This is a genomic window from Acetobacter garciniae, assembly GCF_017377735.1.
GTDB lineage: Bacteria > Pseudomonadota > Alphaproteobacteria > Acetobacterales > Acetobacteraceae > Acetobacter > Acetobacter garciniae.
The window spans coordinates 54,900-170,242 of record NZ_JAFVMH010000003.1; the positions used below are offsets into that span (position 1 = coordinate 54,900).

Annotated in this window: 91 protein-coding genes (2 of these 91 cut by a window edge); 66 read left to right on the forward strand and 25 right to left on the reverse strand. The window is 62.9% G+C overall.

Annotated elements, in window-relative coordinates:
• The 3 genes in view from J2D77_RS07945 to J2D77_RS07955 are tightly spaced (at most 23 nt apart) and all read right to left on the reverse strand, a layout consistent with a single transcriptional unit that may run on beyond the window.
• Window positions 1-302, reverse strand: partial view of an acyl-CoA thioesterase gene (locus J2D77_RS07945; RefSeq protein WP_207845754.1) — the 5' portion only. Its footprint begins 118 nt before the window's first position; the window shows 302 of its 420 coding nt (coding positions 1-302); its start codon is at window positions 300-302; its stop codon lies off the left edge, out of view.
• Between the two features lie 23 nt (window positions 303-325).
• Window positions 326-1,132, reverse strand: a complete 807-nt coding sequence (locus J2D77_RS07950) for an SDR family NAD(P)-dependent oxidoreductase (RefSeq protein ID WP_230975649.1) — start codon at window positions 1,130-1,132, stop codon at window positions 326-328.
• Complete coding sequence (locus J2D77_RS07955; protein WP_207845755.1) at window positions 1,125-3,497, reverse strand: bifunctional salicylyl-CoA 5-hydroxylase/oxidoreductase; 2,373 nt, start codon at window positions 3,495-3,497, stop codon at window positions 1,125-1,127. The genes J2D77_RS07950 and J2D77_RS07955 overlap by 8 nt, the downstream gene beginning before the upstream one ends.
• Window positions 3,498-3,837: 340 nt before the next feature.
• Here J2D77_RS07955 and J2D77_RS07960 point away from each other — a divergent pair, with 340 nt between their 5' ends.
• From J2D77_RS07960 to J2D77_RS07970, 3 genes are all read left to right on the forward strand, one after another.
• Complete coding sequence (locus tag J2D77_RS07960) at window positions 3,838-5,481, forward strand: benzoate-CoA ligase family protein (protein WP_207845756.1); 1,644 nt, start codon at window positions 3,838-3,840, stop codon at window positions 5,479-5,481.
• Window positions 5,482-5,714: 233 nt separating this feature from the next.
• The gene (locus tag J2D77_RS07965) at window positions 5,715-8,126 is read left to right on the forward strand and encodes a TonB-dependent receptor (protein WP_207845757.1); all 2,412 of its coding nucleotides are present in this window, start codon (window positions 5,715-5,717) and stop codon (window positions 8,124-8,126) included.
• A 100-nt stretch (window positions 8,127-8,226) separates the two neighbouring features.
• Entirely contained in the window at window positions 8,227-9,036 is an 810-nt protein-coding gene (locus J2D77_RS07970; RefSeq protein WP_207845758.1) for an alpha/beta hydrolase, read from the forward strand.
• Between the two features lie 16 nt (window positions 9,037-9,052).
• On the opposite strand, the gene J2D77_RS07975 is transcribed toward J2D77_RS07970, so the two are convergent.
• On the reverse strand, window positions 9,053-9,541 hold the full coding sequence (locus J2D77_RS07975) for a MarR family winged helix-turn-helix transcriptional regulator (RefSeq protein ID WP_207845759.1): 489 nt from the start codon (window positions 9,539-9,541) through the stop codon (window positions 9,053-9,055).
• Window positions 9,542-9,804: 263 nt separating this feature from the next.
• Here J2D77_RS07975 and J2D77_RS07980 point away from each other — a divergent pair, with 263 nt between their 5' ends.
• Window positions 9,805-10,551, forward strand: coding sequence for a response regulator transcription factor (locus J2D77_RS07980; RefSeq protein WP_207845760.1), 747 nt, complete (start codon window positions 9,805-9,807; stop codon window positions 10,549-10,551).
• A gap of 67 nt (window positions 10,552-10,618) precedes the next feature.
• On the forward strand, window positions 10,619-10,915 hold the full coding sequence (locus tag J2D77_RS07985; RefSeq protein WP_207845761.1) for an Lrp/AsnC ligand binding domain-containing protein: 297 nt from the start codon (window positions 10,619-10,621) through the stop codon (window positions 10,913-10,915).
• Window positions 10,916-10,962: 47 nt separating this feature from the next.
• On the opposite strand, the gene J2D77_RS07990 is transcribed toward J2D77_RS07985, so the two are convergent.
• Window positions 10,963-11,901 (reverse strand): LysR family transcriptional regulator, encoded by a 939-nt coding sequence (locus J2D77_RS07990; RefSeq protein ID WP_207845762.1) that lies wholly within the window; start codon window positions 11,899-11,901, stop codon window positions 10,963-10,965.
• Between the two features lie 393 nt (window positions 11,902-12,294).
• On the opposite strand from J2D77_RS07990, the gene J2D77_RS07995 reads away from it, so the two are divergent.
• The 8 genes from J2D77_RS07995 to J2D77_RS08030 all read left to right on the forward strand — a co-directional run bounded on the left by J2D77_RS07995 (window position 12,295) and on the right by J2D77_RS08030 (window position 23,267).
• Window positions 12,295-14,646: a TonB-dependent receptor gene (locus J2D77_RS07995; protein ID WP_207845763.1), complete on the forward strand. Its 2,352-nt coding sequence runs from the start codon at window positions 12,295-12,297 to the stop codon at window positions 14,644-14,646.
• Between the two features lie 55 nt (window positions 14,647-14,701).
• Entirely contained in the window at window positions 14,702-15,760 is a 1,059-nt protein-coding gene (locus J2D77_RS08000; protein WP_207845764.1) for an ABC transporter substrate-binding protein, read from the forward strand.
• Between the two features lie 54 nt (window positions 15,761-15,814).
• Window positions 15,815-17,212: a type 1 glutamine amidotransferase family protein gene (locus tag J2D77_RS08005; RefSeq protein ID WP_207845765.1), complete on the forward strand. Its 1,398-nt coding sequence runs from the start codon at window positions 15,815-15,817 to the stop codon at window positions 17,210-17,212.
• The gene (locus tag J2D77_RS08010) at window positions 17,209-18,303 is read left to right on the forward strand and encodes an ABC transporter ATP-binding protein (RefSeq protein ID WP_207845766.1); all 1,095 of its coding nucleotides are present in this window, start codon (window positions 17,209-17,211) and stop codon (window positions 18,301-18,303) included. Before J2D77_RS08005 ends, J2D77_RS08010 begins: the two co-directional genes overlap by 4 nt.
• Complete coding sequence (locus J2D77_RS08015) at window positions 18,300-19,148, forward strand: ABC transporter permease (RefSeq protein ID WP_207845767.1); 849 nt, start codon at window positions 18,300-18,302, stop codon at window positions 19,146-19,148. The genes J2D77_RS08010 and J2D77_RS08015 overlap by 4 nt, the downstream gene beginning before the upstream one ends.
• A 5-nt stretch (window positions 19,149-19,153) precedes the next feature.
• Window positions 19,154-19,912: an ABC transporter permease gene (locus J2D77_RS08020; RefSeq protein WP_207845768.1), complete on the forward strand. Its 759-nt coding sequence runs from the start codon at window positions 19,154-19,156 to the stop codon at window positions 19,910-19,912.
• A gap of 154 nt (window positions 19,913-20,066) precedes the next feature.
• The gene (locus tag J2D77_RS08025) at window positions 20,067-21,857 is read left to right on the forward strand and encodes a gamma-glutamyltransferase family protein (protein WP_207845769.1); all 1,791 of its coding nucleotides are present in this window, start codon (window positions 20,067-20,069) and stop codon (window positions 21,855-21,857) included.
• Window positions 21,858-21,971: 114 nt separating this feature from the next.
• Window positions 21,972-23,267: an amino acid permease gene (locus J2D77_RS08030; protein ID WP_207845770.1), complete on the forward strand. Its 1,296-nt coding sequence runs from the start codon at window positions 21,972-21,974 to the stop codon at window positions 23,265-23,267.
• A 17-nt stretch (window positions 23,268-23,284) separates the two neighbouring features.
• Here the strand turns inward: J2D77_RS08030 and J2D77_RS08035 are convergent, their stop codons facing one another.
• Window positions 23,285-24,457 (reverse strand): helix-turn-helix transcriptional regulator, encoded by a 1,173-nt coding sequence (locus J2D77_RS08035; RefSeq protein WP_207845771.1) that lies wholly within the window; start codon window positions 24,455-24,457, stop codon window positions 23,285-23,287.
• Window positions 24,458-25,026: 569 nt separating this feature from the next.
• On the opposite strand from J2D77_RS08035, the gene J2D77_RS08040 reads away from it, so the two are divergent.
• From J2D77_RS08040 to J2D77_RS08125, 18 genes are all read left to right on the forward strand, one after another.
• The gene (locus tag J2D77_RS08040; protein ID WP_207845772.1) at window positions 25,027-25,623 is read left to right on the forward strand and encodes an invasion associated locus B family protein; all 597 of its coding nucleotides are present in this window, start codon (window positions 25,027-25,029) and stop codon (window positions 25,621-25,623) included.
• A gap of 244 nt (window positions 25,624-25,867) precedes the next feature.
• On the forward strand, window positions 25,868-27,148 hold the full coding sequence (locus J2D77_RS08045) for an MFS transporter (protein ID WP_207845773.1): 1,281 nt from the start codon (window positions 25,868-25,870) through the stop codon (window positions 27,146-27,148).
• 165 nt (window positions 27,149-27,313) lie between these two features.
• Window positions 27,314-27,781 carry a MarR family winged helix-turn-helix transcriptional regulator gene (locus tag J2D77_RS08050; RefSeq protein ID WP_230975650.1) on the forward strand — a complete coding sequence of 156 codons (468 nt, stop codon included), beginning with the start codon at window positions 27,314-27,316 and terminating at the stop codon, window positions 27,779-27,781.
• 106 nt (window positions 27,782-27,887) lie between these two features.
• A complete protein-coding gene (locus J2D77_RS08055) occupies window positions 27,888-29,093 on the forward strand; it encodes an alpha-hydroxy acid oxidase (RefSeq protein ID WP_207845774.1) in 1,206 nt (401 codons plus the stop codon).
• Window positions 29,090-30,589 (forward strand): aldehyde dehydrogenase family protein, encoded by a 1,500-nt coding sequence (locus J2D77_RS08060; protein WP_207845775.1) that lies wholly within the window; start codon window positions 29,090-29,092, stop codon window positions 30,587-30,589. The genes J2D77_RS08055 and J2D77_RS08060 overlap by 4 nt, the downstream gene beginning before the upstream one ends.
• A 299-nt stretch (window positions 30,590-30,888) precedes the next feature.
• Complete coding sequence (locus J2D77_RS08065) at window positions 30,889-32,919, forward strand: PQQ-dependent dehydrogenase, methanol/ethanol family (protein ID WP_207845961.1); 2,031 nt, start codon at window positions 30,889-30,891, stop codon at window positions 32,917-32,919.
• Window positions 32,920-33,148: 229 nt separating this feature from the next.
• Entirely contained in the window at window positions 33,149-35,560 is a 2,412-nt protein-coding gene (locus tag J2D77_RS08070; protein WP_230975651.1) for a TonB-dependent receptor, read from the forward strand.
• Window positions 35,561-35,726: 166 nt separating this feature from the next.
• Window positions 35,727-36,878 (forward strand): acyl-CoA dehydrogenase family protein, encoded by a 1,152-nt coding sequence (locus J2D77_RS08075; RefSeq protein ID WP_207845776.1) that lies wholly within the window; start codon window positions 35,727-35,729, stop codon window positions 36,876-36,878.
• A 112-nt stretch (window positions 36,879-36,990) separates the two neighbouring features.
• Window positions 36,991-38,286: an aromatic ring-hydroxylating oxygenase subunit alpha gene (locus tag J2D77_RS08080; RefSeq protein ID WP_207845777.1), complete on the forward strand. Its 1,296-nt coding sequence runs from the start codon at window positions 36,991-36,993 to the stop codon at window positions 38,284-38,286.
• Entirely contained in the window at window positions 38,283-38,756 is a 474-nt protein-coding gene (locus J2D77_RS08085) for an aromatic-ring-hydroxylating dioxygenase subunit beta (RefSeq protein ID WP_207845778.1), read from the forward strand. The genes J2D77_RS08080 and J2D77_RS08085 overlap by 4 nt, the downstream gene beginning before the upstream one ends.
• Window positions 38,753-39,526: an SDR family NAD(P)-dependent oxidoreductase gene (locus tag J2D77_RS08090; RefSeq protein WP_331000087.1), complete on the forward strand. Its 774-nt coding sequence runs from the start codon at window positions 38,753-38,755 to the stop codon at window positions 39,524-39,526. The genes J2D77_RS08085 and J2D77_RS08090 overlap by 4 nt, the downstream gene beginning before the upstream one ends.
• Entirely contained in the window at window positions 39,523-40,533 is a 1,011-nt protein-coding gene (locus J2D77_RS08095) for a PDR/VanB family oxidoreductase (RefSeq protein WP_230975652.1), read from the forward strand. Before J2D77_RS08090 ends, J2D77_RS08095 begins: the two co-directional genes overlap by 4 nt.
• On the forward strand, window positions 40,533-41,594 hold the full coding sequence (locus J2D77_RS08100; RefSeq protein ID WP_207845779.1) for a ketopantoate reductase family protein: 1,062 nt from the start codon (window positions 40,533-40,535) through the stop codon (window positions 41,592-41,594). Before J2D77_RS08095 ends, J2D77_RS08100 begins: the two co-directional genes overlap by 1 nt.
• 3 nt (window positions 41,595-41,597) lie before the next feature.
• Entirely contained in the window at window positions 41,598-42,353 is a 756-nt protein-coding gene (locus J2D77_RS08105; RefSeq protein ID WP_207845780.1) for a class II aldolase/adducin family protein, read from the forward strand.
• A gap of 250 nt (window positions 42,354-42,603) precedes the next feature.
• Window positions 42,604-43,845 carry an amidase gene (locus tag J2D77_RS08110; protein ID WP_207845781.1) on the forward strand — a complete coding sequence of 414 codons (1,242 nt, stop codon included), beginning with the start codon at window positions 42,604-42,606 and terminating at the stop codon, window positions 43,843-43,845.
• 47 nt (window positions 43,846-43,892) lie between these two features.
• Window positions 43,893-44,486, forward strand: a complete 594-nt coding sequence (locus J2D77_RS08115) for a nuclear transport factor 2 family protein (protein WP_207845782.1) — start codon at window positions 43,893-43,895, stop codon at window positions 44,484-44,486.
• Between the two features lie 54 nt (window positions 44,487-44,540).
• Window positions 44,541-44,933, forward strand: coding sequence for a hypothetical protein (locus J2D77_RS08120; protein ID WP_207845783.1), 393 nt, complete (start codon window positions 44,541-44,543; stop codon window positions 44,931-44,933).
• 129 nt (window positions 44,934-45,062) lie between these two features.
• Window positions 45,063-46,343: a spinster family MFS transporter gene (locus J2D77_RS08125; RefSeq protein ID WP_207845784.1), complete on the forward strand. Its 1,281-nt coding sequence runs from the start codon at window positions 45,063-45,065 to the stop codon at window positions 46,341-46,343.
• 131 nt (window positions 46,344-46,474) lie between these two features.
• Here the strand turns inward: J2D77_RS08125 and J2D77_RS08130 are convergent, their stop codons facing one another.
• Entirely contained in the window at window positions 46,475-46,948 is a 474-nt protein-coding gene (locus J2D77_RS08130; protein WP_230975676.1) for a GlcG/HbpS family heme-binding protein, read from the reverse strand.
• Window positions 46,949-47,137: 189 nt separating this feature from the next.
• On the reverse strand, window positions 47,138-47,983 hold the full coding sequence (locus J2D77_RS08135; RefSeq protein ID WP_207845785.1) for an aldo/keto reductase: 846 nt from the start codon (window positions 47,981-47,983) through the stop codon (window positions 47,138-47,140).
• A gap of 554 nt (window positions 47,984-48,537) precedes the next feature.
• Here J2D77_RS08135 and J2D77_RS08140 point away from each other — a divergent pair.
• The 3 genes from J2D77_RS08140 to J2D77_RS08150 all read left to right on the forward strand — a co-directional run bounded on the left by J2D77_RS08140 (window position 48,538) and on the right by J2D77_RS08150 (window position 52,873).
• Complete coding sequence (locus tag J2D77_RS08140; RefSeq protein ID WP_207845786.1) at window positions 48,538-48,747, forward strand: hypervirulence associated TUDOR domain-containing protein; 210 nt, start codon at window positions 48,538-48,540, stop codon at window positions 48,745-48,747.
• A 633-nt stretch (window positions 48,748-49,380) separates the two neighbouring features.
• Window positions 49,381-51,117 carry a glycoside hydrolase family 68 protein gene (locus tag J2D77_RS08145; RefSeq protein ID WP_207845787.1) on the forward strand — a complete coding sequence of 579 codons (1,737 nt, stop codon included), beginning with the start codon at window positions 49,381-49,383 and terminating at the stop codon, window positions 51,115-51,117.
• Between the two features lie 139 nt (window positions 51,118-51,256).
• Window positions 51,257-52,873 (forward strand): glycoside hydrolase family 32 protein, encoded by a 1,617-nt coding sequence (locus J2D77_RS08150; RefSeq protein ID WP_207845788.1) that lies wholly within the window; start codon window positions 51,257-51,259, stop codon window positions 52,871-52,873.
• On the opposite strand, the gene J2D77_RS08155 is transcribed toward J2D77_RS08150, so the two are convergent.
• Window positions 52,854-53,366, reverse strand: coding sequence for a lytic transglycosylase domain-containing protein (locus tag J2D77_RS08155; RefSeq protein ID WP_207845789.1), 513 nt, complete (start codon window positions 53,364-53,366; stop codon window positions 52,854-52,856). The two genes, J2D77_RS08150 and J2D77_RS08155, sit on opposite strands and share 20 nt — an antisense overlap.
• A 252-nt stretch (window positions 53,367-53,618) precedes the next feature.
• On the opposite strand from J2D77_RS08155, the gene gspG reads away from it, so the two are divergent.
• The 12 genes from gspG to J2D77_RS08215 all read left to right on the forward strand — a co-directional run bounded on the left by gspG (window position 53,619) and on the right by J2D77_RS08215 (window position 66,089).
• A complete protein-coding gene (gspG, locus tag J2D77_RS08160) occupies window positions 53,619-54,074 on the forward strand; it encodes a type II secretion system major pseudopilin GspG (RefSeq protein ID WP_207845790.1) in 456 nt (151 codons plus the stop codon).
• Between the two features lie 11 nt (window positions 54,075-54,085).
• Entirely contained in the window at window positions 54,086-54,871 is a 786-nt protein-coding gene (locus tag J2D77_RS08165) for a prepilin peptidase (protein WP_207845791.1), read from the forward strand.
• An 18-nt stretch (window positions 54,872-54,889) separates the two neighbouring features.
• Window positions 54,890-56,866 (forward strand): GspE/PulE family protein, encoded by a 1,977-nt coding sequence (locus tag J2D77_RS08170; RefSeq protein WP_230975653.1) that lies wholly within the window; start codon window positions 54,890-54,892, stop codon window positions 56,864-56,866.
• A 15-nt stretch (window positions 56,867-56,881) separates the two neighbouring features.
• Window positions 56,882-58,108, forward strand: a complete 1,227-nt coding sequence (locus J2D77_RS08175) for a type II secretion system F family protein (protein WP_207845792.1) — start codon at window positions 56,882-56,884, stop codon at window positions 58,106-58,108.
• Entirely contained in the window at window positions 58,098-58,541 is a 444-nt protein-coding gene (locus tag J2D77_RS08180) for a prepilin-type N-terminal cleavage/methylation domain-containing protein (RefSeq protein WP_230975654.1), read from the forward strand. The genes J2D77_RS08175 and J2D77_RS08180 overlap by 11 nt, the downstream gene beginning before the upstream one ends.
• Entirely contained in the window at window positions 58,538-59,050 is a 513-nt protein-coding gene (locus tag J2D77_RS08185; protein ID WP_207845793.1) for a type IV pilus modification PilV family protein, read from the forward strand. The genes J2D77_RS08180 and J2D77_RS08185 overlap by 4 nt, the downstream gene beginning before the upstream one ends.
• Window positions 59,047-59,766 (forward strand): prepilin-type N-terminal cleavage/methylation domain-containing protein, encoded by a 720-nt coding sequence (locus J2D77_RS08190; protein ID WP_207845794.1) that lies wholly within the window; start codon window positions 59,047-59,049, stop codon window positions 59,764-59,766. The genes J2D77_RS08185 and J2D77_RS08190 overlap by 4 nt, the downstream gene beginning before the upstream one ends.
• Window positions 59,767-60,058: 292 nt before the next feature.
• Window positions 60,059-61,117: a PilN domain-containing protein gene (locus J2D77_RS08195; RefSeq protein WP_207845795.1), complete on the forward strand. Its 1,059-nt coding sequence runs from the start codon at window positions 60,059-60,061 to the stop codon at window positions 61,115-61,117.
• A 44-nt stretch (window positions 61,118-61,161) separates the two neighbouring features.
• Window positions 61,162-61,953: a type II secretion system protein GspM gene (gspM, locus tag J2D77_RS08200; protein ID WP_207845796.1), complete on the forward strand. Its 792-nt coding sequence runs from the start codon at window positions 61,162-61,164 to the stop codon at window positions 61,951-61,953.
• Complete coding sequence (locus tag J2D77_RS08205) at window positions 61,950-62,840, forward strand: hypothetical protein (RefSeq protein WP_207845797.1); 891 nt, start codon at window positions 61,950-61,952, stop codon at window positions 62,838-62,840. Before gspM ends, J2D77_RS08205 begins: the two co-directional genes overlap by 4 nt.
• The gene (gene gspD, locus J2D77_RS08210) at window positions 62,837-65,233 is read left to right on the forward strand and encodes a type II secretion system secretin GspD (RefSeq protein ID WP_207845798.1); all 2,397 of its coding nucleotides are present in this window, start codon (window positions 62,837-62,839) and stop codon (window positions 65,231-65,233) included. Before J2D77_RS08205 ends, gspD begins: the two co-directional genes overlap by 4 nt.
• A gap of 13 nt (window positions 65,234-65,246) precedes the next feature.
• Window positions 65,247-66,089 (forward strand): type II secretion system minor pseudopilin, encoded by an 843-nt coding sequence (locus J2D77_RS08215; RefSeq protein ID WP_207845799.1) that lies wholly within the window; start codon window positions 65,247-65,249, stop codon window positions 66,087-66,089.
• Between the two features lie 176 nt (window positions 66,090-66,265).
• Here J2D77_RS08215 and J2D77_RS08220 read toward each other — a convergent pair whose 3' ends face one another.
• The 4 genes from J2D77_RS08220 to J2D77_RS08235 all read right to left on the reverse strand — a co-directional run bounded on the left by J2D77_RS08220 (window position 66,266) and on the right by J2D77_RS08235 (window position 71,106).
• Window positions 66,266-67,018, reverse strand: coding sequence for a hypothetical protein (locus tag J2D77_RS08220; protein WP_207845800.1), 753 nt, complete (start codon window positions 67,016-67,018; stop codon window positions 66,266-66,268).
• Window positions 67,019-67,304: 286 nt separating this feature from the next.
• Window positions 67,305-68,327, reverse strand: coding sequence for a GNAT family N-acetyltransferase (locus J2D77_RS08225; protein WP_207845801.1), 1,023 nt, complete (start codon window positions 68,325-68,327; stop codon window positions 67,305-67,307).
• 46 nt (window positions 68,328-68,373) lie between these two features.
• Window positions 68,374-69,774: a hypothetical protein gene (locus J2D77_RS08230; RefSeq protein ID WP_230975677.1), complete on the reverse strand. Its 1,401-nt coding sequence runs from the start codon at window positions 69,772-69,774 to the stop codon at window positions 68,374-68,376.
• 132 nt (window positions 69,775-69,906) lie between these two features.
• On the reverse strand, window positions 69,907-71,106 hold the full coding sequence (locus J2D77_RS08235; RefSeq protein WP_230975655.1) for a glycosyltransferase: 1,200 nt from the start codon (window positions 71,104-71,106) through the stop codon (window positions 69,907-69,909).
• A gap of 139 nt (window positions 71,107-71,245) precedes the next feature.
• On the opposite strand from J2D77_RS08235, the gene J2D77_RS08240 reads away from it, so the two are divergent.
• Complete coding sequence (locus tag J2D77_RS08240) at window positions 71,246-71,410, forward strand: hypothetical protein (protein ID WP_207845803.1); 165 nt, start codon at window positions 71,246-71,248, stop codon at window positions 71,408-71,410.
• Between the two features lie 13 nt (window positions 71,411-71,423).
• Here J2D77_RS08240 and J2D77_RS08245 read toward each other — a convergent pair whose 3' ends face one another.
• Both J2D77_RS08245 and J2D77_RS08250 read right to left on the reverse strand, forming a co-directional pair.
• Entirely contained in the window at window positions 71,424-72,017 is a 594-nt protein-coding gene (locus tag J2D77_RS08245) for a polysaccharide biosynthesis/export family protein (protein WP_207845804.1), read from the reverse strand.
• Between the two features lie 66 nt (window positions 72,018-72,083).
• The gene (locus tag J2D77_RS08250; protein WP_331000168.1) at window positions 72,084-73,400 is read right to left on the reverse strand and encodes an outer membrane beta-barrel protein; all 1,317 of its coding nucleotides are present in this window, start codon (window positions 73,398-73,400) and stop codon (window positions 72,084-72,086) included.
• A 388-nt stretch (window positions 73,401-73,788) separates the two neighbouring features.
• Here J2D77_RS08250 and J2D77_RS08255 point away from each other — a divergent pair, with 388 nt between their 5' ends.
• Genes J2D77_RS08255 through ku (J2D77_RS08280) form a run of 6 tightly spaced genes read left to right on the forward strand, consistent with a single transcriptional unit; the run spans window position 73,789 to window position 82,819 of the window.
• Window positions 73,789-75,246 (forward strand): exopolysaccharide biosynthesis polyprenyl glycosylphosphotransferase, encoded by a 1,458-nt coding sequence (locus J2D77_RS08255; protein WP_207845805.1) that lies wholly within the window; start codon window positions 73,789-73,791, stop codon window positions 75,244-75,246.
• A 43-nt stretch (window positions 75,247-75,289) separates the two neighbouring features.
• Window positions 75,290-77,521, forward strand: a complete 2,232-nt coding sequence (locus J2D77_RS08260; RefSeq protein ID WP_207845806.1) for a GumC family protein — start codon at window positions 75,290-75,292, stop codon at window positions 77,519-77,521.
• A gap of 5 nt (window positions 77,522-77,526) precedes the next feature.
• Entirely contained in the window at window positions 77,527-78,630 is a 1,104-nt protein-coding gene (locus J2D77_RS08265; RefSeq protein ID WP_207845807.1) for a glycosyltransferase family 4 protein, read from the forward strand.
• Window positions 78,627-79,760, forward strand: a complete 1,134-nt coding sequence (locus tag J2D77_RS08270) for a hypothetical protein (RefSeq protein ID WP_207845808.1) — start codon at window positions 78,627-78,629, stop codon at window positions 79,758-79,760. Before J2D77_RS08265 ends, J2D77_RS08270 begins: the two co-directional genes overlap by 4 nt.
• 20 nt (window positions 79,761-79,780) lie before the next feature.
• The gene (locus tag J2D77_RS08275) at window positions 79,781-81,817 is read left to right on the forward strand and encodes a glycosyltransferase (protein WP_207845809.1); all 2,037 of its coding nucleotides are present in this window, start codon (window positions 79,781-79,783) and stop codon (window positions 81,815-81,817) included.
• Window positions 81,818-81,820: 3 nt separating this feature from the next.
• Window positions 81,821-82,819, forward strand: coding sequence for a non-homologous end joining protein Ku (gene ku, locus J2D77_RS08280; protein WP_207845810.1), 999 nt, complete (start codon window positions 81,821-81,823; stop codon window positions 82,817-82,819).
• Window positions 82,820-82,962: 143 nt separating this feature from the next.
• On the opposite strand, the gene ligD is transcribed toward ku (J2D77_RS08280), so the two are convergent.
• The 4 genes from ligD to J2D77_RS08300 form a co-directional block, all read right to left on the reverse strand.
• On the reverse strand, window positions 82,963-85,584 hold the full coding sequence (ligD, locus tag J2D77_RS08285) for a DNA ligase D (RefSeq protein WP_207845811.1): 2,622 nt from the start codon (window positions 85,582-85,584) through the stop codon (window positions 82,963-82,965).
• A 3-nt stretch (window positions 85,585-85,587) separates the two neighbouring features.
• Window positions 85,588-86,484: a non-homologous end joining protein Ku gene (gene ku, locus J2D77_RS08290; protein ID WP_207845812.1), complete on the reverse strand. Its 897-nt coding sequence runs from the start codon at window positions 86,482-86,484 to the stop codon at window positions 85,588-85,590.
• Between the two features lie 141 nt (window positions 86,485-86,625).
• On the reverse strand, window positions 86,626-89,301 hold the full coding sequence (locus J2D77_RS08295) for a cation-translocating P-type ATPase (RefSeq protein ID WP_207845813.1): 2,676 nt from the start codon (window positions 89,299-89,301) through the stop codon (window positions 86,626-86,628).
• Window positions 89,302-89,353: 52 nt separating this feature from the next.
• Entirely contained in the window at window positions 89,354-89,719 is a 366-nt protein-coding gene (locus J2D77_RS08300; RefSeq protein ID WP_230975656.1) for a hypothetical protein, read from the reverse strand.
• A gap of 336 nt (window positions 89,720-90,055) precedes the next feature.
• On the opposite strand from J2D77_RS08300, the gene J2D77_RS08305 reads away from it, so the two are divergent.
• The 7 genes from J2D77_RS08305 (at window position 90,056) to J2D77_RS08335 (ending at window position 100,388) form a co-directional block, all read left to right on the forward strand.
• Window positions 90,056-90,949 (forward strand): hypothetical protein, encoded by an 894-nt coding sequence (locus J2D77_RS08305; RefSeq protein WP_207845814.1) that lies wholly within the window; start codon window positions 90,056-90,058, stop codon window positions 90,947-90,949.
• Window positions 90,950-91,074: 125 nt separating this feature from the next.
• Window positions 91,075-92,109, forward strand: a complete 1,035-nt coding sequence (locus tag J2D77_RS08310) for an MYG1 family protein (protein ID WP_207845815.1) — start codon at window positions 91,075-91,077, stop codon at window positions 92,107-92,109.
• A 198-nt stretch (window positions 92,110-92,307) separates the two neighbouring features.
• Window positions 92,308-92,772, forward strand: a complete 465-nt coding sequence (locus tag J2D77_RS08315; protein WP_207845816.1) for an RNA polymerase sigma factor — start codon at window positions 92,308-92,310, stop codon at window positions 92,770-92,772.
• On the forward strand, window positions 92,769-93,725 hold the full coding sequence (locus J2D77_RS08320) for a FecR family protein (protein WP_207845817.1): 957 nt from the start codon (window positions 92,769-92,771) through the stop codon (window positions 93,723-93,725). The genes J2D77_RS08315 and J2D77_RS08320 overlap by 4 nt, the downstream gene beginning before the upstream one ends.
• Window positions 93,726-93,824: 99 nt before the next feature.
• Entirely contained in the window at window positions 93,825-96,524 is a 2,700-nt protein-coding gene (locus J2D77_RS08325) for a TonB-dependent receptor domain-containing protein (RefSeq protein WP_230975657.1), read from the forward strand.
• A 57-nt stretch (window positions 96,525-96,581) separates the two neighbouring features.
• Window positions 96,582-99,083, forward strand: a complete 2,502-nt coding sequence (locus tag J2D77_RS08330) for a phosphocholine-specific phospholipase C (RefSeq protein ID WP_207845818.1) — start codon at window positions 96,582-96,584, stop codon at window positions 99,081-99,083.
• A gap of 357 nt (window positions 99,084-99,440) precedes the next feature.
• Entirely contained in the window at window positions 99,441-100,388 is a 948-nt protein-coding gene (locus J2D77_RS08335) for a hypothetical protein (RefSeq protein ID WP_207845819.1), read from the forward strand.
• A 140-nt stretch (window positions 100,389-100,528) separates the two neighbouring features.
• Here the strand turns inward: J2D77_RS08335 and J2D77_RS08340 are convergent, their stop codons facing one another.
• A complete protein-coding gene (locus J2D77_RS08340) occupies window positions 100,529-102,058 on the reverse strand; it encodes a flippase (RefSeq protein WP_207845820.1) in 1,530 nt (509 codons plus the stop codon).
• Between the two features lie 128 nt (window positions 102,059-102,186).
• On the reverse strand, window positions 102,187-102,435 hold the full coding sequence (locus tag J2D77_RS08345) for a hypothetical protein (RefSeq protein WP_207845821.1): 249 nt from the start codon (window positions 102,433-102,435) through the stop codon (window positions 102,187-102,189).
• Window positions 102,436-102,671: 236 nt separating this feature from the next.
• Here J2D77_RS08345 and J2D77_RS08350 point away from each other — a divergent pair, with 236 nt between their 5' ends.
• Together J2D77_RS08350 and J2D77_RS08355 are read left to right on the forward strand one after the other, a co-directional pair.
• Complete coding sequence (locus tag J2D77_RS08350; protein WP_207845822.1) at window positions 102,672-103,667, forward strand: glycosyltransferase family 2 protein; 996 nt, start codon at window positions 102,672-102,674, stop codon at window positions 103,665-103,667.
• Between the two features lie 385 nt (window positions 103,668-104,052).
• Entirely contained in the window at window positions 104,053-105,438 is a 1,386-nt protein-coding gene (locus tag J2D77_RS08355) for a purine-cytosine permease family protein (RefSeq protein ID WP_207845823.1), read from the forward strand.
• A 34-nt stretch (window positions 105,439-105,472) separates the two neighbouring features.
• On the opposite strand, the gene J2D77_RS08360 is transcribed toward J2D77_RS08355, so the two are convergent.
• The 3 genes from J2D77_RS08360 to J2D77_RS08370 form a co-directional block, all read right to left on the reverse strand.
• Window positions 105,473-105,835: an acyl-CoA thioesterase gene (locus tag J2D77_RS08360; RefSeq protein ID WP_207845972.1), complete on the reverse strand. Its 363-nt coding sequence runs from the start codon at window positions 105,833-105,835 to the stop codon at window positions 105,473-105,475.
• Between the two features lie 264 nt (window positions 105,836-106,099).
• On the reverse strand, window positions 106,100-106,945 hold the full coding sequence (locus J2D77_RS08365; protein WP_207845824.1) for an alpha/beta hydrolase: 846 nt from the start codon (window positions 106,943-106,945) through the stop codon (window positions 106,100-106,102).
• Window positions 106,942-108,207, reverse strand: a complete 1,266-nt coding sequence (locus J2D77_RS08370; RefSeq protein WP_207845825.1) for an amidohydrolase/deacetylase family metallohydrolase — start codon at window positions 108,205-108,207, stop codon at window positions 106,942-106,944. Before J2D77_RS08370 ends, J2D77_RS08365 begins: the two co-directional genes overlap by 4 nt.
• A gap of 189 nt (window positions 108,208-108,396) precedes the next feature.
• On the opposite strand from J2D77_RS08370, the gene J2D77_RS08375 reads away from it, so the two are divergent.
• The 3 genes from J2D77_RS08375 to J2D77_RS08385 all read left to right on the forward strand — a co-directional run bounded on the left by J2D77_RS08375 (window position 108,397) and on the right by J2D77_RS08385 (window position 113,857).
• Entirely contained in the window at window positions 108,397-108,990 is a 594-nt protein-coding gene (locus J2D77_RS08375) for a MarR family winged helix-turn-helix transcriptional regulator (protein ID WP_207845826.1), read from the forward strand.
• 254 nt (window positions 108,991-109,244) lie between these two features.
• On the forward strand, window positions 109,245-111,500 hold the full coding sequence (locus J2D77_RS08380; protein ID WP_207845827.1) for a putative bifunctional diguanylate cyclase/phosphodiesterase: 2,256 nt from the start codon (window positions 109,245-109,247) through the stop codon (window positions 111,498-111,500).
• Entirely contained in the window at window positions 111,497-113,857 is a 2,361-nt protein-coding gene (locus tag J2D77_RS08385; protein ID WP_207845828.1) for a putative bifunctional diguanylate cyclase/phosphodiesterase, read from the forward strand. The genes J2D77_RS08380 and J2D77_RS08385 overlap by 4 nt, the downstream gene beginning before the upstream one ends.
• Before the next feature lie 176 nt (window positions 113,858-114,033).
• Here the strand turns inward: J2D77_RS08385 and J2D77_RS08390 are convergent, their stop codons facing one another.
• Complete coding sequence (locus J2D77_RS08390) at window positions 114,034-114,435, reverse strand: DUF3597 domain-containing protein (protein ID WP_207845829.1); 402 nt, start codon at window positions 114,433-114,435, stop codon at window positions 114,034-114,036.
• 471 nt (window positions 114,436-114,906) lie between these two features.
• Between J2D77_RS08390 and J2D77_RS08395 the strand changes: the two genes are divergently transcribed.
• A protein-coding gene (locus J2D77_RS08395) for a catalase family peroxidase (RefSeq protein ID WP_230975658.1) crosses the window boundary here: on the forward strand, window positions 114,907-115,343 show its 5' portion. 673 nt of this gene lie beyond the right edge of the window; 437 of the gene's 1,110 nt are visible here — the first part of the coding sequence; the start codon lies at window positions 114,907-114,909; the stop codon falls past the right edge of the window.

A 115,343-nucleotide genomic window follows, 5' to 3' on the forward strand; every position in this document is an offset into this window, starting at 1 on the left:
AGGGGCGTGCCCCCGGTGCTGATGTCATGCTCAAGGTCAAGCGAACTGCGGCCCAGTTTGCGTACCCGCAGGTTGAAATCGAGCATCGCGCCATAATAGCCCGGATGCATGAAGGTCAGGTCCAGCCGCACTGTGGGTGTGACGATATCGTATTCATCGAGCAGCATTTTCCACGATACGCCCGCATCGATGAAAAAATCCTCCGTCACACCGATCAGGATGTCGAGATAGGAGGGAAAATAGGCAAACCCCGTCGGGTCGCAATCGCCAAAACGCAGCCGCCGTGATGTCTGGTATGCCAAGGTCGTTTCTCCTTTATGCCTGGCTAACCGGCCATGATTTCGCCACCGGCCACCACGATGCACTGCCCCGTCACGGCGGCGGAGGCAGGCTGGGCCAGCCAGAGCACGGTGCTGGCGATTTCGTGCGGTGTCACCAGGCGTTTCTGCGGGCTTGTGGCTTCGAACTGCTGGCGGACGGATGTGATCGTACGTCCGCCGCGCTGGGCGATATCGCGCATGGCCTGTTCCAGCATAGGGGTTTCGGCATAGCCGGGGCAGACGGCGTTCACCGTAAGGCCCGTCGTTGCGTATTCGAGTGCCAGGGCGCGTGTCATGCCCACAACGCCATGCTTGGCGGCGCAATAAGCCGCCACGTAGCGGTAGCCCGCGACACCCGCGGTAGAGGCGATGTTGATAAGCCGCGCGCCGTCTCCGTGTGCCAGAAGATCGGGCAGTATCGCCTGCGTGACCGTGAAGGTACCGCCCAGATTCAAGGCTATGGTCTCGCCCCATGTTGTGGCGTCCAGGCTGAGAAAAGGCTGGCTGGTTGCATGCCCCGCATTGTTGACCAGGATATCGACCGCACCCAGCACCGCACGGGCGCGCGCAACACCGTCTGCCACGGCGGGCGCACAGGTGATGTCGAACCCGCCTATCACCGCGTGGGGACCGCGCATGCGGCTGGCGGTGGCCTCCAGCCCTGGCAGGGAGCGGCCCGCCAGGCTGACATGCGCTCCGGCCTCGCTCAGGGCAATGGCGATGGCCGCACCAATGCCGCTGCCCGCGCCGGTTACGAACGCATGTCGTCCCCCCAGGGGCATGGTTGGTTTTGCGCAGGAAGGATCAGACATTACGCGTTGGTCTTTCGGGTTTGGGCAGCACGGCCTGCGCGCGCCGGATCAGGGATTCGTACTGGTGCCTGCCTGCGTCGTACTGGCGCGGCCAGCCGGGACGCCGGTAGCCGATCTTTGCCGCTTCGTGCAGAACCCAGAATGGATCGGCCAGAAAAGGGCGGCCCAGCGCGCACAAATCTGCCCGGCCGGCCGCCAGGATGGAATTGGCGTGGTCGGCTTCGGTAATGGCCCCCACGGCAATGGTGGGGATACCGACTTCGTTGCGGATCTTGTCTGCAAAAGGGGTCTGGTACATGCGGCCGTAAACGGGTTTCTGCCACGGTACGACCTGCCCGGATGAACAATCTATCATATCCGCGCCAGCATCGCGGAACAGGGCGGCGAACACGGTTGCATCCTCCTCCGTATTCCCGCCGGGGGCCCAGTCGTGGCAGGAAAGGCGCACAGACATGGGCAGGCCCGAAGGCCAGACAGCCCGCATGGCGCGGAACACCGCCAGGGGAAAACGCGCGCGATTGACATGGCTGCCGCCATACGCATCGTCACGCTGGTTTGTCAGGGGCGACAGGAAGCTTGAGAGCAGATAGCCATGCGCGCAGTGCAGTTCCAGCCAGTCGGCGCCGGTTCGTGCGGCCAGTTCGGTCGCGTGGACAAAATCGGCCGTGACACGGGCCATATCCTGCTCGGTCATGGCGCGTGGCACCTGGCTGTTTCCAAGATAGGGCAGGGCCGAAGCGGAAATCAGTTCCCATGCGCCTTCTTCAAGCGGCTGGTCTATTCCATCCCAGCCCAGTTGGGTGGCACCTTTGCGTCCGGCATGGCCAATCTGGATGCCAAAGCGCGCATGACCTGCGTTCCGGACAGCGCCCACCAGGTCTTTCCACGCGGCAAGCTGGCTTTCGTTCCATAGCCCCAGGCAGCCCGGCGTAATGCGTGCATCGGGTGAAACCGCAGTCATTTCAGCGAAAACCAGCCCGGCGGCCCCAAGGGAGCGAGCCGCGAAATGCGTGTGGTGGAACGCGTTGGGCAGGCCGTCCTGGGCGGAATAAACCGCCATGGGGGACATGACAATGCGGTTGGGCACACAAATGGAGCGTATATGCCATGGTGTAAACATGGGGGGCGTAGCGGGGGCGGTATCCGCCTTTTCCGGGCTGATGGGCATGGTACGTGCCCCGTCACCGGCCTGCTGCGCGAACCAGCGTTCGTAGGCTTCCAGCCAGGTTGCATCGCGCAGGCGCAGGTCCTCGTGACTGATACGTTGCGAACGGGTCAGCAGGGAATACATGAACTGTTCGGGCGGCAGGCGGTCGGCGTAACGGCTGCCCACGTTTTCGAACCATTCCATCGCATTGCGCGCGGCATTCTGGATACGCAGGACATCCACCCGGCGGATCGTCTCGTAATCCGCCAGAATGGCATCTAGCCGGGTGCTGTCATGATCATGGAGGTCGTACTGCCGGGCCAGTTCGATGGCGTCGTCAATAGCAAGCTTGGTGCCCGAACCGATGGCGAAATGCGCCGTATGGGCGGCATCGCCCATCAGGACCATATGCCCGCCACGGGCAAGTGGGATGCTCCAGTGCGCGCAGGTCAGGTGGTTGAAGTTCAGCCACGCCGAACCGCGCTGATGCCGCGCATTGGTCAGCAGGGGGGAGCCATCGAGAATATCGGCGAAAAGCCCTTCGCAGAAGGCGATCGCTTCTTCCTGCGACATGCGGTCCAGGCCGTGGGCGAGATAGGTCTGCTCTGTCGTCTCAACGATAAAAGTCGACGTTTCCGAGTCGAAACGATAGATATGCGCCTGGAACCAGCCATGGGGCGTTTTCCTGAAATCGAATGTAAAGACATCGAACGGTTTTTTCGTGCCCAGCCAGATATAGCGATTGGGGCGGGTCACGACATGCGGTTCGAAGCGGTCCGCATGCCGCTGGCGCAGGATGGAGTTGACCCCGTCTGAGGCCACGATCAGGTCCGCGCCCGCGAACTCGTCCTCACTGCGGACATCGCGTTCGAAAATCAGGTTCACACCCAGCGCGCGGCAGCGGTCTTGCAGGATGTTGAGCAGGTGCCGCCGCCCGATGCCGACAAAACCGTGCCCCGTCGTGACCTGCGATCTGCCGTTGATGCGGACTTCGATATCGTCCCAGTGGTTGAAAGCCCCCTGGATTTCTGCAGCACTTTCAGGGTCGCATTCCAGCATGGACACCATGGTTGCGTCCGAAAATACCACCCCCCAGCCGAACGTGTCATACGGGCGGTTGCGTTCGATAACCGAAACCCGATGGACCGGATGCCGCTTCTTGACCAAAAGGGCGAAATACAGGCCGGCGGGGCCGCCTCCAACGCAGACAATATGCATTCTGTTCCCCCCCCTGGTTGCGTCGCGTGGGTGGCACGCGTTGCGAATCCAATATATTTTATCTATGAAATATCCTCTATAACACCGTATGTGGCTGTGCAACCCTTCTTTTTTCCGGGCAAATTATTTCATAACGCCATTATATATAAACAATATTATTGAAATATATTCAATCGAGAAGGTGGGCGGCGGGCTATGTGGTATCCGGTAGGGAAAATAAATTTCGTACTTGATTCAAAATTTATTTTGGAACTAAAATTATACGAAATCGATATGATATAGGCGTGCGGCCGGTTGGTCACTGGCTAAGTCCGGGCAGGCATCGGCAAGGAGCAGAGGCATGAGAAGCGAAAGAACGGCGGTGCTCGGGCCTTCGACGCATCAGGACAGTTTCACGCGTGATGGCCTGCCGCCGCTGGCGGAATGGCCCGAGCTTTTACTGGATGACTATCAGTATCCGGACTATCTCAACGCCGCTGTCGAACTGACCGATCGCCAGGTCGAGCGGGGTTTCGGTGACAAGATCGCCCTTGTGGGGCAGGGGCGGTCGCGCACCTACAAGGAACTTTCGGACTGGTCGAATCGCATCGCCCATGCGCTGGTGCGGGATTGTGGCCTGCGTACGGGCGAGCGGGTGCTGATACGCTCGGCCAATACGCCGGCCATGGTGGCGTGCTGGCTGGCGGTCACCAAAGCGGGCGGGGTGGCGGTCAATACAATGCCCATGCTGCGGGCGGGGGAGCTGGGGCAGATCGTCGACAAGGCGCAAATTCATCTGGCCTTGTGCGATGAACGCCTGATGGACGAACTGACCCGATGCCAGGCTACCCACCCGGTGCTGAAGCAGGTGGTGGCGTTCGATGGAACCATGAGCCATAACGCGGCCCTGGACCGCATGGCGCTGAACAAGCCGGTCATTTTCGACGCCGCCATGACCGGCCGGGACGACGTGGCCCTGCTGGCTTTTACGTCCGGCACTACGGGTGAGCCCAAGGCCACCATGCATTTTCACCGTGATCTGTTGATTATAGCCGATTCCTACGCGCGTGACGTGCTGGACGTGCGCTCTGACGATGTGTTTGTGGGCTCTCCGCCGTTGGCGTTTACCTTCGGCCTGGGTGGGCTGGCCATTTTCCCGCTCCGTTACGGCGCGACGGCCGTTCTGCTCGAACATGCCTCACCGCGCAACATGACGGAAATTATTGCCCGGCACCGCGCCACGATCTGTTTTACCGCCCCCACAGCCTATCGCGCCATGCTGGGTGAAAACGCGGGAAGCAAGTCCCTGGACTCGCTACGGCTGGCCGTGTCGGCGGGGGAAACCCTGCCAGCCCCGATCATGGAGGAATGGCTGCGCCAGACGGGCACGCCCATTCTTGACGGCATTGGGGCGACCGAAATGCTGCATGTTTTCATTTCCAATCGTCCTGACGATTTCGTGCCGGGAACGACTGGCCGACCCGTTCGGGGATATCGCGCCATGATTGTGGATGACGACATGCAGCCTCTGCCCCGTGGCGAGGTCGGGCGGCTGGCGGTGCAGGGCCCCACGGGCTGCCGTTATCTGCGTGACGCGCGCCAGCATGTGTATGTGCGCGACGGCTGGAACCTGACGGGGGACGCGTTCTTGCAGGACACGGATGGGCGTTTCCGGTTTGTGGCCCGGGCCGACGACATGATTGTGTCTTCGGGCTACAATATTTCCGGCCCGGAAGTCGAGGCCGCGCTGCTGACCCATGAAGCGGTGCTGGAATGTGCCGTGGTAGGCGTGCCCGATGAGGCGCGCGGGAATATCGTGGCCGCGCATGTTGTCCTGCGTGACAGTTTCGAAGGGGGGGAGGCCATGCGCAAGGCCCTGCAGGACCACGCCAAGCAGGTTATCGCCCCCTACAAATATCCCCGCGCGATCCATTTTGTTCCCTCTCTTCCCAAAACGGAAAGTGGTAAGATCCAGAGGTTCGTTTTACGAAAAACGTCGGGGTAATAACGCGCACGCTTATTCTGCGCGGTTTCGCCTTACGATATTCCAGAGTTCAACGCACAGGCTGTTTCTTGTTCATGGTTGCCGTCCCAGTCCGCGTCCCACGTGGTCGCCGGGTTCACGCAACGCTTTGGTGAACATTTCGTTTTGTTATCGAAATATTGTCCAGCAACACGGTGACAGGCATTGCCCGCATGCCCGAACCCAGCTTGGGGGCCTTCCCCGGAGAAACGAAAATGGTCTATTGGCACACCTCCTTGCGCTACCGCATTGTCGGCCTGTCGGCGGCCCTGCTGTCGGGGTCCATTATCGGCGGCCTGTCCCCCGCCAGCCCGGCGCGGGCCGCCACGACCCAGCCCGCCGCGCAGGTGCCCACGGTCACAAAAAAGAAAATCCCTGCCACCAAGGGCAAGGAAAATGCTGCACCCCCCAAGGAGAAAGTGGTGCAGCAAGCCACGGCAAAGCCGCGTCCGGGGGCGGCCGACCCCATGCTTGCACAGGGGGAAACCATCATGGTGTCGGCACGCAAGCGTGTCGAACGCCTTGAAAGAACGCCTATTTCCATTACGGCATTTACCGGTCGCCAGTTGGACGAGCGCGGGATTACCTCTCTCGCGCGGTTGCAGGATTTTACCCCGAACATGACGTTCCGCAATATTCCGTCTAATTCCGGCATTGCCAATAACGCGTCCGTCTATATTCGCGGCATCGGGCAGAATGACTTTTCGTTCGGGGTCGATCCGGGTGTGGGAATTTATATCGACGGTGTTTATATCGGCAGCCCTGTCGGCTCAGTTTTCGATCTGATCGATCTGCAGCAGGTTGAAGTGCTCAAGGGGCCGCAGGGCACCCTGTTCGGCCGTAACTCCATCGGTGGTGCGATCAACATCCACACGGTTCAGCCCAGCGAGAAATATTCCGCCAAGGCGGATGTGAAATACGGCACCGCCAATCGTGTCAACGGGCGGGCCATGGTCAATATTCCGTTGAGTAAAACTCTTTTTCTCAAGCTGGCGGCGGGCACGTTCGAGCAGGACGGCTACGTCAACGCGCCCTATCAGAAAAACCAGCGCAAGCTTGGCAACCAGGATACCCGCATGTTTCGCGCCGCCCTGCGCTGGCACCCGGTCGATGCCTTCAATGTGACCATTGCCGGCGATTACATGCGCGACCGCAGCAACGGCGCCCCCATGGTCACGACAGGTATCGACCTTAATGCTCCGGGCAGCATGGTTGCATTGAACAACGCCCTGGCCGGTGGCAGCCTGGCCAACTGCCAGGCGGCGGGGTGCGTGAATTCACGCTATTTCAGCAAGAACACCTATTATGGAACAAGTCCTACTTTTTCCAATAACCAGGCATGGTCGATCAGCGCCACCATGACCTATGATCTGACATCCGCCCTGCAGTTGAAGTCCATTACCGCCTACCGCGCCGTTTCGGGCAAGTTCGGGATCGATACGGACGGAACGCCGCTGAACATCAACCAGGTGTACGACAATTACAAACAGCGCCAGTTTTCGGAGGAGTTTCAGGTTTCAGGTCATGCATTCAATCACCGCCTGGAATATGCAGCCGGCCTTTACTACTATCGCAACCACGGGCAGGACGTAAATCCCATCGACTTTCTGGTCCTGTCGGGGCTGAGTGGGGGGTATTTCAACGAAAACAGCTACGCCGCCTATACGCAGGGCACGTACCATGTCACCAGTAAATTCAGTATCACCGCCGGTGCGCGCTTTACCGAGGATGACAAGTCCTTCGTGCCCAACCAGTATATTACCTCGACCATTGGCGAACCGTTCTATTATGAGCCGCCGGGCACGCCGTTTGTTCCCAAGCAGACCTACCGCAACAACAGCAACAAATGGACGCCCATGGTCAATCTGGCCTATCAGTTCAACCGACAGCTTATGGCGTATGCAACGTTCTCGCAGGGGTTCAAGGGCGGCGGGTTCACGCAGCGTATTGCCGACCCCGCACCCTATCCACCAAGCTTCAAGCCCGAGACCGTGACATCCTACGAAGGGGGGCTGAAATATCTTGGCCTGCATAACCGGTTGAGACTGACTGCCGCCGGTTTCTATACGTTTTACAACAACATGCAGCTTGAGGTGGCGGATTCCCAGCATATTGGGCCGTACTATACCAATGCAGGCCGGGCGCGCATCCCCGGCATGGAACTGGAAGGCGATTATTACATAGGCGATGGCTGGCGTGTGAATGCCGCAGTCGGTCTGACGGATGCCCATTACTCCAAGCTCGATGGCAGCGTGCAGGGGTTGACCCTGGCGTCCAAGCTGGTGCTTGTATCCAAATGGACCGTAACGGGGGGCGTGGAAAAACGTTTCGATCTGCGTGAGAACGGCAATATTTCACCCCGTGTCGACGTGTCGTACCGTTCCGGGTATTTCACGAACTTCAACGGTATCAACTACCCTGAGCTCTATCAGCCCGGCTATGTCACGGTCGATTTCGCCCTGCGTTGGCATAGCGCCAATGGCCATTATTCCGCCATCGCAGGGGCGAGTAACCTGTCAAACTACAAGTTCCGCACATCGGGCGAACTCAATCCCAGCTTCGGCTATATTCGCCAGGCTTTCGATCGTGGTCGGCAGTGGTATGTCCAGGGGGGTGTGACGTTCTGATGGCGCGCACCGACCCGCAGCGGGCATGCAGGTTGCAGCAGCACGGAAAGGGAGCAAAGGCGGCCACAATGGGCATTCCCGCGCATGAAGGCAAGGGGGCATGATGATCGATCCGGTTCTGGAAAGCGAATATGACAACCGGCGTAAAGTGCCCCAAAGTGGCGAAATCATTGCCCGCTGGGCCAGCGATGCCGCGGCATTCCGCCAGCATTGGGCGTGGCAGGAGCCAGATCAGGCCTACGGCGCCACCGCGCGCGAAATGATGGATATCTTCCTGCCGGGTCCCGATCGGGATGTGCCGATGGTCCTGTTTTTCCATGGAGGTTATTGGCGGGCCCTTGATCGCAGGATCAATAGCCATTTCGCAAGGGGCTTGCTGGCGCACGGGGTTGGAGTGGCCATGGCCTCATACGATCTGTGCCCTTCGGTGTCGCTTGCCACCCTTGTCGCCCAGGCACAAGGTGCTGCAGGCTGGCTCGCCCGGCGTCAGGGGCGGCGCATTCTCGCCAGTGGCCATTCGGCCGGGGGGCATCTGGCCGCCATGACCGCCCTCCATGATGGCAGCAGGGTGCATCCTGTCGCGGCGTGCGTGGCGTTCAGCGGACTGTTTGACCTGGTGCCCCTTGTATCGACCAGCATCAACGCAGATCTGGGGCTGGATAGGGCGACGGCCATGCAGCTTTCCCCCATGCGGCTGCCCGCGCCGGACCTACCTTTTCTGGGGGTGTTTGGTGCGGAGGAAGGGCGCGAATATGCAAGGCAGAGCAACGACATGGCGCGGGTCTGGGGCGGGCGCAGCCTGGCTGTCGCGCAGGCCAATCATTTCACGGTTCTCGACGGGCTGACCGATCCAACGTCCGGGCCGACCCAGGCCATGGCCGCCATGGCTTGTGAACTTTCCCGGGCTTGAGCGGCAAAAAACGCCGTCAGTCCGTATGTTCCAGCGCCAAGGCCGATGCCTTGAGCCGCCCCAGCAGCCCGAGCAACAGGGTTTGTTCATCCGTATCGAGCGTGCCGACGATTTTTGTAATCCAGTGCTGGTGCCTGGCGGCCATGCGCGCGAAAAGTTTTTCGCCCTTGCGGGTCAGGCAGACCAGAATGCTCCGCCCATCCTCCGGATGGGGTGAACGCGAGACCAGACCGTCCTTGAGCATGGTGTCGACAAGCCCCGTAACATTTCCCCCCGTTACCATCAGGCGCTTGGAAAGCACCTGCATGGTCAGCGGCGACTGCGCGGAATGAAGCTGCGCCATCACATCGAACCGGGCCAGGGTGGTCTTGAATTCCTCCCGGAACTGCACGCGAATGTCGCGTTGGATGATTTGCGTACAGGACAGCAACCGCAACCAGACGCGCAGGCTCAGTTTATCGGAACTGTTCTCGGTAATGTCCTCGTCGATCTTGTCCAAAGCCATGGTAGAATAATCACTGTTCCCTGTCGCGAATGGCGGGAACCAGGGCCCGCACCGGATATGGGTACAGGAAGTGCTTGACCTTTACAAGAACGCCCGCATCCACTTTTTCGCCAGTTTCGGGGGGAATAATGGGGCCCGCTGGCAGATGCGGGCCCAGTACACGACAATTTCGTTAACGCAATAGTTTTGTCATGATATAGTTTGGTCTCCTGTCATGACCCTCCCGTGTCGGGCGGCCTGTTTCTCAAGTTGAGGAGACTGTCATGCCCATTCAAGCAGCCCCCGACGATATGCGCCTGGCCAATCAGATGCTGTGTATCGGCGAAAGTTCGTGCGTGGCGGATCTGGCGAAAAGCCTGCGCGTATCGCTGGCGGAAACCACATGGTCCTCCGCCCTGGGGTTATACATGTTCAACGGCTCCGACCTGCAGAACCTGTTATGCCTTGGCGTGCCAGAAGGGTTTGTTGCCGAATACCGTGACCTTATCGGCTCAAGCGATCCTTTGCTGCAAAATGTGCTTGCACATCGTAGCCCCGTGGACGGGCGGGCCCTCCTTGGGGCAAAGTCATGGAGTGGCAGTTCCATAGGGGCCCTTTTGCTGCGGTGGAATTTGCACCATCACATGTGCGGCCCCATTTTTTTCGATGGGCAGGTAAAAGGTATTATCTATACCGCAAGCATACATCCGACACGCCCCTATACAGCCAGTTCTGTCGCGTTCATGGACTGTCTGTGCCGTGCCGCATCTCTGGCAATGGCGCGTCTTAACGGGTGTTCAGCGGGGCCTGCCCCGCATCAGAAACGGCCGGTTCTTGCCGGGCGGGCGAGGGATGTTTCGCTCTTGTTATGCAAGGGAGCCACGAACAAGGAAATTGCCCGCTGCCTGGATATTTCCGCCGTCACGGTCAAGGAACACGTCCAGGTGCTTTTTCGCAAATTCGGCTGTCGCAACAGGACGGAACTGGTAAGTGTTCTGTCACGATCATATGCCAGCGAACTGGATTTTTAAGGGTTCGAATATGATTTTCTTTCTGAAAACAGCCTGCTATAAAAGATAATAAAGGAAGCACCGTATCATGTCGTCGCACGTCACGCCGTTACCGTCGTTCAAGCCCCGATGCCTGTTTGTCATGATCAAGTGTCAGTTGGGGAAAGCGTATTCCGTGGCGGAATTCATTGTGGATAATATCCCGCAATGCCGCGAAATTTATTCAATCTCGGGCGATTACGATGTCATGGTCCAGTGTTTTCTCGACCCGTCGCAAGATCCCGGCCTTTTTGTTACACAGACGCTCCAGAGCGTAAAGGGGATTGCAGATACCAAGACAATATTGGCGTTCAACGCCTTTACGCCGCGTGAGCATCCAGCATGACCGTTCCCGCCATGCCCATCCGGGAGCAATGGACCATAGCCTTCCTGCTACCTGAATAAAAAACCGCCCGTCAGAACGCCCTGCGTGAATTCTGTGATTTTCTGTTTGGCGTTGAGGGAAACAAGCTCTTTCAGCCTGACCGTTGCATCTGATTCGGTTTTCCATTTCGGGACCACAAATCCGTAGGGAAGCGTAATTGTCGGCATGAATTTTTTCATGACTAGATCGCGGCCGCCACTGGTCAGCGCCACAAAAGGGTCGGCCAGCGTCAAGCCCAGCCCCATTGCGCAAAGCTGGCAGGCTGTCGTGCCGTTTGTTGCTTCAAAAGAAAATTCGAAGTTGCGGTCCATGTTTTCGAACAATCTCTGAAGATGCATCCGTAGTATGGAACGTGAATGTGTAACAATCAGCGGTTCATCGACAAGGTCGCTGAATGTGATTTGAGCTTTGTCAGCCAGCTGGTGGTCGTTCTTCATGATGACCATGGCTTCCACCCGGCAGAACTCAGTCACGGAAACCGCTGGATGTGACAGGGGAAGGGTGGTTATCCCCAGATCGAAGTTTTCATTACCGACCCAGTTCTCGATATCGATCCTGTCTCTGACTTCAACCGATACGCTGAAAGCTTTTCTTTCCGAGCGCATGATGGAGAGCGCATCGCCAAGAATGGCGCGCAGTATCAGGGGTGAGATCATTATTTTCAGATGATTGCGGCGTGGATCGGCGCGGAGTTCCGCAGTAAGGCTTTCCAATCCTTCCATGCTGGCCAGAACGCGTTCGACCTGCCGATAGTAGCGCCAGCCATTATCGGTGGGGGACAGGCGTTTGTTGGAGCGGTTGAACAGCGTAATGCCCGCCTCCTGTTCCAATGATACCAGAAGCCGGCCCGTTTGCGGCTGTGTTCGCCCGATACGTTTGGCGGCAGCGGACACCGATCCTGTTTCCATAAAGCCCTTGAAGGCACGCAGCGCACCGATATTAGGCATAGGGCATCCCCTTTATATGCGAATCACGTATGTTTCGCTCACTATTACGCATTTGATTTTATTGTCCAGCAGTTTACGTTATCGAAACAATATGCAGGGTTCGATCAAAAATGGTGTGATGAAGACGTGGTAATTGCCTTTGTGTGGCAATGACTGCAAACGGGAAAAAATAATATGAGAAGGATTTCTCTCTATAAAAATAATATTTGAGAAATTTTATAACAAATTATAACACTATAAGACGTTTGATCTGCGTTTGTTGTAAATTTTATATTATATGAAGTGCTTTTAAGGCATCACCAAGAATAACAATGACTTAAATGAACACGCGCATGAGTACGCACGCAGGGAGGGCTGCATTGTTATGTCATTTCTCAAGTCGGGAGCGTCGCTATGACTTATAACGGGACTTCTTATGTTCTTGGTTTTACGGCAGTAAGCGTCGCGCTTTTCGCGGGGTTGCCATCTGCTCGCGCGGCTCAGTCGCAGCAACTTTCCAACGAAGCCAGCTATAGTTCACAGAAAAATGCGCATTTGCGAGATGCGCGTCATCCGACCGATCGGGCCCGTCCGCCAGCAAAAGCGCCGCGCAGCGCAGCGCAGGCGAAAGATCCGGAATATATTCAGGTCAACGGTCAGCAGCGATCGCCGTTCGGAAACAGCGCACGTCAATTGGTCGGGGTTTCTGAAACCCATATCGACGAACAAACCATTGCGCTCCACCATGTCGTGAGCGTGCGCGATCTGCAATCGCTCGCACCAAATCTGAGCATCCAGCCGCAGGGTTCAACGACAAACGTGAATTTCTATTTGCGGGGCGTCGGCTTTAAGGATTTCACATCCAATAATACGCCTTCGGTCATGCCCTATATTGACGGCGTTGCCGTTCCTTTGGGGTATATGGCAGGTGCATCGATTTTTGACGTGCAGGGCGTGGATGTGGTGCCAGGGCCTGCGGGGTACACCCACGGGCAGACTGTCACGGGTGGTGAGGTCAATATCGTTACAAACGCCCCGACAAGCACGTTTCATGCCGGCGCCAGCCAGGATATCGCCAGTTATAACAGGCTTATTTCAACGGCGTATCTGTCAGGGCCGATTTCGTCTACGTTGAGTTATCGCATTGCGGGAACCACGCAGCATGGTGGCGGGTTCCAGATCAATCGGTATGGCGGCGCAGATTTCGGTAACGCGGATAAAGGCGCGTTAAGAGGTAAACTGTTGTGGCGGCCAGATGAGAGGACGGACATTACCTTTACTGGATCGTGGTCGCAGGACAATTCAGAGGGGCTGGGGACTTACAACATCGAGGATCTGGTCAGCCCGATCCTGCCGCCCGATCGTAATAATCTTATGACAGGCTGGGGATTCCGCAAGGAATTCACGCAGTTGATCGGGGTGCGGAACGGGTCGAAGCCCTTTAATAATGACACGGTATGGAGCGCGAATATCACCGCGAACCGGGATTTCGGCTGGGCCAAGCTGACATCCATCACCGCGTTCCAGCAGATGTATATTCATAACCTGAATGACGATGACTCATCCAATTCAGCGTCGTACGATTTTTATTACACAAATAACTCGAATGTTTTTTCGCATGAAATGCGCTTGAGTTCGACAAATAAAAATTCGCCCCTGGATTGGGTGGTCGGCATGTATTACGATAAAACGACCACAAAAGCGTCTTTGTACAACGATTTTTCGGCCAGTCCGACACGTCCTTACATATCGGACACACGCTATAGCCAGAACCAGGAGGCCTTTAGCCAGTTCGCGCATGCAGGTTATTTTGTGCTCAAGAATCTGAAACTGACCGCGGGCGTGAGTCATGAGTCCGATGACCGCGAACTGCTGAATATGACAACGCAACATTATGGTTACAGCGATAATAATTACGGAAATCATGGTGCGCTGACGAACGAATTCGCTGGTATGGGAGGCATTGAATACCGCCCGCTACGCCATCTGTTGCTGTTCGGCAATATTCGTAAAGGGTTCAAGCCAGGTGGCTTTACGGCCAATAATACGGTTATCGCGGCGCAGCTTACGCCTATAAAACCCGAATCCCTGCTGGCTTATGAAGCCGGTCTTAAGACCGATTTTTTCAGGAACCGGTTACGCTTCAACTGGACGGGTTTCTGGTACGATTATCACGGACAGCAGATCAAGGGGCAGGAAGTCGTCGCCGGCTATGGTATTGTCGGACAATATATTAACGTGCCCAAATCGACGATCTGGGGAACCGAGGTCGAAATCGACGCCAATCCTATCCCCGGCCTGATACTCAGCCAGCATGTGGGATATGAAAGGGGTAACTATCACGGGCTGCGCTTTATCGATTCTGCTGCGACATACGCGACTTTTGCCAAGACGGGCGTTTATACTGCAAGTTATGATTCCCTCAATCGCGTCGATGCGGGCATACCGAAGCTGACACTGAACGGAAGTGCGTCGTACAAGATTAACATTTTCCGGGGCTGGAACCTCACGCCGGAAGTGGATTACAGCTACAGGGGTTCCGAACTGGATTATCCGGGGAACAATATCTATCGGCTTCCCGCCTATTTCCTGATGAATGCGTCTTTGACCATGGCCAGCAATTCCGGAAGGTGGTTGGTTTCGGCTTATGCGTCCAATATTCTTGACAGACATTACGATCTGTCGCGCGAAACGGGCGCGGATTCTTTCTATGGGGTTCCGGGGGCGCCCCGCTTCATTGGGGGGAGAATGGCGTTTAACTACTAATAAAAATATGCGCCTGAGCGCACAATAATCCGAACTTTGGCGTAAGGTGAATGGCTTGAAAAGGCGAGAGATACTCAATATCGGCGTGGCCTGTCTTGCAGGGGCACCGTTTGTAAGGCGACAGGCATGTGCGGCAGTGCCCGCAGGCGGGCTGGAGCTTGCAACCTGGGGCGGTTTGTGGGGGGCTGCCATGGCGCGCTACGTGGACCAGCCTTTCAGCCAGCAGACGGGTGCGAGCGTAACGGATGATTTCAGTTCAACGCCGGTGGAACGTATCCAGAAAATAAAGATGAGCCAAGGCGACCAGGTTTATGATGTCGTGCAATTGCATGATGGCATAGTGCCGCTGGCCGAAGCGGAGGGTGTGCTCGAACCGTTGGATGAGACGTGGCCGGAGTTGTCCAATATGAAGGACATTCCCCAACGCTACAAGCGTCTTGGATGGGTCGGGATGGCCTATTCTGCCCTAGGAATTGCCTATAATCCGAAACTTGTCGGCAAGCCACCCCGGAGTTTCGCAGACCTGTGGAGCAATACCTATCGCGGTATGATCGTGTTGCCGGAAGTCAGCCATTCCCTCGGGCTTTATATCGTTCCGATCGGCGCGCTGGCCGCAGGAAGGCCTGTTGAGGATACCGAGGCAGGTTTCAAAATGCTGGAGCGGATGGTTGCGCTGGATCCGATCTGGGCGCGCGATACGGATTCGATCATGAACGCCCTGGCATCTGAAGAGGCCGTAATCGGGCTGCTGTATAAATCCCAGGTTGAAACGCTGAAACAGAAGGGAAAAAACATAGAATGGATCATGCCACAAGAAGGTGGGATTTCTTATGTTACGGGCACGGGCATCGCAAAAAACAGTAAAAATATTCGGTTGGCAGCCAGATATCTCAACATGACGATCACCGCCGAATATCAGCGTTTTGTTTCCGAAATATTCAGTTACGAGGGTACAAATCCCGGCGTTGCCTCTCTTCTGACGCCCGAAGTCCGGCAGCGATGCGGATTTTCCGCTGATGAGCGTTCCAAAATAATAGACCTGGACCAGGAATGGATGGCCCACAATCGCGTCGCATGGGCGGATCGTTGGAATCGTGTTGTTTCAGGAGGGTAACGCCCCTGCAAACCCTTATGTCGCTGCTGCGTAGTGTTTCAAAGGAGAGCGGTCATGCCTGTTATTGAAATAGGCACCTATAATGCCTGGAATTTACACGATCTGGTGCTGCTGAATCGGTGCAGGAAAAAGGGTGTTGCCTATGTTAATCATGGTAACGACATGCGACGGGAAGAGCCCCCGGCGCAGGAGGCCGGATTTTCTCAAAGCGGGAACCCAAATAACTCCGATGGGCGCGATGACACGCATCCTCGCATAGCTTTGTATTGCGGTCAGGCGGTGGGGTATCCGTACTGGGCCTATTATTCACATGCGCTGCTTAGTATCGGGCTCGTGCACAAGCCCGTTCATCCTCAGGAAATCATCGCGAACGCGCTGGATGATTTTGATGTCTTGATCATGCCCGGCGGGTTTGCGACATGGGGCCTTGATCGGGCGGAAGGCATGGTGGGGGTGGATGCGACTATCAGTCGCTTCATAGCGCAAGGAGGGCGGTTTCTCGGGTCCTGTGGCGGTGCGTTTTATATGGCGACCGGCCGTCCCGGCTGGCTTGGCATTCTTGACGCCATGCCAATGTACACTCAGGAATACCTGCTGACAGGGGCAGGGATGGTGAGTATCCGGATTGAGGACGCCCGTCTTGGGTATCGGCTGCCCGAGGGTCTGGAAATGCCGTACTATCATGGGCCGGTTTTCGATAACAGTCCACGATCGGCGAGAACATTGGGAACGTTCCGTTCATTTATCGTACCCAGTCGGCTTTTTATAGACAACCCTTTGAAACCGGCATTATTCCAAACGGAAATGCAGGGAACTCCCGCGATTGTGCATGGAACCCATGGCGCGGGTCAGGTCGTGGCTTTTTCATCCCACCCGGAGATGGGCGAACTGGTCCGTCGTGCGATCGCGATGAAAGGCTATGTATCGCAGTTCCTGCCAATCCGTGGGCTGGAGATCATGAAGCAGACTCTTGCCTTCTATATGTCTGACGATTGCGCGGGCTTTCTGCTTATCCATAACGCCCTGGACTATCTAAATGCTTTTTCCGCCACGTCGGATTGCCGGGACGCCGGGAACGATGAATGTGAAAACGGCGGTTTTGCCGAGAGTATCGCATCGCTTGATAATAGTATCACACAGGGGCTGTCGCGTCTTTTGAGCGATATATCGTGCGGACATCCCGATATGGAAACGTTAAGGGATATCGAAATCAAACGCCTTGAAGCGGAATGGGGCCGCGTGATGGACAGGGTTGACGAAAAAGGGACATGGGGCGTGATAAGCGGCGAACTGAATGCTATTTTCTCGCAGTTGAAGTCGGATGTGACCGTGGCGCTTCGGCCTGACATGCCTTGGGAAGAGCGTCTCGTGCTTGTGGAATTACCCATTCGTATTGCGACCGCCACGCTCCGTATCATGGCGTGTGACGAGCAGTTGCGGAACCTGGCATGAAACAGCAGCATTCTCCAATCGACGGGTCGCAGGCCGATGTCGTTCTTGCCGGCGTTGAAAAGCGCTATGGAAACACAATTGCTTTGCGTTCCATGGACCTGAGTATAGAGCGCGGGGAATTGTTCGCCCTGCTTGGCCCAAGCGGGTGCGGGAAGTCGACCACGCTGCGCCTGATTGCAGGCTTTGAGCAACCCAGTGCCGGGCGTGTCTTCGTGCGTGGGAACGACGTTACGCGTATTCCGTCCTCGAAAAGAAATTTCGGGATAGTTTTCCAGGGTTTCGCGCTGTTTCCGCATATGACTGTCGCGCAGAATGTCGGCTTCGGCCTAAGAATGCGTAAATTGCAGAAATCCGAGATGAAGCAACGTGTCATGTCTGCGCTGGAACTGGTCGGGCTCGACCATCTGGCGGATCGGTATCCACGGCAATTGTCAGGCGGGCAGCAACAGCGTGCGGCGCTGGCCCGGGCCATTGTGATCGAGCCGGATGTTCTTGTGCTGGACGAACCCATGAGTGCGCTGGACAAGATCCTGCGGGACCGCATGCAGGTCGAGATCAGGCGGATCCAGCAGCGGTTGAAAATGACGACAATCCTGGTGACACACGATCAGGAAGAAGCATTGGGCATGGCCGATCGTGTGGGTGTGCTGAATGGTGGGCGGATTGAGCAGGTCGGCACACCCCGTTCGATTTATGAGACTCCGAGAACCACCTTTGTCGCTACGTTTCTGGGCGCCAGTAACCTGCTGACCGGCAAAGTGGAAGGATATGACGGCGCGCAGGCCGCCATCAGCGTGGCAGGCCGTGTGATATCCATACCCCGCGGGGGATTGGAGCGGGGTGCTACGGTCCCCTTGTCGCTTCGTCCCGAGAAAATCCGCCTCTGCGCTCACAGTCCGTTTATGGGGAAGGTGAAGGAGATGACCTATAAAGGGTCCACGACCTATGTCGAGGTGGACGTGAACGGGGTCTCCTTTGCGATTTCAGGCGACAGCGCGCAGATACGTGGCCAGCATTGCGAGGTCGGGAATCTGGTCGGCCTTGAATGGGACGCGCGCGATGTGGTTGTGCTGGAGGATGTGGCGTCATGATCCCCGCATATTACAAGGCGCCACGAACGCTTCTGGCCATATTGCCCCTTTGTTTTCTGGCACTTTTTTTTCTGGTGCCTGTCGGTTATTTATTTATCCTGAGCTTTGTTGAAGGCAACGCCTTTGGTGGTGCCCATTGGACATTCACCACCGCAAATTATACCGGCATGTTAGGAGACAGGTTCTATATCGTTATCGCTGTCAGGACGATATCCATATCCCTTATAGCGTGCGTTCTTAATGTAATACTGGCGTTTCCTGTTGCACTGTTCGCGGCCCGTCTTCAGTCGGTATGGAAATCTGTTTTCCTGACGATTGCCACAGTGCCCCTGATGGTCAGCAATATCGTGCGCGCATTCGGGTGGGTGGTGATATTGGGGCGAAGGGGTATCCTGAATTCGGTCCTACAGTTTTTTGCACCGCAAATGGTTTTAAGGCAGCATCTGTTTTCTATCCAGGCAATCTGCTTCGGCCTGCTGACCATTACGCTGCCGTTCACCATCATGTTTCTGACGAACGCCGTATCCGGCATCGATCGAAAAAATATCGAAGCGGCGGAATCGCTCGGGGCAACCCGCTGGGGTGTCTTTTATCATATCATACTTCCGCTTACCAAATCGGCACTTGCTTCGGGTTTGATGGTCGTTTTCTTTCTGACGTTGAGCGCCTATGTCACCGTCACGCTGCTGGGCGGCCCGCGCTACAAGACGCTTGTCGGATTTATCTATGATTATTCAGCCACTCTTCGGTGGCCACAGGCGGCGGCACTGTCATTTGTGCTGTTGGGTATAGGGCTGGCGTTTGCCGGAATCGTTCAGCTCCTGGTTTCGGAGCGCAAGAAATGAGGCGCATGGTTCTGTATTCCGCTGTTGGAATATCCGCGTTTTTGACATTGGTTCCGATATTTCTGGTGCTTGTCCAGGCATTTAGCGCGGGCGAAATGCTGACATTTCCGCTACCCGGGCTTTCCGTGAAGTGGTTTGTCCGCGCATATACGGTGCCGGAAATCAGGGAATCCTTTTTGTTCAGCGTTATCCTGGCTGTTGTTTCATCCGTTTTTTCAGTCATGCTTGCATTGTGCGGTGCCTTGTATGTGTCTCGCAATGGCGGGGTGCTTTCCAGGCTTGTCACTATTCTTGCGTTGGTGCCACTGGTCTTTCCCGCGTTCATACTGGGGCTGGCCTTGCTGTTTTTCTTCAAGGCTGGCGGGGTCAATGCAAAACTGGGCTTGCTGATCGCGCATATCGTCATCTCAATCCCCTATGCGTTTCGTCCGCTGGTGGAGGCGCTGAAGGAAACACCGCTCTCCCTGGAGGAAGCGGCGCAGAGTTTGGGTGCAGGACCGTTGTCATCCTTTGTGTTGGTAACATTTCCTCAAATTGCGGCAGGCGTTGGTACAGCGTGGGTTTTTTGTTTTGTTGTGTCGTTTAGCGAATTGAGCGCAACCCTGTTCCTGGCCGGTCCCGGTGCGATGACGCTTCCCGTGGAGCTGTTCAGTTATCTGGAATTCCAAGGGGATCAGCTTGTCGTCGCGGCGGCATCCACCGCTCAGGTCCTGTTGACGTTGGGAATGGTTTTTCTGGGCAACAGGGTTTTCCGTCGCAGGTAAACGGGACGACCGTGAAGAGGCCCCGATATTTGGCATGTTGCCCGTAATAACCGGCGCAACAGGACGGTTACTGTGTTGTCGAACATTTTTTGCAATTCGTGCTCTTCATGCTCCCCGGTGGGGCAGGCGTATCTTCTGTTCAAAAGGCAAATCGATGAAAAATTTTACGACCAGGCCGGAGTTAAGCGGTACTTTCGGTGCGATCAGCGCCACGCACTGGTTGGGGGCCGCGGTTGGAAGTTCGGTTCTGGAAAGGGGAGGCAATGCGTTTGATGCCGCTGTCGCATGCGGCTTTGTGCTGCAGATTGTCGAACCGCACCTGAACGGACCGGGCGGCGATGTGGTCATGATTGTCAAGGCAGCCGGGGAAGACGCCCCTGTTGTTATCTGTGGGCAGGGTGTTGCGCCGCAGGCCGCGACAATGCAGGCGTTCGACGCCTTGAATCTCAAGATGATTCCGGGCACAGGCCTGCTGCCTGCCGTGGTGCCCGGGGCGTTCGATGCGTGGATGCTGCTTTTGCGCGATTACGGGACTTGGACGGTGGAGGATGTTCTCGCCTATGCCATCAGTTATGCGGAAAAAGGCTTTCCGCTTTTGTCGCGGGCCGTGGCCTCCATCGTGCCGGTTGCGGATCTGTTTCGTGAGGAATGGCCGTCATCCGCCGAAATCTGGTTGCCGGGAAATGCGCTGCCACGCCCGCGTGAGATCATGTTTACGCCCGCGATCGCGAACACGTACAAGCGGATCATTCACGAAGCCAAGTCCAGAAGTGCTGACCGGATCGAACAAATCGAGGCAGCACGGGCGGCCTTTTATAGCGGCTTTGTGGCCGAAGCCATTGATTCGTTTTATCGTAAGGCGGAACTGTTCGATACGACCGGACGCCGAAATGGCGGGCTGTTGCGTGGAAGCGACATGGCAAACTGGCGCGCAACCAAGGAAAAATCTGTTTCACTGGAATTTCGCGGGCTACGTGTCCATAAAGCTGGGCCGTGGAGCCAGGGACCGGTTTTTTTGCAGCAACTCAGCCTGTTGCAGCAATTTGACCTAGAGCGTCTTGTTGCCGTGGGGGGCGATCAGTTCATCCATATGGTGGTGGAATGCGCAAAGCTCGCCTTCGCCGATCGCGAAGCGTTCTATGGTGACCCCGCCGCGACCGATATTCCAATAGAGACATTGCTTTCCGATGAATATGCGCGGGAAAGAGCAAAGCTTGTCGGTCCCAACGCCTCGCTTGAATGGAACGCAAGTTATTTGCAGAATGCCGCTGAACGTCTGGGCGTTATTGCCGGACTTGCGGGAAGCGAGGTTCCTGCCGGGCCGGGCGGGGGCGAGGTCACATTCGCAGCCGTGCCGGAAATTGAAGGCGATACGGTACATCTCGATATCGCGGACAGATTTGGTAATGTGATTTCCGCAACACCAAGTGGCGGCTGGCTCCAAAGCTCCCCCGCCGTGCCGGGGCTTGGTTTCTCCTTGTCCACACGCGGGCAGATGTTCTGGCTGGATGAGAGATTGCCGTCCTGTCTCAGGCCCGGCACGCGGCCGAGAACGACATTGACCCCCACGCTTGTAACCCGCGAAGCAGAGGGCATGTTGGCTTTTGGCACACCCGGTGGCGATCAGCAGGATCAATGGCCGCTGACGGTCTTTTTGCGCCATGTGCTGGGCGGGCAGGGATTGCAGGAAGCCATTGATGGCCCGATGTTCCACAGCAAGCATTGGCCAAGTTCCTTTTATCCGCGTGATTACGAGTTGGGGCGTATTTTGATCGAGGATCGATTCGGCACGGACGTGGCAGCGCGCCTGAGCGAGCGAGGCCATAAGGTTTCCGTTGATGGAAGCTGGTCTTTAGGTCGTATTTGCGCGGTTGAACGGCGGGCAGGATTGCTGTTTGCGGGGGCCACGCCACGACATATGCAAAGTTATGCGATCGTCAGGTGATTGACCGCCCAAAATGGTGTAACTGTCCCACGATACAGGGTGCCTGCCGCCCGGCGTGGGATGCACGACCCGCCCCGCCGACAGCGCAAGCCCGTTCGGCGTTAACGGAGTGCCATGACGAACAAACTTGCCCCCCGGCATCTGACCATGATCGCGTTTGGCGGCCTGATCGGGATGGGGCTTCTGGTCGGGTGCGGCAACGCCATCCACCGCGCCGGGCCCGCCATTGTGCTGAGCATCCTGTATGCAGGCCTGTTGACCTATTGCGCCATGCGCACCCTGTCGGATTACATGGAGCTTGACCCTGACCGGGGCTCGTTTCTCGCCTATCTGGGAACGTCGCGCCGGTCGGCGGAGGAATTTGTCTGCGGCTGGCTTTACTGTGGCTACTGGACCTGCGTGATCGCGGCGGAAGGGCTGGGGGGCGGCATGTTGCTGCATCAGTATCTGCCATTACCAGTCCTGCCGACATCGCTGGCGCTTATCGCCGCAGCCTGTGTGCTGAACCTGCAATCGGTCAGGCTTTTCGGGCAGGTCGAGTTCTGGCTGACCATGATCAAGCTTGTCGCCATCATAGCCTTCTGCGCGATCTGCCTGGGTGCCGTCCTGGTGACGCTGTACCACGATGGCGGGCAGATCCTGCATGGAACAAGCCTGGCCACGCTGGCGCCCTACGGTATTGGTGCTGCTTTTTACAGTGTGCCGACCATCATGTTCACCATGGCGGGGGCGGAGATCATCACCATAGCCCACCGCGAAACCGAGGCATCCAGCCGCACGCTGTCCGGTCTGGCCCGGCTGGTGACATTGCGCATGGTCGCGTTCTATCTTGTGCCCGTCATCCTTATCCTGCTTATTCTGCCGCTGTCTTCCGTCCGGCCCGGGTTTTCGCCCTTTGCCGATACGCTGGCTTTCCTGCATGTGCCCCACGGCAAGCTGGTGTTTGACGGCGTCATTCTGGTGACATTGCTGTCATGCATCAATTCCAGCACTTATATCGCATCGCGCGTGCTGAACGAACTCCTGACCGAGGACTGGCCACAGGGCGGCGGTCACGGTTCATCCGCACCGTTTGCATCGCGGATCCTGGCTGTGTCGGTCGCGGGCGCACTGCTTTGCCTGGGGGCCACGCTGTTCAGTGCTGCGGCCTTTTCCCTGCTGCTGGATGTCAGCGGTTATATCACCATTGTCGTTTATGGCGTGATCAGCCTGTCCTTTATCCGTTTTACGGCGGGCAAGACCTTGTCACCCATGACCCGGATACGGGCGTTCGCGGCCCTGTTGCTCAGTGCCGGCGTCATGTCCGCCATTATCGGCGGGGACGCACGGCGCGATGGCATAGAGTGCTTTCTGGTTCTGCTCGTTCTTCTTTCGGCCTGCCGGATAGGGCTGGCCCGGTCTCTGCGCTGAAAGGGCGGGGGGCCTGATCACGGGCTGGCGGCTATGGTACGGTTTGCGGGGAGCGGTCTGTTCGACCGCGTTCCCATGGGAGAGAGAGTCCCCATAAAGGTTGCAAGCTGGCTCTGGCTGTTGACATTGAGCTTGCGGAATATCTCCTTCAGCAGGGTTCTTGCGTATTGCTCGGATATGCCAATAAATTCCGCCGCTATTTTCGGGGGAGTGCCAGCGCCGATATATCTTGCAAGACGCACTTCCGATTGTGTCAGCCCCCAGATGCGGAGTGCGTTGGATACGTCAGCAGGCGTATCGCCCGGGCGATTGGTCAAAAGGAGAACGGCGGATTGTCGGTTGATCGAAGAGCCGCGTGATCCAATATGGGGTAATTTCAGTATTTTTAGAAGAGTTTTTGTATTTGTCGTGCAGTTGACACAGATGATGCCGTCATCTGGCATTTCGCTGTCCGCAAGCAGAACGCTGGTGATGAGAGAGTGCAGGGAGGACGTATTGTGCCGGTTTGCAAAAGACAGTCGGCCATCTGTGTAAGTAAAGGCGTCACCGATAAGGGATTTGAATTTGTCATTCATCATCAGGACTTTTGTATCGTTCCTGAGCAATGCGGCACCGCATGTCAAATTCTGGCACAGGCCGGCAAAACCATCTTCTATCAGGGACGCCTGGCGGTTGCCGACGGAAAGGGTGAGCGAACGGCAGATATGGCGGGAAAGAATATTGCGGATCTGGCGTTCTTCTTCGGTTTCGTTTCTTTTGCCGAAATGTCTTTGGGTGGATATTTTAACGGCGACTGAAAAAGGGTCTTGATGGATAAAGACATTCGTGCGGCCCCACTCGTATTTTTTAAGAAATTCCTGGTAAAAGGTCGATCGGGCGACCTCGGCATCGCTTACGAAATCAGCATCGCAGAAATCACCGACCACATTGATTTTATTCTCAAAGAATTCGTTATAAGGGTCCAGCCTGCAATAGGGGTCTGCGGTGTGGAAATAGTCATGAAACATTGCCACATGCCAGTTCGTGTCGAGTGAACTGATCGACAGTTCCTGTTCCTTCGGGTTGGTCGGGACAATAACGGTTGCCGAAATTCCAAGAAGCTTAGAGCATTCCTTCAAGGTTGCGGACCATGTGCTTTCGTCAACAGCGCAGTTATATATTCCTTCAATAAGCGCATTAAGTTTCAGCATGACGTTAAAATCTTTTCCAGTTGCGCAGTCCGTCAGGTGTCGGGGGACGAGCTTCCTGCTTACGACAATAACACTCCTTAACTGTAACACGGGATTGTGATATTGACACCCCTCCCATATGGAAGGGGTCTTTTCTCATGAGAGCTTGCATGAATACTCAATAATTTATCTGAATTATAACCTGCTGGAACGGGTCTCGCGGGCAAATGCTTGCGTGGCATTGCGTGCCAGGTCTTGCGATCGCAAATTTTCTTCCTCTGCCCTCTCATATGGGAGCTTAGCCAACAGAGTGATGTGTGCGATGCAAAGCCACTCGAATTTTAAGGTCGACACGAAGGTGGCTGGTGAAAAGTAATTTTACGCCGATATTCGAGAGGAGAAACGCACCCTTTGAAAGCTGGTACCTGCGATGCAGGTTGGAAGGCTGGTGCTGCACGGTATGGTGGCGTACCGCCATGCGTTCGGGCTGATCACGCCATTTCCGTTTTAAATTCTGATCCCGATATAAAAGGAGCCAGAGGGGCCGTTCGGCTATGGCGGGCGGGCCCTGTGTCTGGTACATTTCGAACATGAACACAAAAGCAGTGATGATTGCAGCGTTGGCAGGCCTTGTCGCCGTCGTGGGATATGGCTCGCATGCCGGGCTTTCCATGCTGCGGGCCTTTGCGTCCGCAGCACAGGCGGCTGCCGTTGCACCCAGGCAGGACAGCGTTGCCGGCACATTGCCCGACGGCGCATCGACCCTGACCGAAACCTACCAGGCGTGGCAGGTCGTGTGCCAGCCCGGCCCGAAGGGTGAGACATGCGTGGTTTCCCAGCGGGTGGCCGACAGCAAGACGCATAAGCGCATCATGGCAATCCAGTTTCATCCCGATGGCAAGGCGGTTGCGGGCATTGTCGCCCTGCCTCTTGGTGTCAGATTGACGGATGGTGTCGCCATCCGCGTGGATGGCAAGGCCGTGGGAAAATCCTTTGCCTTCACCACCTGTATTCCCGAAGGCTGCATAGCCTCCCTGACATTGGACGAATCCCAACTGGCCTTGCTGGAATCCGCCAAGAAGGCGGAGTTCAGTTTTTTCACCGCGGCAGGACATCATGTCGATCTTCCCATAACGGTTACGGGGCTGGATCACGCAATCACGCGGGTGCGGGCCCTTTCCCGCTAAATCGGGCGCTGGGGCAAACCCTGCGTCCAATGGGTTCGACATCAATGGGCGGCGTGCCGGCATTTTCTGGTATCGGCAACTCCCGCGCCATCGGTGTGTGGCTGATTTTCGGACTGCTCCGTGGCAACAGGCTTGCCGCAGCGCAGCGCGCAGCACCGGATTGGCGCGGTCGGGCCCGCGTGGAAAATTGTTGCAAAATCATGTGAAAACTATCTAATTGCTCGGCAGCAGAGTGCGGAGCACCATGGATACCCAGCGCAAAAGCCTTTTCAGCGCCATGATCGGCAATATGGTCGAATGGTACGATTTCGCGCTCTATACCGCCGCGACACCGCTGGTTTTCGCCCCGCTGTTTTTCCCACCCGGTCAGTCCTCCTTCGCAAACCAGTTTGCAGCCATTGTCGTTTTTGCCTCGGGCCATGTCATGCGGCCCGCCGGTGGGGTCCTGTTCGGGCATATGGGCGATTGCCGGGGGCACCTGAACGCCCTGCGCTGGACCCTGCTGCTGATCGGGACTGTCACGGTGCTGATCGGGCTGTTGCCCACCTATGCGCAGGCGGGCGTGCTGGCCCCTGTCTGCCTGCTGGTCATGCGGCTGGTGCAGGGGCTGGCCGCAGGCGGTGAATGGGCAGGCAGTGTGCTGGTGATCGGGGGTGCCGCACCAGACGGGCGGGCGCGCCATGTCATGATGGCGCTAAGCCAGAGCGGGGTGGCGCTGGGCATGGTGCTGGGCACGGCCGCCCTGTGGCTGGCGCAGTCTCTGCCTGCCACCGCCTTTACAAGCTGGGGCTGGCGCGTGCCGTTCCTGATCACGCTGCCTGCCGTCATCATGGGGGTGTGGCTGCGCGCCGGGCTTGCGGTCCCCAACGCGACCACCATGGCTGCCCCTGGGGCCGCCCCTGGGGCCGGGCCGGGGCGGGCGGCAGGCTTTCCCTTCTGGCGGCTTGTGCGCACCAGCCCCGGCCCCGTTCTGTGCGGAATCGGCCTGCGGCTGGCCGAGAATGGCGGCGTTTACCTGATCACCGTGTTCGGCCTGGTTTACGGGCGCGAACAGGGCGTGCCCGACAGGCTGCTGCTCGCGGGGCTGACGGCGGGGCTTATTGCCGATGGCTGCGCCATGCCGCTTTTTGCCCGTCTGGTCGCGCGGTGGGGGGCTGCGCGCATCTATCTGGGCGGGCTGGTGGCCCTGGCTGTCCTGTCCGTGCCGTTTTTCGCGCTCATCCGTTCCGGCACGGGCTGGGGTGTGGTGGCGGCCTTTGTCCTGGCCCTCGGGCTGGGCCACGCCCCCACCATCGCGGTGGAGCCGCTGCTGCTCGAACGCCTGTTTCCCCCCACCGTGCGTTATACCGGGGTTGCGGTGGCGCATGAAGGCGGGGCTGTGCTGGCGGGCGGCGTCTCGCCCGTGGTGGCGGCGGCCCTTTATCACCTGGCGGGAAATGTGAACGCCGTTGCCTTCTATCTTGTCGGGCTTGTGGCCTGTTCGGGGCTGGCCCTGCTGGCATGCCGCGCCCCCCTGCAAGAATGACCCTTTCCGCCGCCGGGCAGATCGGCTAGTCCTGCCTTTTTGGAACCGGTGGTCCATCAGGCCATCCGGTCACGCAGGGCGAGTCGCCGCCCGGGGGTGCCGAGGTCGGGCAATCTGGCCGCGCCGCCTGCCTGGCAGTACGCTCCCGAGCCGAGGACTGGTTTTTTGAGACGAGGCAAGATCTGGCGTCAGGCCAACCCGACCAATGCGGCTTTTTCGCCTGATGCATCGCCCTTCTTCCATCTGTCGCGGCTGACGGGGCTGTACCATCTGCGCATGGATGCCCATCTCAAGCCCATCGGCATGGACGTGCCGCGCTGGCGGGTGCTCAATATCCTGTCCGAACGCGATTACGCGACCATCAGCACCATTGCCGACCTTGCGGTGATCAGGGTGCCGACCATGACCAAGCTGATCTACCGGATGGAAGCCGAAGACCTGGTCAGCACCCAGGTTTCCGCCCGGGACGGGCGCGTGACAGAAGTCAGCCTGACCGAGAAGGGCCGCGCCGCAGTCGAGCAGGTGCGCGCCAAGGCGGGGCTGATTTTCGAGCGCGCCTTCCATGACGTGGAAGATGCCGAGATCGACGCATTCATGAAAACCCTGCGAAAAATCTACGACAATATCTACTGATCACTCCACCGCGAAAACTTAATAAATAAGTGGAAATGTCTACCATTCCGCTGTAGTATCGTTCTCGTTCGCCAGGCATGGCGGGGGATGACGGAGTGCGGCGGCCATGATTATTTCCGCGAACGAACGCAGGCGGGTGGCCCGAAACAGGCTGCCCCGCTGGCTGTTCGACTATATTGACGGCGGTGCCGGGGCCGAGACCACGCTACGCCGCAACACGGCTGCGCTGGATCGGATCGGTTTTGTCCCGTTCGCCCTGCGCGGCGCGGCTGAACCTTCGCTCAAGGCCCGTGTGCTGGGTCTCGATATGGATTTTCCGGTCGCCCTCGCCCCTGTGGGCATGGCGGGGCTGGTCTCCCCGGTGGGGGAGATCGCCGCCGCCAGGGCCGCGGTCGGGGCGGGCAGTGCGATGTGCGTGTCCAGCTTCTCGCTTGCGGGGATCGAGCAGATCGCAGCCAGCGTCGACCCCGCGCGGCTGATGTTCCAGCTCTATGTCTTCCGCGACCGTGCGGTCACGCAGGATATGCTGTGCCGGGTCTGGGCTGCGGGCATACGCACGCTGGTCGTCACGGTCGATACCCCCATAACCCCCATGCGCGAGCGTGATGCCCGCAACGGTTTTCGCAGTGCGACCGGTGTTTCGCCCCGTCTGGCGGGGCAGATGCTGGTCCGTCCGCGCTGGCTGTATGGCGCCCTGCGCCGGTCCGACCGGCTGATCGGCAATCTGGTGCCCTACGGCATGGGCACGAACCTGTTTGCCCAGGCCGCCGCCATCAGCCGCGCCATGGACCCCGGCCTGGATTGGGATGACATGGCCCGCCTGCGCGCGCAGTGGAAAGGCCGGCTGGTGATCAAGGGCGTGCTGCACCCGCAGGATACGGCGCGTGCCGCAGCCCTGGGGGTGGACGGGGTTGTGCTGTCCAACCATGGCGGCCGCCAGCTTGACGGCGCCATTTCCGCGATCGAAGCGCTGCCCGCCAGCCTGGATGCGGCACAGGGCCGGGTGGAGGTCTGCGTGGATGGCGGCTTTCGCTCGGGCGGCGACATCATCAAGGCACTGGCCCTGGGGGCGTCGGCCGTGTGGATCGGGCGGCCCTGGGTCTACGGACTTGCCACGGCGGGCGGGCAGGGCGTGGCCGATGTGCTGGCCAGCCTGCGCGATGGCATGCGCAGCACCATGACCCTGCTGGGTGCGGCCGATCTTGCAACCCTGCGCGCGTCGCGGGCCCAATGTCTTCAAACAGAGTCCATTCAAACGGGCGAAGGTGGCGCGGTTGTGCCCTTTCCCCGCATGGCAGAGGCAACAGCATGACTGAAACACCCATCCTGCCCGCAGTTCGGGATTTTCTGGACCGGCGGCACCAGCTTTATATCGGCGGCCGGTGGGTGGAGGCCGAAGGCAACGCCCGGCTGAATGTCTACAACCCGGCCACGGGTGCCATAATCAGTTCCGTGCCCGATGCCACGGCGCGTGATGCCGCGCGTGCGGTCGATGCGGCGCGGGAGAGTTTTCGCGTCGGTGTCTGGGCGTCCCTCGCCCCCGGCATGCGCGAGCGCGTGCTGCTGCGCCTTGCGGACCTGGTCGAGCGTGATGCGGAAATCCTGGCCCAGCTCGAAACGCTGGAACAGGGAAAATCCCTTGTCCTGTCGCGTATTCTCGAAGCCGGTGGCGCGCAGTCCTGGATCCGCTATGTGGCGGGGCTGGCCACCAAGATCACGGGGCAGAGCCTGGACGTGTCCATCGCCCTGCCGCCAGGTGCACGCTATACCAGCTTTACCCGCAAGGAACCCGTGGGCGTGGTGGCGGGGATCGTGCCATGGAACTTCCCGCTGGTGATCGGGGTGTGGAAAGTGCTGCCCGCCCTGGCGGCGGGGTGTTCGGTGGTGGCCAAACCGGCCGATACCACACCGCTGACCCTGCTGTACCTGGCCCAGCTCGCGACCGAGGCCGGCGTGCCCGATGGTGTGTTCAATGTCGTGACCGGGCGGGGTGCCGTGGCGGGGGATACGCTGGTGCGCCACGCGGATGTGGCCAAGGTCAGCTTTACCGGTTCCACCCCCGTGGGCAAGCGCATTGCCCAGATCTGTGCCGGGCGGCTGGCCCCGGTCTCGCTCGAACTGGGGGGCAAGAACCCCGCCATCGTGCTGGCGGATGCGGATGTGGAACAGGTGGTGGGCGGGCTGGCACTGGCCGGGTTCCTCAACCAGGGTCAGGTCTGTGCGGCCTGTTCGCGCGTTTACGTGCAGGCCCCACTGTTCGACAAGGTGGCGGCCGGGCTGCACGCGGCCCTGTCTTCCATGCGGATCGGACCGGGCATGGATGAGACGACGCAGGTCAACCCCGTGGCCTCGGCCGTGCAGCAGGACAAGGTATCGGGCTACCTGCAGAACGCGATGGAGCAGGGGGCCGAAATCCTGTGGGGCCAGAACCTGCCGGGCAATGCGGGGGCGGGCTATTACGTGCGCCCCGCGCTGGTGCTGAACCCCGATGATACCCTTGCCCTCACGCGGGAGGAAGTGTTCGGCCCCGTCATGGCGCTGACACGGGTCGACAGCGTGGAAGACGCGCTGGCCCGCGCCAATGACAGCAGCTTCGGTCTGGCCGCCAGCGTGTGGACCAGCAGCCTGGCCCAGGCCATGGACCTGCCCCCGCGCATGCAGGCCGGTACGGTCTGGGTGAACAGCCATGTCATGATCGACCCGAATCTGCCGTTCGGCGGCATGAAGGATTCCGGCCTGGGCCGCGATTTCGGCACGGACTGGCTGGACGCGTTCACCGAACTCAAAGCTGTCTGTATCCGGCACTGATGGGGGGCAGGCGGCACATGCACCCGGCGCTGAAAAACGCCCCCGCATATCGGCGGATTTTTGCAGAAATGGCGGGCAGGGGGCGTGCGCTGCCCCCGGCCGGTCTTGCAGCCTTTCTCGCGCTGGTTGCGATGGGCGCACCGCCGGTGTCCCATGCCGCACCGGCCATGGTTCCGGCCAGCCAAGGCGCTGCCAATGTTCTGCCCGGCCCGCATGACGGGGCCGATACGCACCCCCCTGCTCCGCAGGGTGCGCTTGGCAGCACGCAGGCCGTGGCAGCCGCCCTTGCTTCGGGCGGCATGGCCGTGCCCGACCGGGACTGGCCGCAGCATGGGCGCACGACGGCCGAGCAGCGCTACAGCCCGCTGACACAGATCGACACCCACACCGTGGGGCGCCTTGGCCTGGCCTGGTATCAGGATTTCGATACATTTCGCGGGCAGGAAGGCACGCCGCTGGTGGTGGATGGTGTCATGTATGTCACCACGAACTGGAGCAAGGTCGAAGCGCTGAATGCCGCGACCGGGGCCGTGCTGTGGCGTTATGACCCGCGCGTGCCCGGCAATGTGGCGGCCAAGGGCTGTTGCGATACGGTCAATCGCGGTGCGGCCTATTGGGAAGGTCGTGTCTATATCGGCACGTTTGACGGGCGGCTGATCGCGCTGGATGCCAGGACCGGCCACCAGTTGTGGAGCGTGAACACCATCCCGGCCGAGGCCAGCTTGGGCGGCATCCGTTCCTACACCATCGATGGCGCGCCGCGCGTGGCCAAGGGTGTGGTGATGATCGGCAATGGCGGGGCCGAATTCGGGGCGCGCGGCTTTGTCTCGGGTTTCGACGGGCGGACCGGCGCGCTCAAATGGCGTTTTTATACCGTGCCTGCCCCGGGCAACCGCCCCGACGGCGCTGCGTCCGACACCGTGCTGGCCCAGAAGGCGTACCGCACCTGGAGCCCCACCGGCGCGTGGACCCGTTCGGGCGGGGGCGGCACGGTGTGGGATTCCATCGTCTACGACCCGCAGACCGATCTTGTCTTCCTGGGCGTGGGCAATGGTTCGCCCTGGAGCTACAAGGTCCGCTCGAACGGGGTGGGCAGCAACCTCTTTTTGGGTAGCATCGTAGCCATCCGCCCAGAAACGGGCGAGTATGTCTGGCATTTTCAGGAAACCCCCATGGACCAGTGGGACTTTACAGCCTCACAACCCATGATGGTGCTGGACCTGACGATTGGCGGCGTGCGCCGCCACCTGCTGGCCCAGGCCCCCAAGAACGGCTTTTTCTACCTGCTCGATGCCGCAAGCGGGGAATTCGTTTCCGCCATACCCTACACATTTCTCAACTGGGCCGATGGTGTGGACCCGCTGACCGGCCGCCCGCGTGTCGTGCCCGATGCGTTGTGGTCGCTCACCGGGCAGACCTGGATGGGGATCCCCGGCTCGCTGGGCGGGCATAACTGGGCGCCCATGGCCTACAGCCCCCGAACGGGATATGTCTATATTCCCGCCCAGCAATTGCCGGAACCCTTCAAGTCGGAAAAAGATTTCCATCTCCATGCCATGGGGGTCAATCTCGGCATCGACATGGCGGGCCTGCCCGATGTACCCGCCGTTATTGCCGCCGTGACAAGCGGTGTCAAAGGCTGGCTGGAAGCCTGGGACCCCGTGGCGGGCAAGGTGGCGTTCAGGGTGGAACACGACACGGCATGGAATGGCGGCGTGCTGGCGACGGCGGGCGATCTGGTATTCCAGGGCCTGGCAACTGGCGGTTTCGAAGCTTATAATGCCCGCACGGGGGCGGTGCTGTACCATTTCGATGCCCATACCGGCATTGTGGCCCCCCCGATCTCCTACGCGGTGGACGGGCGGCAATATGTGGCGGTGGAAGCCGGATGGGGCGGGGTTTTCCCGCTTATGGGCGGCGCACTGGCACGGTACCGCAATCCAGGCATCAACCATTCACGCCTGCTGGTTTTCGCACTTGACGGTCATGCCCGGCTTCCGGCTGAAACACGCACCGGGCAGTTGCCCACGCCCATAACGCAGACAGCCGACCAGGCGCAGGTGCCTGCCGGGTACGATCTGTACCAGCATTACTGCCTGGCATGCCATGGCGATAACGCCGTGGGGGGTGGCGTGCTGCCCGATCTGCGGTTTTCGGGGGCTTTGGCGTCGAGCGATGCGTTTAACGCCGTCGTGGCGCGCGGGGCCCTGACAGCCTATGGCATGGTGGGTTTTTCCAGCGTGCTGGCGGCGCAGGATGTTGAAAAGATAAGGCAGTTTCTGATCAGCCGCGCCGTGGCGCGCCAGGCGGCGGAAACAGGAAAAAAATAGTACAGAATCGAAACGAAACTGCTGGACATATCAGTTTCTTTTTCACATAATATTTTATGTTTACGGGCAATCTCGGTCCTTTTCCGCAAAAAGGGACCGGCGGGGCGGCGCGCCATTGCCTGATCGTATCGATTGATGCCCGCCGGGCGGTCGGCGGGCCAGTGAGGAAACAAGAAAGATGTGGATAAATCGGACGAGGAAGGGTGTGCTTCCTGCGGTGCTCCCTTCTATGGTTACCCTCAGAACTCCGGTGCTGAAGTCCGGCTGCTCGGTGCTGGCGCTGGCTTTTGCTTTCGACGCTGCTTCTGCTGCGACACATGCGGTTTCGGGTACCAAAGGGGGTAAGGCCACCACGGCGTCGGTTCAGAAAACCAGTGCGACCAGTGGCACGACCGGCAATGCGAAAGTGGCGTCCACATCCGCCACGAAAACGGGGGCATCCACCCGTGCCGCGGCGGTCGGGCAAAAGCCCAAAAACACCGCCGCATTGCGCAGCACCGGGCTTGAGGACGTGATGGTGCATGCCCGCCGGCGTAGCGAACGCCTCGAACGCACGCCCATTTCCATGACCACCATGTCCGGCCAGCAATTTACCGAGCGTGGCATTACCTCGCTCGACAAGATCCAGAATTTCGCGCCCAATATCTCATTCGGCAACGTGGCCTCCAACTCCGGTGTCGCCAACGCCGCGGCCGTGTTCATCCGCGGCATCGGCCAGACCGACTTCTCCTTCGGGGTCGATCCGGGTGTGGGCATGTATGTCGATGGCGTGTATGTCGGCAGCGCCGTGGGCTCGGTGCTGAGCATGGTCGACATTGCCGACGTTTCGGTGCTGCGCGGCCCGCAGGGCACGCTGTTCGGGCGTAACACCATCGGTGGTGCGGTCTCGGTGTCCTCCCTCACCCCGAACGAGACGCTTTCGGCCAAGGCCGATGTCAAATACGGCACGGCCAACCGCATCAACGTGCGGGCCTTCGTCAACACGCCGGTTGCCAAAAACCTTTATGCCAACTTCTCTGTCGGCAGCTTCATGCAGGACGGCTACGTCAACGCGCCGTACCAGAAGAACGCGCGTTCGCTGGGCAACCAGGACAGCCGTGTGTTCAAGGGCGCGCTGCGCTGGAACCCGATCGAAAAGCTCGATATCGTCCTGCGTGGCGACTGGTCGCGTGACCGCAGCAACGGCGCACCTTTTGTCACCACCGGTGTGATGTCGCCCGCGACCATGATCACGATCAACAACGCCAATGCCGGCGGTACGCTGAACAACTGTTCGGGCTCGGGCTGCTACAATTCGCGCTATTTCAGCAAGAACACCAACTACGGCACCAGCCCCGACTTTTCCAACCTGACAAGCTGGTCCACCTCGGGCACGATCGACTACCACCTGACAGACTATATCGACCTCAAATCCATTACCGCCTACCGCAAAAGCCTTGGCAAGTTCGCGCAGGATCGTGACGCATCGCCGATCGGCATCAACGCCGTGTACGACAACTACGCGGAAAAGCAGTTTTCCGAAGAATTCCAGATCAATGGCCGTGTCCTGCACAACCGGCTGCATTATGCGGCAGGTGTGTATTACTTCAGCCAGTCCGGCCAGGACCTGAACCCCACGAACTTCTACCTGCTGAGCCTGCAAAGCGGTGGGTATTTCCACGACACCAACTATGCCGCCTACGCGCAGGCGACGTATGACGTCACCTCCAAGCTGCATATCACGGCGGGCGTGCGCTACACGGAAGACAACAAGAGCTTCACGCCCAACCAGTATTACACCTCGGGTCGTGCGCCCTATGTCACCATTCCGCCGGGCACGCGTATCGTTCCTTACCAGACCTATCACAACAACAATGCGCGCTGGACGCCCATGGTCAACGTGGCCTACCAGGTCACGCATGAACTGATGGCCTATGCCACGTTCTCGCAGGGGTTCAAGGGCGGCGGCTTTACGCAGCGCCTGACCAACATTGCCGCGGCCCCGCCGTCTTTCCGGCCCGAAACCGTGAATTCGTTCGAAGGCGGGCTGAAATTCTACGGGCTCAATCACAGGCTGCGTATCAGTGCGGCCGGTTTTTACACATTCTATAACGACGTGCAGCTTCTGGTGGCCGACGACACCAATATCGGTCCGTACTATACCAATGCGGGCAAGGCGCGTATTCCCGGTTTCGAGCTTGAAAGCCAATACGCGATCGGCGATGGCTGGACCGCCATCGGCTCCATCGGCATGACGGATGCGCATTACACCAAGCTGAACGGCGGCGTGCAGGGCCTGACCCTGAGCAGCCCGTTCGTTCTCGTCTCCAAATGGACGGCCAATCTCGGCCTGGCCAAAAAGATCGACCTGGGCAAGGCCGGCACCCTGACCCCGCGTGTGGATGCCACCTACCGTTCGCGCTATAACGCCAACCTGAACGCGATCCCCTATGCGCAGCTCATGCAGCCCAAATACATTACCGTGAACATGAGCGCGCGCTGGGTCAGCGAGAGCGGGCGCTACAACTTCATGGTCGGGCTGGACAACGCCACGAACGAGAAGTTCATGGCCTGGGGTAGCTATTCGGGCAGCTTCGGCAATATTCAGAAATCCTTTGATCGCGGCCGCCAGTGGTACATTCAGGGCGGTGTTTCCTTCTGATGACGGGGGTGTGTGCAACACCCCAGAAAGATAAAAAGTTACTTGAAAAGGAAACAAATTGTCGGTACATCAGGACATGGCCGCCACACGGGTCGCGAGTGGCGCGCCGCATGGAACGAAAGGGTACGGCGGCTTGCCGTACCCGGAGCAAGGCAGGCACGATACAATGCTTAACGACACTCTTGCGGCTCCACACGCCCTTCAGACCGGTGATGCATTGGAGGGGCTGCTTGCCACCATCCGTGCCGAAGCCCTGGAATTTCGCGCGCTGCGGCGTATTCCCCAGCCTGTCGTAGAACAGTTCCGGTCGGTGGGCGTCTACCGTGCCCTGGTGGCGCGGCGTTTTGGCGGGCTTGAAGTCTCGCCCATGACTTTTCTCGACCTGATCGAAACCATCGCCCATGCGGATGCCTCCGCCGGGTGGGTGGCAAGCTTCGGGGTTTCGGCCACCTATCTGGCGGCCCTGCCCATTCCCACGCTGGAAAAGCTCTATGCGCATGGGCCCGACGTGGTGTTTGCCGGGGCTATCTTTCCCCCGCAGAAGGCGCGCCCGGTGGATGGCGGCTTCATGGTCAGCGGGCGCTGGCCCTATGCCAGCGGTTGCCCCGGCGCTTCGCTGATCGGGGTGGGGATCGCGGTCGAAGGCGAAACCGGCGGCCTGCCGCGCACCGCCGTGCTGCCGCGTTCGTCCGTGCAGATCGATGAAACCTGGGACACGATCGGCCTTGCGGGCACCGGCAGCCACGACGTGGTGGTGGAAGACGTGTTCGTCCCGCATGAATGGACCTTCATTCGCGGCGGCGCGCCCAGCCTGGATGCGCCGATCTATGCCTATCCCTCGCTCGGGCTGGCCGCACAGGTGCTGACGGTCGTGGGGCTGGGCTGTGCCCGCCGTGCAATTGACGAGGCGCGGACCATGGCCGGGCGCGGTTCCATTACCGGCGCCCCCGTCATGGGGGACAGGCCGTTCGTCCAGGGCGTGCTGGGCCAGGCCGAGGCGAAGCTGAGTGCGGCGCGCGCCTTTTTCTACGACATCACGCGCGAAGTCTGGGGCCAGCTCTGCGCGGGTGAGACCATATCGGACAAGCAGGCCAACAAGGTGCGCCTGGCCGCCACCCATGGCGCGCAGACCGCCTTTGATGTGGCGCGCGACTGTTTCAGCCTTGGCGGGATCGCCGCCGTGCGTTCGGACAATATCCTGGGCCGCTGCTTCCAGGATTGCGCGGTGGTGGCGCAGCACGCCTTCATGGCGCGCGGCAATTACGAAGCCGCCGGGCGCGTCATGCTCGGGCGTGGCGACAGGCCGGGCTACCCGTAAGGGCCGCAGGGTGGCGACTGGCCTGCCAGCCCGCCGAGGATAAAGGTTTTCCTGCAAACGATGCGGCCCGCCCGCGTGGTTCAGGACCATGAAGAGCTAAGGACGACAACCCATGACGACTCTCCCCGACCCAAGGAGCCTTGTCAACGCGGACTACGCGGACGGTTCCATCTACTCCAACCCTGACCTGTACGACATGGAAATGGACCGCATTTTCATGCATAACTGGATCTGGGTCGCCCATCGCAGCGACATTCCCGAGGCGGGCAGTTTCATCACCACCTTTGTCGGCCCGCATCCGGTTGTCGTCACCCGCGACCGCAAGGGGGATGTGCATGTCATGCTCAACCGCTGCCGCCATCGCGGGGCGACCGTGTGCGAAAACAAGCGCGGCAAGGCAGCAAGCTTTGTCTGCCCCTATCATGGCTGGGCCTACGGGCTTGACGGCGCATTGCGCGGCGTACCTTTCCAGGACGGGTATTCGGGCCAGCTCGACAAGGCGAAGTATCCGCTCGTCTCGCTCAGGGTGGAAGAATATAACGGCCTGATCTTCGCGACCTTCGATGCCGACATCATGCCGCTGGATGCCTGGCTGGGCCGTGCGAAACCGTGGATCGACCTGTTCATGAAGCAGGGTGCCGGCTGGCCGGTCAAGACCATGGGCGAGCACAAGTTCACCTTTCCGGGCAACTGGAAGATCCAGCTCGAAAACACGACCGACGCCTATCATTTCCCCATCGTTCACAAATCCTTCCTGGACTCGGTGGACGGGGAGACACAGAACACCTTCGACTTTGTCGAGGGCGAAGGCTATGTGGAAGATCTGGGCCACGGCCACTCCGTCATGGTCATGATCCCCGAACTGGTCGATCTGGAAGCCGACCTGGACGCGCCCATTCCCGAACGCTTCCAGGAACTGGCGGAAGGCCTGTCCAAGGATTACCCGCCCGAACAGGTGCGCCGGATCGTGCGCGCGGTAGGCGGGTCGGGGTTCAATCTCAACCTTTTCCCCAACCTTGCGTGTTCCATGGCGTTCTTCCGCGTCCTGCGCCCGCTCAGCGTGACCGAGACCGAAATCCGCCATATCGCCATCGGCATGGATGGCGGGCCCAAGCTGGGCAACGACATGCGCCTGCGCCTGCACGAACATTTCCAGGGGCCCATGGGCTTCGGCTCCCCCGACGATGCGGAGGCCTGGGACCGCGTGCAGCGCGGTTCGCTGGCGGGGCGCGATATCGCCATCCTGCTCAATCGCGGCCTGGGGCATGAAGCCCGGCGCGAAGACGGCAACCTGTTCAGCGATGTCAGCGCCGAAACCGGCATGCGCGCGGCCTACCGGCAATGGCTGGCGGCCATGACGGATGTGACCGCCGCATGCAGCAAGAACGAAGAGGAGAGCATGGCATGAGCATCACGCTGAACGAGGCTGTCGAGCTTGTCACGCTCGAGGCCGACCTGCTCGACCATGGCGATTTCACGCAATGGCTTTCCCTCTATACGGAGGATGGGCTGTATATCGTGCCCATCGACCCGGATACGGAAGATTTCGAGGATATTCTCAACTACGCCTACGACAATGCCGAAATGCGCGCCAAGCGCGTGCAGCGCCTGCTGGGCGGGCGCGCCATTTCGGCGGCCCCCCCGGCCCGCACGATCCGCCTGCTTGCGCGCTACCGCATGCTCGACACGGACGAGACCACCTGCACCCTGCGCTGCGCGCAGATGCTGACCGAACTGCGCCAGGGGCGTGAACGCTACTACGCCGCCAATGTCACCTTCGATCTCGTGCGCACCGAAACGGGGCTGAAGATCGGGCGCAAGGTCGTGCGGCTCCTGACCTCGACCGAGGCGCTGACAGCCGTGAGCTACATCCTGTGACCGGCGCGCCCGCTTCCGCCGGGGGTGCTCCCTCGGGCGCACCCGTGGCCATGGTAACGGGCGGTGCGAACGGGCTTGGCGCCTGTATCGCGGCCCATCTGGTGGCGTGCGGGTATCGGGTCGCGGTGGCCGATGTGGATGAAGCGGCAGCCCAGGCCACGGCCGGGGCGCTGGGGCCGCAGGCCATGGCCGTGGTGGTGGACGTGACCTGCGAACGCTCGGTCGAGGCCGGGCTGGACAGTGTGGAAGCCACATTCGGCCTGCCCTGGCTGCTGGTGAACAACGCCGCCGTCATGAAGGCGGAGAAAGTGCTCGAAATCGGGATCGACACGTTCGACGCCATTGTCGCGGTCAACCTGCGCGGCACGTTCCTGGGCTGCCAGCGCTTTGCCCGGCGGCTGCGCGCGGCCGGTGCGGGTGGGCGGATCGTCAATATGGGCTCGCTCGCGGGGGAAAACGGCGGCACGGCCACGGGGGCGCATTACGCGGCCTCAAAGGGTGGGGTGCATACGCTCACCAAGGTGTTTGCCCGTGACCTGGCCCCGTATGGCATTACGGTCAACGCCATCGCACCCGGCCCGCTGGACCTGCCTTCGGTCGCGGCCACGATCGGTGCTGAAAACGCCGCGCGGGTGCTGTCCAGCCTGCCCACAGGCCAGCCCGGCAGCCCCCAGACCGTGGCGCGCATGGTGGCCGAACTGGCCCGGCCGGATGCGGGCTCCATCACCGGCTCGATTATCGACATCAACAGCGGGCTTTACATGCGATGACCCAGCCTTCGATCACCCAACCCCGCCCCGCCGACGCCGCCATCCTGCCCGGCCAGAGCCTGGAGGTGGAAGTCACCGCCGCCGAACGCCGGGGCGAAGTGCTGCTGTTCAGCCTGGGCCTGCCCGGCGGGGGCGACCTGCCGGTATGGGAGGCCGGGGCGCATATCGACCTCGTGCTGGGGGATGGGCTGGTCCGCCAGTATTCCCTGTGCGGCGATCCGGCGGATCGGTCGTGCTACCGTCTGGCCGTCCTGCGTGACCCGGCTTCGCGCGGGGGGTCGGCCGCCGTGCATGAGCAGGTGTCCGTGGGGCGCAGGCTGACCATCGGTGCGCCGCGCAACCTGTTCGCGCTCGATACGGGGGCCGCCTGTTCCGTGCTGGTGGGCGGGGGCATTGGCGTGACCCCGCTGATTGCCATGGCGTATGAACTGCATGACCGCGGGCAGCCCTTCACGCTGCATTACGTCGCACGCGACCCGGTTTTCGCGCAGGTGCTGGCAGAAACACCGTTCGCCGCCAGCGTTGTCGTGCATGACCGTAGCCAGCCGGGGGCGCTGCGTTTCGACCCCGGCCAGGCGTTATGCGCGCAGGCCCTGCCGCAGGGGGCCGCCCTTGCGGGCACGCATGTCTATACCTGCGGGCCGATCGGGCTGATGGATGCGGTGTTCGAAGCCGGGCTGGCCCTGGGCTATGCCAGGCCCAGCCTGCACCGCGAAGCCTTTTCCGCCCAGCCCGTGGTGGGGGGCGAGGGCTTCAGCGTGCTGGCCGCGCGTTCTGGCGTGCGGGTTGAAGTCGGGCCGGAAGACACCATAGCCGGCGCCCTGGGCAAGGCGGGGGTCAAAGTCACGCTAAGCTGCGAGCAGGGGATCTGCGGCACCTGCGTTGTCAGCGTGCTGGAAGGCGAGCCCGACCACCGTGACGAATACCTGACCGAAGACGAACGCACCGACCAGATCGCCCTGTGCTGTTCGCGCGCGCGCAGCCCGCTTCTGGTTGTGGATATCTGATGTCCGGCGGCCCGAGTGTCTGCGTGGCGGGGATCGGGGCCGTGGGCGGCACGGTCGCCGCCATGCTGGCCCGTGCGGGGGCCGATGTTTCCGTGGTGGCGCGCGGGGCGACACTGGCTGCATTGCGGGCCGACGGGCTGACCCTGCGCGAAGGGGGGGCTTCCTTCACATGCAGGCCCCGGGCCGCCGAACAGGCCAGCGGGCCTGCGCGCGATCTTGTCATCCTGGCGGTCAAGTCGCACCAGCTTGGCGCGGTCCTGCCCGCCGTGGCCCCGGTCATCGGGCCCGATACGCTGGTGCTGCCCATTGTCAACGGCGTGCCATGGTGGATGACCCTGCCCGGCCCCGATGGCGTGAAATCAGCCTACCCCGGTGCTGCCAACCTCAGTGCTGCCAACCCCTGCATAGCCAACCCCTGTGCGGCGGCAGGCCCCATTGTCGACCCCGGGGGCGTTCTGGCCGGGGGCATTGCCCCTTCCGCCATTCTGGGCTGTGTGGCCTATGTGTTTTCCACCATGCCCCAGCCGGGTGTGGCCCTGTGCGCGCGCCAGCCCCGCCTTGTGCTGGGCGTGGCCGAGGCGGGTGCCAGTGCGGGATATAGTACGGGGCCGGCCATGGCGGCGGTCATGGATCTGCTGCGCGCGGCCGGTATCCTGGTCGAACACAGTGCCGATATCCGCAGCGCGGTATGGGACAAGGTGGTGGCCAATCTTGCGACCAATCCACTTTCCGTCGTGTGCGAGGCACCGCTGGGCCAGCTTGGCACGGACGAGCAGACCCGCGCCCTGATCGCCGCCGTCGCGCGTGAAGGCCAGCAGGTGGGGGCCGCCTGCGGCCTGCACCCAGCCCTGGCACCCGAACACCTGCTGGACATGGTGGCCGCAGCCGGCGGGCACGATACCTCGATGCTTCAGGATTACAGGGGGCGTCGCCCCCTGGAACTGGCCGCGATAGGCGATAGTGTGATCGCCCTGGCCAGGGTTCACGGCATTGCCGTTCCCGTAACCCAAACGCTCGTGCGGCTGGCGCGCTTCAAAAGCACCGCCGACAGGGAGAAATAAGCCATGACCGATGTCAGCTCAGACGAATGGCGCCTGCGTGTGCGCCTTGCCGAATGTTACCATCTGGTCGATTATTTTGGCTGGACGGAGATGATCTTCAACCATATCTCGGTCCGCCTGCCGGGCGAGACACGACGCTATCTCGTCAACGCCTTCGGCCTGAACTACGACGAAATCTCGCCCGAGAACCTGCTTGTGGTCAATGCCGATGGCAAGCTGGAGGGCGATCCGGCCGACAAGCCCAACCCTGCGGGTTTCGCGCTGCACGGGGCCATCCACGCTGCGCGTGATGATGTGCACTGCATCATCCACACCCATACGAGCGAGGTCAGCGCCGTTGCCGTCAAGCAGGGCGGTTTCAGCCACGACAACTTCTACGGTGCGCAGCTTTTCGGCCGGGTGGGCTACCACGCGTTCGAGGGCATTACCCTGTATGAGGAAGAACGCCCCCGCATGCTCGAAAGCCTGGGCGACAAGCACGTGCTGGTGCTGCGCAACCACGGCGTGGCGGTGGGCGAGAGCGATATCGCCCGCGCGTTCTTCCTGCTCTGGACCGTGCAGCGCGCGGCGGAAATCCAGTGCCATGCGGGCATGATCCCCGGCCCCGACACGCCGATCAGCGACAAGATCCGGGCCGCCTGTGCGCGTGACGCCGCATGGGTGATTTCCTCCACCAATGCCGCCGACAAGATGTTCGATGCCGCCGTGCGCAAGATGCGGCGCGAACGCGGCCCGCTCTGGCACGGTGACAATGCGTGACATACGGCGCGTGATGGCGGCCGGGGCTATGGGCCTGTTCCACACCCCCCGGCCCGTGCCCCGGATACCGCCCGTAACGTCCGCCCTGATGCGAGCCAGTAATACAGGCCAGTAATACAAGCCCGTGATACCGGCCATTGATACCGTCCCGTGATGCAGGCCCGCGATACAGGCCGTATCGCCCATGCTGACGCCGGAATTCGTCCATCCCTGCCATGCCCGCCATGCCGAAAGCCAAGGAGGTGACCCGATGAGTGAAGACAGATTGCGCCATGCCGCAGCCCTCATCCAGCGTATCGAAACGAGCGAACCCGTCCTGCGTGCGTTCACCGCCTATGACCCGGTGCGTATCCGTGCTGAAGCGCTGGGCGCACCCCAGGGCCCGCTGAGCGGGCTGAGCGTGGGCGTGAAGGATATTATCGACACCGCCGATTACGCCACGGGCCACGGTTCCCCCATTTACGACGGCTGGCACCCCCGTTCGGATGCATCCTGCGTGACATTGCTGCGGGCTGCGGGCGCTGTCTGCGTGGGCAAGACCGTCACCACCGAATTCGCGTTCTTCCGCGCCGGGGCCACGGTCAATCCGTACGACCATGCGCGCACGCCCGGCGGGTCTTCCTCCGGTTCGGCCACGGCGGTGGCGGCGGGCATGATCGATATCGGCCTGGCATCTCAGACGGCGGCCTCGCTCACGCGTCCGGCGTCCTATTGCGGCATTGTCGGCTTCAAGCCCAGCTACGGGCGCTATGCGTCCGCCGGGATCAAGAGCCTGGCCCCCTCCTTCGACACATTGGGCACCATGACGCGCGATGTCGCGACCGCCGCCCTGGCCGATGGCGTGCTCAAGGGCCCGGTGGCCGCCCCCACGCCGCTGGTGGCGCAGGCCCCCAAGCGGATCGGCCTGTGCCGTACCCCGCACTGGGCCGAGGCCGGCCCCGCAACACAGGCGGCGCTGGAGCAGGCCGCCGGCCTGTTCGGCGCGCAGGTGGAGGTGGCCGAGATCGACCTGTCCGCCTTTGCCGATGCCGCCGACCTGCACATTACCATCATGAGCTACGAGGCCGTGCAGGCCCTGGCGTGGGAATATACCCACCGGCGCGACATGCTCAGCCCGCAGATCTCGGCGCTGCTCGAAGCCGGGCGGGGTATTTCCTACGCCACCTACCGCACCGCCCTGGCCCGCGCACAGGACCTGCGCGCGCGCATGGCGGAACTGACACCGCCGGGCACGGTGCTGCTGGCCCCCGCCGCCCCTGACGTGGCCCCGCTGCTGAGCGAAGGCACGGGCAGCCCGCTGTTCAGCCGCCTGTGGACGCTTTTGCGCCTGCCCACCATCACCCTGCCCGGGCTGGTCAGTGCGACCGGCCTGCCCGTGGGCGTGCAGCTTCTGGGCCCGTTCGGGGAGGACGAAGCCCTGCTGGCCCACGCCGCCTGGGCCGAGACAGTGCTGCCCGCCCGCCCCGTGCCCCCCGCGGTTTCGCTGGGCTGACGGGACGGTGCCCCGGTATGGCACCCATTTCCAAGGAGAGTGACCCCATGGCCGATGATACATCCCCATCCGCAAGCCTTGTCGCCACGCTGAGTGCCAACCTGGCGGCCCTGACCCGCCGGGTGGAGGACCTGGAAGCCGAAGCGGCGATCCGCCGCATTCAGGCGCGCTACATGTTCCTGTGCGACACGCCCTGCCCCGAAGCCGGGGTGGAGGACGACGCCACGCGGATCGATCGGATCATGGAACTGTATACAGAAGACGCAGTGTGGGAAGGGGTGGGGGAATACTACACCAACCAGTTCGGCCAGTGTGTGGGCAAGGCGGCCATTCGCAGGCATTTCGAAGGGTTCTGGGGCCTCAAGCGCGACCCGGCTCTGGTGCTGAACGTGCATTACCTGACATCCGAACAGATCCATGTGCATGGCGATACGGCAGATGGGCAATGGGTGCATTGCCAGCCCTGGATTTTCAGCGATGGCAGTTCGCTGCTGCGTTCGAGCCGCCTGAACAACCTGTTCCGCCGCGAAGACGGTGTGTGGAAAATTGCCCGCACCCGCACGGAAAATGTCTTCATCGCCCCGCTGGCCACCGGCTGGGCGCAAAGCATCCCCACCCGCTCGGTGCTGATGCAGCCCTAAAGGCCGCAATCGGCCGGACGCTATAAAAACAGACGTATAAAAAGGACTTTTCCGATGGATGATCTCAAGGTCGCAACACAGGAAATCGTGGACCTGCACGTGCTGCTCCAGGCATGGTTCCGGGGCGAGGGGTCTGAAAACCCGCAGGATATCCTGGCCCATTTCGCACCGGGTTATGAAATGGTAGGGGCCGCGGGCCGCCGCATCGGGCTGGACGCCTTTGCGGGTGCGCTGCCCGTGCTGCGCGGCTCACGCCCCGGCCTGGTGATGGAGATCGAGGACGTGGCCATCCACACCCGCCTGGGCGAAGCCCTGCTGGCCACCTACCGGGAAGTGCAGACCCAGGGCGAAAGCCGCACCGAACGCTGGTCGAGTGCGCTGTTCGTGCCCGGCAACACCGCAACCGGCCTGGCCTGGAGCTTTTTGCAGGAAACCTTCCTGCCCTGAAAAACCCGGCACGGCGTCACCCCGTATCGCCACGCGGGGTGGCGCGGGGCATGATCCATGGGCCGCGCGCATGGACAGGGCGGGTAATTATTATAGTGTTACGATACCGATACAATTAAGGGGCAGGCCATGAAAGCGCGTTCCGTGATTACCCTGTTCGCGACAGCCTATGTCCTGTCCTTTGTGGACCGGCAGATTCTTGCGTTGCTGATCGGCCCGGTCAAGGCCGATCTGGGCCTGTCCGACTTCCAGTTCGCGCTGCTCAACGGTCTTGCCTTCGCGCTGTTCTATTCCGTGCTGGGCCTGCCGGTGGCGGCTTTGGCCGATCGCATGCCACGCCCGCCCATTCTGGCGAGTGGCGTGGCGTTATGGAGTGTAGCGACAATCGGCTGCGGTTTTTCCTCGAACTTCTGGCAGCTTTTTGCCTGTCGCACCTGCGTGGGCATTGGGGAGGCAGCTCTTGTGCCCGCCGTCTATTCCTTCCTGGCCGATATCGTTCCCCCCGCACGGCTGGGCCGCACGCTGGCACTGTTCTCGCTCGGCTCCTTCGTGGGGGCGGGGCTGGCCTTCCTGTGCGGCGGCATGGTGCTGGCCGCGCTGCATGACGCCACATCCTGGCACGGTATTGCGGGGTGGAAACTGTGTTTCATGGCCGTGGGCCTGCCCGGCCTGCCCCTGGCGCTGAGCATTGCGCTGGGCGTGCGCGAACCCGCCGGGCGGGTTTATGCGCAAACCGGGCACGCGGCGGGCCCGAACCCGTCCGCCTGGGCGGCCCCGCGCTACATGGCCCGGCATTGGAAGTTCTTTACGCTGCATTTTCTGGGCTATTCCTGCACGGCCATCATCCTGTTCTCGCTCATGAGCTGGACGCCGGCGCTGCTGGGGCGCGGGCGGCATTTTTCGCACCAGGATGTGGGGCTGGTCATGGGCCTGATCGCCATCGTGTGCGGGTGCGGCGGGGTTTATACCAGCGGGCGGCTGATCGACCTGCTGGCCAGCCGTGGCCATGCCGATGCACCGGCCCGGGTCGGGCTGACGGGGGCTGTCGCGGCCCCGCTCTTTCTGCTTGCGGCGCTGTCCATGTCCGCGAACGTGGCGTTTGTGCTGCTGCTGGCGGTGGCGTTCTTTTTCGCGTCCTTCCCCATGCCGCCTTCGGCACTGGTGGTGCAGCAGCGGGTGCCCAAAGCCCTGCGCGCGCAGTTTTCAGCCACATTGCTGCTGTGCAACGCCATGATAGGCCTGTCCGGCGGGTCCATGCTGATCGGCTATCTGGATGACCACGTGTTCCGCACGGCGGGTGGTGTTGCGTCCTCCCTGGGGTGGGTGGTGGCGGGGGCGGCGGTTGTCTCTGCCCTGTGCATTGCCGCAACCCGGCCGTATCTGCGCAATCCCGAACCAGCCAACGGATAAAAGTTTTTGGTGACGCTTTTTTAAAAAAGCTTCAAAAAACGTCACCTTTTGAAAAAATGCGACACCCATAACCTTTTAAGGAATATTGTGTCGGCAGCTTATACGCCCCGGCTCGGCGTCCGCTCGTGCCGTCAGTGAAAATCGGCGCGGAATTTATCCACTGCGGCCTGGGCGCAGGCCTCGTCCTTGTCCCCGCCCGATGCGCCTGAAACACCAATGCCGCCCAGCACCGTGCCGTCGGCCTTGCGCAACGTCACGCCCCCGGCAATGAAAATGACCTCAGGCACTGTTGCCAGTGACCCGTCGGCCGGGCCTGTCAGTTTGGCGGCGACAAGTTCACTGGTCGAATTCTTGTTAAAGGCCATGCCGTAGGAATAGGCAGTATAGGCCTTGCGGTAGGACACCGACAAAGATTGCAGGGGCACGGTATCGCCCTTGATGACAACCTGCTGGTGGCCGGACGGGTCCACCACTGTCGCCGTGACAGAAAAACCGCGCGCCGCACAGACACGAACAGCCTCCGCCGCCAGTTTTTCGGCCGTCATCCAGTCGAGCTTCTGCGTGGTGATTAGGTTCGTGCCCGCAGCCCGCGCCTGCGGGGCCATTGCCCCGCCCGCAAGGCTTCCCGCGCAAAGCATGAAAGCCCCCGCAAGGACCGCTGAAGGGCCGCCCCGAAGTGTTCTGGCAAGAACACCCCCAAGCCCCGAAAGGGTCTGCCCAAGCCCCGCCGGAATAGCCCCCTCAGCAGCTTTGCCGGCAGCTTTCCTGCCAGCCCTTGCGGTGTGGCGCATGGGTCAGAATTCCTCGTAAGTGGCCGGGTCCTGGCCGAAGGTGCGCCCGTCGGGCCGGGCGAGGGTTGCGATCTGTTCCATGTCCTGCGGGCTCAGTTCGAAATCGAACACGCTGAGGTTTTCGGTCTGGCGCGGTGCGGCCGTGGCCTTGGGCAGCGGCACGGCACCAAGCTGGACATGCCAGCGCAGGATGACCTGGGCAATCGTCTTGCCCACCCGTGTGGCCACGGTCTTGAGTACGGGGTCTTGCAGCATGTGGCTGGCCCGGCCCAGCGGGCTCCACGACTGGGTGAGAATACCATGCGCCTTATCGAAGGCGCGCTGTTCCGCCTGGGGAAAATAGGGGTGCAGTTCCACCTGGTTCACGGCGGGGGTGACACCGGTTTCGGCAATGATCTTTTCAAGGTGTTCGGGCAGGAAGTTGCACACGCCAATGGAACGGATCAGGCCTTTTTTCTGTGCCTCGATCAATGCGGTCCAGGCTTCGACATACAGGCCCTTGCTGGGGTTCGGCCAGTGGATGAGATACTGGTCGTAATAGTCGAGCTGCGCGCGATAGAGCGATTCCTCGACCGTGGCGATGGCTTCCTTGAAATGCTGGTGGCGGCCCGGCAGCTTGGAGGTCACGCGCAGTTCCGCACGCGGAATGCCAGACTGGCGGATGGCTTCGCCCACGGCCCCTTCATTTTCGTAATTGAAGGCGGAATCGAGCAGGCGGTAGCCGACCTTGATCGCGCTGACCATGTCGCCAACGCCGGCCGAGCCGTTCAGCAGATAGGTTCCAAACCCGATGGCGGGCTGGGTCGCCCCGTCGTTCAGGGTCCGTGTCGGGATTGTCGGTGCGGTCATGGGCATAAGCTCCTTGTTCTGATCCCGGCCGTGCCATCGTCACCAAGACAGGCCGGAATGCGCGGGGGTGTCGCGGGCGACACCAGGAATGCTGTCGCGGCACGATGGCGGCGAACAGCCCCCGCGCGGGGAAAGTCTGGCGTTTGTCGGCCGCTCTGGTGCCGGGACAAACGCATGGATTCAGCAACCGAAGGGAGGAGGCATGTCTTCGCAGGTGACGGGGACGTGCATGGTTATGTGTCTCCCAAATGCTTGAACGCGCGTGACCCCGGCTTGTGCCAGGGGCAGGCTATGGGTGCGTGGCCGGCCATGAGAGAGCATGAAATGCGTCGCGTCAACGCGTATCAATGGCCAGCTTGCCGGTTGCGGGGCATGACAGCGCGTGGCGATAGCACGCCTGCGTGTCATGGTATCCGTGAATTCACTATAAAAAAAGCGATATCGTTTGGCAAGGTCGGGTGCAAAAGCGGGTGCCATCCGCCTGCTGTGCGTATCGCTCGTCAGGCTCTATAATGTCACGCTGCGGGAATGCAGGGCAACGGGGCAGGAAGGCCATGGCGCAGAATTTTCACGTTGGTGAGCGGGTGTGGTGGAATTCCGAAGCGGGGCGTGTGGGCGGCACCATTATCGCGGTGCACACGCAGGATTTCCCGGTCAATGGCTATACCCACCATGCCAGCGCGCAGGACCCGCAATATGAAATCCGCAGTCTCAAGACCGATCATATCGCCTTCCACAAGGGGGCGGCCCTGACACGGGAATAACCCGCCGGGCAAGACCGTGCAGGATGAACGACCCGGCCTGATACGCCCGTTCTGTGGCGTGACCGCGCAGCCGCGCCTGTCCGGACACGACAATGCCGGCTGCGGAGTCTCCAGGCGCGGCCGTGCCTGCGGGGGGAACGGCCCGGTGCGCGCGCGGACATGGCACGCCCGTTCAGCATGTTTCATGACAGGGACTGTTTTGTCTCCCGTCAGGCAAAAGCCGCCCTGCATGGGGGGAGAACTGGCATAACGCGCGCATCATGGGCCGGCGGCAGGGACGGCCATGGTTATTCTGGCGGGTGTTCGCAACTATGCGGCGTTTCTTCACGGCCCTGTACCGCGCAATAGGGGAGGGCGGGAAATCTGTAGGAATTTGTACCTCTCTCGTTCCAAGAGTATAAATTTTTACATTTATTATAAAAAGAACGCAATTCAGCGAATCAATACAAATAAAGTTCACAGATTGCGGTTAATTAATTATTAAATTAAGTTTGACTAATTTCAAGATGATGTGATTTCGTAAGTCCACCGCAGGCACAGGGCCCGCAGTCCCGCCCCGCTTCCCTGCGGGTGTGGATACGATGGACCCGACTGCTTTCCTGCTAGAAAAATGTTGTATGTCAGGAGGTTGACATGCTGAAACCACGCAATACAGGCCCGATGCTTGCCATGGCATTGGCCGGATCGCTGCTTGCATCCGTCTGTATGCCCGCCCTTGCCCAGCAGACGCAGGACGCCCGGCGCGAAGCCGCGCGCGTGCCGCCCCGCCCGGGCATGATGCCGCATGCAGGCCGCATGTTCCCGGGCAGTTCGCTGTCCGGCGTGCCGGGCTTTGCCCTTCCCTCTGTCCATACCCAGCAGGCTTACGCGCCCGATGGCACGTTTACCGCCCGCTGGACGCGTGCGGATGCGTTGCAGATCAAGGCGCATTCCTCCACCTCGGTCCCGGCGGGGCAGAATTCCCTGCCCGCGCAGTTGATCATGCCCGATATTCCCGCAGATTTTCCAAGCATCAACCCGGATGTATGGGTATGGGACACCTGGACCTTGATCGACAAGCACGCCAACCAGTACAGCTATAACGGGTGGGAGGTCATTTTCTGCCTCACTGCCGATAAAAACGCCGGATATGGCTTCGACGATCGGCACACCCATGCGCGGATCGGCTATTTTTACCGGCGCGCGGGCGTGCCTGCCAGCAGGCGTCCGGCCAATGGGGGGTGGATCTATGGCGGGCTGATCATTCCCGAAGGCGCGCAGGAACAGGTTTTCGCGGGCACGACCTACACGATCACGGCGGAATGGTCCGGGTCCATGCGGCTGCTGAACACGAACGGGAACGATGTCTCGCTGTTCTATACCGACATGGCGTTCAACCGTAATGCGGCGGGTGAGGACATAACCCCCTCGCAGGCGGTCATTACGCAAAGCCTGGGCAAGATCCATGCGGATTTCAACCATGTATGGTTCACGGGCTTTACCACCCATACGGCCCTGCTGCGGCCCGATGGCGTGCTGTACCAGAATGGCGCGCAGAATCCGTACTACAACTTCCGCGATCCGTTCACGTTCGAAGATCCCAAACACCCCGGCACGAACTACATGGTTTTCGAAGGCAATACGGCAGGCCAGCGTGAGACGCCCCGCTGCACGGATGCCGATCTGGGCTACCGCCCGAACGACCCGCAGGCCGAAACATTGCAACAGGTGCTGGACAGCGGGGCCTATTACCAGATGGCCGCCATAGGCCTGGCGCGGGCCACGGATTCATCCCTGTCGAAATGGACGTTCCTTTCGCCGCTGATTACGGCGAACTGCGTGAACGACCAGACCGAACGCCCGCAGATGTATATCGATAACGGCAAATACTATATCTTTACCATCAGCCACCGCACGACCTTTGCCGCGGGGGTGGACGGGCCGGATGGCGTGTACGGTTTTGTGGGCAACGGCATCCGCAGCGATTTCCAGCCCATGAACTATGGCAGCGGGCTGGTGCTGGGCAACCCGACCGACCTGAATACACCCGCAGGCACGGATTACGACCCCGACCCGCAGCAGAACCCGCGGGCGTTCCAGTCCTATTCGCATTACGTCATGCCCGGCGGGCTGGTGGAATCCTTTATCGACACGATCGAAACCCGGCGCGGCGGCACGCTGGCCCCTACGGTGAAAGTCCGGATCGGGGGGGCTGCTTCGGCTGTCGATACGCATTATGGCAATGGCGGGCTGGGCGGCTATGGCGATATTCCGGCCAACCGGGTGGATATCAACATTCTCGCCTTCATCGCGGACCTGGCAAGCCAGAACGCGCAGGTGGGCCGGAACGTGACAGGGCAGATCAACGCGTTTCTCAATAGCGGGCATTAGGCGCATAGACGGCCTGTAAAGTGCGGGAATGCCCGAGCGCAAAGTGCCTATGCAAAGCCCGGCTCCATTCCACCCCGGTTGGAAACAGGCGGGGGAGGGGGCCGGGTAACTTTGCATGCGACAGAGGGGGAAAGGGCGCATGGCATGGCGGGGCCGGATACTGGGCGTGGGGTGGGGCAGGCTGGCGGCGCGCGCCGGGTGCCGGGGCGCTGCGGCAGGGCTTGCGCTGCTGCTGTCCTGCCCGGTGCCGGGGCTGGGGGCGGACACACCGCAATGGCGACCGGCCCTGCATTTTTCCCCCGCCGCGCATTGGATGAACGACCCCAACGGCCCGATCCTGCTCGATGGCGTCTATCATCTTTTTTATCAGTATAATCCCGGCGGCATGGTCTGGGGGCCCATGTCCTGGGGGCACGCCACCAGTCCTGACCTGCTGCACTGGCACGAACAGGCCATAGCCCTACGCGCAAAACCCGGGGAGGACATGTTTTCGGGCACAGTCATCCTCGATCGCGATAACCGTTCTGGGTTGGGGAATGTCCAGCACCCGGCGCTGCTGGCTTTCTATACCTCGGTTTTTACCGACCACCCGGATCATCCCGACGGCACGCAGGCGCAATCGCTTGCCTATAGTCTGGATAATGGCGCGACCTGGCAGGCTTATGCCCATAACCCGATCCTGACTCTGCAACCCGATTCCAGGCAGTTCCGCGACCCGTCCCTGACCTGGTACGCGGCCGGGCAATGCTGGATCATGGCAACGGTGGTGGGGGATGCGCAGGTCATCAAGCTCTATCGTTCGACCGATCTCCTGCACTGGTCGTTCCTGAGCGACTTTCAGCCCTCGGGGTATCGCAAGCCGGGTATGGCGTGGGAAATGCCGCTGCTGGTCCCGCTTCCGCTTGACGGCAATCCGCAGGACATGCGCTGGGTGATGCTTGTCAGCGTCAATCCGTGGAGCATCGCTGGCGGGTCGGGGGTGCAGTATTTTATCGGCCGGTTCGACGGTGTGCACTTCACCCCCGATGCGCTGCCGCCGGTGGGGGCCGATCCGTCCGCCTATGGCTGGCTCGATCACGGGGCCGATCATTACGCAACGGCGCGCATCGCCAATACTGGAACTGGCCCGCCCACGCTGATCGGTTGGATGAACAACTGGGACTACGCGCAAGACGTTCCCACCGCACCGTGGCGGGGGCAGATGACCCTGCCTGCCGAACTTGCGCTGAAAACGCTGGACGGCCACCCCACGCTGGTGCAGGCACCCGCCCAGCCATATCGGGACTGGCTGGCGCGGCAGGGCATGCGGACCTACCCCGACCGCATGGTGGGGCGTGACCGGCCGTGGCGCGCGCCGTTCAGGGGCGATGTGCTGGATATCCGCCTGACCCTGCGCCGGGGGGATGGTACACGCGCAGGGCTTGTGGTGCGCCAAACCCCCGATGGTAAAACCGGCACGGTCATCAGCTACGATTTCACCACCGCCGATCTGATCGTGGATCGCGGCCATTCGGGCGATGTCGGGTTTTCCCCCAAATTCAGCCCGGTTCACATCGCCCATCTGGCCGCACCCGGTGGCGTGGTGTCGCTGCATGTGGTGATCGACCGCTGTTCCGTCGAGGTTTTTGCCAATGATGGCGTGCTGCGCATGACCGATCTGGTCTTTCCGCCCGCCGATGGCACGAATGTGTCGTTATTTTCCACAGCCGGAAGCACCCGTTTCAGTGCCCTGCGCGTTACGGTGCTGAACCGGTGATTCCTCCGGAGGTGTCCAATGTCGGTACCAATGGGGGCGCTACTACGGGGGGCAGTGCCGGTGCCAGCACCTGCGGCGTGGCGCGCGCGGGTGGTTGCGCGAACAGGGCGCGGGCGCGGGCCAGCACCAGTGCCTGGTAGGACTGGTTGAAAAGGGTGGTGTGGGAATGATAATCGCCGACAGCACGCATCAGGTTGCCCCCCGCCCCCAGCAGGTTGAGCCGCATGATCGCCCCTGCCGCGCTGATATTGTAGCAAGGCTGGCTCAGCAAGTTGCGGTAGACGGTCTGCGGCGCGGTATGGGTATACCGGGCGATGGGGCCGACCCATATGGTGTTCACCTGCATCACGCCCAGATCCTCCGTCCCGTTCGTGTTGCGATGGATCAGGCCGTTGCGCCCGCCTTCCACAAGCTGGATCACCGGCAGGACACGCGGCGGCAGGTGGTAGAGGGATGCGGCCAGCACCATGCAGCCCAGATAGACAATGGCCATGACGGATATCCTTTTCGTTCTGGCTCTTCTGGCTCTTGCGCCGCCTCTTGTGCCCATGGGGTTCGCAGCCGGTCTTTTTCACGCCCGGCGCGGCATGTTTCCCCCTCAAAAGGGTTTTTCCCGCCCCCGGGTTTCGCGGGAGCGGGCGTTTTTCGTGGCGCGGCAGGCCGGGCAGGCGCGTGCCCGGGCGGCACTTTTTTGTACCCTTCCCGTCATGCCCTTGGGGTTTCATAACGCAGGAGGTCCATTTCCATGCCAAGATCCGTGCGATTATCCGTCCCGCCCCGCCACCTGGCGGCAAGGCGGGAGCAGGGTTTCACGCTGCTGGAACTGCTGGTGGTCATTGCCATTCTCGGCCTGCTGATCGGGCTGGTGGCCCCCGCGGCTTTGCGGCAACTGGGCGGGGCCCGCAATTCCGTGGCGCGGCAGTCGATCCAGCGGCTGGGGCAGGTGCTCGACCTCTACCGGCTGGACATGGGCAGCTACCCCAGCACGCAGGAGGGGCTGCGCGCGCTCGTCACCCGCCCCGACGGGGCGGAGAACTGGAACGGCCCCTATGTGCGCGAAGGGGCCGAACCGCTGGACCCCTGGCGGCACCCCTATATTTACCGCAATCCGTCCGAACGGCCGGGCCATGATTATGACCTGTGTTCGGCGGGGTCCACCGGCAATGCCGCCAATACGGCAGCCCTTATCTGCAATCCCTGAGCCCGATCCCGATGCTGAACACGCCCTGGCTCGTGCTGCTGCTGGCCCCTTTCGTGGGTTCGTTCCTGGGCGTGCTGGCCTGCCGCCTGCCCAGGGGCGAGCGCGTGCTGATCGCGCGTTCCGCCTGCGCGGGGTGTGGGGCAGTGCTGGGCCCGCACGAACTGGTGCCGCTGGTCAGCTACCTGATCCAGAACGGGCGGTGCCGGAGCTGTGGCGCGCGGATCGATGCCGAACACCCTGCCATGGAGCTTATGGCCCTGGGGATTGCGGTCCTGGCGCTTCTGGCATGCTGGCAGGGCGTGAAAACGGGCGTATATGGCGCGTCTTTTCCCATGCAGGTGGTGTGGCAGGGCTGCGTGCTGGGGTGGTGGCTGCTCGTTCTGGCCATGATCGATTTCAGGACGTATCGCCTGCCCGACGTGCTGACCCTCCCCCTTGTGGCTCTGGGGCTGGCGCTGGCGGCAGGGGGCGGGTGGCGCGCTGTAATGGTTCGTGGCGTGGGGGCAGGGCTGGGTTACGCGGCCTTTGCGGGCATGGCGGCCCTGTATCGTCGCGTGCGCGGGCAGGATGGGCTGGGGCTGGGCGATGCAAAATTGCTGGCCGCCGCCGGGGCCTGGCTGGGCCCGGCCGTGCTGCCCCGGCTTGTCTGTGCGGCGGCGGTGCTGACACTGGGCGGGGCTTGGCTTGCCACACGCGGCGGGCTGGCGCGCGGGCAAAGGGTGCCGTTCGGGCCCGGCCTTGCCGTGGCGATATGGGGCGCATGGCTGTGCCGGGCCGCCGGCCTGCCCGGCCCATGAACGCGAAAGGCCGCCACCATGGACGATGACACCCGCCCCGACAATGCGCCCGGCCCCTCCGCCGCCCCCAACGCCCATGCGGATGCGCCGCCATGGCCTGTTGCCCCGCCTGCCACCCCCGAAACGCTGCCACCCGACCCCGCCAGCGCGCCGAACACCAATGCGGATGCCCTGTGGCCTATCGACCCGCTGGTCGTGCCGGAAACCCCGCCCATGGACCTCGACACCGGCCCCGGTTCCGATGGCGGCGCGAACGGGGGGCCGGGTGCGATCCCCGCCAAACCCTTCGACCCACCTGCTTCGGGGCTGGCCGATACGCCCCGTGTGGAGGAACTGGCGGCCCTGCTGGTGGCGCAGGGGCGGTGCGAACCCCGGGCCATAGAGCGCGCCCGCCGCGCGGCGGAACAGAGCGGGCGGCGGCTCGACCAGATCCTGCTGCAACTGGGTCTGGTCTCCGAACGCGACATGGCGCACGCCTATGCGGACCTGCTGGGCATTCCCCTTGCCACCCCGGCCGATTATCCGGACGAGCCCGTGCTGGCCGATGTGCTGGGCGCGCGGTTCCTGCGCGATGCCCATGCCCTGCCCCTGGGGGTGGCGGGGCATGTCCTGTCTGTCGCCCTGCGCGACCCGCTTGATGGCTTCACCCCCGCAGCCCTTGCCGCCGTAACGGGGCTGGAGGTCGCACCCCGCGTAGCCACGCCCATCGAGCTTGAAAGCGCGCTGGACCGCCTGTACCCCCGCCCGCAGGATGAGGAGACAGCCCCGGCGGAGGAAGACACAGGCCAGGAAAACGACGCCGAACGGCTGAAGGACCTGGCGTCGGAAGCGCCGGTCATCCGCCTGGTCAACCAGATCATCAGCCGCGCGGTGGAAACCCATGCGTCGGACATCCATCTCGAACCGTTCGAGGACCGGCTGCGCGTGCGCTACCGTTACGACGGCGTGCTGCATGAAATGGACAGCCAGGTCGCCCAGCTTGTTCCGGCCATTATCTCGCGCATCAAGATCATGGCGCGGCTGGACATTGCCGAGCGCCGCCTGCCGCAGGACGGGCGCATCAAGCTGGCGGTGCGCGGGCACGAGGTGGATTTCCGCGTCTCCACCATTCCCTCCCTGTATGGGGAAACAGTGGTGCTGCGCGTGCTCGACCGCTCCACCATGCGCTTCGATTACGCAACCCTTGGCCTGGCGCCCGATATTGTCACCCGCCTGCGCGCACTCCTTGCCCTGCCCAACGGCATCGTGCTGGTGACCGGGCCCACGGGTTCGGGCAAGACCACCACCTTGTATACGGGGCTTGCCGATCTCAATGCCGTCACCCGCAAGGTGGTGACCATAGAAGACCCCGTGGAATACCAGCTTGGCGGCATAAGCCAGGTGCAGGTCAAACCCCAGATCGGGCTGAGTTTCGCGGCCCTGCTGCGGGCCATCCTGCGCCAGGACCCCGACGTGATCATGGTGGGCGAAATCCGCGATATCGAAACCGCCCAGATCGCCGTGCAGGCGGCACTGACCGGGCATCTGGTCCTGTCCACGCTGCATACCAATTCCGCCGCCGCCGCCATTATCCGCCTGCGCGACATGGGGGTGGAGGACTACCTGCTGACCGCCGTGCTGCGGGGCGTGCTGGCCCAAAGGCTGGTGCGCCGCCTGTGTGATGTCTGCAAGGTGCCCTACACCGCCCCGCCGGAACTGGTGGAGCGCCTGCACCTGCGCGGGCTGGGGCACGACGGGCCGGTCAGCCTGTTCCACGCCACGGGCTGCGCACAATGCCGCCACACCGGCTATAACGGCCGTCAGGCCATTGCCGAGCTTCTGGAACCCGATGACGCCATAGAGCGGCTGATCTTCGCACGCGCCGATCATATCGCCATAGAACGCGCAGCCATTGCCGCGGGCATGGTGCCGATGTTCACCGCAGGGCTTGCAGCCGCCCTGAGGGGTGAGACCACGATAGAGGAAGTCATGCGCTCCATCCGCGAGGATGGATGATGAGGGCGCCCGCCCATGGCTGAATTCCGCTACACGGCCGTAAACGCCCAGGGGGTTCTGGTGCGCGGGATGATCGAAGCCCCGGGCAGGGCCGAAGCCGCGACCGCGCTGCGCGCCCAGGGCCATATTCCCATGCGGATCGCACCCCCTGGCCCCTTCGCCTTCGTGGCGGGGCTGGGGGCCGGTGGGGCCGGGTTGCGCCGGGGTGGGCTGCGCCGGGCGGAACTTGCTTCCATGACGCGCGAACTCGCGGTCATGCTGGGGGCCGGGCAGGATATCGACCGCGCACTGCGCTTTGTGGCCGATAGCAGCAGGCGTGCGCGCGTGCGCGCCCTTCTGGCGCAGATCCGCGCGGCGGTGCGCGACGGCAGCACCCTGCATGCGGCCATGGCCCGCTATCCGCGCAGCTTTCCACGCCTGTATACCGGCATGGTCCGCGCGGCGGAGGGCAGCGGCACGCTGGCCGCCACCATGGAACACCTGGCCACCTTGCTGGAGCGCGAACGCGCGCTGAGTGCGACCGTCCAGTCGGCCATGATCTACCCGGCCGTGCTGACAGTGGCCGCCATGGGGTCGGTCTATCTGCTGCTGACCCAGGTATTGCCGCAGTTCACGCCCCTGTTTGCCAGCAATGGGGTGGCCCTGCCTGCCTCCACGCAGTTCATGGTGGGGCTGGGCGACTGGCTGGGCCGCTACGGGCTGGCGCTGCCGGTGGCGGCACTGGGGCTGGGGCTTGGCGCGCGCGCGTTGCTGAAGCGCCCGGCCATCAGGCTATGGGCGGATACATGGGTGCTGCGGCTGCCGGTGGCGGGGTCGTTGCTGCGCGAAATCCTGGCCGCCCGGTTCGCGCGCATGCTGGGAACCCTGCTTGAAAACGGCGTGCCCATCCTGTCCTGCCTTGCGATCACGCGCACGGCCCTGGCCAATCGCGCAGCCCTTGCCGCGATAGAGGATGCCATACGCAGTGCCAAGGCCGGTCGCGGCGTGGCCGGCGCACTGGACCGCGCGGGCGTGTTTCCGCCCCGCATGGTGCACCTGCTGCGCCTGGGCGAGGAAACGGCCCGGCTGGGGGCCATGGCGTTGCAGGCAGCCAATATTCACGAGGAACAGACCCGGCTTGCAACCCAGCGTCTGGTTGCGTTGTTGGTACCTGCGATCACCATTGTCATGGGGTTGCTGGTGGCGGGAATTGTCTCCTCCCTGCTGCTGGCCATGCTGAGCCTGAACGACCTTGCGCAATAGAGCCAGCCCGGCGGATGCAGACGGCTTCACCCTGATCGAAATGATCGTGGTGCTGCTGGTTCTGGGGCTGATCGGCGCGTTGGGGCTGGCGCGCGGCCCGTTCCATTCCCCCGCACTGGACCTGCGCGGGGCCGGGCAACTGCTTGCCTCCGCCTTGCGGGAAACCCGGTTGCAGGCCATTGGGGCGGGGAGTACGCGCATGTTCACGATCGGAACAGGGCCCGCAGGGGTCTGGTATGGCGGCCCGCCCGGGCCGGGCACGGTGCTTCCCACCCTGCCACGCAAGGTCGCCCTGGCAAGCGGGCCCGCGCGCATCGTCTTCTTTCCCGACGGCAGCGCCCTGGGTGCCCCCATCGTGCTGGCGGAAGGCGGGCGGCGGGTGGTGCTGCGCGTGAACTGGCTGAGCGGGGCCATTACGCTGGAGGGGCCATGACAGCCCAACCCCGCCCTGCGCGCGCCTGCCCCCGCCCCCGAGCAGGCCCCCCAACAGGGCCCGGAGCACGTCTGGCGGCAGGCCCAGGGGCAGGCCATGGCGCAGCCCGTGAAGCAGCCCAGCAGGGCTTTACCCTGATCGAGGTACTGGTGGCGTTCGTGATCGTGATCATGGCGTTCTCGGTCGTCTATCGCGGCATGGTGGACGGCGTTGCGGCAAGTCAGGTTGCAATCCGCGCGCAGCAGGCCATCTCCCGCGCGCAGTCGCATCTGGCGGCGGTGGGCCACGGCATGCGCGTGGGCGTTCTGGAACAGGACGGGGACGACGGCAGCGGCTTTCACTGGCATGTGCGCATCCTGCCCGAACAGACGGAACAGACCGCTCTGGGCGGGCTGGGCCTGTACCGTGTGGAGGTCAGCGAATCCTGGCCCGACCCGCAGACCGCTACAGGCCGGCGCATGCTGGTGCTGCACACAAGGCGGCTCGGCCCCGCGGGGGAGGCACCATGAACGAGCAGGCACCCCCGCGGGGGCGGGTGGCGCAGGGGGGCTTTACCCTGCTGGAACTGCTGGTGGCGCTGGTCGTGTTCTCGCTGGTCCTGCTGGTGCTTGAACAGGGGTTCCGCGCCGCAACCATGCTGTTCGAACGCCAGCGCAGCCTGCTGGATGGGCAGGCCGAACTGGGCGCGTTCGACCGGGTGTTGCGCGGGCTGATCGCGCAGGCCGATCCCGGGAGTGGGCCCGGTGGCACCAGCGGCCCCGTTGCCAGTCTGGATTCCGCAGCCGGAGGTGAGCCCACTGGCGGCCTTTCCGCCAGCCCCACCAGTTCCATCGGGGCGGGTGGGGGCAGCGGCCTGTTTTTTGTCGGGCAGGCGCATGGGCTGGCCTTGCGCACGGTGCTGCCGCAGGCGTTGCGGGCGGCGGCGGGGATGGGGGCGGACGGGCAGGCCGATATCCGCCTGGGGGTGGACGGCGCGCACCGGCTGATACTCGGCTGGGTCGCCTACCGGCATGTCATCGCCCCGGCCATGCCCGTGCGGCAGCAGGTTCTGCTGGCCGGCGTGCAGGACATGGAATGCGCCTATTTCTCCAACGGAAACTGGAAAAAGACATGGTACGGCGACAGGCTTCCCGAACTGGTGCGGATCGGCATCCGCTTTGTGCCCCGCGATGGCAGGCACTGGCCCGATATCGTCGCAGCCCCCCTGCGCGACCCCATGCCCTGACAGAACCTGCGGGCCCCACAGATGCCAAGGCCGGGGCACTGCCGGGCGCGCAACACCGGACGAATACGCGCCTTCCCGCACGGACAGGGGCCACGACAGATCCGTGCGGTCTGGCAGGTGCGGGCCATGCGGCACGTGAAAAGACCCCGACAGGCCAGCAGGTTTTGACAAATGAGCGGACGGCAGGCCGGGCGTGCGGGCTCCCCCCATGGCTCCCCCGTTGGCTCTTCCAAGGGGCCAGGCAACGCTTCACCGGTCGGCCCCCTTGCGGGCGCGATTACAGGCTTGCGTGATGATCGTCAGCGCCTTTCTCGACTGGTGGTGGCGGCAGATGCGCGGCCTGGTGCCACGCCGGTTGCGGCTTGTGCGTTTTTCGTCCCGGCCGGTGCTGGTCGCGTTGTGGGATGGCGCGACCCTGACCCTGTGCGTGGAAGGGCCGGGCGGGCGGGTGACGCTGGGCACGCTGGCCACTTCCGCCCCCCCTGACGATACCCTGCGCGCCGCGTGCGATGCGGTGTTGAAGGCCCGCCCGGCCCCCGCTGCGATCGTGCTGCGGCTGGGGGCCGGGCGGATCATCCGCCGCGCGGTCAGCCTGCCTGCCGCGACCGAGGCCGATCTGGGCGGCGCCCTGGCCTTCGAGATGGACCGGCTGACCCCCTTTGCGGCTGATGCGGTTGTCTACCGTTACGATATCGTGCGGCGCGATCCGGAACTGAACCAGATCCAGCTTGTACTATCCGTGGTGCCGCGCGCCTTTATCGAACCCGCCCTGCACATGCTGGCCACATTGGGCGTGCGCCCCGCCTGGGTGGAGGATACGGGGGGCGCGGGGCGTATCGCCCTCGGGGCGGGGCGTGCGGGCCGATGGGGGCGTGGGCCGGGCGTGCTGCGCGGTGCCGCGCTGGCGGGGGTTTTGTGCCTGCCGGTGCTGGCGGTGGCGGCGCTGTTTTCGCACCAGTCGGCCCAGCAGGCGCGCCTTGCGGCCCGGATTGCGGCCCTGCAACCCGCCCTGCACCAGGCGATGCTGCTACGCCGCACTGTGGAAGACCGGCAGGCGGGGGCCACCGTCATTGCCCGCGCGCGCCAGCAATGGGGCGACCCCATGGCCGTTCTGGCCGCCACCACGCAGGTCCTGCCCGATAACAGTTTCCTGACCGATCTGGTCCTGCGGCAGGGGCAGTTGATCATGATCGGCCAGTCGCCCGAGCCCACAGCCCTTATTCAGGCGTTAAGCACGAACACGCTGTTCCACGATCCTGCCTTCGCGGCCCCGGTCACGCGCGCGCAGGGGCAGGGGGCAAGCGCGTTTTCCATCCGGGTCGATGTCGGCACCAAGGGGGGCGGGCCGTAACCATGCCTCAGGGGAACCATGGCGCAAGGGAAAGGGGAGGGGTGATGTCCGTCGCAGCACTGATACGCCGCCTGCCCGAAGGGCGTGCGGGCCGCGCGCTGGCCCTTTTGCTGCTGGGCTGCGTGCTGGGGCTGGCCTGGCTGTCCGTGCTGGGCCCGGTATGGAGCCGCTATGCCGAGCGCGCGCAGGGGCTGGCCCTCCAGCGCGCGACACTGGCGCGCATGCAGCGGCTGGTGGCAACCCTGCCCGCCCTGCGCCACGCGGCAGCAGTTGCGGCCCCCGGCCCGTCCCCCCTGATCGAAGGGGCGACCGACGCCGTGGCCGGCGCCAACCTGCAGGACAGGCTTCAGCAGGTGGCGACCGCGCTGGGGGCCAGTATCGTCAGCACCGAAAACGTGCCCTCCGTGCTGGTGGGGCATTACCGGCGGATCGGGCTGCATGTCAGCATCAGCGCCTCGTTCCCGACCGTGATCGGCTTTATCGCCCGGCTTGAAGCGGGAACACCGGCCAGCGTGATCGACGCACTGCACCTGCGCGTAGCAGAAGAAGGCGGTGCCGCCGCCAACATGGACTGCGACATGATCGTCTACGCATTCCGCCACGCGGACGGCGCCCCCAACGCACCCCCTGCATCCGCCCCGGCCCCTGTGGAGGGTTCGGCATTTGCCCCCATAACGGCTTCCACTGTGGCCCCCGCTGGGGCGCCCGCGGGTGGGCCGACATCCCCGCAATCGTCCCCGGATTCGCCTGCCGGGTCGGCCCCGGCCATCGTGGGGGACCCCGCATCTCCCGCACCCTCCCCGCCATCGCTCCCGCCTGCGGGGGACGCGCCATGACCCGTTCTGGCCCGTATCCCGGCGCGCCGGTTCTGCTGGTGGCGACGGTCCTGCTGGGCAGTGGGGTGGCGGGGGCTGCCCATCGGGGCCTTACGCCGGTGAGCCCGCATTCCGCCCCCGCGCAGGTTCCGCTGACACCCCCCAAAGGCCCGCACCACGGAGCGACACGCCCCGATGGCACGCATTCCGAAGTGACAAGCCCCAACGTGACGTATCCCGGTGGCACGCATCCGGAAGTGATTCATCATGAGGTGACGCATCGCAAAGTCACGGATGCGGGGGCTGCGCCGCCGTCGGCTGTGCGTGCGGCAACGACCGTTGCGGGGGGCGGTCAAGGCGCGCCGTCGCGTGTTCTCGACGCTGCGCCCCGACTTATGGCCGGGGCTGCGCCGTTGCGTGTGGCGGTGGAGGCGACGGGGCGTGTGCCGGGGCCGCAGCCCCTGCCCGATGCGGCGGGGATCGAAGCCGCGCGGCAGGTCATTCTGGCCCGCCCGCTGTTCAGCCCCGCAAGGCGACCTGCCGCAGGGGTTGCCGCGGGCAATGGCCTGCCGCGCCTGACGGCGATCGTGGTCAGCAGCGGGCGGCGGCGGGCCCTGTTCATGGTCGCGGGGCAGGGGCGTGGGCAGGTGGTCGATGTGGGCGGGGTTGTCGGGCCGTGGACCGTTACCGCCATAGACACTGGCGTGGTGCATGTGCGCGGGCCGTCGGGCGAACAGGTTCTGCGCCCCGATCGCGATCGCAGCGCCGAGCATCCGGTGCCCGGCCCCGCTTCTGGCCCACCCTCTGGCCCAGTTTCTGGCCCGGCCCGGAACCCGGCCCCGCCCGTGGGGCCGGGCAATGGCTCTCCCCCGTCTTCCTCCGCTCATGTGACAGGCCCCACGCCATGACCGCTTATGCCCGTGCCTCCGATAGCCTGATGGTCTGCCTGCCCCTGCGGTGCGCGGGGCTTGTCCTGTGCCTGTGGGTCGGGGGGTGCGAGCATGGGCCGCCGCATGTGCGCCCGCTGGGGGTGTTGCCCCTGCCCGGCCCCCCCGCGGATACAACGCAGGGGCGGCTGGGCCCGGCGGACCAGACGGGCCGGGTGGAATACAGTTTTGGGCGGACGGTAACACCCGGCATCGTGCAGGGTGGCGCGGGGGGCGGGGGCGATATCGCGCTGAATTTTGCCGATACCGATGTGCGCGATGCCGTGGCGCAGATCCTGACCGATATCCTGCATGTCAACTACGCCATCGATCCGGCGGTGCGCGGGCAGGTCACGCTGCATACCTCTGCCCCCCTGACGGTGGCCCAGGTCCTGCCCGCACTGGAGATCATGCTGGCCCAGGTGCACGCCGTGCTGCTGCGCGGTGACGGGCTGTACCGTATCGTGCCCGGCCAGGCCGAAGCGGGTACCGCCGCCGGTGCCAGTGCCGGCGCTGTGGGCGATGCGGCGTCCCTTGGCAGTGCCATCATGGTGCCGCTGCGCTATGCGGAGGCCACGTCCCTTGCGCGCGCGTTGCAGCCTTTCGTGCAGTCCGGGGCGCGGGTGGTGGCGGTGGACAGCGCGAATGCGATCCTTGTCGGGGGCGACCCCACGGTGCGCAACGCGCTGGTGGAGGTGATCGCGGCCTTCGACGTGGACTGGCTGAGCAGCCAGTCCTATGCGCTGCTGCCCGTGGAATCGGGCAATGCCAAGGATATGGCAGCCGCCTTGCAGACCGCCCTGCATGGCAGCGGCGGCTCGCTGGCACAGGTGGTGCAGGTCCTCCCGCTCAGCCGTGTCAACGCTGTGCTGATCGTTGCACGCAGCGCACGCTATATCGACGATGCCCGCCGCCTGTTCGCGCTGATCGCGCGCAATCGCCGGGCCAGCGTGCGGTCATGGCATATTTTCTATGTGCAGAATTCCTCCGTCAACGACATCGCCTATACGCTGCAACAGGCGTTCACCCCCGATAATGTCACGGCCCTGCCGCCGGGCAATGCAGGTGCGGCGTCGCAACTGGGGCAGACAGGCTTTACCGGCGGCATGGCCAATGCGCTGGGTGGGGGCACAATGGGCGGCGGTACAGCCGGCGGCACGACTGGGGGTGCGATCGGGGGCACCACCGGCGGCACGCTGGGTGGGGGCCTGGGCGGTGGCACGGCGGAAACCGGGCTGGGGGCGGCATCGCAAACAGGGGCGCAAGCCGGCACATCAGGGAACACACAGGGGGGCACGCAAGCCGGTGCGGGCCAGCAGGCGGCGGCCTTCAACAACCCGCTGCTGGGCGGGCTGGACAGCACCGCCCAGGCAGAACCCCACCCACAGGGCATGCGGATCATCTACAACACGCAGCATAACGCCATTCTGGTCTACGCCACGGACCAGGAAAGCGACACGCTCGAACAGATGATGCGCCGGATCGATGTCATGCCCCTGCAGGTGCGCATAGATGCCGTGGTGGCGGAAGTGCAGTTGAACGACGCGCTGCAATACGGCACGCAGTTCTTCTTCAAGTCCGGCGGGATCAATGGCGTGCTGAGCAACAACAGCCAGACCATTACCGTCAACACCCTGGCGTCCGCCGCGTTCAGCCATACGCTGCCGGGCTTTATCATTGGCGGGGCCAGCGGGGGCGGGGCCCCTTTCGCGATCGATGCGCTGCAGAACGTCACGACCGTGCATGTGCTGTCATCGCCGCAGTTGATGGTGCAGGACAACCGGCCTGCCCGCCTGCAGGTGGGCCAGCTTGTGCCGGTCCAGATCGGATCGCAGTCCAGCACCATCGGCACCTCGATCTACAACCAGTTCACCTACCAGCCCACGGGCGTGATCATGGAGGTCACGCCCCATGTCAGCCAGAACGGGCTGGTGACACTCGATATCGCGCAGGAAGTCAGTTCCATCAGCAATACCTCCCCCGTCACCACGACCAGCACCAGCACGAACCCCACCTTCAACGACCGTTCGGTCAGTTCGCGCGTGGTGGTGCAGGACGGGCAGACCGTGGGGCTGGCGGGGCTGATTACCGAAAGTTCCTCGCGCGCCAATAGCGGTATTCCATGGCTGAAGGATATTCCCATACTCGGCTTCCTGGCGGGGACGCAGAACAACAACCGCCTGCGCACCGAACTGGTGATCCTGATCACGCCCCATGTCATTCACGACCAGCGCGACGCCGTAAGCCTGATGGAAGACCTGCGCGACACCCACCCCAACGCCGCCAACGTGCCCGACGAACTTGGCCCCATGCACCGCACCGGCAGTTCGGACCCCCAGCAATGGCTGCGCCGCAAGGTCCGGCTGGACCGGTGATCGGCAGGGCCCCATGGCGGCACAACCGGGCAGGAAAGGGGGTAACGCGCGTGGGCAGGGCGGCTTTGCCCTGCTGATCGTGTTGTGGACACTGGTGGGGCTGTCGCTGCTGGTATCGGTGGTGCTGGCCGTGGCGGGGTCGGCCCTGCGCGGCACGTCGGCCCTGCGGGGTGCGGCCCAGGTGCAGGCCCTGGCGGAAGGCGAGATCTGGGATGCGGTGTTTCACGCGCTGGACCGCTCCCCCGCCCGCTGGGCCATGGATGGCAGGGCCTACACCCCCGGCATGCAGGGGGCCGCCATGACGGTGCGCCTGTTCGATGAGGCCGGGCTGGTCAACCCCAACACCGCCCCAAGGGCGTTGCTGGTTGCCCTGCTGCACGGTTGTGGCGCCACCCCGGCACAGGCGGCGGACATTGCCGCGAACATGGCGCAATGGCGCAGCAGTGCTGCGGGGAACGCGGCGGCTACGCGCCAGCGCTACCTTGTTGCGGGGCGTGGCTACAGCCCGCCGTATGGCGCGTTCCAGAGCGTGGAAGAACTAGGGCTGGTGCTGGGCATGACGCCACGGCTGTTGCAGGCCCTGCGGCCGCATCTGTCCCTGACCCAGCCCAATGATCCCGATATCGGCCTGGCCGACCCCGTGGTGCGCCAGGCCCTGCGCGAGGCAGGCCTGTTTATGCCGCACCAGCCTTTGCCGGGCGAGGTCAGGCCACGGAGTTTCGTGGTCCTTGTCGATGTTCGCGACACCCAGGGCTACCGGGCGATGCGGGAGGCGACAATCCTGCTCACCCCGGCTGCGGGCACACTGGCCGATGGCGTGCATGTGGTGCGGATACGCACGCCGGACGGGCCATGAGCGCAGGCACGGTTTGACGCAGGTTTCTGGTCTTTCATGGATGTGCGAGCACTGCCGGGTATTTTTCAGGTTTATGAAAAATCTTTCCGTAATGTAAGGATTTGTCTGGTCGTGTTTCGCTGCGGCGTGGTGTTCGGGTCGTGCGCAATCCGGTGTTTTGGGAAAAATCTTCTGTTTCAGGCGGGAGATGTCTTGCGCATGATGCGGCGCAGCAGGCTGTGTGCGTGCGGATTGCCGTAATGGAACAGGGCGGTTGCCCGTATTTTATCATGATCGCAGGGTTCATTGGCGTGAACGACCCGATAGCCCCAGAAGAAATAGATGTTCCCCGGTTTCATCGAGACTTTTATGGTTTTTATCCTGCCGGAAAGCACGTGTTTTTTCAGGAATTTCTGGGTAACCCTGTTGTCGAGCAGAACCTTGTCGAGCAGATTGCCCAGGTATGTTCTGCGAATTTTACGCATGCGCGGGAGCATGATCAAATCGCCCAACTGGCCCTGCGTTGGCATGATGACGGGCATCAACGCCGTCAGCACAAAGGAATCGTAGTGGAACAGGAACGCATGATCCGCCCCGGTTTTACCGCTCAGGCAGCGCAGGACCTGGTAAAAGGCGGCATGCGGTAGCGGGTGTCTTGTGCCGGCCTCATAAAGTGCCCTGCATGCGGCCATGAATTCGGGCGTGCCCGACAGCACGTGCAGGAAGGTATCGCGCAGGGCTTCGGCACCGGTGAAAGAGATATATTCGCCCCCTGCCTGCGCGACGGCGTGTTCGATGAACGCGGCCAGGGGAGCCAGGTCTTCGGGGCGGATGCAATCCTGCGCGACACCATAGCCCCGATGGTTCATGTCATGAACGATCTGCCTGAGTGCCGGGGCAGAGAGAACCGGAAAGGCCGGCTGGGGTGGGGCTGCAACGTCTTCAGACATTTTCAGTAACATCTGGGCCTCCCGGAATGATCGCGGATGGTGATCGTCGTTTGAAGACCCGCCATGATTCGGCACTGAATGGGCATTGATAACGCGTGGTTTGCAAGGCGCCGGGCGGGCGGCATTTCGCAAACGCCGGCGAATGTATTTTGTTCCATACAGCCATGGCCCGGCACGGTGGGGAATGAATGCCCCGGAACCGCAACCTGCCGGGCCGGCCGCCTGCTGGGTTCGCCCGGCGGCATTTCTCATGTCTTTGGGGCCGTGCCTGTCCGACAGGCCCGCTCTACCACGCGTGCCAGTCCAGGTCCCGCGACAGGGCACGCCGGGCAATGGCCTTGCTGGTGGTGGCGACATGCCATGCCAGCGAACGACCGTTGATTTCGGGCCGGGCGATGGGCGGGCACCCGAAGCTGGAGACCATTTTGGCGGTTTCCACGGAATGATAGCTGTCAAAGTCGAATATCAGGTTTCTGGCATGGGCTATTTCTATGCATTTCCATAACAGCAGCAGGTTGGCGCCGCAGATCCCGCTTTGCCGGTCGCGGGTGGACTGCCAGAAATAGGCCGTGTGGCTTCCCCAGACCATGATAACGGAGGCGACACATTTCCTGCCGTCCCATGCGCTGAGCGTAGTACCCTGCCCGCGCCGCGCGCATTGTTCGAATATCCGTTCCAGCACCGTGAACTGGTGCGTATTGCCCGATGCCCCGCGCTCCACCCGTGAAAGGGCGATAAAGTTGGAAAGCCCGATATCCTGCGTTACCTCCAGCCTGCGCCCGGCCGAGCGGATAAGATTGCGACTTTTCTGGTCACAGTCACGCAATGTGCGATCAAGGCTGAAGCCCGCGGCAAGACGGAAGGTGAATTTCTGGCGGATCTGCAGCCCGGCCAGGGAAAACCCGAAGGGCGTTTCATCCTCCGGGTCAAGCAGAAGGCGCAGGTTGTCGTATTGGGGCAGGCGTTCGACCAGTTCCCCCACCAGCATGCGGATATTGCGCCGCCGCTTGAACGGACCCGATGGCGGCAGCGTGAGATCGGGCCGGAGCGTGCGGGTATAGGGCGGCATAGCAATGGTCATGAGCCCGTGTTTTTTCAATTTGTATACAGGCAGGGCAAGGCGCATGTTGCCATCGCGCCGGACCTCTATCATGTCGTACCGCCCGCGTGTTGCCGCATCCCACCACCAGCTTTCGCTGAACGGGTCCGGCTTTGACGGTGCGCTATCATGGGGGACGAGCTGCGTCGGGCCGCAAACGGGCCCGGGGGCAAGCAGGGGAAGGCTGCGTGCAAAGACAGAGTTATCCATGCCATACGTTCCTGATGATGAGATCGGCAAACCGCAGGAACCGGCTCTATCCCACTTCGTGCATAAGCTGGGACGGGTCCGGTTTCACGGGAGTACAGGGGGGTATCGGCGCAAGCGATAGCTGGGCCACCAGGGCGGGTGGGCGCATCGCGGCCGCCATTTTTCGCAACAGGCCGATCCGCGCGATGGCTGCGATCAGCAGGGCGATCAACAGGTAGAAATCGAGATATTCCAACGTGGGGCTGGAAAGACACGCCGCGATCAGCCCGCCGATCAGGGCGGGCAGCACGCCTTCGATCACCATGCGTTCGGGCCCCGGCGGCATGGACCGGCGGGCCTTTATGGCCGCGCGCAGCAGCGTCATGTTGAAGATCATCAGTCCGACCCCGCCCACAAGCCCGGTATTGGACAATATCCCCGGCAGCAGGCTGGAGGCGCGATTGCTGCCCCAGCCCACGCCCAGCCCATAGGTCTGCCCTACCAGTTCGAGGGAATCGCGATCCACCTGCGAGCGATCCTGGTAGGACTGGCTTTCCTTTTTTTCAGCCGTGGACTGGTAGACGAACTGCACGGCGGGCACGACCGAGGGCGCCAGGGTGACCACCACCAGCACCCCGAACCCGATTACCACCGCACCGCCCAGCATCAGGCGCATGATATTGCCCAAAAGCCTGTTCGCCCCACTTGCCAGTGCCGCCAGGGGCAGCAGGCACAACCCGGCGGCAACGGTAATGAAGCCGGTGGTGGAGGTCGTGCAGGCAAGGGCCAGGGCAGAGGCGGGAATAAGCCATTTGGCCTGCGCCACCCTGTAGCCTTGCAGCACGATCCATACGCTGGAGAACAGCACCTCGCTCAAAAACGTGGCGCAGGCGGCCGGTTCCGAGAAGGAGGCGTTGATGCGCGGCATGGGCCCTGCCGTCTGGGTCTTGAGAACCGACCAGCCGGGGTTGGAATAGAAAAAAATGTCAGGGTAGGGAACGCCGGCCAGCCGGTGGGCAAGCTGCCACAGGCAGATGGCGACCACGCACCACCCGCCGATCAGGAAGGTGCGGTACAGCCGCTCGATACGGATATCGCTGCGGGTCAGGAACCGTGCGGCAACCACTAGGAAGCTGGCGTTCACGGCCAGATAGATATCTTGCGAGATATTGCCGAAACTGGGGGCCAGCAAAACGCGCCCGCCGACGGAATCCCCCTTCTGCGGCCAGACCATGACCTGGTTCATGAACAGGCGCGGCATGATGATCGAACCCAGCAGGGTCCATGTCACGACAAGAAGAAAGGGCAGGCACAGCGCCATCACTGGCCTGTCGCCGGGGTAGCGCACGCCCATGGCGAATTGCAGCAGCACATAGCTCATGAACGCCATGGCGGGCACCATGGTGGGCTGCACGCCAAGCCCGCCCAGTACAAGGGCCGCCGCCGCAGGCAGGATACCGGCGAGCATCAGCACCTGGAGTATTCTGAAAGGACGTGTCCACAACACCAGGCAGAGCGGAAACAAGATCATCCCGACTATTGGAACCGTCATCGCGCGTAACCCCTGGCGTTGCTGTGATATCCCCTGTGCTGGTGTTGTCTAGGCGTCGCAGCTTGCCTCCACCCCGAACGGGCGCAGGTCGTGCATGGCCTGTTCGACCACGCGCAGCATGGACTGGCGGAAGGCTGGCTGTGAAAAACGCTGGGCATTGGCGCGGCAGGCCTGCGGGGTGATCCGCGCCTCCATGCTCTCGAACTCCGCCACGGCGGCCATGATGGCGTCACAACTCTGGTGGTTGAAGAAAACGCCGGTCGGGCCGCCGCTTTCCCCGTCCTCGCGCACGATGTCGCGCGCCCCCCCGCGCCCCAGGACGATCAGCGGCGTGCCGCAGGCCTGCGCCTCCACCATCGCGATGCCGAAATCCTCTTCCGCCCCGAACACGAAGGCGCGGGCCTGCTGCATCAGGTGCAGCACTTCCGTATCGGTTATGCGGCCGTGCAAAACGATATTGGGGGCGTTGCCCGCAAGGGCTGCGATCCGTTCGCGTTCCGGCCCGTCACCCGCCACGTGCAGAACCTTGCCCGGCATGCGCAGGAAGGCCTCCACCACCAGGTCCACACGTTTGTAGGGAACCAGGCGCGAGATCACGGCGTAATCCTTGCGTGGGTGGTCCGTGGCGTCAAAGCGCTGCGTGTCCACCGGCGGATAGACCACGACCGCTTCGCGCCGGTAGACTTTCCTGATCCTGCGCGCAATATAGCTGGAATTGGCGACAAACACGTCCACCCCGGCGGCGGAGCGTACATCCCAGTTGCGCAGGCGGTGCAGCAGCCAGCGTGCATACAGCCCGCGCACGCCGCGCTGCATGCCGCCCTGGCGCAGATAGGCGGCCTGCATGTCCCATGCGTAGCGCATGGGCGAATGAACGTAGCAGATATGGATCTGGTCGGGTCCGGTTATCACGCCCTTGGCGCAGGCATGGTTGCTGGAAATCACCAGGTCGAACCCCGCTAGGTCGAGCTGTTCGACGGCAAGTGGCATCAGGCCCAGATAGTTGCGAAAATGCCCGCGTGCGAAGGGAAGCTTCTGGATGAACGTAGTATGCACCGCCCGTCCGCCCAGCATGGCGCGTTCGGCAGTAGGCATGAAATCGACAATGGCGAACAGTTCGGCCTGGGGGAAGAGGATCAGCAACTGTTCCACCACCCGTTCGGAGCCGGCATAATGTTCGAGCCATTCATGCACGATGGCGACACGCATGGCCTTGGGGCCCTGTTCCGCCGGACGGACGACATTCATGGGCTGCCTCTCTGCTTGGTGGCATCCGCGTGGGCGGCGTGGGCACATGCCGCGTGCGTTACAGGTTAAGAGACTGGACGTTACCGATATTTTCAGGCATCAGCAGGACTCCGGCGTGCCATACACAGGACATCGACCTTTGGCTCTGAAAACCCAGCAGGACACATCGACCGACACTCCCACTCCCCGGACGCGCCCTACCCCGCCAGACCGGCTGAAAAGCGCGCGCGGTATCGTCATAGGGCTTTTCCTGGGTCTGGTACTCTGGGGCCTGCTGATCGCGGGTTTCCTGTTGTTCAGGTAAACGCCTGAATCCTTTAAAAGTGCCGTTCGTAAATCTTGATAACGTCACCAGGCTTCACATAATCGTAAGGCTTGAGATACCCCACGACCGTATGGTCCCCTTCCTGGCGGGCGACATAGGCGCGGCTTTCCAGGGCGCGATAGGTGAACCCGCCCCCCGCCGCCACCGCCGTCAGCAGGGTCATGCCCGGCTGGTAGGGATACTGCCCGGGCTTTGCCACTTCCCCCAGCACGGAGACCAGGCGGTAGGCCGTGATCTCGACCGAGACACTGGGCGTGCGCAGCATATGGGCGGCCTGCAGGGCCTTGCTGACCTGTTCTGCGAATTCCTCGGTCGTGAGACCCGCCGCCTGCAGGCTGCCCGCGACCGGAAAGGCCACCTTGCCAGCGCTATCGACCCGGAAGTCCGAGGTGAACTGGTCCTGTTCATACGTCATGACGCGAATTTCATCATCGACGCCCAGCCGGTACTGGTTGGGATCATAGGGGGGGACGGGCTTGAGCCCCGACCCGGGCGCGCAGCCCGCAAGCAGGCCGCCAAGGGCACCCATCATCACCGAACGCCGCAGAATGGCGGAGCGGCTGGTTCCTGAACAGGTCGTCGGCATACGTCGTATCCTCCTGTCATGGTCTTTTACAAGAACGCGAACCAGATCGCCCAAGGCGTGGGGCGGTTACAGGGCCAGATGCAGCCTGACCATGACGGTGTTGACCGGGAACGACCCGCTGCCCACCGTGTTCTGGCTGCTGAAGTCATAATTGGCCGACAGGCTCATGTGCCGGTTGATGCGCCATTCGGCACCGGCACCCACGCCATAGAAAGTCTGGTTGTTACGTGCCTGATAAAGAGTTGTGTTTTCTAGAAAGCTCGGAGCGGCGGGATAGTTCGCTTTCTGGATCTGCCCGTAGGCAGAAAAAATGATATTGCGCTGATAGGCGTGCCTGACGCCGATCCGCGCACCGGTAAAGGTGTACCCCACCACGTTTTCGAACGCGCTGTCCTCGATCCCGTGGCGAACGCTTGCCGTGACGGTTGTCAGCCGCGTGGGCAGCCAGCTCAGCTCGCCCTCCGCGATCGGGGAATTGATGACACTATAGGCCCCGGCCCGGTAACGCCGTGTCTGGTACCCTACCAGGGCGCGAAAACGCAGCGGCCCGCGCTGGCCGAAATCATACCCTGCCAGAATGGCCGCGCCGTTGGAATCGCGCGAAGGGGCGTTGTCGAGCTGGTTCTGGTAGCGGATTTCCGTGCCCTGCAACACCAGCAGGATATGGCTGTCCTGGCGCAGTTCGTACTGCGCCGTCACCCCTTGCGAAATCAGCACGCGGTCGCGGTAGCTTTGCGTGGGCTGCAGGGCGGAAGGGGTAAAGTAATCGAAATGGTAACGCTGGATGCCACCTTGGGGAATGAAGCTCAGCCGCCCGTGGGTGGTGGCGGTGTAGCTGGCCCGTATGTCGTCCACCTGGTAGGGCACGGGGCGACCCAGGACCAGCGCACCCAGGTCGGTCGGCGTCTGGACGAGGGAGAGATGCGTATAGGCCGCGCCGATCGTATCGTGCCCGAAATCATGCACCCCGCCCAGATTGGCCGTCCAGTTCGTGCGGTTCTGGATACTGCGTGACGGGTAGCGGGTATCGTCAACGCCGATGGCGCCATGCACCTGGTCGCGCTGGCCCCAGCGGGCCACGGCGCTCAGATTGGCCTGGGTCGAAACCACGGCACTGGAATGCCCGCCCACAAGGCGGTCCACGTTGGTGTCATAGCCTTCCGCCTCGGACGCGTCGGCATCGATGCGCAGGGGCCCGATGCGTTTGCCCAGCGGGGTATAGGCCTCTGTCGCGCGGATCTGGGCGGGTTCTTGCTCCAGGTCGCCCGCACCGCTGCCAATGGCGGGAAAATAGGTGTCGATAACCTGAGCAAATGCGCCGTGGGCCAAAAAAAACTGGGCAGGAGCAGTCAGGCTCAGCCCGATGACCATGAATTTGCGCACCGGATATCCTACCAATCACTCATCACGGAATGGATGAAAAAAGCAGTTGTCTTGTAAAAACTGCCCAATATGCATTTTTCTTTTTCATTGCCGTGGAGAACGGCCGTCATGCCCGCCCGGTTGCATGGCCTTTGGTCGACCTTTCCCCAACGTGGGCGATATTTGCATGCTTCCCTGACGGCCAGGATGTCACGTTTACGTTATCTCTGAAAAAACTTTTTTTTAACTATCGCACGAAACTCGGATCAACGCTGCCACGTATAGGGCCTGTCATGGCCAGACGGACGGGCAGGACCCGCGGTCCCCCCTGTTATGGACAGGCAAGGTAAAATTCCCACCGCATCACAGACTCTGTCCCTGCCTTTACGTCATCATACGGGAGCATATCATGGGTGCCCAGGTTTCTCAGGCGGCAGTCGGGCCGACGACTACGACCCTCTCCTACGACGGCGCCCCCCTGCGCGATGGCGATGATATCGCTTTTCCCGCAAAACAGCTTTGGCATATCCATCTTTCCTGCGTGACGGGGCTGGTCGCGGCGGACTGCATTGCCGCCATCCTTTCCATGGGGGCGGAAGGCACGGTGCTGCAGGCCAATATTCATGACATCGAACGGGGCGTTTTTACCTATTCCGTCCTGTTTCTTTTCATGATCGGGTATTTCCTTTACCAGCGCCATTATACGGATCGTCCGCCCTTCTGGCAGGAATCGGCCCAGGTAATCGGTGCGGCCATGGTGGCGGCCTGCGTGTTCGCGGGGCTGAACTGGCCCGCGCCGCCAACACTTGCAGCCCTTATGCCGTTCATTCTCTTTCCCATCATCGATCTGACATTGCGGCAGGCGACCAAGAGGTTTCTGCATCGCTTCGGCTTGTGGCGCATTCCCGTGCTGCTGGCGGGGGAGCCTGAAGCCTGTGCCCGCGCCATAGAAATTTTCTCCTCCGAGCGCTTTCCGGGCCTGCGTTCGGCGGGGTGCGTGTCATCCTCGCGCCTGCTGGGCATGTCGGCCGAAGCCCTGCGCGGCATGCTGGTGGCACGGCAGGGGGCTGCGCGCCTGCTGCTGGTGATCGACAGCCACGACTATCACGGCCAGGCGGTGATAGAGCATATCGCGCGCACACGCGTGCCATTTTCGCTTATGCCGCCGCTGGGCGGGCTGCCGCTGGACCACGGGTGCCAGTCCTATTTCAGCCATGACGGCATGGTCATGTCCTTTCGCAGCAAGCTCGACCGCCCGCTGTACCAGGGTGCGAAAATCGCGCTGGACCTGTTCGCGGCGTCGCTGATCCTGCTGGCCATCCTGCCGGTCCTGGCCATTGTCTATATCCTGGTGCGCCTGGACGGCGGGCCGGCGGTGTTCGGGCATATGCGCGTGGGCCGCAACGGGCGGGCGTTCCGTTGCCTGAAGTTCCGTACCATGGCGGTCGATGCGGATGCCGCTTTGGCCGAACTGCTGGCAAACGATGCCACGGCGGCGGCGGAATGGGCGGCCACCCGCAAGCTGACATCCGACCCGCGCGTAACCCCCATCGGCCGCGTCCTGCGCAAGACCAGCCTGGACGAATTGCCCCAGGTCTTCAATGTCCTGCGCCTGGAAATGAGCCTGGTGGGCCCGCGCCCGATCGTGGCGGCGGAGGAAGTCCATTACGGCAAGGACATGGCGTACTACACCGCGACCCGCCCGGGCATTACGGGGCTGTGGCAGGTCAGCGGGCGGAGCGACACGTCCTATGTGCGGCGCGTGCAGCTCGACAACTGGTATGTCCGCAACTGGAGCCTGTGGCGCGATATCGTGATCTTGGTGAAAACCGTTCCCGCAGTCCTGGCGCAAAAAGGCGCGCGGTAAAAAAAACCGCCACGCGCCAGCCCTTTTTCGGAGGACGCATGTGATGACGACGCTTCAACTGCCATCATCCTATACCAATGCCCCGCCGGACCCGATGGCGGGGCAACACGTATCGCCGCTGCATGCCTTCACCATCATGAACCGCCACCGGCTGGCCCTGGGGGCGGTGGCGCTGGCCATTGCCATACCGGCGGGGATCGGGATCTTCTCGCTCAAGCCCTATTACAATGCGTCCTCGATCCTGATCGTGGGCACGCGGCAGGCCCCTTTTCGCGATCTTCAGGCCACCGTGTCCCAGCCCGAGATCGACACCGTGGCGGTCAATAGTGAGGTCAGCATCCTGCGCAGCCCCGCCATTGCCAGCGCGGTCGTGCGCAAGCTGGACCTGACCCATGACCCCGTGGTCCGCGCGGCCATGGAAAGCGTGCCCCTGCCCAGGCGGATCATCAACGCCGTCACGGGGTTTTTCGTCCGCCCCGCCCCCGTGCCCCCCCTGACGGAGGAAGAGCGCGTGCAGGCCGTGGGCGGCATGCTGGATCACTGGGTGACCATCCTCAATGACGGGCGGTCCTATATCATCACCATTACCGCCAGCACGGGGGATGCACGCACCAGTGCGCGGATCGCCAACGCCTATGCCGATGTCTATCTGGACTTCAAGCGCCACATGAAGGTGTCGGCCACCTGGCAGGCCAACGCGCTGCTGGACGAACAGATCGCCCCGCTGCGTGAACGCCTGCGCAAGGCCGAACAGGCGGTGCAGGCCTTCCGCGAGAAGAACGGCCTGATCGCCGCCGAACTGGAACGCTCCCCCATGGGCAATGCCGCCAATGGCGATGGCGGGGGCGGCACGGTTACAGACCAGCAACTGACCCAGATGAACCACGAACTGATCCTGGCCCGGGCGGACCTTGAAGTACGCCGCGCACGGTATGACGAGGTACGCAACGCCGTGCGCACCGGCAGCCTGGACAGCATTCCCGATGCCGTGTCTTCCCCCCTTATCCAGCAGCTTCAGGCACAGGAAGCCCAGATCAGCAGCAAGGCGGCAAGCCTTGGCCAGGTGATGATGGATGGCAACCCCACCTTGCAGTCCACCCGGGCGGCGGCAGCCCAGGTCCGTAGCCGGATCGCTGCCGAAGTCCACCATATCGCCAGCAGTGCCGCCAAGGAACTTGCAAGTGCCGAAGCGCGCGTGAAGGCCCTTTCCGCCGCCGTGGACAAGTTGCAGGAACAGGTGACCGCCGAGAACGAAGCCGACGTGACCCTGCGCCAGCTCCAGAGCGAGGCCACGGCGGCGCGCACCGTCTACCAGGATTATCTGGGCCGCTTTGCCCAGACCTCCACCCAGGCGGAACTCCAGGTGGCGGAGGCCGAACTGATCTCGCGCGCGGCCCCGCCGCTGGATGCATCCGGCCCGCCGCGCAAGCAGTATATGGCCATTGCCGTGCTGTTCGCGCTGATGGTGGGGGCAGGCACCACCCTTGTCATCGACCGCACCCGCAAGGGTGTGCGCTCCACGGCGGAACTGGACGCCATTCCCGGGCTGTTCGCGCTCGGGCTGGTGCCCGCCTTTACCGGCCCGCTGGTGCGCCAGTACACCGGGCGGCACCGTTCGGTGTATCTGGAAACCGTGGAATCCATTCGCAGCGTGCTGTCCTTCGGGCATAGCCGTTTCCGCGCCAAGGTGGTGCTGGTGACATCGGCCGAACATGCCGAAGGCAAGACCACCTTCGCCCTGTCACTGGCCGCCAATACCGGGCGGGGCGGGCAACGCGCGCTGGTGATCGACTGCGATATCCGTAACCCTTCGGCCATGCGCGTCATGGGTGCGCTCAGCGTGCCGCATGACAGCCAGGTGCCCGTGGACCCGCTGCTGGTAGGACTGGAACGCGACGTGCTGCCGGGCGTGGATATCCTGACCCCTGCGGGCATGGCCCAGCGCGAAGGCCGGGCCATGCTCTCGCCCGAGGAAGTCAGGCGCATTCTCGCCCAGGTCAGTTCGCAATACGACCTGATCCTGCTCGACACGCCGCCCGCACTGGCATTCCCCGACGCGGCAGTGCTGTCGCGGCTGACCGATGGCGTGGTGATGGTGGTCAAATGGGGCCACACCTCTGCTGCAACGCTGGTGCAGGCCATGCGCACGCTGCACAGCTACGATGCCCGCACCCTGGGGGCCGTGCTGACCCAGGCCCCACCCGAAGGGCTGGATGAGGCCGAGAAACATCCTTTCCGTATCTACAACCATTATGGATTGCTGCCACGGGGCTGACACATATGCTTGAAAACAGCGTTCTGGCGGAACCGGTCATTTACGTCAACGGCCGCTTCATGACCCAGCCGCTCAGCGGCGTGCAGCGTTTCGCCCTTGAAATCAGCCAGGCGCTGGCCCGCATAAGCCGGGCCGACGGCCAGCCCGCCCCCATCATGCTGACCCCCGCCGCCCCCTGCGAACAGGCCATGGCGGAGGACCAGCCCCGGCGTGCGGTCGGCCGCCGCAAGGGCCAGATGTGGGAACAGTTCGAACTGCCTCGCGCCGCGCGGCAGGGCGTGCTGCTGAACCTGGGCAATACCGGCCCGCTATGGGGTGGCCCCCGGATCGTGATTATCCATGATGCGGGGGTTTTCAGCCAGCCGGGTTCGTATTCGTGGAAATTCCGCCTGTGGTACAGGTTTTTGCATACGGTGCTGCGCTACACCCATGCGCGCCTGGTTACGGTTTCAAGGTTTTCGCGCATGGAACTGGCGAAATACCTGCGCATTCCCGCCGAACGGATCACGGTTATCAGCGAAGGGGCGGAACATATCGCAGGCGTTGCGGCCGATCCGGCCATTCTGGCCCGCTTTGGCCTGCATCCGCAGCGTTTCGTGCTGGCGGTGGGCAACCTTGCCCCGCACAAGAACCTGGCCCGGCTGGACGCGCTGGCCCGGGCCCTGGGGGCGCGCGGCATTCCCCTTGTCATCAGCGGCAGCGTGAATGCCGCCGTCTTCAACGCAAAGGCCGGGCAGGCTCTGCCCAACCCCGCCATTTACGTCGGGCGCGTGACCGATCGCGAACTGCGCGCGTTGTACGAGGCGGCGGCCTGTTTCGTGTTCCCCTCGCTTTACGAAGGCTTTGGCCTGCCCCCGCTGGAGGCCATGGCCTGCGGCTGCCCCGTTGTCGCGGCCGATATCGCCGTTCTGCACGAAATCTGCGGCACAGCGGCCCTTTATGCCGACCCGACCGACCCCGACGCCATAGCCAAGGCGGTGCTGGATGTGCTCGACACCCCATCCAGCGCGCGGGACATGCGTGCGGCGGGCAAGGTGCGGGCCGCGAGTTTCACCTGGGACCGGGCCGCGCGGTCCCTGCTGGATGTGGCAAGGAGCCTGACCCCATGACCCGCCTGCTCTGGACACGCTGGGCGCACGCCCACGAACCCGCTTTCTATCCGGTCCGACGCCTTGCCCCCTGGGGCATGCACGGTCGCGTGCCCTCGAACGCCCGCAGCCGTACATTCTGGCCCGCCGACCTGCGCCGGGGCACGGACACCGGTGGGCCGGCCAACGGAGCAGCAGCGTATGCGGATGGCGGCCCCAACGGGCATGCGGACGGGCATACGAACGGGCAGGCGGATCGGCATGCCGGGGCAGAGGAAGATGGCGGCACGGGCCGGTGCGCAGGCTGGTGCGCGGACCCTGGCATGAACGCCAACAGCTATGCCGGCAAGGAAGCCGATGGCGATGCCGATCCTGAAACCGACCGGCGCACCAACCGCGAAACCGACTGGGGCACGGAATGGGATAGCGACTGGAACGCCGATTGGCGGGCCCAATGGCAGGCCCAGTGGCATGGCCAATGGCGGGCCGAGCGGTGGGACGCCGAAAGCCGCACAGACTGGCGGACAGGGCGGGACCGGGCACGCAGGGACGGCTACCCGGACCGGGGCAGGATGCAGGACACCGATGGGGGTTCGGAATGCCGATGGGACGGACAATGGGACGGACAATGGGACGGGCATTCGGGCGGGCACGCGAACGGGCCGGCAGACTGGCCGGCAGACTGGCGGGCGGAATGGCGCGCGGATAATCAGGCCGACTGGCGCGGCCGCTGGCTGGCGGCCCGTCATCCCCCGTGGGGCAGGAACTTTCTCATGGCCTGTATCGGGCTGTGCCTTTGCCTGGGGTTGTGCCTGGCCCTGTGCCTGCTGCTGATGGTCCCCCCCGCCCATGCGGATGATGATCCCGACAATCCACCCCGTTCGGTGTGGTGCAGCATAGGGGATGCAGGTAGCCAGAGGCTGTTCATCAGCACGCCTTCGCGCCTGCCACGCACATCGCGCATGGCGGTCTATACCTATGGCGGCCGCTTTGCCCGCACGGTCAACATGCGCTTTGGCATGCATGTCGGCATAGAAGGCAGTTACTGCCACGCATACGCCACGCCACGCCGCGCCGCCATGGCGCATGCCGCCCTGATCGCGCGCATGGCGGACCAGAATTTCAAGATCGTCTCGGTCGGTATTTTCTGACCTTCGGCAGGGAGCCATTCATGTTGGAGCAGTATTCCGCCCCTTTGCGTGTTTTTGTGCAACTCAGCTATGGATACGGTGCCACGAACTGGCACGCCCGATGGGCCAGGGGCGAAATACCCGGCATTAACGAACCCTATGCCTATGGATATTACCGCGCCGCCGGGCCCGATACGGTTATCGTACAATCCGAAGACCAGCCCGAAAATTTTTTCTCCCGCATGCTGCGCTATGGCGTACGGCTGGTGGTGGGCTTCGATTTCGTGCAGGCCTGGCGCAACCGCGATGGCATTCTTTCGGCCGATGTGGTCTGGACCCATACCGAAGCCCAGGCCCTGGCCGTGCTTGCCCTCTACCGCCTGACACCCTGGGCGGCCCACCCGCCCCTGATCGCGCAAAGCGTGTGGCTGATGGATCGCTGGCCGCATGAACCCGTATGGCGGCGCCTGCTCATGCAGCACCTGCTGTCGGGGGCGGACCTGCTGACCTTTCTCTCGCCCGAAAACCTTAAGCAGGCGCGCAGTGTTTTCCCGGGCAAAAGGCTGGAATGGGTGGCCTTCGGTATCTGTGCCGATACCATGCCCCCGCGCATACGGGCCGAAAAACCCGCGGGCAGTCCCATACAGGTGCTGTCCGTGGGCAATGACCGGCACCGCGACTGGACAACCCTGATCGCCGCAACCGCCAACCTGCCCGACGGGGCCACCTGCGCGCTGACCGTCGCCACCGCACGGCCCATCCCCACCCCGGCGCATGTCACCCGCGTTGCCGTCACCCATAACGACGACCTGTTCGCCCTGTACGACCGGGCCGATCTGGTGGTGGTGCCGCTGGGTGAGAACCTGCATGCTTCGGGCATTACCGTGATAGAGGAGGCAACGGTGCGCGGGCTGCCGGTCATTGCCACCGATACCGGCGGGCTGCGTCATTACTTTGACGATGACTGCGTGATGTATGTGCCCGTGGGCGATGTGGCCGCCCTGGGCAGCGCTATCGTGACCCTGGCGCGCGATCCCGACTTGTGTGCGGCCATGGTGGAGCGCGCGCGGGCCCGCATGCGCACGGAACTGAATTCCCAGGCCTATGCGCTGCGCCATCTTGCCCTGTCGCATGAACTGCTGGCCCAGCAGGCGCAGGGGCTGGTGGTGGATAGCGGCACGGTCACGCAACGCGCGCGCGCCATGAAGATCACGGTGGGCATTGCCACAAGCGGTCGCCCCGCCATCCTGCGCGAGACGGTGGCCGAACTGCAACGCCAGACCCACCCGCCCACCCGGATCATTGTCTGCGCGCCCACGCCCCAGGATGTAGCGGACCTGCCCCCAGCCCCCAACCTGACCATCGTGCAGGGGGCGCGGGGGCTGGCCCACCAGCGCAATGTCATTCTCGACCAGGCAGGGGATGCGGATCTTGTCGTGTTTTTCGATGACGATTTCATTCCCGACCGGGCCTACCTTGCCCAGTGCGCCAACGCGTTCGCGGGCAATCCCGATATCGTGGTGGCCACCGGCCGCGTTCTGGCGGACGGGGCCAAGGGGCCGGGGCTGAGCGTGGAAGACGCACGCGCCCTGCTGGCCGACCCGGCCACGAACCCGGTGGCGGGCCTGCCCATGGTGCAGCCGACCTGGAGCGCTTATGGCTGCAACATGGCTTATCGCCTGTCCACAATCCGTGACGCGGGCCTGCGTTTTGACGAACGCCTGCCCCTTTACGGCTGGTACGAGGATATCGATTTTTCCCGACGGGCGGGGGCTTTAGGGCTTATCGCCTGTGTCAACGGGGCCAAGGGCGTGCATCTGGGCAGCAAGCTGGGGCGCACGCCGGGGCGAAAGCTGGGGTATTCGCAGGTCGCCAATCCGCTCTATCTGGCGCGCAAGGGGTCTTACCCGCTCGATCATGCGCTGCGCAGCATTGCGCGCAATATCGCCATGAACACGCTGCGCAGCCTGTGGTCCGAACCCTATATCGACCGGCGCGGGCGGGTGGTGGGCAACTGGCTTGGCCTGCGCGATGCGGTGCTGGGCCGTATCGCGCCTGAAAACATCCTGAGCATGTAGGCCATGGCCCCCAAACCGTTCTGGAGCGGGCATCTCAAGCTCTCCCTCGTGACCTGTGCCGTGTCCATGACACCGGCCACCACGCAGAATGCGCGCATCGGTTTTCATACGATCAACCGCAAGACAGGCCACCGTGTGGTGTCCAGCTATATCGACGCGCAAACCCATGCGGCGGTCGCGGATGACGCGCTGATAAAGGGGTACGAGCGCGCGAACGGCCAGCCCGTCATGCTTGAAGATGCGGAGCTTGAAGCCGTAGCCCTTGAAAGCACGCATGTGATCGAGATCGAAAAATTCGTGGCCAGCAATGATATCGGCTGGATCTGGTACGACACGCCCCATTACCTCATGCCTGATGACGCAATCGGGGCCGAAGCCTTCGCGGTCATTCGCGAGGCCATGCACAGGACCGGCACGGTGGGGATTGCAAGGCTGGTGCTTTACCGGCGCGAACATGCGGTGCTGCTCAAACCGCGCGAGAACGGCATTGTCGTATGGACCCTGCGCTACGGCGAGGATATCCGCCCGCCCCGGAACTATGTGCCACCTGACAATAATACCGACCCCGACACGCGCGACGCCCGGAGGTTGAAAACCCTGATCAGGCAGGAGCTTCAGCCCTGGAACCGCGCCATGGTCGAAGACCCCGTCCAGGAACGCCTGAAGGAAATGATTGCTGCGGAGGAAAAGAAGGGGAAAGGCCGGAAAAAAGGAAAAACCAGGGGGCCGGAAGGGGAGCCGCCCGAAGACAGGCCCAGGGATCGCCCCGAGGATCAGGCCAGGGGAGAGCCAAGAGCGCAGTCCGGCACCAAGGCTCGTGCGAAAGCAGGCACGAAGGTCAATGCGAAGGCTAACGTGAAGGCAAGTGCGACGGTCAGCACAAAAGCCCGGACGGGGGGAAAGAACAGGCCCGCGACACAGGCGGGTGGTCCGGCTGTCGTTCCCATTACAACGGCACTGCGCGCCCGGCTCAAGGCGGCGCGCAAGGAGCGGGGGGATTAACAGACTGCTCAAGAAAACACCCAGTCAACAGATAAAAGTTTTTGGTGAAGCTTTTTTCAAAAAACTTCAGGGACTGTCACTTTTTTGAAAAAAGCGATGCCCGAAAACGTTTATACGTTGCTGGTTGTCTCGAAAGCCGCCTCTTAAGAATCATCTGCGGCGGCAGGGGCTGCAAGCACGCGGCGGGCGGTGTTGAAATCCGCCCAGGGATCGGCAGCTGAGGTCATGCGGGCAGGAGCGTTGCGCAATGTGAATTCGGCCGGGCCGGTCAGGGTTTTCAGTTCATCCCAGTCCAGCGGCATGGAAACAGGGGCACCCGGGCGCGCACGGGTCGAATAGGGGGCGACGGATGTCGCACCGCGCTGGTTGCGTAGATAATCCAGCAAAATCCTGCCCTGTCGCTTGGCCTTGCTGATCGTGGCTACATAGAGCGCGGGCGTGTCGGCTGCCATGCCCTGGGCCAGGGTCTTGCAAAAAGCCTTGGTGGCGTCCCACCCCGCATGGGGTTTGAGCGGGGCCACCACATGCAGCCCCTTGCCGCCGGAGGTTTTGACAAAAGCGTGCAGCCCTGCCGCTTCAAGCCGTTCGCGCACCTCCTGTGCTGCCGCCAGAACCTGCGCCCAGGCCACGCCCTCCCCCGGGTCCAGATCCATGACCAGTTCATCGGGTTTTTCCAGATCCGCGCAGGGGGCTTCCCACGGGTGGATTTCCAGTGCCGCGGACTGCACAAGGCCCAGAAGCCCGTCAAGATCGTGAACGCCGATCAGTTTTTTATCTTCCTTCTCCATCGGGTCCTGAATGGACAGGATATGCGCGTTCATGCCTTTCCAGGTATTTTTCTGGAAAAAGCGCGGTCCTGACAGGCCATCGGGGCAACGCAGGATGGCCAGTGGCCTGTCCACGATAAAGGGCCCCATACGGGACCAGGCCGCCATGTAATAGGCGGCAAGATCCTTTTTTGTAATTCCGGCATCCGGCCAGTAGACCCGATCGGGATGGGTGAATGCGATATCGGGCGGCGCAGGGCCGCGCCTGTTTTTCGGGGTGGGATCGGCCTGGGTCTCTTGCACGGTTTTCACAGCGTTCTCCACCATGGCGGGCTGGGGTGTTTCGCGTATGATCTCGGCCGCGGGCTTGTCGTCGCGCAGGCCGCGATAGGAAGCATGGCGCAGGCGACCATCCGCCGTCCAGGCCCGAAATTCCACTTCTGCCACGCATTGGGGGCGGGTGTAGCGGACATTGCGTGCCTCCTGCGTGGAAAGGCGTGTGGCAAAAGGGCTTTTGTCGATCCTGATCGCATCCAGCATGGTGAACAATGTGCTGGCAACCGCCATGGTAAAGCCGGTGCCCACCCGCCCGACATAGCGCAGCCCGCCGCTTTTGTCGTACACGCCCAGAACCAGCGCGCCCACGCTTTTGCGCCCGGTGGTGGAGGGCACATAGCCCCCGATCACGAATTCCTGCCGGGCCGAACATTTGGATTTAAGCCAGCTTCGCCCCCGCCCGGACTGATACGGGGCCTGAACCTGTTTGGACACGACCCCTTCCAGCCCCAGATCGCAGGCATGGCGCAGGACCAGAGCGCCGTCATCCTCAAAGCTCTCGCTCAGCCGCAGGATGGCGCTGGCCTGGGGCAGAATGGCGCGTAGCGCCTGCCTGCGTGCCTTCAGGGGCGCGTTGCGCAGATACTGCCCGTTCACAAACAGCAGGTCGAACGCATAGAACACGAAACGATCCGTCCGTCCTTCGCTCAGATCGGCTTGCAGGGCAGAAAAACTGCTGATCCCCTCATGGGGTTCCACGACCAGTTCCCCATCGATCAGGGCATTTTTCACCGCCAACCCTGCCAGTGCGTCGTGCAGGGCGGGGCCGAATTTGGCAGTCCAGTCCAGGCCGTTGCGGGTCAGCAGGGTGAGCGAGCCATTTTCTATGCGGGCTTGCAGGCGATAGCCGTCAAACTTGATTTCATGCTCCCAGCCTTTGCCCACAGGCGGATGGGCGACAAGTGTTGCCAGCGCGGGCGGCACGAAGGCGGGCAGGGCATCGGGTGCCGCGCCCTGTCCTGTGGCCTGTGCCGTGGCCGGGGCAAGGGGAGGTGCAGCCGGATCTGCCGAAGGGGCGGGGTCTGAAGCGGGGTCGGGGGGAGTGCGCGCCCGCCGACCTGCGGGGGTGGGGCTATCGGGCGTATCGGCCTTCTTTTCCGTTTTCTCCTCGGCTTTTCCACGGGTTTTTCCGCCGGCTTTCCCACCGGCCTTGCTGCTGGCCCTGTGGGCGGCTGTGTCGTCGGCCTTGATCAGCAGCCAGTTATCGTGCCTGTCATCCGGCTTGCCCTTCATGCGCACCAGATTCCAGTGGCCGTGCAGTTTTTCGCCGTGCAGTTCGAAGTCCAGATGGCCCTTGGCCAGTCCTTCATGCGCGTCATGCAGGGGGGTCCAGGTGCCGTGGTCCCATATTTCCACCGTGCCTGCGCCGTACTGGCCTTGGGGGATCGTGCCTTCGAACGTGCCGTAATCCAGCGGGTGGTCTTCCACCTGTACCGCCAGGCGTTTTTCCCCCACGATCGGGCTGGGGCCCTTGGGCACGGCCCAGCTTTTGAGAACGCCATCCAGTTCCAGGCGAAAATCGTAATGCAGGTGGCGGGCTGCATGTTTTTGCACGACAAAGGCAAGCGTGCCGCCTTTGGCCGCCCCCGCTGGCGCGCCTTCGCCCGAAGGCTCGGTCGTGGTCCTGAAATCGCGCTTCCTGCGATAGGTTTCCAGCGCCATGACTTATCCCGCCTTGCGACGGCCGCGCGGGGCGCCGGCCCGGCTGGGCGTGTTTGTGGCTGGGCCGGTGGCCCCCTTTGCGCCGCCCTTGCGGGCCGAACCGCGTGGGGTGGGGGCGCCCTTGTCCGCCATGGCCGCGCTTTCGCGCAGGGCTTCGAACAGGGGAATGACATTGGCCGCAGGCAGGGGGTGGGGCTTGGGCAGCGGCTTGCCCTCGCTTTTTGCCTGCACCAGTGCGGCCAGCGCGGCCTCGTACCGGTCTTCGAAGGTGGCGGGATCGAAGGTGCCACGTTTCATGGCGATAATCCGCTCCGCCAGCTCCAGCATGTCCCTGGGTAGCGCATGGTCGGGGATGGTGCTGAACGCTTCCTGTGCGGGGCGAAGCTGGTAGTCGTAATTCAGCGTTGTCGCGACCAGCGTGCCCTGATAGGCGCGAACAAGCAGCGTGCGCACCCTGCGGAACAGCACCGCCTGCGCGACGGCTGCGACCTGCTCCGCCGCCAGGCTGTCATGGATCGCGCGGAACAGGCCCGCGGCATCCGGTGCTGCGGGCATGAGGTAATAGGGCCGGTCCAGGTAAAGCTCGTCAATATCGGCACAGCGCACGAAGGCCGATACACGCAGGGTCTTGTCGCTTTCGGGGGTGGCTGCGGCAATATCCGCGCGTTCGAGCAGAACAAGCTCGCCCTTTGGTGTTTCATACCCCTTGACCTGATCGCCCGGGGCGACGTCTTCCCCCGTTTCGCTGTCGATGAAGTGGCGCTGCACCCGGTGGCCCGTCGCACGGTTGATGACATGCAGCGCAATGCGCCCCGGTGGCGCGACCGCCATGTACAGGGCCACGGGGCATGTCATATCCCCGATCGTGATCGCCCCTTTCCAATTCGCGCGCACGGCCATCGTGTTCCTCCGTTCCGGCAGCGGGTCATGATGTATGTCCGATCAACGTCGCATGCGGGCCCGGCGTTGCCAGCGGGGCCTGGTTGCAGGTCAGGTGCGGCGCCACTGCAAGGCTGCGCCGGGAACGGGCCGGGCGGAGGATCAGCTTCGCAGGGCCTTGCGCCAGAACCGCTTGAGGAACTCCATCGCGCTCAGCACCACAGCCGCCGCCCCCACGCACAGGCCCAGATCCCACAGGGCAAGCGGCCCCAGCCGCAGCACGCCCCGCAGCGGCGTGGGCAGCAGGACAATGACCAGCAGCAGGGTATCGAGCGCGAGAATAAGCCCCAATATCCAGTTCGGCCGCACGAAGGCGCGCAACAGCGACGTGCTGAAGGACCGGTTGATCAGGATCAGCGCGATATCGCAGCAGACAAGGGTTACGAACACCAGGGAGCGGGCGTCGGGTTCCGTCATGCCGCGCCGGACGGACAGCGCCAGCACGCAGGCGGCGGCGGCAAGGACCGCACCCCCCTGCACCACGCTCCACGCGATCAGCGCGCGGGAGAACAGCGGTGACCGGGGGTTGCGCGGCGGCCGGGTCATGAGGTCGTGTTCCTCGGGCTCGGCCTCGAAGGCGATGGAGCAGGCCGGATCGATGATGATTTCGAGAAAGGCGATATGCAGCGGCATCAGAACCAATGGCAGGCCGGTCAGCAGCGGCAGGATGGCCAGCCCTGCTATGGGCACATGGACCGCCAGCACAAAGCCCAGCGCCTTGTGGATATTGTCGTAAATCCGCCGCCCCAGCCGGATGGTCTGGACAATGGAGCCAAAATCGTCCCGCAGGAGCACAAGGGCGCTGGCTTCCCGCGCGACATCGCTGCCGCGCCCGCCCATGGCAATGCCGATATCCGCCGCCTTCAGCGCGGGCGCGTCGTTCACGCCATCGCCTGTCATGGCCACCACATCCCCATTGCGGCGCAGGGCCCGCACGATCCGTAGTTTCTGCTCGGGGCGGATGCGGGCAAAAACGCTTGTGCCGCGCACCTGGGCGGCCAGCGTGTCCTCATCCATGGTCTCCAGCATGTCGCCACTCAGGATCGTGCCGGTCTCGATCCCGGCTTCAACGGCTATGGCGCGGGCGGTGGCGGGGTAATCGCCCGTTATCATCACCACGCGAATACCCGCCGCCCGGCATTCACGCACGGCGGCGGGCACGGTCTCACGCAGCGGGTCCGACAGCCCCACAAGCCCCAGAAAATCCAGGCCCAGATCCTGCTGGCTGGCGGGCAGGCTGCCCGGTGGGCGGGTGGCCTGTGCCACGCCCAGAACGCGCATGCCGCGTGCGGCCATGTCGTCCGTGGCGGCACGCACGGCCGCATGGGCTGCGGGGTCCAGCCCGCATAGCCCGGCTATGGTTTCCGGCGCGCCTTTGGTGGCGATCAGCATTGTGCCATCGGGCATGCGCCACAGATTGGACATGGCCAGCAGGGCGGGGCTGAGCGGGTAGGTGTGGACCAGGACCGGGGGCTGGGGTTCGGACGGGGGTGATTTCTCGCCCAGATGCTGGCGGGCGAGGTCGTGAAAGGCTTTTTCCATGGGGTCGAACGGATCGGGCGGGCAGGCAAGCTGGCCGATCTCGATCAGCCGACGGGCGGTGCCATCGGGCACCGGGGTATCGCCGCGCAGGGGCAGGGCGGCAAGTTGCAGGCCCGTGCGCAGTTCCACGATGGTCATCTGGTTCTGTGTCAGGGTGCCGGTCTTGTCCGTGCACAGCACGCTGGCAGCCCCCAGACTTTCTATGGCGGCTGCGCGGCGCGTCAGCACCCCGGCGCGCGTAATGCGCCACGCGCCCATGACAAGGAATACGGTCAGCACCAAAGGCAGTTCTTCGGGCAGGAGCGACATGCTCAGCGCCACGCCGCCCAGAAGGGCTTCCAGCCAGGCACCGCGCAGCATGCCGTCCAGCAGCGTGAAGGCGGCGCTGACACCCAGCCCGATCATCGCCAGAACCCGCGCCAGACGGCTTGTCTGCTGGGCCAGGTGGGGGGCTTCGCGCCTGATCCCTTCCAGGCTTTTGCCGATCTTGCCGATCTCGCTGCGGGTGCCGGTGGCGATGACCTCAGTCATGCCCTGCCCGCGCACCACCAGCGTGCCTGCGAACACCAGGCCCGCCTGCGCATCTGTTTTCACGCCCTCCGCCATTGCCCCTTCGGCCTGGGTTCCCTTTGCCGGTGCCTCCGCCGCCGTTCCTCCCTCGGTCAACGCCGCGCCGGGGGTTTCATCATGGCGTTCCCCTTTCTCGGCTTCCGTTCCTTCCGCCGTGCCGGGCGGTGCTGAAGGGGGTTCCGCATAGTGTTTGGGCACCGGCACGGATTCACCGGTCAGGAGCGATTCATCCGTTTCGAACACCTGGGCGGCCAGCACGCGGGCATCGGCTGGAACGCGGTCGCCTTCGGCCAGCACCACCACATCGCCCTGCACCACCTGGCTGCCCGCAATACGCTGGCGTTGCCCGTCGCGAATGACAAGCGCGCGCGGGCTTGTGAGGTCACGCAGCGCGTCCAGCACGCGTTCGCTACGGATTTCCTGCACCACGGTAATGACGATGGAGACCGAGGCAAGCGCCACGATCAGCAGGGCCTCCCCCCGCGACCCCAGGGCCAGATAAAGGCCGCCTGCGGCCAGCAGCATGAGGAACATCGGCTCCTTCAGCACCTCGCGCGCGATACGCCAGGGCGTGTTGTGGCCGCCATGGGGCAGTTCGTTCGGGCCATGCGCCTTCAGCCGTTGCGCGGCCTGCGCACTGCTCAGCCCCGGGGGCTGCGTGTCCATTCACGCGGGCCTGTCTTGCGCGGGTGGGGGGCGGTGCGGGGGCATGGCGGGCTCAACCCTTGGGGGGCGGGGCAAGCCCCAGCCAATGGGGCCGGCGGCGTTCCACCCAGCGCAGAAGCCGATAGCTCAGGCGGCGCAGCGGGGGCAGGTCTTCTGCCAGAAGCAGCAGGCCCACCGGCAGCATCCACACGCCAAAAACAGGCAGCAGGGCAAAGGCGCTGCCCGCAACCAGCAGCACCCCCATGGGAATACGCGCCCAGCGTGCGGTGGGCTGGCGCAACCACCGTGCGGCCACGCGCCCTTTGGCGGGTAGGCGTTGCAGGGCAAGTTCGATCAGTTCCTCCCTCTGCCGGGGTGCCCGTTGCGGGGATGGGCCGCCCGGGGCGGGGGCAGGACCGTCGCTGCGTGTCTCGGCCATGGTCTGGTCTCCATAGGCGGGGGCGTTCGTGGCTGCGGTGCAAGGCGTGCCGGGTGGCCATGTGCGGGCGGGCCCGTACGTGCGCCCTGTGCGGAGCCATGCCTCGCTTTGGCATGCCCCATGACTGCCAACGTCCGGCCCGGGGTTCGGGTAGCAGTGCTGGGCGAATTTATGCGCGCCAACCGGCGGACCATGCACCGGCTGCGGCGGCAGGCAAATGCGGCGGCATAATTTGTGCCCCCTCGTGACAGTTGTTCCGGAACGTCCGGGGGCCATGCAAGTTAAACCAGGGATATCAGGGGGAAAGCCCCGCTCAGCATGAAGAGAAAGAGAACAATGCCGGTTTCCGACCTCAATTCCAGGCAGTTCGGGTCCTTCTGGTACGGCGGGCGGTTGAGTGCGCTGGAACAGGCCTGCGCCAACTCGTTCGTATCGCGCGGCTATGGGCTGACGATCTTTTCCTACGAACCGCTCGAAGGCGTGCCCGAGGGCGTGGATGTGGCCCCGGCGGCGGATATCGTGCCCCAGGACATGACGCGGCGGTTCCTGTTCGGGGGCAAGCCGCATCTGGGGCATTTTTCCGACCTGTTCCGCTACCGCATGATCCAGAAGAAAGACCTGATCTGGGTCGATCTGGACATGCTCATGCTGGCAAGGCCGCCCCACCCCCTTGCGGGCGATATCGTGGTGAAGGAGGAACAGGGCGGCGTGAACGGGGCTATTCTCTACCTGTCCGAACCCGACCTGATCGAGCAGTTGATTGCCGATGTCACCACCAGGATGGACCGCAACCTGCGCTGGGGAGAAACCGGGCCGCTGGCCCTTGGCAAGCTGGTTGCCAGAAATCCGGGCAGGATCGCCCTGTCCGCGCCCACCTTGTTCTACCCGCTCGAGCATTACGATATCTTCAAGGTCTTCCTGCCCGAATACCGTGCCGAATGCCGCGAAAAATGCGCAGGCGCCAGCATGCTGCATCTTTTCAACAATATCCTGGTCAAGATGGGGTACTGGAAGGACATGGCCCCGCCCGTAGGCAGCGCGCTGTACGATGCCATCGCCCAGACGGACGGGCTTAAATTCTTCAAGGATATCTATCCCGCCGATGTCATGCGCAATGTCATCACCAATTACCGCCTTCGCCTCAATGGGGGCGATCTGGGGATCAAGGGCGTTATCCGCCAGGCCATTCCCAGCATCAGGCGCACCTACCTGACCTATCGCCCCGCCTGAACGGCGGCGGCCCGTGGGGCGCATACGGTCCTGCGGACCGGACGAAGTGTGTTGTCATGCCACCCCCTTTGCGGCATGAGGGGGCCTATCGGTCATTCACCCTTTGTTTGTCGGCAGGTTATCCTATGTCAGAGCATACCCCCATCGGTCTCGGGAATGGGACGGCCCCTGTCCGGGCATTGACCCATTCGGGGAATTTCCACCTTGATGAGACATTGGGTTATGTCATCCTCCATTACGCGCTGGCCCCCAGGGGCGATCTGCGCGGCAGGGTTCTGGGCACGGCCCCGGCCGACCGGCTGGCTTTCGTGCGCAGCAGGAACCCCGAACAGATCAAGGCGGCCGATATCGTCTTTGACGTAGGCGGCACCTACGCGCCGGCCGACGGGCGTTACGACCACCACATGAAGGACAAGCCCCTGCGCGAGGACGGCCAGCCCTATAGTGCGGCGGGCCTGCTGTGGAAGGATTACGGGATCGCGGCCCTGGGCAATATCCTCAAAGTGCCGGTGGATGCGGATACGCTGGCCGCCATCTGGCAGAGCCTCGACAAGTCGCTGGTCCTGCCCATCGACCTCGATGACAACGGCGTTGCCAAGATGGGCAAGCTGTCCCTGTCCGATATCGTCTCGGCCTGCGGTCCGGCCTGGGATACGGCCGAACTTTACGGCGCGGAAGAAGCCAAGTTGCGTGAGACACTGGGCTTTGCCAACGCCGCCAGCGCGGTTGCCGCCCATCTGCTCAATATGGCCGATCGCGTGCGCGCCAGTTTCAAGGCCGCGAACCGGGTGCTGGAAGCGTATGAAAAAGCCGAGGACAAGCGCATTCTCCTGATGGAAACGGGCATGCCCACCGAGAAGGTGATTTTCGAGCATGACCTGCCGGTGGTCTATGTGGTGTCCCCCGCCGCACCCGGGCGCTGGAACGTCAAGGCCGTGCCGCCGACGCGGGGCGATTTCGGCCAGCGCGTGTCCCTGCCCGAAGCCTGGCGCGGCTTGGATGGGGAGGCCCTGGCCGCCGTATCCGGCGTGGCGGATGCGGTGTTCGCCCACCCCGCGCGGTTCATCTGCGGTGCGGGCAGCCGCGAAGGTGCGTTGCAAATGGCCCGCCTGGCGCTGGAAATCGACGCGGCCGAGAAAGCCGCCAAGGCCCAATCCTGACGCCATCCACAAGCGCTGCTTCACGCTCCGCCATAAGCCCCGCCCCCAGCCGCCGACTTTCGAACAGCCCCTAACGCCTGGGTGTGGCAAGGGTGCGCTTGCGTCATAAAACTTTCACACGCGGCCGGGCGGGCTTTGCATCATAGTCCGGGCTCTGGCGATTCTGGGGCGTGGATTGTTGACGTGACGGATGAATGGATGACCCGGCAGCGGGACTGGCGGCGTCTGCTGCGCAAGGTGCGCGGTGCAACCCGTGATGACGAAGCGGACGATCATCTGCAGAACGCCTTGGTCAGTTACCTGGAACGCCCGGCCGATACCGTCAGGAATCCCGAAAGCTACGTGACGCGTAGCGCCATAAACTCCATTATCAATACGTTCAGGCGCCAGCAGCGCGTGCAGTTCGTGTCCGTGCATGAAACCGGTGTCGAAACCAGCGTGCCCGATCAGGGCCCCACGCCCGAGGCGGCGTATACGACTGTGCAGCGTTTGCAGAAATATTGCGAACGCCTGCCCCCCAGAACACGAACCATTTTCCTGCTGCACCGTTCCGGGCATCTGACCTACCGCGAAATCGCGGCCCGGGCGGGTGTGAGCGAAAGCGCTGTGGAAAAGCATATTGCAAAAGCGTTGGTGCTGTTGCGGAACTGGATGGATGAATGACGCAGCCGCCCGACCTGTGGGAGACAGCGGCGCTCTGGATCGCCCGTCTTCATGCTGAAAACTGTTCAGAATCTGACCGCAACGCGTTCCGGTGCTGGCTTGCGCTGGACGAACGCCACGGCATGGCCATTGAACGGCTGAGCGAATACTGGGACTGGGCTGGCGGTGTTCCCGTATCCGCGCCATCGGCCCCGGCGGTGCGTTCTTTGCCGCAAGCCCCGCCCATGGGCCAGCCTGCGGGGGTGCATGCCCTGCCGCGCAGGCATGTGCTGGCCGTTGCGGCAATGGGTGGCCTTGCGGTGCTGCTGCCGCGCAGGCAGGCGGGGGCGGTGGCGTTCATCGGCACGCGCGCGGGTGAAATCCGCAGTGTTACACTGGGGCCGGGGCATTACTGCGAACTGGATACGGAAAGCTGCATTGCCCTGTCGCCCCGCCGGCCGACCGTGCGCCTTGTGGCGGGCCAGACCCTGTTCAGCAATCGCGGGGCCGATCCCATGCGGATCTCGACCGGCAATGCGGTTCTGAGCGTGCCCGCGAAAGCCTCGGTCGATATCCGCCTTTATAAAACTGCTACGGATATCACCGCCATTGCGGGCGAGAGTACCGTGCACGGTATTCGCCAGTCCCGCATCAGGCAGGTTCTGCCCAGCGGGCGTCGGCTGCGGATCAGGGCCGACGGCACCACGGAGCAGGACAATCCCTCGCTCGATGAACTGACAGCCTGGACCCGGCACGAACTGCTTTTTCGCAACGTGAGCCTGGGCACGGTGGTTGCGGAAATGAACCGCTACACGACCACGCCCATCCGCATGGACGCGCCGCGCGCCAGCCGCCGCGCACTCAGCGCTGTCTACCATATCGGGCAGGAAGCCGGTTTCCTGGACGGGCTGGCCCATCTTCTGCCCGTGCGGCTGAATGTCTCGGCCCGTGGCTACGACATTTACGACCTGTGACAGTTTGATGAAATGCGCCGAGCCAGGCTGAGGTTATTGCCACGGCGTTTGTCATAACGGGTGAGCCCTTCCTCTCCGTGATGACAAGACAGGTAACAGATGCGTTTTTCCCGGCTTTCCCACCGTCGCACCACCATGCTTGTGGTCTGCGTCTCGACTGCCCTGACCCGCCCTGCCTGGGCTGCAACGCCTGCCAGCCCCGTGGGGGGCGTGCCTGTCCATATCGCCGCCCAGCCGCTTGAACAGGCCTTGGAACAACTGGGCCAGCAGACCGGCCGCAATGTCATGTTCACCCCCGATCCGCGCCTGCGTGCGATTACGGTCAAGCCGCTGAACGCAACCCTGCCGCCAGAGGAAGCGGTGGCACGCCTGCTGGCCGGTACGGGCTTTACGGCAGAAAACCTGCCCGGCGGGGGCATTACCATCCATGGCGGAAAACCGCAGCCTTTGAAAAACCTCCGTAAAAAAGCCGCCCTTCGCAGTAATGCGGGGGAAGATATTGTGACCACCGGGCACCATACGCGTTCGGTCATGAGCATGGATGGCCAGGAAATACAGGCCCTCATGCCCGGGCAGAACCCCATGCAGGCCCTCGATTTCCTGCCCGGCGTCACTTTCACCAACGTGGACCCGTGGGGCAATAACGAACAGAATTCCAGCATTTACGTGCATGGTTTCAACCAGAACCAGCTTGGCTACACGCTTGATGGCGTGCCGCTGGGGGCGGGGGCGTACGGCAATTACAACGGCCTGTCGCCCCAGCGCGCGGCGATCAGCGAAGATATCGCCAGTACCTCCCTGTCATCGGGGGCGGGGGCATTGGGCACTGCATCAACCAGCAACCTGGGCGGGACGATCGCATTCACCACCAGCGATCCAAAGAAAAAGGCCGGGGCCACCATTCGCCAGACCTTTGGCGAATATTCCACCTTCCGCACTTTCGCGCGGGTCGATACCGGCACGTTCGGCAACAACAACGCCGCCTACTTCGCCTTTGCACGGCAGGATGCGCGACCGTGGAACCTGGGGCCGGGCAACAGCCAGGGCGGGTACCAGGTGAACGCCAAATTCACCCACAAGGGTGAAAAGACGGATGTCACCGCCTATTTCGACTGGCAGAACAAGGCCGAACCCAACACGCAGGGCCTGACCGCCCCCACCAGCCTGTATGCCCGTGGCGCCTTCTACCCCAATCTGAGTGCCGCCATGGCCAATTACCCGGTCATGACATCGACCAAGGCCTCCCCCGCGACCCCCAATAACCAGTATTATTTTTCCGCCGCCCGCCGGACGGATTACCTGTCCTATATCAACGTGTCTCACCGTTTTAACGATCATGTGTCATGGGACAACAATCTTTACTTTCACTACGATGACGGGGCGGGCATTGTCGCCACTTCCGTGCGCACGGTTGCGATCCTGACCGAGCTTGGCCCCTATCTGGACCCCGGGGCAACAAATTACATCAAGAACGGCCAGTTCACCTACAGCCTGCACGGTGTTGATCCTGTCGTGTGGAACAAGACGGGTGGCACCGGCTTTGTCGTGCGCACCACGGAATATCGTGATTACCGGGGCGGGCTGACCAGCACGCTGCATTACAAGGTCGGGCACCATAATATCGAAGTGGGCGGCTGGTACGAACGCAACAACAACGTGCAGGCCCGGCGCTGGTACCCCCTGACCGCCACCAACACGCTGACCCCGTACGACATGCCGCGCGACCCGCTGTTCACCCAATGGGCCAACGCCTTCTATACCAATACTTTCGTCACCCATCTTCAGGATACGTGGAAAGTCACGCCGCGCCTGACGCTCATGGGCGGCTTCAAGTCCGAAATGGTGTACACCAACGGCACCTTGCCGGTGGCGGCCCTGCCGCAATCGCTGGCGTCAGCCGTTTCGGGTGCGAAAACCATTGTCGATACCAGCACCAATACGGTGGCCGGCGGCACGATCCCGTCCTTCAAGGCGTTCCTGCCGGCTTTTGGCGCCTTGTGGCGGTTCACCGATCATGAACAGCTTTTCGCCAATATCCAGGAAAACATGGATTCCTTTGCCGAGACCGGCTACGGCTCGACCTCACCCTGGGCCGTGACAAGCCAGGCCGATTTCGAGGCGTTCAAGAAACACGGCAAACCCGAAACATCCTGGACGTATGAGATAGGTTTGCGGACCAGCCGCGCGCTCAAATTCGGACCGCTGACCGGTATCGGCGGCCAGCTTGAATACTATCATGTCAATTTCTACAACCGGCTTGGCACGATCAGCCCGCCCAACCAGGGTATTTCGGGCGTGGGCAGCACGGTGGCCAATCTGGGCAGTGTCAGCACGAACGGCATGGACCTGGCCTTTACGCTGCATTTCGGCAACCATTTCTCGGTCTATAACGCGCTGTCCTATGTCGATAGCGTCTATGGCAACGACTTCATGGACGGGGCCACGCTCTACCACACCCGCGGCATGAAGGTGCCCGCCATCCCCGCCTGGTCCGACAAGTTCGTGCTCAGCTACCATTATGGCAATTTCAGAACGCAGTTCAGCGGCACCTATATGGGCGAGCGCCCTGCCACCATTACCAATTCGGTCTATACCCCGTCGCGCGTGATGCTGGGGTTCAGTGCCGGGTATCATTTCGACATGATCCCGCATGTGCGGGGGCTTGATCTGCAGCTCAATATCAGCAACCTGAACAACGTGCGGACCTGGTCCTCGATCACATCGGGGGATGCGTCAACCTATACGGGCTACCCGACCGCGCCACGGATGTTCTTCGGCACCGTCGGGGTGGAGTTCTGATCCACCGCCCGGCCCCAGAGTTCCATGTCTGAACGTGCTTGCGCACCAGGAGAATCCATGACCACACGCCGCGATTTTCTCAAATACGCCCTGCTGTCGGGCACGGCGGGGCTTGCGGGCAGCCTGCCGGACTCCATCCGCCGGGCCCATGCCATCGCCTCCGAGCCGGGCAGCACGTTCATGGATGCCGAGCACGTGGTGATCCTGATGCAGGAGAACCGGTCGTTCGACCATATGTTCGGAACGCTCCAGGGTGTGCGCGGTTTCAACGACCCGCGCGCCCTGACGCTGGCCAACGGCAACCCGGTCTTTCTGCAAAGCGGCAAGGCGGGGGAAACCTACGGCCCATGGCGGCTGAACATGCATGATAGCTGCATTACCTGGATGGGCTCCATCCCGCATTCGCGCGACAGCCAGGTCGATGCCTGGAACGAAGGGCGGCATGACCGCTGGGTGGATGTCAAGCGGTCGCACCACAAGGCGTTCGCCCATTTCCCGCTGACCATGGGCTACCACACGCGCGAAGACCTGCCGTTTTACTATGCGCTGGCCGATGCGTTCACCATCTGCGACCAGAATTACTGCGGGGCCATGACCAGCACCACGCCGAACCGGCTGATTTTCTGGAGCGGCACCGTGCGTGACAGGCAGGAACCGGGGTCGGCCGTCTACATGCGCAACCCTGAAATTCTTCAGGGTGGCATGACCTGGACCAGTTTCCCCCAGCGGCTGAGCCAGGCCGGCATATCGTGGAAATTCTACCAGAACGAACTGAGCCAGACCGGTGGCCTGGGGGGTGAGGAACGAGCCTGGCTGTCCAACTTTGCGTGCAATGTTCTGGAATGTTTCGATGCGTATAACGTATCGGACAATCCCGGCTACGGGCTGTGGGTGGATGAATGCATTGCCGCTTGCCTGAAAAATATTGAAAAGCTCGAACGCAGCGAAATGCTGGTGTCCGAACGCCGGGACGAGGAACTGGCCGAAGCCCAGGCCCTGCTTGCCGTCTTGCAGGAACGCCGCACGCGCGCCAGCCGCGAAACACCGCTTTCCCCCGCCGAGCGGGACCTGTTCGAGCGCGCCTTCGTCACCAACAAGGGCGATCCGGATTATCGCCACCTTGAAGTGCTGGAATTCAGCGATGGCGATCGCGCCACAAGCATGAAGGCCCCCAAGGGCGACATGCTGTACCAGTTCCGCAAGGACGTGCGTGAAGGCAGCCTGCCGACTGTTTCCTGGCTGGCGGCCCCGGAGCGTTTTTCCGCCCATCCGACATCGCCATGGTACGGGGCGTGGTACGTCTCCGAAATCATGGATATCCTGACCGAAAATCCCGAGGTGTGGAAAAAGACCATCTTCATTCTCACCTATGATGAAAATGACGGCTTTTTCGACCATGGCTGCTCCTACGTGGCCCCCGATCCGACCCGCCCCGAAACCGGCGGCAGTTCGGCCTCCATCCGCAATGCGGGGCTGGAATACACCACCGCCGCTGATGAGGAAGCGCGTGGCGTGCCCGGGCATCTTGCCCGCAGCGGGCCGGTCGGGCTGGGCTTTCGCGTGCCGATGATCGTGGCTTCTCCATGGAGCCGGGGCGGGTGGGTGAATTCACAGGTCTTCGATCATTCATCCTCCTTGCAGTTCCTGGAAGTTTTCCTGTCCCGCAAATTCGCAAAGCCGGTGGCCGAGCCCAATATCTCGGACTGGCGGCGCGCGGTCAGCGGCGACCTGACATCGTGCTTCCGCCCGTTCGAGGCCACGCCGCCGCATCTGGCCTTTCTCGACCGCGACCAGCATATCGAGGAAATCCAGCGCGCGAAAAGCCGCCCCTACCCCAAGGGCTACCACGCCTTCACTGCCGATGAGGTCGCGGCCCTGCGCAAGGAAGGGGCGGCCCTGCGTTCCATCGCCTGGCAGGAACCGGGCACACGCCCGTCCTGCGCGCTGCCGTACGAACTGGCCTGTGACATGCAGCCCGCACCGGGTGGCGCATCGGTCGTGCTGCAACTGGCGGCCTCGCGCACGCTGCATGGGGCAAAGGCAGCGGGTGCGCCGTTCAACGTCTATCGGCGCGGCCTGCGTGACACGGCGGTGCAGGACGGTTTTTCCGCCGCCACATGGGCGGTGGCCGCCGGGGATCACATGCGGCTGAGCTATCCTTCGGCCGATTTTACCGATGGTCTTTACAATATCGAGGTGCACGGCCCCAACGGGTTCTACCGGCATTACCGGGGCCAGCTTGCCACCCGGGCAGTGGCTGTCGCCTGTCATTACCAGAAAGGACAGGATGCCCGGCACGCAGGCCTTGCCCTTGTCCTAGCCAATCATGGGCATGAGCAGGCGGTACTCAGCCTGTCCGGCCGCACAGGCGGGGACCGCCAGATCACCCTGTCCCCCGGCCAGACCCGCACCGTTACCATAGACCTTGCAGCCAGCGCCAACTGGTATGACGTGATCCTGACCGCCCGGAATGACAGCACGTTCTTCTGCCATGTGGCCGGCCGGGTGGAAACAGGCCTGCCCGGCCTGACGGACCCCGCCATGGGGGGCACGGTCTAGCCCCCTGGCAGTATGTCCGGAGCCAAACGAGAGGGCATTTAAAACAACGCAGTGATAAAGAGTTATAAAAGTTTCTGGTGTCGCCTTTTTTCCAAAAAGGTGACGGTCTTTGAAGCTTTTTGGAAAAAGCTTCACCAAAAACTTTTATTCTGCGGACATTTCGGCTTTTGAGGTGGTCTCTTTGTGCCCGATCACGGGGGGAACGCAGGGGCTTGCCCGCCCGTTAGGTCAGGCGGGGGCTGGGCGGCCTGCGGTGGTGCACCCCCGGGCCGCGCCTTTCGGGTCATGGGGCCCGGTCCCGTATGGCGCCTGTCCCGCCCGGACAGGTGCGCGGATATGCGGCAAGGGGACAGCCGAATGAAATATTGCCTGGTTCTGAGCATTCTGGGGCTTGCCGTTCCCATGGCGGCGCTGGCTGATGACAGTCCTGCCCTGCAAGCCCTGCTGGATGGGTGTTATGCAGGCACACGCGGCTGCGACATCGATTTGCAGGGGGCGACAAAAACGCTGGGCAAACCGCTCAGGATCAACCCCGATCTGGTCAGCCTGCGCAATGCCACGTTTGACTGCCGCATGACCTCGGGCACCTGCCTTTATGTGTCGCAGGACGGTTTTCCCCACCGGGACAAGACAACCCTCAACCGGCTGGAAGGCATTACCCTGCGGGGCAGCAAGGCCATTGACGGCATTACCATGAACTATACCGATAACGGCAACCACAATATCAATGCGGCCATGACGCTGATCAGCGTGTCCATCCAGGGGTTCAATCGCGGTCTTTCCCTGGGGCATAATGTCTGGGGTGTGGATATGTTCAATGTGCTGATCGGCAATGGCAATATCGGCATCTACACGCAGCCGGGCACGCATAATGCGGGCGAGCGTTCGACCTTCGCGGGCGGGACGATCTATAACAACGCCGTCGTGGGTCTGGACGAAGAATCCTGCTGGGAATTCGATTTCGAAGGCACCAGCTTCGACTTCAACACCCAGCAGATGATCCTGCGCGGCCCGACCGCCTTTACGGGGCATATCGAAAACAACGATACCGGCAAGCCGGAAATCGTGCTCGATGCGCTGGAGGGTGTGCCCGCGGGTGCGCTTTACATGAGTGCGGGTTCAAGCATTACCGTCGATGGCTGGGATGCCAAAAACCCCAGGCAGCCCTGTTATGTCGAAACGCATCTGCCTTACAACAATACCAAACTGCCTGCGGCCCTCTACGGTTTTGGGGGAACGCAGGGGGCGGTATGCGGGCCGGGCAAGGTCGTGATGTGGGACGGGCAACCATTCACCGGCAAATAACGCCGCCCGTCAAACCCGTTCCGAGGGTTCCAGAACCACCCAGTCCAATGAAGAAAAGTTTTTGGTGAAGATTTTTCCAAAAAGCTTCAAAGATCATAATATTTTTGAATTTTTTATCATTCCTGATCAAAGGGGCGGCCTTACCAGTGCAACGCCTGTCGGCCCATGGTCCAGACCCGGGCAAGGCTCAGGCGCAGGCTGGTCCTGTCCGCGTCAGTCAGGGCGTAGCTCCACAGGATGAGGTAAAACGCGCCAAGACCCGCCGTGCCGATAACCGTGCTGGTAAAATGCGTGGTGTCGGGAATAGCCAGCAGCATGGCCAAGAGCCCCGCCAGCCCAGCGGGAACAAGATGGCGCACGACCTCTGTCAGTGCAGGATAGAGGCGAATGCCCAGGGAAATGCGAACCAGGCAGTCCGCCATGCTGCGTACCGCCCAGGCATAGGCAGCGCCATTGACCCCGAACCAGTGCAGGAACACCAGAAGCAACGGCACATAAAGGGCGACCTCGACCACGGACAGGATCGCGTTGATCTCCGCCCGGCCAATCCCGTCGAGAAAACCCGCAGCCACCGCATCCATGCCGAAAAAGAACACGCCGATACTCAGCCATTTCATGATCGCGGTACTGTGCAGCGCGAAATCCGGCCCCACCCACAACAGCAGGATATCGTGGCTGAACAGGGAGCCCAGCAGGCAGAAGGGAAAGAGCAGCCCCACCACGGTCAGGATGCTGTTGCGGTAAAGTGTGGTGGTGGCAGCGGGGTTTTTGCGCCAGGATGCCGCCATGGCCGGATAGGCCGTGCTGGTGACGGCCATGGTAATCATGGACAGCCGCGCCACCACGTCGAATGCGGTGGTGTAATAGCCCGTTATGGCGGCCGACAGAACGGTCGCGATCATGAAGCGGTCCATATAGGACAGCACGGGAAACATCAGGTTGGATACGGTCATCCATCCGCCAATGCGAAACAGCGGGCGCAGTTCACGCCATGCAGGGCGGGCATGCCGCAGCGATGGCATGATCCGCAGGCACACCAACCCATAGCCCACCGTCATGGCCAGGCGGCACAAGGCCAGCATCAGCATGACGCCAACAAGGCTGTCCCATACTTGCAGGATCAGCAACGGGCCCAGGTAATACATGACCGAAATGGGCACGTTGAGCAGGTTGGCGGTGCGGAACGCCTGATACGCCGACATGACGCCCCACATGGCAGCGTTGATCATGACCAGCGGGGCCGTGGCGCATAACACCCACATGGCCACCACGGTCTGGTGCTGCAACGCGCTGGGAATTTTCAGGCCATGATACACCCAAAGCTTGACACCCAGGGCCGCACACCCGCCCCCCACCAGCCCGAACAGGCCCAGCACCAGGATGCCCGTCAGGGTAAGGGTGGCACTTTCGTGCTCCCGGCCATCGGCTATGTGTTCGGCCACGGCGCGGGTCAGCGCGCGGCCCAGCCCGAAATCGAAAATGCCGAACGTACCCACCAGGCTGAGCGCAATGGTCAGCACCCCCCACCGGTCCAGCCCCAGCCGCATGATCAGGAAAGGGGTGACGATCAGGGCTACGGCAACCGGCCCGATCCGGCCAAGCATGTTCCACCCGGCATTGAACAGAACTGTCTGCATGCGGGTCAGGCGCGCATGGTCGGTGGATGTCATGGAGAATGATCCTGCGCGTTCGGCGTTATTCTTGTCTCAGGCGATGAAAGACAGCATCATGGAAAGGGAAAAACCACCAGCGTCATCAGGCAGTATCGCTACGGGCTGATACAATGGCGCGTTGAAAATCATGCAAGCGGCCCCATCTCGCCTGCGTCGTCAGGCAAGGGGCGGCCCGGATAGGCCAGGCCCGCAAGCGGATCAGGTGGCACCGGGGCCGCGTCCGTTCCCGCCTGGTCTCCATTCGGCCCCGTCGGCGCGAAGGCCATGTGTCCGTGTTTGTTGAACACCGCGATAAAACGCCCCACATCGCCCAGGCCGAGTACCACCGGCGTGCCGACACCACCGGCCGGTCCTGTAGCAAGGTAATGCACCATCACATGCCTCCTGCCTGATTGGGTGGTGAAACGGCATGCCGGATCCCGTCTGGCTGCTTTGGGCGAACGGTGCAGAAGCCATCAGGGTTGCACGCTCACGCGCCTGCGCTGTGAATTTTGTGCGGTGGGGCAAATATTTTCGCCCCCGTAGACAACCTTTTGCTCTCCTGCCCTGTTTCATACGCAGGCCGTCGGGCCGTGTGCGGTCAGGTGTGGCGCGGGGGCCGGTATTGCCGATGAACAGCGATATTTTATTCTCGATCATCATAGCGAACTACAATTATGGCCGTTACGTGGGGGATGCGATAGACAGCGCGCTGGCGCAGGACTGGCCGCATGTGGAGGTGATTGTCGTCGATGATGGATCGACCGATGATTCGGCCGATGTCATCGCGCGCTATGGCGATCGGATCAGGGCGGTTTTCACGAAAAACCGGGGCCAGCGGGAGGCCAATAATACCGGATTTGAGATAAGCCGCGGCGATGCCGTTATTTTTCTCGACTCGGACGATGTCCTGCTGCCCGGCCTGCTGCGCGAAATCGCCTCCGTCTGGCGCGAAGGGCTGAGCAAGGTCCAAGTGATGATGCAGCGTGTCGATACGCAAAAACGACCCAATGGCGGCACGGTTCCCAAAATGGCCCTTGCCCCGCCCCCCGCACAGATCCGCCAATGGGTGGACGCCACGTTCGAATACCCCACCCCGCCATCTTCGGCCAATGCGTGGTCGCGCAGGTTCCTGAACGCCATTTTCCCGCTCGACGGCACGCATGATGCGGCGACGGATTCAACCTGTATCGCCATGGCGCCCTATATGGGCGATGTTATCACCATACCAAAGCCGCTGGTGCTGTACCGCATGCATGGTGCCAATGACAGCACCATGACCGCGCGCGACACCAATTACAGCCGCGAAGTCACCCGCGGGATGAAACGCCTGCAGGCCGCACAGAATGCCTGCCGGATCAGGGGCGTGCCCCCACCCACGACCGATATCCTGTTTTTCGGCGGTAATCTTTTGCAGTTCCGGGTCGCATCCCTGCGGCTGACCCCCAAGGCCCACCCTCTGCCCGGTGACAGCAGGCCGCGCGCCTTGTTCGATGCGCTGCTGCTGCCATTCCGGCCCAGCTTCCAGCGCCTGTCCACCCGCCTGATGATCGTGGGCTGGTCGGTCCTGACCCTGCTGGTTCCCGAACGCTTCGCGCGCTTCCTGATTACGAAACGCTATAGCTGACCCCAAGGCCGCGTATGATGCCCGGACCAGGGCAGGGCCCATCGCCCTTGCCCGTGGATCGTGGTTGAGCCGTAGCCGGGCCGCGTGTCCGGGCCGTTCGGCAGGGACCTTTCGGTGCCGCCCGCAATGACGGAATCGCCCCCCTGGCGCGCAGGATGGCGGCCCCAGGATTGTGTGGCCGGCACTGGAGCAGGGCCGGGCGTCACGCCTGCGTGGTGTGGTGCGCAAAAAGGTTGCGGGTTATTTGTCAGTATGCTGACATTATGGCATCGTAATGGTACGAGGCCGCGTTGCAAGATGCAGCCCTCCACCCCCAGTCGGTCCAACCCCAGTCGGTGCGTCGTCTCGCTCGCACCCGGGCCGCCAGGACAAAACGGAAGACTGCATGACCCAGAGCGATGTTTCCTATCTGGAACACGACACGATCTACCCTATCCCGCCTGAACGCAGGCATGGCACGGCGGGCCATCTGTTTGCGCTGTGGTTCGGGGCCAATGTCCGGCTGCTTACGCTGGTGACGGGCTCGCTCGCCACCACGTCGTTCCATCTGGGCTTTGTGTCCGCCGCCTGCGCGCTGGTGCTGGGCAATGTGGTGGGGGCTGTCTTCATGGCGGCCCATGCGGCCCAGGGGCCACGGCTGGGCGTGCCGCAGATGATCCAGAGCCGGGGCCAGTTCGGCACCTATGGCTCGGCCCTGGTCACGGTCGTGGTGGTCATGATGTATACCGGCTACACCGCTTCCAACGCAGCCGTTGCGGGCCGGTCCATCCACGGGGCTTTTCCTTCGGTGGCCACACCCGCCATCATCGCGTTGGTGGGGGCGGTGGCACTGGCCATCGCCATCATGGGGCATGACATCATCCATCGCTGCGGGCGGGTGACGACCGTGGTGGCGGCGGCAACATTGGTGCTGTGTTTTGGCGTGCTGGTCGCCCGTCATGCCCTGCCGGGCGATATCCTCATGCATGGGACATATTCGACCCAGGGCTTTCTGGGCGCGCTGTCGGTCGCGGCTTTGTGGCAGATTTCCTATGCACCCTATGTGTCCGATTATTCGCGTTACCTGCCCCAGCGCACGGGGGCGGCCCCGGCGTTCTGGGGCACGTGGGGCGGGGTGGTGGCAGGGGCCGTGCCGTTGATGCTGCTGGGCGCGTTGATGGGCGTGCTGGCGGCCGATGGGGATGTAGTGGGTGCGCTGACCCGCAGCCTTGGCGCGTTTGCCGCCCCCGCCATCGTGCTGCTGACCGTAACCCTGGCCTGCTGCGGGGCTATCGATATCTATGGCGGCATGCTGGCCAGCATCACGCTGCTGCAGACCTTTGCCCCGGACTGGCGGCCGGGCCTGCGTGCGCGGGTGGGGTTCTGCATTTTCATTGCCGTGCTGGGGATCGGCATGGCCATAGGGGCGCAGGCCGATTTCCTGCACAGTTACATGAACTTCCTGTTCCTGCTGTTATGCGTGCTCATTCCGTGGACCGCGATCAACCTGGTGGATTACTACCTGATCCATCACGGCGAATACGATGTCGCCTCCTTCTTCAAGCGTGATGGCGGCATTTACGGGCGGATCAACATCACGGCCCTGATCGCCTATGTGGTGGGCGTTGCGGTGCAGATGCCCTTTGTCGCGACCGATCTTTACACAGGCCCCATCGCCCGCGCCCTTGGGGGGGCCGACCTGTCATGGATCGTGGGGCTGGTCGTGGTCTCGCCTCTTTATTACGGGCTGTGCAGGCTGGAACAGGCAAGAAGCGGCCACCAGCCGGGCTGAAGCCGCCCCGCCACCCCCGGTGTGCGGCCCGCGTTCAGGCCGCCGGCGGGGCGTCCACCGCGCGGGGCTGGCCGTTATCGTCCAGCGCCACGAAGGTGAAGCGCCCCTGCGTGACCTTCTGGCGGGTGGTGGTGCGGCGCACACGGCGCACTGCCTCGACCTCGATGGTCATGGAGGTGCGCCCGATTCTGAGGATACGGGTATAGACATTCAGCTCGTCCCCCACCGTCATGGGGCGATGAAAGACCAGCCCGTCCACCGCGACCGTGGCACATTTGCAGCCGGCCCTGTCCTCGGCCGTGGTGCTGGCCGCCAGATCCATATGGGCCGCCACCCAGCCGCCGAAAATATCGCCCGCGGCATTGGTGTCCGTGGGCATTGCCACGACACGGACCATAAGATTGCCCTCGGTCAGCCAGTCGCTCTGCTCGGTCTCTTGCACTGAAAATGCTCCCACCCAAACCTGTCGCCCCAGATTAGCCGGATCGAAATCCCAAAGCCAGTAACCCGGTTACGCCTTTTTGCCCCGGCGGGATGACAGTTGCGGCATCGCCCGGGCCGGGGTGGTGGGGCCAGATGCCACCGGCAGGGCCAGGGGATGGCCCACAGGGTGCGCAGCGGGTCTGATGCGAAAAGGACAGGGCAGGGGGGACGCGGGTTTTCAACCCGCTAGCAGGGATGCCACGCGCGTAAGTTCGCCCCCCGGCGTGCCCAGCGTGTCGAGGATGCTGAAATGCTCCGCCCCGGCCACGGGCACCAGCAGGCCGGGCCGGTGGGCTGCGGCCCGTAGGCGGTGCAGGCTGCGGCTGTCATGGCACAGGGCAGGCAGTTCGCGCGTGCCGTAGGCAATGGCCAGCGGCTTGGGGGAGGGCGGGCGGCGCAGGGCGGAGAAGCTCTCTATTTCTCCGTCGTCCAGGGCCAGGGCCTCGTTCAGCTTCGTGTCCCGCAGGGGGCCAAGCTCGTAAATGCCTGAAAGGGCCAGCCCTGCCACAACCGCCGGGTGGTCCAGTGCCAGTGTCGCCAGCATGCCCCCGGCCGACCAGCCGGACACGACAAGCGGGCCCGCAATGCCGTGCGTCGCACCCTGGGCCGCCAGCCAGTCCAGCGCGCCGTCGATCTCGGCCACGATGGCGCGCAGCGATGCCTGCGGGGCCAGCGTATGGCCGGGCATGGCCACGGACCAGCCCTGTGCCGCCATCCCTTCGGCCAGGCAGGCAAAGTGTTCGGGGTCGTTCCACTGCCAGTAGCCGCCGTGGATGAACACGAGGCAGGGGGCATGGGGGTCCGCTGCGGGATACAGGTTCCAGCGCTGCCGGGGCTGCGTGCCCCAGACGATATCGCGCGTGGTTGCGGCGTGGCGCGCGCGGTATGCGGCCGAGCGCGCGCGCAGGGCCGCCATCCAGTCCCGGCTGCCGGGAACGGCGGCCACATTGTCATAGGCGGCGTCGCGGGCGGCGTGGCTCATGCTGCCCCAGGGCAGGGAAGAATGCGGCCCCGGCGCGCTCATGCGGCCTGCAAGTCCAGCGGCGGCACTAGCGGGCTGGTGGCGTCATAGCGCACGCCCGCGCGCAGGCAGAAATCGGGCGTGATCATTTCCGATGCAGTGACACTGACACCGCTATTGTCGATCATGCCGAAATGCCCCTTATGCAGGGTCAGCACCGAAATATCGGCCTCGCGCCCGACCTGGAGCGAACCCAGCGTGTCCTCCATGCGGATCATGCGCGCGGGATTGGCCGTGACCGTGGCGAGGACCTGATCGAGCGGCATGCCCAGATACAGCAGCTTGGACATGGCATGGGTCAGGTTGAAGGGGGCCACCCCGGCAAAGGGGTTCAGCTTGCGGTCCGCGGTGTCGGTGGCCGATGGCACTTTCACGTTATAGCCATGCATGTCCGCACCCAGCGTGTAGGGGACAATGCCCGCATCCATGACCTTGCGCGCCATGTCGAAGGAAAAATGCGAGCCATGGCCGACATCGACCGTCACCCCGCGTTCCAGTGCCGCCCAGATGACGGGATGCACCTCCCCCGTCTCGACCGAGATGAACCCGCCCGGATGCCGCGTGAACGGGTGGGCCAGCACGTCGCCTTCCTCCATGATGGGCAGGAGTTCGCGCACCAGTTCATCGGCGTCGATATCGGGGTTGTCTTCCGCCGTGGGCCAGAGCTGGCCCAGATGGATATAAAGCGGAATACCCGCCTCACGCGCGATCTGCTTGCCAATGCGCATCACATCCAGCCCCCAGCGCGACACGCCGCCCAGTTCGGCATGGCCTTTGACGCCGCGCACCAGATCGGCATTTTCACGCGCGGCGCGCACGCTGTGGGCCACGTTGGTCTGGGCCGGGCCATAGAGTTCGGGGTAGAGATGGCCTTCCAGCCCGCCCACCAGATAGGCCGACAGGAACGCCAGCACACGGGTCCTGGCAGGGGCTGCGATAAAGTTGCGGAAGCCGCCGATGGTCATGCAGCTTGGCCCGCCCTGGTCGATAATGGTGGTGACACCCGAATACACGCCCACCAGGTCCGGGTTCAGCCCGAATCGGCCCGTGACGTGTTCGTAGATATGACCATGTGTATCGATCATTCCCGCCGTTACGATCTTGCCCGACACGTCGGTGTTCTCGCGTGCAAGGGCAGGGTCCAGCGTGGGGGCGATGGCTTTGATCCGCCCATCGGCAATGGCGATGTCACAGACCTCGTGGCGGTTGGTCATGGGGTCGATGACGGTGCCAGCGTGAAGGATCAGGTCGAAAACAGGGTTCATGGGTGCCTCCGGGCTCACTAAAAGTCAGTATACTGACGATTTGGGGCGATGCAAGAACTCGTCTCGTCCCCGATACGACAAATTCCCTTCCGGTCGCCCGATGGATCATGCCTGCCCTGGCAGGCGGTGGCGCCGCATTTACGCAAATGCCGGATTTGGCAGGCGCTGCGGCGGCTGGTATCAAGGGGCATGAGCGATAAACCAGCCGCAGACTCCGTGGATGACGCCGCCCCCTTGCCCCCCGGCGCGGCCGGCACCGCCCCCGTGTTGGAGGATTCCACGGCCGAGAAGTCCGTATCGGAGGACCCGTCGGGCTGGGCTACCGAATGGGCGGCGGGCCTGCCCGGGCGGCCGGGATTTTTGATCCGGCGGCTGCACCAGATCCATGTCGCCCTGTTTGCCGAGGAATGTGGCGGCTTCAACGTCACCCCCGTGCAGTACAGTATCATGAGTGCGGCGGCCCTTCAGCCCGGGCTGGACCAGAACGAACTGGCCGTGGCGGTCGGGGTCGATCGCACCACGCTGGCCAATGTCGCCGCCCGGCTTGAAGCGCGCGGCCTGGTCCGGCGCGAGCGCACGCCCAAGGACCGGCGGCTCAAGCGCGTGTTCCTTACCCCCGAAGGACAGGCCCTGCTGGAAAGCATGGCGCGGCCCGCCGCCCGGGCGCACCAGCGCACGATAGAAGCGCTCTCGGGTGCCGAACGCCAGGCGTTCCTGGACAGCCTGACCCGGCTGGTCCTGGCCGGAAACGCCTATGGCCGGGCCCCCCTGCGCATGGGGTAGGCAAAGGGCCCACCCGTGATGGACGGCCCCGCCAGACCACGCGCCGGGCCTTTTTTCGCAAGGAAAACACAGCCCGTGCCCCCTGCCCGGGTGGTCGTTGGCGGCCGGTGGGCCGGGCAAGATCGTGCGCCTGGGCATTGAACCGGGATCGTAACGACGGGGTTGTGAGCGTAAGAGAGCGCCAGGCAGTAAAATACGGGAGGTCAAACCGGTAACCTGTTCTATAAAGGACATATTCGAGAAGGGGGATCTGCATGAAGATGGTCTTTGGCTGCATCGTCCATGAACATAATTTGTGGTTGGTGCTGGCTGCCGGGTTGCTTTGCATTGGAGGTTCCTGGGTTACCGCCCGGTTGTTTTTGCGCACCATCGAGACGACCGGTCTGCAGAAATATGGCTGGTATTTCCTGACATCCCTGACTGCGGCGGTCGCGATCTGGTGCACGCATTTCATTGCCATATTAGGATACGACCCGGGCGTGCCCGTGGCGTTCGACCCGGTTCTGACCATTGCATCCCTGCTGATTGCGGTGGTGGGCAGCACGATCGGCTTTGTCCTGGCGGGTAGCCGGCTGGCGCGGTTTACCCCTGCCCTGGGGGGCGGGGTTATCGGGCTGGCGATCGCGGCCATGCATTATGCGGGCATGATGGCGTACCGGGTCGCGGGCGTTGTTTCATGGGACATGCGCTATCTTGCCGCCTCCATCGTGCTGTCGGTCGTCCTTTCGGCCGCGGCCATGCAGGTTGCCATGCGCGGGGGGCCACAGGCGGGCAACGCCATGGCCGCTATCCTTGGCCTGGCGATCGTGTCCCTGCATTTCACGGGCATGGCGGCGCTGCACGTCACGCCGGTGGCCGCCAGCGGCGCGTTCTCCAACCCCGAAGCCCTGCACGCCCTGGCCCTGGCCGTGATCGGCACGGCGCTGGTCATTGTCGGCGCGGGTTTTGCCAGCTACCTGATCGATGACAGCGTGCGCGCGGAATCCGTGGCGCGGCTGCACCGCATGGCCATGAGCGATACGCTGACCGGCCTGCCCAACCGCGCCAGTTTCAACGACCGTCTGGATTTCGAGAAGGAGCTTGCCCATGAACGCAAGGGCAAGTTCGCGCTGGTGGGCATCGACCTCAACCGTTTCAAGGAAATCAACGACCTGCGCGGCCATGCGGCGGGGGACGAGGTGCTGCGTATTCTGGGCCGCCGTTTCAAGGGCCTGCTGCATGAGGGCGAATTTGTCGCCCGCACCGGGGGTGACGAATTCGCGGCCCTTTACCGGATGGATGACCGGGGCGGCATTTCCGAATTTCTCGCCCGCCTGGAAACGGCCCTGTTCAAGCCCATCCGCCTTGACGGGTTCGAGGTGCCGTCGGGTGCCAGCCTTGGTGTCGCCATCTGGCCGGATGATGCGCGGGACAAGGAAACCCTCATCAACAATGCCGACCTGGCCATGTATCGCGCCAAGGCGGACCCGATCCGCAAGATCTGCTTTTACGAACCCGCGATGGATGAAATGCTGCGCGCCCGCCGCGCCCTTGCGGCCGACCTGCGTGACGCGCTGATCCGCGACCAGCTTTCCCTGCATTATCAGGTGCAGACCGTGATCGGCACGGGGCAGATCACGGGGTACGAGGCGCTGCTGCGCTGGCACCACCCGCAGGTGGGGGATATTCCCCCCGCCGAGTTCATTCCCCTGGCCGAGGAAAACGGCCTGATCATTCCCATTGGCGAATGGGTGCTGCGCACCGCCTGCCAGAAGGCGGCGGCATGGGACCCGCCCTACAAGGTGGCGGTCAATCTCTCGGCCGTGCAGTTCCTGCATGCCGACCTGCCCAAGCTGGTCATGGAAGTGCTGGCCGATACGGGCCTGCCGCCCGGCCAGCTTGAACTGGAACTGACGGAATCCACCATTTTCGCGGATCGTGAACGGGCCCTGCGCATGTTGCGCCAGATCAAGGCCCTGGGTGTCAGCGTTGCGCTAGATGACTTCGGAACCGGCTATTCCTCGCTCGATACGCTGCGGTCCTTTCCGTTCGACCGGATCAAGATCGATCGTTCGTTTTGCAGTAACGCGGTGTCCAGCCCGCAGACACTTGCCATTATCCGCGCCGTGCTGGGGCTGGGGCGCTCTTTCGGCATTCCCGTCCTGGCTGAAGGGATCGAGACCTATGACCAGTTGTCCATGCTGGGCAATGAAGGCTGTGACGAAGGCCAGGGGTTTCTGCTTGGTCGGCCTGTCCCCCTTGATCAGATTATCGAGAGCGGGCAAATCACGTGCGACCATGACGATACTGCTCCCATCCTCCCAACGGACGTTTCCCTGTCCGGCGCGCAAGCCATGACCGTGGCGACCCACACCGATCCCGGCCTGAAGCCAGGCCCTGCCGGCAGCCATGCCGGGGGCGATTCTTCCGTGATCCTGACCCAGCTTGCGGTTTCCGTCAGCACGCAGGGCGTTCAGGCGCCGCCAGAAGGGCCCGTGGGGCCGGTGGCGGGCGGCGGAAACGGGCAATGATGGTGCAGCAGGTCCTGTCGCGGTTTATCGCCTTCATATCCGTGCGTTCCGAAAACCCGGAACTGCTGCGGGCGCAGTTTTCCGCCCTGTCGCGGTTGATGCCGCTTCTGTATTTCGTTCTGCTGGCCAATGCCTGGGTGCTGGCCCTGGCATTCATCCATCAGGCACCGCTGGCCCTGACCGTCTACGGCCCGCTGCTGCTGACAGGCATATGCCTGTTCCGCCTGGTGCTCTGGTGGCGCAAGAGGAATGTCGCGGCCACCCGCGAACGCGTGATGAGCGAATTGCGGCGCGCGAACGTGCTGGCGGGCGTGCTGGGGGCCATGTTCTCGGCCTGGGCGCTGTCGCTGTTCCCCTATGGGGATGCGTATGAGCAGAGCTACGTCGCCTTCGTGCTGATTGTGGGCGCCCTGGGCACCATGTTCTGCCTGGTCCATCTGTGCTCCGCCGCGCTGGCCGTGGCGGCTGTGGGGGGCGGGTTCTTCGTCTGTTTTTTCGTGGCGACGGAAAATCCCATTTTCGTCGCGATGACGATCAACGTCATGCTCGTGATCGGCGTGTCGGTCGTGGTCATCCTGTTCCAGCATCGTGACTTTGTCCGCATGGTCAACGCCTCGACCGAGGCCCTTTCGCGCGAAAAGGCGCAAAGCCGATTGCTGCGCATGATCGATGACATGCCCGTGGCGGTGATGACGGTCGAGCCCGATACCCTGAACATCAATTACGTCAACGAGACCTCCAAACGCCTGATCCGGCGCATCGAGCACCTGCTGCCGCTGACGGCCGACGACCTGCTGGGCACCTGTATCGACGTGTTTCACAAGCACCCGCAGCATCAGCGCCGCATTCTGGCCGACCCCGCCAACCTGCCGCATAACGCGCGGATCAAGCTGGGGCCGGAGGTGCTGGACCTCAAGGTTTCGGCAGTCACGGATAATGACGGCGCGTATATCGGCCCCATGCTGACCTGGGCGCTGGTGACCAAGGAAGTGGAATCCGAACAGCGCATCCTGCAAATGGCGCATTACGATACGCTGACCGGCCTGCCCAACCGCGCCACCTTTTACGAGGAACTGGACCGCCGCCTGGCGACACCGGGCAACCGCGTGGGCTTGCTGTTCGTCGATCTGGACGGGTTCAAGCTGGTCAACGACACGCGCGGCCACCGCATTGGCGACACGTTGCTCAACCAGGTGGCCAGCCGCCTGCGCAGTATCTGCAACGCCCCCGCAACCCTTGTCGGCCGGCTGGGCGGGGATGAATTCGCCGTTCTCGTCCCCCACCACAATGCGGAGGAGGCCGAGGCCCTGGCCCGGCGGATTATTACGGCGGTGGGCGTTCCGTACGACCTCGATTACGACCGGTCCATCCAGATCGGTGCGTCCATCGGCATAGCGCTTGCCCCCCAGCACGGGGAAACGGGAGAAGCGCTGCTCAGCCGCGCGGACATGGCCCTGTATGCCGCCAAGGCGGCGGGCAAGGGGGTCTCGCGCATGTTCCAGCCGGAAATGGAAGCCCGTATCCAGGAACGCGTGCGGCTTGAAGCCAAGCTGCGTGACGCGCTGCAAAAGCGCGAAGGCCTGTTTGTCTTCTATCAGCCGATTGTCGCCATCGACACAGGTGCCGTCATCGCGCGTGAAGCCCTGGTGCGTTGGTACCATCCCCAGCGCGGCTGGGTTTCTCCGGGCGAGTTCGTGCCGGTGGCCGAACAGAGCGGGCTGATCGACGAGCTGGGCGATTTCGTGTTGAACGCCGCCTGCCGCGAAGCCGTGGGCTGGGCCGATGGCGCGCGGGTGGCGGTCAATGTCTCGGCCAGCCAGTTTGGTGAGGGAACGCTTGTCAGCGCCGTTCAGCGTGCCTTGGCGGAAACGGGCCTGCCGCCAGACCGGCTGGAAGTCGAGGTGACGGAAACCGCCCTTCTGGGTGACGAGCAGGATGTCATGGCGGAACTGCGCAGCCTGCGCGCCTTCGGGGTGCGCGTGGCGCTGGACGATTTCGGCACCGGGTATTCCTCGCTCGCGCATTTGCGGGCTTTCCCGTTCGACAAGATCAAGATTGACGGCACCTTCGTGCGCGATGCGGTGGAACGGCCCGATTGCGCCGCCGTGGTGCAGGCGGTGGCCACGCTGGGCAGGCGCCTGGGCGTGAGCACGGTGGCTGAAGGGGTGGAAACCCAGGCCCATCTCGATCGCGTGCGTGAGGAAGGCTGTAGCGAGGTACAGGGCTACCTGTTCAGCCGCCCCCTGCCCAACGAACACGATGCCCCGATCGTGGAGGAACTGAACCGGGTCGAAGCCCTGAAACGCCAGGCCGCGCAAGGCGCGCAGCCCCCCGCCGTGCCAGCACAGACGCCGTAAGTGCCGGCTGTGAAATAGCGCAGCACCCGATAAAAGTTTTTGGTGAAGCTTTTTTCAAAAAGCTTCAGAAAACCGCGCCGTAAAAGTCTTTAAAAGCCCCCGGGGAGCACGCCCCCGGGGGTAATTGCAAGGGGCGTGCATGTCGTGCGCTGCACACGCCCCCAGGGGCCGGCCGGTTACAGGCCTGCGGGCACCTTGCCGCCGTTTTCGGACAGTTTCTGGCGGACTTCCTTGATAAGCCAGATGTTCATGCTGGCGGAATCGTTCGTATCCCCCGTATAGCCCAGCTCGGCCGCCAGCTTCTTGCGGGAGTCCAGGGAGCTGTCGAGGCCGAGCAGTTTCAGCAGATCGACAATGGATTCCTTCCAGTTCAGGTTCTGGCCGTTTTTGGCGGCCATGTCGCTCAGCACCGCATCCACATTGACGGGGGCTGCGGGGGCCGCTGCCGGCGTGCTGGCCACAGCGGCAGCGGCTGCCGCCGCCGGGGCACCGGCTGGCGCGGCGGGGGTGGCGGCATTGGCCGGTGTGGGTGCGGCATGGTGGAAAATGGCGGAGAGAATGGAGCCGAAAATGCTCATGCTGAAGTCCCTTTCGGAAAAAATGGTCAGGCAGACGCCAAGCAACAGGGGCCCGACAACCTGCCCACGATACCGGCAAGCATACAACAGCATGAAAGGTTGCATAGAGCGCAGCCATGTCACCGGGCCAAAAACGCTCCCGCGCTGCGTGCCACACCGGGCGGGTGGCGTGCGGGCTGCCGCCAGGGTCGCCCTCTTTGCCCCCCCTCTGTGTCCCTCGCGGATAGCCACACGCGCGGCCGCGCGCACAGCCGCTGATACCCACGGGGCAACCGTGGGAAGGACAGCGCTGCGGGCAGCTAAGGGCATGCGGAATATTTCCCCCAGGGCCCATGAAACCCGACCGGCGGCATTGTCTTTACATTCTGCACCACAATACGCACCCTTGCGGCACGAACGGTTCCGGTCGGCCGTGGCGCCGTTCGCGCTGATTTTTCCTGCCTTGGCGGATCATTCCCGGGAATCGAGGTCATGATGGCAGAACCACCCGACAGGCCCGCGACCAGGGTGCCCTTTTTCACGCCCGGGCCCCGCGTGCTGATGCGACTGGCCCTGATCGGTGCGGTTCTGGCAATTCTATGCAGCGCTTTTGCCTGGACCGCCGGTTGGCTGCCGCCCCGCAGGCTGACCCAGACCGGCATGATCGACGCCCTGCGCGCGGTCGATGGGCGCCACCGGGGTTTTCGCAGCAATCATGCCAAAGGCGTATGCGTGACGGGCTGGTTCGAAGGCAACGGGCAGGCCAGCCGGTTGTCCACGGCGTCGGTCCTGCGGGCCGGGCGCAGTCCGGTGGTGGGGCGCTTCGCCCTGGCGGGTGGCATGCCGTTCCAGGCGGATGCCCCGGCCAAAGTCCGCAGCATGGCCTTGCGTATCATGCCGCCCGATGGCCAGGAATGGCGCATGGGGCT

Bases quoted from the DNA above. Each gene is read 5' to 3' on its own strand.
- J2D77_RS07950 (WP_230975649.1), bottom strand. From the start codon at position 1,132: ATGTCTGATCCTTCCTGCGCAAAACCAACCATGCCCCTGGGGGGACGA.
- J2D77_RS07955 (WP_207845755.1), bottom strand. From the start codon at position 3,497: ATGCATATTGTCTGCGTTGGAGGCGGCCCCGCCGGCCTGTATTTCGCC.
- J2D77_RS07960 (WP_207845756.1), top strand. From the start codon at position 3,838: ATGAGAAGCGAAAGAACGGCGGTGCTCGGGCCTTCGACGCATCAGGAC.
- J2D77_RS07965 (WP_207845757.1), top strand. From the start codon at position 5,715: ATGGTCTATTGGCACACCTCCTTGCGCTACCGCATTGTCGGCCTGTCG.
- J2D77_RS07970 (WP_207845758.1), top strand. From the start codon at position 8,227: ATGATGATCGATCCGGTTCTGGAAAGCGAATATGACAACCGGCGTAAA.
- J2D77_RS07975 (WP_207845759.1), bottom strand. From the start codon at position 9,541: ATGGCTTTGGACAAGATCGACGAGGACATTACCGAGAACAGTTCCGAT.
- J2D77_RS07980 (WP_207845760.1), top strand. From the start codon at position 9,805: ATGCCCATTCAAGCAGCCCCCGACGATATGCGCCTGGCCAATCAGATG.
- J2D77_RS07985 (WP_207845761.1), top strand. From the start codon at position 10,619: ATGTCGTCGCACGTCACGCCGTTACCGTCGTTCAAGCCCCGATGCCTG.
- J2D77_RS07990 (WP_207845762.1), bottom strand. From the start codon at position 11,901: ATGCCTAATATCGGTGCGCTGCGTGCCTTCAAGGGCTTTATGGAAACA.
- J2D77_RS07995 (WP_207845763.1), top strand. From the start codon at position 12,295: ATGACTTATAACGGGACTTCTTATGTTCTTGGTTTTACGGCAGTAAGC.
- J2D77_RS08005 (WP_207845765.1), top strand. From the start codon at position 15,815: ATGCCTGTTATTGAAATAGGCACCTATAATGCCTGGAATTTACACGAT.
- J2D77_RS08010 (WP_207845766.1), top strand. From the start codon at position 17,209: ATGAAACAGCAGCATTCTCCAATCGACGGGTCGCAGGCCGATGTCGTT.
- J2D77_RS08015 (WP_207845767.1), top strand. From the start codon at position 18,300: ATGATCCCCGCATATTACAAGGCGCCACGAACGCTTCTGGCCATATTG.
- J2D77_RS08020 (WP_207845768.1), top strand. From the start codon at position 19,154: ATGGTTCTGTATTCCGCTGTTGGAATATCCGCGTTTTTGACATTGGTT.
- J2D77_RS08025 (WP_207845769.1), top strand. From the start codon at position 20,067: ATGAAAAATTTTACGACCAGGCCGGAGTTAAGCGGTACTTTCGGTGCG.
- J2D77_RS08030 (WP_207845770.1), top strand. From the start codon at position 21,972: ATGACGAACAAACTTGCCCCCCGGCATCTGACCATGATCGCGTTTGGC.
- J2D77_RS08035 (WP_207845771.1), bottom strand. From the start codon at position 24,457: ATGCTGAAACTTAATGCGCTTATTGAAGGAATATATAACTGCGCTGTT.
- J2D77_RS08040 (WP_207845772.1), top strand. From the start codon at position 25,027: ATGAACACAAAAGCAGTGATGATTGCAGCGTTGGCAGGCCTTGTCGCC.
- J2D77_RS08045 (WP_207845773.1), top strand. From the start codon at position 25,868: ATGGATACCCAGCGCAAAAGCCTTTTCAGCGCCATGATCGGCAATATG.
- J2D77_RS08055 (WP_207845774.1), top strand. From the start codon at position 27,888: ATGATTATTTCCGCGAACGAACGCAGGCGGGTGGCCCGAAACAGGCTG.
- J2D77_RS08060 (WP_207845775.1), top strand. From the start codon at position 29,090: ATGACTGAAACACCCATCCTGCCCGCAGTTCGGGATTTTCTGGACCGG.
- J2D77_RS08065 (WP_207845961.1), top strand. From the start codon at position 30,889: ATGGCCGTGCCCGACCGGGACTGGCCGCAGCATGGGCGCACGACGGCC.
- J2D77_RS08070 (WP_230975651.1), top strand. From the start codon at position 33,149: ATGGTTACCCTCAGAACTCCGGTGCTGAAGTCCGGCTGCTCGGTGCTG.
- J2D77_RS08075 (WP_207845776.1), top strand. From the start codon at position 35,727: ATGCTTAACGACACTCTTGCGGCTCCACACGCCCTTCAGACCGGTGAT.
- J2D77_RS08080 (WP_207845777.1), top strand. From the start codon at position 36,991: ATGACGACTCTCCCCGACCCAAGGAGCCTTGTCAACGCGGACTACGCG.
- J2D77_RS08085 (WP_207845778.1), top strand. From the start codon at position 38,283: ATGAGCATCACGCTGAACGAGGCTGTCGAGCTTGTCACGCTCGAGGCC.
- J2D77_RS08095 (WP_230975652.1), top strand. From the start codon at position 39,523: ATGACCCAGCCTTCGATCACCCAACCCCGCCCCGCCGACGCCGCCATC.
- J2D77_RS08100 (WP_207845779.1), top strand. From the start codon at position 40,533: ATGTCCGGCGGCCCGAGTGTCTGCGTGGCGGGGATCGGGGCCGTGGGC.
- J2D77_RS08105 (WP_207845780.1), top strand. From the start codon at position 41,598: ATGACCGATGTCAGCTCAGACGAATGGCGCCTGCGTGTGCGCCTTGCC.
- J2D77_RS08110 (WP_207845781.1), top strand. From the start codon at position 42,604: ATGAGTGAAGACAGATTGCGCCATGCCGCAGCCCTCATCCAGCGTATC.
- J2D77_RS08115 (WP_207845782.1), top strand. From the start codon at position 43,893: ATGGCCGATGATACATCCCCATCCGCAAGCCTTGTCGCCACGCTGAGT.
- J2D77_RS08120 (WP_207845783.1), top strand. From the start codon at position 44,541: ATGGATGATCTCAAGGTCGCAACACAGGAAATCGTGGACCTGCACGTG.
- J2D77_RS08125 (WP_207845784.1), top strand. From the start codon at position 45,063: ATGAAAGCGCGTTCCGTGATTACCCTGTTCGCGACAGCCTATGTCCTG.
- J2D77_RS08130 (WP_230975676.1), bottom strand. From the start codon at position 46,948: ATGGCCCCGCAGGCGCGGGCTGCGGGCACGAACCTAATCACCACGCAG.
- J2D77_RS08135 (WP_207845785.1), bottom strand. From the start codon at position 47,983: ATGACCGCACCGACAATCCCGACACGGACCCTGAACGACGGGGCGACC.
- J2D77_RS08140 (WP_207845786.1), top strand. From the start codon at position 48,538: ATGGCGCAGAATTTTCACGTTGGTGAGCGGGTGTGGTGGAATTCCGAA.
- J2D77_RS08145 (WP_207845787.1), top strand. From the start codon at position 49,381: ATGCTGAAACCACGCAATACAGGCCCGATGCTTGCCATGGCATTGGCC.
- J2D77_RS08150 (WP_207845788.1), top strand. From the start codon at position 51,257: ATGGCATGGCGGGGCCGGATACTGGGCGTGGGGTGGGGCAGGCTGGCG.
- J2D77_RS08155 (WP_207845789.1), bottom strand. From the start codon at position 53,366: ATGGCCATTGTCTATCTGGGCTGCATGGTGCTGGCCGCATCCCTCTAC.
- gspG (WP_207845790.1), top strand. From the start codon at position 53,619: ATGCCAAGATCCGTGCGATTATCCGTCCCGCCCCGCCACCTGGCGGCA.
- J2D77_RS08165 (WP_207845791.1), top strand. From the start codon at position 54,086: ATGCTGAACACGCCCTGGCTCGTGCTGCTGCTGGCCCCTTTCGTGGGT.
- J2D77_RS08170 (WP_230975653.1), top strand. From the start codon at position 54,890: ATGGACGATGACACCCGCCCCGACAATGCGCCCGGCCCCTCCGCCGCC.
- J2D77_RS08175 (WP_207845792.1), top strand. From the start codon at position 56,882: ATGGCTGAATTCCGCTACACGGCCGTAAACGCCCAGGGGGTTCTGGTG.
- J2D77_RS08185 (WP_207845793.1), top strand. From the start codon at position 58,538: ATGACAGCCCAACCCCGCCCTGCGCGCGCCTGCCCCCGCCCCCGAGCA.
- J2D77_RS08190 (WP_207845794.1), top strand. From the start codon at position 59,047: ATGAACGAGCAGGCACCCCCGCGGGGGCGGGTGGCGCAGGGGGGCTTT.
- J2D77_RS08195 (WP_207845795.1), top strand. From the start codon at position 60,059: ATGATCGTCAGCGCCTTTCTCGACTGGTGGTGGCGGCAGATGCGCGGC.
- gspM (WP_207845796.1), top strand. From the start codon at position 61,162: ATGTCCGTCGCAGCACTGATACGCCGCCTGCCCGAAGGGCGTGCGGGC.
- J2D77_RS08205 (WP_207845797.1), top strand. From the start codon at position 61,950: ATGACCCGTTCTGGCCCGTATCCCGGCGCGCCGGTTCTGCTGGTGGCG.
- gspD (WP_207845798.1), top strand. From the start codon at position 62,837: ATGACCGCTTATGCCCGTGCCTCCGATAGCCTGATGGTCTGCCTGCCC.
- J2D77_RS08215 (WP_207845799.1), top strand. From the start codon at position 65,247: ATGGCGGCACAACCGGGCAGGAAAGGGGGTAACGCGCGTGGGCAGGGC.
- J2D77_RS08220 (WP_207845800.1), bottom strand. From the start codon at position 67,018: ATGTCTGAAGACGTTGCAGCCCCACCCCAGCCGGCCTTTCCGGTTCTC.
- J2D77_RS08225 (WP_207845801.1), bottom strand. From the start codon at position 68,327: ATGGATAACTCTGTCTTTGCACGCAGCCTTCCCCTGCTTGCCCCCGGG.
- J2D77_RS08230 (WP_230975677.1), bottom strand. From the start codon at position 69,774: ATGCTCGCCGGTATCCTGCCTGCGGCGGCGGCCCTTGTACTGGGCGGG.
- J2D77_RS08235 (WP_230975655.1), bottom strand. From the start codon at position 71,106: ATGAATGTCGTCCGTCCGGCGGAACAGGGCCCCAAGGCCATGCGTGTC.
- J2D77_RS08245 (WP_207845804.1), bottom strand. From the start codon at position 72,017: ATGCCGACGACCTGTTCAGGAACCAGCCGCTCCGCCATTCTGCGGCGT.
- J2D77_RS08255 (WP_207845805.1), top strand. From the start codon at position 73,789: ATGGGTGCCCAGGTTTCTCAGGCGGCAGTCGGGCCGACGACTACGACC.
- J2D77_RS08260 (WP_207845806.1), top strand. From the start codon at position 75,290: ATGACGACGCTTCAACTGCCATCATCCTATACCAATGCCCCGCCGGAC.
- J2D77_RS08265 (WP_207845807.1), top strand. From the start codon at position 77,527: ATGCTTGAAAACAGCGTTCTGGCGGAACCGGTCATTTACGTCAACGGC.
- J2D77_RS08270 (WP_207845808.1), top strand. From the start codon at position 78,627: ATGACCCGCCTGCTCTGGACACGCTGGGCGCACGCCCACGAACCCGCT.
- J2D77_RS08275 (WP_207845809.1), top strand. From the start codon at position 79,781: ATGTTGGAGCAGTATTCCGCCCCTTTGCGTGTTTTTGTGCAACTCAGC.
- ku (WP_207845810.1), top strand. From the start codon at position 81,821: ATGGCCCCCAAACCGTTCTGGAGCGGGCATCTCAAGCTCTCCCTCGTG.
- ligD (WP_207845811.1), bottom strand. From the start codon at position 85,584: ATGGCGCTGGAAACCTATCGCAGGAAGCGCGATTTCAGGACCACGACC.
- ku (WP_207845812.1), bottom strand. From the start codon at position 86,484: ATGGCCGTGCGCGCGAATTGGAAAGGGGCGATCACGATCGGGGATATG.
- J2D77_RS08295 (WP_207845813.1), bottom strand. From the start codon at position 89,301: ATGGACACGCAGCCCCCGGGGCTGAGCAGTGCGCAGGCCGCGCAACGG.
- J2D77_RS08300 (WP_230975656.1), bottom strand. From the start codon at position 89,719: ATGGCCGAGACACGCAGCGACGGTCCTGCCCCCGCCCCGGGCGGCCCA.
- J2D77_RS08305 (WP_207845814.1), top strand. From the start codon at position 90,056: ATGCCGGTTTCCGACCTCAATTCCAGGCAGTTCGGGTCCTTCTGGTAC.
- J2D77_RS08310 (WP_207845815.1), top strand. From the start codon at position 91,075: ATGTCAGAGCATACCCCCATCGGTCTCGGGAATGGGACGGCCCCTGTC.
- J2D77_RS08315 (WP_207845816.1), top strand. From the start codon at position 92,308: ATGACCCGGCAGCGGGACTGGCGGCGTCTGCTGCGCAAGGTGCGCGGT.
- J2D77_RS08320 (WP_207845817.1), top strand. From the start codon at position 92,769: ATGACGCAGCCGCCCGACCTGTGGGAGACAGCGGCGCTCTGGATCGCC.
- J2D77_RS08325 (WP_230975657.1), top strand. From the start codon at position 93,825: ATGCGTTTTTCCCGGCTTTCCCACCGTCGCACCACCATGCTTGTGGTC.
- J2D77_RS08330 (WP_207845818.1), top strand. From the start codon at position 96,582: ATGACCACACGCCGCGATTTTCTCAAATACGCCCTGCTGTCGGGCACG.
- J2D77_RS08335 (WP_207845819.1), top strand. From the start codon at position 99,441: ATGAAATATTGCCTGGTTCTGAGCATTCTGGGGCTTGCCGTTCCCATG.
- J2D77_RS08340 (WP_207845820.1), bottom strand. From the start codon at position 102,058: ATGACATCCACCGACCATGCGCGCCTGACCCGCATGCAGACAGTTCTG.
- J2D77_RS08345 (WP_207845821.1), bottom strand. From the start codon at position 102,435: ATGGTGCATTACCTTGCTACAGGACCGGCCGGTGGTGTCGGCACGCCG.
- J2D77_RS08350 (WP_207845822.1), top strand. From the start codon at position 102,672: ATGAACAGCGATATTTTATTCTCGATCATCATAGCGAACTACAATTAT.
- J2D77_RS08355 (WP_207845823.1), top strand. From the start codon at position 104,053: ATGACCCAGAGCGATGTTTCCTATCTGGAACACGACACGATCTACCCT.
- J2D77_RS08360 (WP_207845972.1), bottom strand. From the start codon at position 105,835: ATGGTCCGTGTCGTGGCAATGCCCACGGACACCAATGCCGCGGGCGAT.
- J2D77_RS08365 (WP_207845824.1), bottom strand. From the start codon at position 106,945: ATGAGCGCGCCGGGGCCGCATTCTTCCCTGCCCTGGGGCAGCATGAGC.
- J2D77_RS08370 (WP_207845825.1), bottom strand. From the start codon at position 108,207: ATGAACCCTGTTTTCGACCTGATCCTTCACGCTGGCACCGTCATCGAC.
- J2D77_RS08375 (WP_207845826.1), top strand. From the start codon at position 108,397: ATGAGCGATAAACCAGCCGCAGACTCCGTGGATGACGCCGCCCCCTTG.
- J2D77_RS08380 (WP_207845827.1), top strand. From the start codon at position 109,245: ATGAAGATGGTCTTTGGCTGCATCGTCCATGAACATAATTTGTGGTTG.
- J2D77_RS08385 (WP_207845828.1), top strand. From the start codon at position 111,497: ATGATGGTGCAGCAGGTCCTGTCGCGGTTTATCGCCTTCATATCCGTG.
- J2D77_RS08390 (WP_207845829.1), bottom strand. From the start codon at position 114,435: ATGAGCATTTTCGGCTCCATTCTCTCCGCCATTTTCCACCATGCCGCA.